Source organism: Actinoplanes sp. NPDC051343, assembly GCF_044455125.1.
In the GTDB taxonomy this organism is placed as follows: domain Bacteria; phylum Actinomycetota; class Actinomycetes; order Mycobacteriales; family Micromonosporaceae; genus Actinoplanes.
Window position 1 is genome coordinate 244,343 of the sequence record NZ_JBITEL010000006.1, and the last position, 112,080, is coordinate 356,422.

General features: G+C 71.2%; 103 protein-coding genes and 5 pseudogenes (2 of these 108 only partly in view). 54 read left to right on the forward strand and 54 right to left on the reverse strand.

The genetic code is table 11. From position 1 onward, the window contains the following. The 3 genes from ACIA5C_RS21330 to ACIA5C_RS21340 all read right to left on the reverse strand — a co-directional run. Positions 1–836, reverse strand: the 5' portion of a protein-coding gene (locus tag ACIA5C_RS21330; RefSeq protein ID WP_396057078.1) for an ABC transporter substrate-binding protein. Its footprint begins 220 nt before the window's first position; only the first 836 of its 1,056 coding nucleotides appear in the window; its start codon is at positions 834–836; the stop codon falls past the left edge of the window. Between the two features lie 12 nt (positions 837–848). After that, positions 849–1,337: a flavin reductase family protein gene (locus ACIA5C_RS21335; RefSeq protein WP_396057080.1), complete on the reverse strand. Its 489-nt coding sequence runs from the start codon at positions 1,335–1,337 to the stop codon at positions 849–851. Positions 1,338–1,434: 97 nt separating this feature from the next. Next, positions 1,435–2,598, reverse strand: coding sequence for an ROK family protein (locus ACIA5C_RS21340; RefSeq protein ID WP_396057082.1), 1,164 nt, complete (start codon positions 2,596–2,598; stop codon positions 1,435–1,437). A gap of 133 nt (positions 2,599–2,731) precedes the next feature. On the opposite strand from ACIA5C_RS21340, the gene ACIA5C_RS21345 reads away from it, so the two are divergent. Genes ACIA5C_RS21345 through ACIA5C_RS21360 form a run of 4 tightly spaced genes read left to right on the forward strand, consistent with a single transcriptional unit; the run spans position 2,732 to position 8,459 of the window. After that, the gene (locus ACIA5C_RS21345) at positions 2,732–3,934 is read left to right on the forward strand and encodes an MFS transporter (RefSeq protein ID WP_396057084.1); all 1,203 of its coding nucleotides are present in this window, start codon (positions 2,732–2,734) and stop codon (positions 3,932–3,934) included. Between the two features lie 35 nt (positions 3,935–3,969). Further along, the gene (locus ACIA5C_RS21350) at positions 3,970–6,864 is read left to right on the forward strand and encodes an AAA family ATPase (protein ID WP_396057086.1); all 2,895 of its coding nucleotides are present in this window, start codon (positions 3,970–3,972) and stop codon (positions 6,862–6,864) included. Between the two features lie 48 nt (positions 6,865–6,912). Continuing rightward, positions 6,913–7,356 (forward strand): MarR family winged helix-turn-helix transcriptional regulator, encoded by a 444-nt coding sequence (locus tag ACIA5C_RS21355; RefSeq protein ID WP_396057088.1) that lies wholly within the window; start codon positions 6,913–6,915, stop codon positions 7,354–7,356. Beyond that, positions 7,353–8,459, forward strand: coding sequence for an FAD-dependent oxidoreductase (locus ACIA5C_RS21360; RefSeq protein ID WP_396057090.1), 1,107 nt, complete (start codon positions 7,353–7,355; stop codon positions 8,457–8,459). Before ACIA5C_RS21355 ends, ACIA5C_RS21360 begins: the two co-directional genes overlap by 4 nt. Here ACIA5C_RS21360 and ACIA5C_RS21365 read toward each other — a convergent pair. From ACIA5C_RS21365 to ACIA5C_RS21390, 6 genes are all read right to left on the reverse strand, one after another. Further along, the gene (locus ACIA5C_RS21365; protein ID WP_396057092.1) at positions 8,375–8,887 is read right to left on the reverse strand and encodes a pyridoxamine 5'-phosphate oxidase family protein; all 513 of its coding nucleotides are present in this window, start codon (positions 8,885–8,887) and stop codon (positions 8,375–8,377) included. The two genes, ACIA5C_RS21360 and ACIA5C_RS21365, sit on opposite strands and share 85 nt — an antisense overlap. Positions 8,888–8,954: 67 nt before the next feature. After that, the gene (locus ACIA5C_RS21370) at positions 8,955–10,412 is read right to left on the reverse strand and encodes an amidase (RefSeq protein WP_396057094.1); all 1,458 of its coding nucleotides are present in this window, start codon (positions 10,410–10,412) and stop codon (positions 8,955–8,957) included. Positions 10,413–10,468: 56 nt separating this feature from the next. Then, on the reverse strand, positions 10,469–11,917 hold the full coding sequence (locus tag ACIA5C_RS21375) for an aldehyde dehydrogenase (NADP(+)) (RefSeq protein ID WP_396057096.1): 1,449 nt from the start codon (positions 11,915–11,917) through the stop codon (positions 10,469–10,471). Between the two features lie 8 nt (positions 11,918–11,925). Further along, positions 11,926–12,927 carry a proline racemase family protein gene (locus ACIA5C_RS21380; protein ID WP_396057097.1) on the reverse strand — a complete coding sequence of 334 codons (1,002 nt, stop codon included), beginning with the start codon at positions 12,925–12,927 and terminating at the stop codon, positions 11,926–11,928. Between the two features lies 1 nt (position 12,928). After that, positions 12,929–13,831: a dihydrodipicolinate synthase family protein gene (locus ACIA5C_RS21385; RefSeq protein ID WP_396057099.1), complete on the reverse strand. Its 903-nt coding sequence runs from the start codon at positions 13,829–13,831 to the stop codon at positions 12,929–12,931. Then, a complete protein-coding gene (locus ACIA5C_RS21390; protein WP_396057101.1) occupies positions 13,828–15,222 on the reverse strand; it encodes an NAD(P)/FAD-dependent oxidoreductase in 1,395 nt (464 codons plus the stop codon). The genes ACIA5C_RS21385 and ACIA5C_RS21390 overlap by 4 nt, the downstream gene beginning before the upstream one ends. 153 nt (positions 15,223–15,375) lie before the next feature. Here ACIA5C_RS21390 and ACIA5C_RS21395 point away from each other — a divergent pair, with 153 nt between their 5' ends. Together ACIA5C_RS21395 and ACIA5C_RS21400 are read left to right on the forward strand one after the other, a co-directional pair. Next, positions 15,376–16,191: a hypothetical protein gene (locus ACIA5C_RS21395; protein WP_396057713.1), complete on the forward strand. Its 816-nt coding sequence runs from the start codon at positions 15,376–15,378 to the stop codon at positions 16,189–16,191. Further along, positions 16,188–16,535: a hypothetical protein gene (locus ACIA5C_RS21400; RefSeq protein ID WP_396057715.1), complete on the forward strand. Its 348-nt coding sequence runs from the start codon at positions 16,188–16,190 to the stop codon at positions 16,533–16,535. The genes ACIA5C_RS21395 and ACIA5C_RS21400 overlap by 4 nt, the downstream gene beginning before the upstream one ends. On the opposite strand, the pseudogene ACIA5C_RS21405 reads toward ACIA5C_RS21400, so the two are convergent. From ACIA5C_RS21405 to ACIA5C_RS21415, 3 genes and pseudogenes are all read right to left on the reverse strand, one after another. After that, positions 16,536–16,763: pseudogene (locus tag ACIA5C_RS21405) on the reverse strand ((2Fe-2S)-binding protein); the annotation flags it as partial. 12 nt (positions 16,764–16,775) lie between these two features. Continuing rightward, positions 16,776–17,954, reverse strand: a complete 1,179-nt coding sequence (locus tag ACIA5C_RS21410) for an NAD(P)/FAD-dependent oxidoreductase (RefSeq protein ID WP_396057103.1) — start codon at positions 17,952–17,954, stop codon at positions 16,776–16,778. Further along, entirely contained in the window at positions 17,951–18,607 is a 657-nt protein-coding gene (locus tag ACIA5C_RS21415; protein ID WP_396057105.1) for a GntR family transcriptional regulator, read from the reverse strand. Before ACIA5C_RS21415 ends, ACIA5C_RS21410 begins: the two co-directional genes overlap by 4 nt. 38 nt (positions 18,608–18,645) lie before the next feature. On the opposite strand from ACIA5C_RS21415, the gene ACIA5C_RS21420 reads away from it, so the two are divergent. The 3 genes from ACIA5C_RS21420 to ACIA5C_RS21430 all read left to right on the forward strand — a co-directional run bounded on the left by ACIA5C_RS21420 (position 18,646) and on the right by ACIA5C_RS21430 (position 20,930). After that, complete coding sequence (locus ACIA5C_RS21420) at positions 18,646–19,530, forward strand: ornithine cyclodeaminase family protein (RefSeq protein ID WP_396057107.1); 885 nt, start codon at positions 18,646–18,648, stop codon at positions 19,528–19,530. Continuing rightward, complete coding sequence (locus ACIA5C_RS21425; protein WP_396057109.1) at positions 19,527–20,414, forward strand: LLM class flavin-dependent oxidoreductase; 888 nt, start codon at positions 19,527–19,529, stop codon at positions 20,412–20,414. Before ACIA5C_RS21420 ends, ACIA5C_RS21425 begins: the two co-directional genes overlap by 4 nt. 156 nt (positions 20,415–20,570) lie before the next feature. Continuing rightward, positions 20,571–20,930 (forward strand): VOC family protein, encoded by a 360-nt coding sequence (locus tag ACIA5C_RS21430; protein WP_396057691.1) that lies wholly within the window; start codon positions 20,571–20,573, stop codon positions 20,928–20,930. Positions 20,931–20,961: 31 nt separating this feature from the next. On the opposite strand, the pseudogene ACIA5C_RS21435 reads toward ACIA5C_RS21430, so the two are convergent. Then, positions 20,962–21,105, reverse strand: a pseudogene (locus ACIA5C_RS21435) (IS5/IS1182 family transposase); the annotation flags it as partial. Further along, positions 21,086–21,223 (reverse strand): annotated as a pseudogene (locus ACIA5C_RS21440) (ATP-binding cassette domain-containing protein); the annotation flags it as partial. The pseudogenes ACIA5C_RS21435 and ACIA5C_RS21440, both read right to left, overlap by 20 nt. 36 nt (positions 21,224–21,259) lie before the next feature. Between ACIA5C_RS21440 and ACIA5C_RS21445 the strand changes: the two are divergent. Then, complete coding sequence (locus tag ACIA5C_RS21445; protein ID WP_396057693.1) at positions 21,260–21,976, forward strand: TetR/AcrR family transcriptional regulator; 717 nt, start codon at positions 21,260–21,262, stop codon at positions 21,974–21,976. Between the two features lie 71 nt (positions 21,977–22,047). Here the strand turns inward: ACIA5C_RS21445 and ACIA5C_RS21450 are convergent, their stop codons facing one another. After that, positions 22,048–22,920, reverse strand: a complete 873-nt coding sequence (locus tag ACIA5C_RS21450) for a GNAT family N-acetyltransferase (protein ID WP_396057111.1) — start codon at positions 22,918–22,920, stop codon at positions 22,048–22,050. Positions 22,921–22,958: 38 nt separating this feature from the next. On the opposite strand from ACIA5C_RS21450, the gene ACIA5C_RS21455 reads away from it, so the two are divergent. Beyond that, on the forward strand, positions 22,959–23,702 hold the full coding sequence (locus tag ACIA5C_RS21455; protein ID WP_396057113.1) for an MBL fold metallo-hydrolase: 744 nt from the start codon (positions 22,959–22,961) through the stop codon (positions 23,700–23,702). A 45-nt stretch (positions 23,703–23,747) separates the two neighbouring features. Beyond that, the gene (locus ACIA5C_RS21460) at positions 23,748–24,809 is read left to right on the forward strand and encodes an NYN domain-containing protein (RefSeq protein WP_396057115.1); all 1,062 of its coding nucleotides are present in this window, start codon (positions 23,748–23,750) and stop codon (positions 24,807–24,809) included. A 98-nt stretch (positions 24,810–24,907) separates the two neighbouring features. On the opposite strand, the gene ACIA5C_RS21465 is transcribed toward ACIA5C_RS21460, so the two are convergent. Genes ACIA5C_RS21465 through ACIA5C_RS21475 form a run of 3 tightly spaced genes read right to left on the reverse strand, consistent with a single transcriptional unit; the run spans position 24,908 to position 29,810 of the window. Next, a complete protein-coding gene (locus ACIA5C_RS21465) occupies positions 24,908–26,095 on the reverse strand; it encodes an amidohydrolase family protein (protein WP_396057117.1) in 1,188 nt (395 codons plus the stop codon). Continuing rightward, the gene (locus tag ACIA5C_RS21470; protein WP_396057119.1) at positions 26,092–27,780 is read right to left on the reverse strand and encodes a hydantoinase B/oxoprolinase family protein; all 1,689 of its coding nucleotides are present in this window, start codon (positions 27,778–27,780) and stop codon (positions 26,092–26,094) included. Before ACIA5C_RS21470 ends, ACIA5C_RS21465 begins: the two co-directional genes overlap by 4 nt. Further along, positions 27,777–29,810 (reverse strand): hydantoinase/oxoprolinase family protein, encoded by a 2,034-nt coding sequence (locus tag ACIA5C_RS21475; protein WP_396057121.1) that lies wholly within the window; start codon positions 29,808–29,810, stop codon positions 27,777–27,779. Before ACIA5C_RS21475 ends, ACIA5C_RS21470 begins: the two co-directional genes overlap by 4 nt. Positions 29,811–30,097: 287 nt before the next feature. Between ACIA5C_RS21475 and ACIA5C_RS21480 the strand changes: the two genes are divergently transcribed. The 7 genes from ACIA5C_RS21480 to ACIA5C_RS21510 are packed head-to-tail and all read left to right on the forward strand — an operon-like array spanning position 30,098 to position 37,877. Continuing rightward, positions 30,098–30,427 (forward strand): antibiotic biosynthesis monooxygenase family protein, encoded by a 330-nt coding sequence (locus ACIA5C_RS21480; protein WP_396057123.1) that lies wholly within the window; start codon positions 30,098–30,100, stop codon positions 30,425–30,427. Between the two features lie 20 nt (positions 30,428–30,447). Next, on the forward strand, positions 30,448–31,464 hold the full coding sequence (locus tag ACIA5C_RS21485; protein ID WP_396057125.1) for a sugar ABC transporter substrate-binding protein: 1,017 nt from the start codon (positions 30,448–30,450) through the stop codon (positions 31,462–31,464). Positions 31,465–31,468: 4 nt separating this feature from the next. Further along, positions 31,469–32,959, forward strand: a complete 1,491-nt coding sequence (locus ACIA5C_RS21490; protein WP_396057127.1) for a sugar ABC transporter ATP-binding protein — start codon at positions 31,469–31,471, stop codon at positions 32,957–32,959. Then, entirely contained in the window at positions 32,956–33,954 is a 999-nt protein-coding gene (locus ACIA5C_RS21495) for an ABC transporter permease (protein WP_396057129.1), read from the forward strand. The genes ACIA5C_RS21490 and ACIA5C_RS21495 overlap by 4 nt, the downstream gene beginning before the upstream one ends. A gap of 13 nt (positions 33,955–33,967) precedes the next feature. After that, positions 33,968–35,254: a hydantoinase/oxoprolinase N-terminal domain-containing protein gene (locus ACIA5C_RS21500; RefSeq protein WP_396057131.1), complete on the forward strand. Its 1,287-nt coding sequence runs from the start codon at positions 33,968–33,970 to the stop codon at positions 35,252–35,254. Then, complete coding sequence (locus ACIA5C_RS21505) at positions 35,251–36,360, forward strand: DUF917 domain-containing protein (RefSeq protein ID WP_396057133.1); 1,110 nt, start codon at positions 35,251–35,253, stop codon at positions 36,358–36,360. Before ACIA5C_RS21500 ends, ACIA5C_RS21505 begins: the two co-directional genes overlap by 4 nt. Then, positions 36,357–37,877 carry a PucR family transcriptional regulator gene (locus ACIA5C_RS21510; protein WP_396057135.1) on the forward strand — a complete coding sequence of 507 codons (1,521 nt, stop codon included), beginning with the start codon at positions 36,357–36,359 and terminating at the stop codon, positions 37,875–37,877. The genes ACIA5C_RS21505 and ACIA5C_RS21510 overlap by 4 nt, the downstream gene beginning before the upstream one ends. Here ACIA5C_RS21510 and ACIA5C_RS21515 read toward each other — a convergent pair. Beyond that, positions 37,826–39,523 (reverse strand): hydantoinase B/oxoprolinase family protein, encoded by a 1,698-nt coding sequence (locus tag ACIA5C_RS21515; RefSeq protein ID WP_396057137.1) that lies wholly within the window; start codon positions 39,521–39,523, stop codon positions 37,826–37,828. The two genes, ACIA5C_RS21510 and ACIA5C_RS21515, sit on opposite strands and share 52 nt — an antisense overlap. Further along, a complete protein-coding gene (locus ACIA5C_RS21520; RefSeq protein WP_396057139.1) occupies positions 39,520–41,565 on the reverse strand; it encodes a hydantoinase/oxoprolinase family protein in 2,046 nt (681 codons plus the stop codon). Before ACIA5C_RS21520 ends, ACIA5C_RS21515 begins: the two co-directional genes overlap by 4 nt. Before the next feature lie 158 nt (positions 41,566–41,723). On the opposite strand from ACIA5C_RS21520, the gene ACIA5C_RS21525 reads away from it, so the two are divergent. Beyond that, positions 41,724–43,064, forward strand: coding sequence for a M17 family metallopeptidase (locus tag ACIA5C_RS21525; RefSeq protein WP_396057141.1), 1,341 nt, complete (start codon positions 41,724–41,726; stop codon positions 43,062–43,064). Positions 43,065–43,070: 6 nt separating this feature from the next. Here ACIA5C_RS21525 and ACIA5C_RS21530 read toward each other — a convergent pair whose 3' ends face one another. After that, positions 43,071–43,361 carry a hypothetical protein gene (locus ACIA5C_RS21530; RefSeq protein ID WP_396057143.1) on the reverse strand — a complete coding sequence of 97 codons (291 nt, stop codon included), beginning with the start codon at positions 43,359–43,361 and terminating at the stop codon, positions 43,071–43,073. A gap of 43 nt (positions 43,362–43,404) precedes the next feature. Further along, positions 43,405–44,136 carry a CPCC family cysteine-rich protein gene (locus tag ACIA5C_RS21535; protein ID WP_396057145.1) on the reverse strand — a complete coding sequence of 244 codons (732 nt, stop codon included), beginning with the start codon at positions 44,134–44,136 and terminating at the stop codon, positions 43,405–43,407. 18 nt (positions 44,137–44,154) lie between these two features. On the opposite strand from ACIA5C_RS21535, the gene ACIA5C_RS21540 reads away from it, so the two are divergent. Together ACIA5C_RS21540 and ACIA5C_RS21545 are read left to right on the forward strand one after the other, a co-directional pair. After that, the gene (locus ACIA5C_RS21540) at positions 44,155–44,688 is read left to right on the forward strand and encodes an AAA family ATPase (protein WP_396057147.1); all 534 of its coding nucleotides are present in this window, start codon (positions 44,155–44,157) and stop codon (positions 44,686–44,688) included. Between the two features lie 18 nt (positions 44,689–44,706). Then, entirely contained in the window at positions 44,707–45,003 is a 297-nt protein-coding gene (locus ACIA5C_RS21545; protein WP_396057149.1) for a hypothetical protein, read from the forward strand. A 300-nt stretch (positions 45,004–45,303) separates the two neighbouring features. On the opposite strand, the gene ACIA5C_RS21550 is transcribed toward ACIA5C_RS21545, so the two are convergent. Both ACIA5C_RS21550 and ACIA5C_RS21555 read right to left on the reverse strand, forming a co-directional pair. Beyond that, positions 45,304–45,603 (reverse strand): STAS domain-containing protein, encoded by a 300-nt coding sequence (locus ACIA5C_RS21550; protein WP_396057151.1) that lies wholly within the window; start codon positions 45,601–45,603, stop codon positions 45,304–45,306. Beyond that, positions 45,600–49,565 carry a SpoIIE family protein phosphatase gene (locus ACIA5C_RS21555; RefSeq protein ID WP_396057153.1) on the reverse strand — a complete coding sequence of 1,322 codons (3,966 nt, stop codon included), beginning with the start codon at positions 49,563–49,565 and terminating at the stop codon, positions 45,600–45,602. The genes ACIA5C_RS21550 and ACIA5C_RS21555 overlap by 4 nt, the downstream gene beginning before the upstream one ends. A 142-nt stretch (positions 49,566–49,707) precedes the next feature. Between ACIA5C_RS21555 and ACIA5C_RS21560 the strand changes: the two genes are divergently transcribed. The 3 genes from ACIA5C_RS21560 (at position 49,708) to ACIA5C_RS21570 (ending at position 52,588) form a co-directional block, all read left to right on the forward strand. After that, a complete protein-coding gene (locus tag ACIA5C_RS21560) occupies positions 49,708–50,559 on the forward strand; it encodes an aldo/keto reductase (protein WP_396057155.1) in 852 nt (283 codons plus the stop codon). A 140-nt stretch (positions 50,560–50,699) separates the two neighbouring features. Next, positions 50,700–52,031, forward strand: coding sequence for a radical SAM protein (locus ACIA5C_RS21565; protein WP_396057159.1), 1,332 nt, complete (start codon positions 50,700–50,702; stop codon positions 52,029–52,031). Positions 52,032–52,111: 80 nt separating this feature from the next. Further along, the gene (locus tag ACIA5C_RS21570) at positions 52,112–52,588 is read left to right on the forward strand and encodes a universal stress protein (RefSeq protein ID WP_396057161.1); all 477 of its coding nucleotides are present in this window, start codon (positions 52,112–52,114) and stop codon (positions 52,586–52,588) included. Positions 52,589–52,664: 76 nt separating this feature from the next. Here the strand turns inward: ACIA5C_RS21570 and ACIA5C_RS21575 are convergent, their stop codons facing one another. From ACIA5C_RS21575 to ACIA5C_RS21595, 5 genes are all read right to left on the reverse strand, one after another. Beyond that, entirely contained in the window at positions 52,665–52,868 is a 204-nt protein-coding gene (locus ACIA5C_RS21575) for a hypothetical protein (RefSeq protein ID WP_396057163.1), read from the reverse strand. Further along, positions 52,865–53,482, reverse strand: coding sequence for a sigma-70 family RNA polymerase sigma factor (locus tag ACIA5C_RS21580; protein ID WP_396057165.1), 618 nt, complete (start codon positions 53,480–53,482; stop codon positions 52,865–52,867). The genes ACIA5C_RS21575 and ACIA5C_RS21580 overlap by 4 nt, the downstream gene beginning before the upstream one ends. Before the next feature lie 60 nt (positions 53,483–53,542). Continuing rightward, entirely contained in the window at positions 53,543–54,649 is a 1,107-nt protein-coding gene (locus ACIA5C_RS21585; RefSeq protein WP_396057167.1) for a lactonase family protein, read from the reverse strand. 104 nt (positions 54,650–54,753) lie between these two features. Continuing rightward, positions 54,754–55,302: a hypothetical protein gene (locus ACIA5C_RS21590; protein WP_396057169.1), complete on the reverse strand. Its 549-nt coding sequence runs from the start codon at positions 55,300–55,302 to the stop codon at positions 54,754–54,756. 10 nt (positions 55,303–55,312) lie between these two features. After that, positions 55,313–56,452 (reverse strand): zinc-dependent alcohol dehydrogenase, encoded by a 1,140-nt coding sequence (locus tag ACIA5C_RS21595; RefSeq protein ID WP_396057695.1) that lies wholly within the window; start codon positions 56,450–56,452, stop codon positions 55,313–55,315. 148 nt (positions 56,453–56,600) lie between these two features. On the opposite strand from ACIA5C_RS21595, the gene ACIA5C_RS21600 reads away from it, so the two are divergent. From ACIA5C_RS21600 to ACIA5C_RS21610, 3 genes are read left to right on the forward strand one after another with little or no spacing between them, the layout of a single operon-like run. Next, entirely contained in the window at positions 56,601–57,239 is a 639-nt protein-coding gene (locus ACIA5C_RS21600; protein ID WP_396057172.1) for an HD domain-containing protein, read from the forward strand. A gap of 22 nt (positions 57,240–57,261) precedes the next feature. After that, the gene (locus ACIA5C_RS21605) at positions 57,262–58,218 is read left to right on the forward strand and encodes a GlxA family transcriptional regulator (RefSeq protein ID WP_396057174.1); all 957 of its coding nucleotides are present in this window, start codon (positions 57,262–57,264) and stop codon (positions 58,216–58,218) included. Positions 58,219–58,277: 59 nt separating this feature from the next. Beyond that, on the forward strand, positions 58,278–60,350 hold the full coding sequence (locus tag ACIA5C_RS21610) for a M14 family zinc carboxypeptidase (protein ID WP_396057176.1): 2,073 nt from the start codon (positions 58,278–58,280) through the stop codon (positions 60,348–60,350). A 65-nt stretch (positions 60,351–60,415) separates the two neighbouring features. Here the strand turns inward: ACIA5C_RS21610 and ACIA5C_RS21615 are convergent, their stop codons facing one another. Beyond that, entirely contained in the window at positions 60,416–60,853 is a 438-nt protein-coding gene (locus ACIA5C_RS21615; RefSeq protein WP_396057178.1) for an Hsp20/alpha crystallin family protein, read from the reverse strand. 181 nt (positions 60,854–61,034) lie between these two features. Continuing rightward, positions 61,035–61,247, reverse strand: coding sequence for a hypothetical protein (locus tag ACIA5C_RS21620; protein ID WP_396057180.1), 213 nt, complete (start codon positions 61,245–61,247; stop codon positions 61,035–61,037). Positions 61,248–61,400: 153 nt separating this feature from the next. Between ACIA5C_RS21620 and ACIA5C_RS21625 the strand changes: the two genes are divergently transcribed. The 4 genes from ACIA5C_RS21625 to ACIA5C_RS21640 all read left to right on the forward strand — a co-directional run bounded on the left by ACIA5C_RS21625 (position 61,401) and on the right by ACIA5C_RS21640 (position 66,684). Then, positions 61,401–62,627 carry a sensor histidine kinase gene (locus tag ACIA5C_RS21625; RefSeq protein ID WP_396057182.1) on the forward strand — a complete coding sequence of 409 codons (1,227 nt, stop codon included), beginning with the start codon at positions 61,401–61,403 and terminating at the stop codon, positions 62,625–62,627. Beyond that, positions 62,615–63,259 (forward strand): response regulator, encoded by a 645-nt coding sequence (locus tag ACIA5C_RS21630; RefSeq protein ID WP_396057184.1) that lies wholly within the window; start codon positions 62,615–62,617, stop codon positions 63,257–63,259. Before ACIA5C_RS21625 ends, ACIA5C_RS21630 begins: the two co-directional genes overlap by 13 nt. Before the next feature lie 105 nt (positions 63,260–63,364). Continuing rightward, on the forward strand, positions 63,365–64,114 hold the full coding sequence (locus ACIA5C_RS21635) for an ABC transporter ATP-binding protein (RefSeq protein WP_396057186.1): 750 nt from the start codon (positions 63,365–63,367) through the stop codon (positions 64,112–64,114). Beyond that, positions 64,111–66,684: an FtsX-like permease family protein gene (locus ACIA5C_RS21640; protein ID WP_396057188.1), complete on the forward strand. Its 2,574-nt coding sequence runs from the start codon at positions 64,111–64,113 to the stop codon at positions 66,682–66,684. Before ACIA5C_RS21635 ends, ACIA5C_RS21640 begins: the two co-directional genes overlap by 4 nt. A gap of 583 nt (positions 66,685–67,267) precedes the next feature. Here the strand turns inward: ACIA5C_RS21640 and ACIA5C_RS21645 are convergent. Continuing rightward, positions 67,268–67,753: a hypothetical protein gene (locus tag ACIA5C_RS21645; protein WP_396057190.1), complete on the reverse strand. Its 486-nt coding sequence runs from the start codon at positions 67,751–67,753 to the stop codon at positions 67,268–67,270. Between the two features lie 564 nt (positions 67,754–68,317). Between ACIA5C_RS21645 and ACIA5C_RS21650 the strand changes: the two genes are divergently transcribed. Then, positions 68,318–69,175 (forward strand): alpha/beta fold hydrolase, encoded by an 858-nt coding sequence (locus ACIA5C_RS21650; protein WP_396057192.1) that lies wholly within the window; start codon positions 68,318–68,320, stop codon positions 69,173–69,175. 72 nt (positions 69,176–69,247) lie between these two features. On the opposite strand, the pseudogene ACIA5C_RS21655 reads toward ACIA5C_RS21650, so the two are convergent. The 3 genes and pseudogenes from ACIA5C_RS21655 to ACIA5C_RS21665 form a co-directional block, all read right to left on the reverse strand. Continuing rightward, positions 69,248–69,586, reverse strand: a pseudogene (locus tag ACIA5C_RS21655) (transposase); the annotation flags it as partial. Between the two features lie 118 nt (positions 69,587–69,704). Continuing rightward, positions 69,705–72,563, reverse strand: a complete 2,859-nt coding sequence (locus ACIA5C_RS21660) for a GH92 family glycosyl hydrolase (protein WP_396057194.1) — start codon at positions 72,561–72,563, stop codon at positions 69,705–69,707. A gap of 108 nt (positions 72,564–72,671) precedes the next feature. Then, positions 72,672–73,253, reverse strand: a complete 582-nt coding sequence (locus ACIA5C_RS21665; protein WP_396057196.1) for a GNAT family N-acetyltransferase — start codon at positions 73,251–73,253, stop codon at positions 72,672–72,674. A 92-nt stretch (positions 73,254–73,345) separates the two neighbouring features. Between ACIA5C_RS21665 and ACIA5C_RS21670 the strand changes: the two genes are divergently transcribed. Next, the gene (locus ACIA5C_RS21670) at positions 73,346–74,173 is read left to right on the forward strand and encodes a formate/nitrite transporter family protein (RefSeq protein WP_396057198.1); all 828 of its coding nucleotides are present in this window, start codon (positions 73,346–73,348) and stop codon (positions 74,171–74,173) included. A 13-nt stretch (positions 74,174–74,186) separates the two neighbouring features. On the opposite strand, the gene ACIA5C_RS21675 is transcribed toward ACIA5C_RS21670, so the two are convergent. Then, the gene (locus ACIA5C_RS21675; RefSeq protein ID WP_396057200.1) at positions 74,187–74,525 is read right to left on the reverse strand and encodes a VOC family protein; all 339 of its coding nucleotides are present in this window, start codon (positions 74,523–74,525) and stop codon (positions 74,187–74,189) included. A 77-nt stretch (positions 74,526–74,602) separates the two neighbouring features. On the opposite strand from ACIA5C_RS21675, the gene ACIA5C_RS21680 reads away from it, so the two are divergent. Next, positions 74,603–75,283 carry a TetR/AcrR family transcriptional regulator gene (locus ACIA5C_RS21680; RefSeq protein ID WP_396057697.1) on the forward strand — a complete coding sequence of 227 codons (681 nt, stop codon included), beginning with the start codon at positions 74,603–74,605 and terminating at the stop codon, positions 75,281–75,283. Between the two features lie 3 nt (positions 75,284–75,286). Here ACIA5C_RS21680 and ACIA5C_RS21685 read toward each other — a convergent pair whose 3' ends face one another. Further along, on the reverse strand, positions 75,287–75,538 hold the full coding sequence (locus ACIA5C_RS21685; RefSeq protein WP_396057202.1) for a hypothetical protein: 252 nt from the start codon (positions 75,536–75,538) through the stop codon (positions 75,287–75,289). Between the two features lie 71 nt (positions 75,539–75,609). On the opposite strand from ACIA5C_RS21685, the gene ACIA5C_RS21690 reads away from it, so the two are divergent. Genes ACIA5C_RS21690 through hflX form a run of 5 tightly spaced genes read left to right on the forward strand, consistent with a single transcriptional unit; the run spans position 75,610 to position 81,800 of the window. Continuing rightward, positions 75,610–76,194: a DUF5709 domain-containing protein gene (locus ACIA5C_RS21690; RefSeq protein ID WP_396057204.1), complete on the forward strand. Its 585-nt coding sequence runs from the start codon at positions 75,610–75,612 to the stop codon at positions 76,192–76,194. A 31-nt stretch (positions 76,195–76,225) separates the two neighbouring features. Further along, positions 76,226–78,295, forward strand: coding sequence for a diguanylate cyclase domain-containing protein (locus tag ACIA5C_RS21695; protein ID WP_396057207.1), 2,070 nt, complete (start codon positions 76,226–76,228; stop codon positions 78,293–78,295). A 40-nt stretch (positions 78,296–78,335) separates the two neighbouring features. Next, entirely contained in the window at positions 78,336–79,670 is a 1,335-nt protein-coding gene (locus ACIA5C_RS21700; protein ID WP_396057209.1) for a cytochrome ubiquinol oxidase subunit I, read from the forward strand. Then, positions 79,667–80,623 (forward strand): cytochrome d ubiquinol oxidase subunit II, encoded by a 957-nt coding sequence (locus tag ACIA5C_RS21705; protein WP_396057211.1) that lies wholly within the window; start codon positions 79,667–79,669, stop codon positions 80,621–80,623. Before ACIA5C_RS21700 ends, ACIA5C_RS21705 begins: the two co-directional genes overlap by 4 nt. 58 nt (positions 80,624–80,681) lie before the next feature. Further along, positions 80,682–81,800, forward strand: a complete 1,119-nt coding sequence (gene hflX / locus ACIA5C_RS21710) for a GTPase HflX (protein WP_396057213.1) — start codon at positions 80,682–80,684, stop codon at positions 81,798–81,800. A 13-nt stretch (positions 81,801–81,813) separates the two neighbouring features. Here hflX and ACIA5C_RS21715 read toward each other — a convergent pair whose 3' ends face one another. Next, positions 81,814–82,986, reverse strand: a complete 1,173-nt coding sequence (locus ACIA5C_RS21715) for a glutathione-independent formaldehyde dehydrogenase (protein WP_396057215.1) — start codon at positions 82,984–82,986, stop codon at positions 81,814–81,816. A gap of 51 nt (positions 82,987–83,037) precedes the next feature. Further along, positions 83,038–83,949 carry a DNA polymerase domain-containing protein gene (locus tag ACIA5C_RS21720; RefSeq protein ID WP_396057217.1) on the reverse strand — a complete coding sequence of 304 codons (912 nt, stop codon included), beginning with the start codon at positions 83,947–83,949 and terminating at the stop codon, positions 83,038–83,040. Between the two features lie 87 nt (positions 83,950–84,036). On the opposite strand from ACIA5C_RS21720, the gene ACIA5C_RS21725 reads away from it, so the two are divergent. Further along, entirely contained in the window at positions 84,037–84,891 is an 855-nt protein-coding gene (locus ACIA5C_RS21725; RefSeq protein WP_396057219.1) for a class I SAM-dependent methyltransferase, read from the forward strand. An 83-nt stretch (positions 84,892–84,974) separates the two neighbouring features. Further along, entirely contained in the window at positions 84,975–86,081 is a 1,107-nt protein-coding gene (locus tag ACIA5C_RS21730) for a sigma-70 family RNA polymerase sigma factor (protein ID WP_396057221.1), read from the forward strand. On the opposite strand, the gene ACIA5C_RS21735 is transcribed toward ACIA5C_RS21730, so the two are convergent. The 6 genes from ACIA5C_RS21735 to ACIA5C_RS21760 all read right to left on the reverse strand — a co-directional run bounded on the left by ACIA5C_RS21735 (position 86,071) and on the right by ACIA5C_RS21760 (position 93,154). Beyond that, positions 86,071–86,529: a hypothetical protein gene (locus tag ACIA5C_RS21735; protein ID WP_396057223.1), complete on the reverse strand. Its 459-nt coding sequence runs from the start codon at positions 86,527–86,529 to the stop codon at positions 86,071–86,073. The two genes, ACIA5C_RS21730 and ACIA5C_RS21735, sit on opposite strands and share 11 nt — an antisense overlap. Positions 86,530–86,550: 21 nt before the next feature. Next, positions 86,551–87,501, reverse strand: a complete 951-nt coding sequence (locus tag ACIA5C_RS21740) for a chemotaxis protein CheB (protein WP_396057224.1) — start codon at positions 87,499–87,501, stop codon at positions 86,551–86,553. Positions 87,502–87,529: 28 nt separating this feature from the next. Next, a complete protein-coding gene (locus tag ACIA5C_RS21745; RefSeq protein ID WP_396057226.1) occupies positions 87,530–88,768 on the reverse strand; it encodes a PP2C family protein-serine/threonine phosphatase in 1,239 nt (412 codons plus the stop codon). A gap of 70 nt (positions 88,769–88,838) precedes the next feature. Further along, the gene (ctaD, locus tag ACIA5C_RS21750) at positions 88,839–90,830 is read right to left on the reverse strand and encodes a cytochrome c oxidase subunit I (protein ID WP_396057228.1); all 1,992 of its coding nucleotides are present in this window, start codon (positions 90,828–90,830) and stop codon (positions 88,839–88,841) included. A 62-nt stretch (positions 90,831–90,892) separates the two neighbouring features. Next, positions 90,893–91,375, reverse strand: a complete 483-nt coding sequence (locus ACIA5C_RS21755) for a hypothetical protein (protein ID WP_396057229.1) — start codon at positions 91,373–91,375, stop codon at positions 90,893–90,895. A 39-nt stretch (positions 91,376–91,414) separates the two neighbouring features. After that, positions 91,415–93,154, reverse strand: a complete 1,740-nt coding sequence (locus ACIA5C_RS21760; RefSeq protein WP_396057231.1) for a pyruvate dehydrogenase — start codon at positions 93,152–93,154, stop codon at positions 91,415–91,417. 124 nt (positions 93,155–93,278) lie between these two features. On the opposite strand from ACIA5C_RS21760, the gene ACIA5C_RS21765 reads away from it, so the two are divergent. The 3 genes from ACIA5C_RS21765 to ACIA5C_RS21775 are packed head-to-tail and all read left to right on the forward strand — an operon-like array spanning position 93,279 to position 96,189. Further along, positions 93,279–94,709: an MFS transporter gene (locus ACIA5C_RS21765; RefSeq protein ID WP_396057233.1), complete on the forward strand. Its 1,431-nt coding sequence runs from the start codon at positions 93,279–93,281 to the stop codon at positions 94,707–94,709. Next, on the forward strand, positions 94,706–95,227 hold the full coding sequence (locus tag ACIA5C_RS21770) for a universal stress protein (protein ID WP_396057235.1): 522 nt from the start codon (positions 94,706–94,708) through the stop codon (positions 95,225–95,227). The genes ACIA5C_RS21765 and ACIA5C_RS21770 overlap by 4 nt, the downstream gene beginning before the upstream one ends. Positions 95,228–95,277: 50 nt before the next feature. Beyond that, positions 95,278–96,189 (forward strand): PrsW family intramembrane metalloprotease, encoded by a 912-nt coding sequence (locus ACIA5C_RS21775; RefSeq protein WP_396057237.1) that lies wholly within the window; start codon positions 95,278–95,280, stop codon positions 96,187–96,189. 20 nt (positions 96,190–96,209) lie between these two features. Here ACIA5C_RS21775 and ACIA5C_RS21780 read toward each other — a convergent pair whose 3' ends face one another. Next, positions 96,210–96,596 (reverse strand): hypothetical protein, encoded by a 387-nt coding sequence (locus ACIA5C_RS21780; protein WP_396057239.1) that lies wholly within the window; start codon positions 96,594–96,596, stop codon positions 96,210–96,212. 173 nt (positions 96,597–96,769) lie between these two features. Between ACIA5C_RS21780 and ACIA5C_RS21785 the strand changes: the two genes are divergently transcribed. The 3 genes from ACIA5C_RS21785 (at position 96,770) to katG (ending at position 101,061) form a co-directional block, all read left to right on the forward strand. Next, positions 96,770–98,257: a hypothetical protein gene (locus tag ACIA5C_RS21785; RefSeq protein WP_396057241.1), complete on the forward strand. Its 1,488-nt coding sequence runs from the start codon at positions 96,770–96,772 to the stop codon at positions 98,255–98,257. 90 nt (positions 98,258–98,347) lie between these two features. Continuing rightward, positions 98,348–98,842, forward strand: coding sequence for a Fur family transcriptional regulator (locus tag ACIA5C_RS21790; RefSeq protein ID WP_396057243.1), 495 nt, complete (start codon positions 98,348–98,350; stop codon positions 98,840–98,842). Then, complete coding sequence (gene katG / locus ACIA5C_RS21795) at positions 98,746–101,061, forward strand: catalase/peroxidase HPI (RefSeq protein WP_396057245.1); 2,316 nt, start codon at positions 98,746–98,748, stop codon at positions 101,059–101,061. The genes ACIA5C_RS21790 and katG overlap by 97 nt, the downstream gene beginning before the upstream one ends. 10 nt (positions 101,062–101,071) lie before the next feature. On the opposite strand, the gene ACIA5C_RS21800 is transcribed toward katG, so the two are convergent. From ACIA5C_RS21800 to ACIA5C_RS21815, 4 genes are read right to left on the reverse strand one after another with little or no spacing between them, the layout of a single operon-like run. Continuing rightward, positions 101,072–101,227, reverse strand: a complete 156-nt coding sequence (locus ACIA5C_RS21800; protein WP_396057247.1) for a hypothetical protein — start codon at positions 101,225–101,227, stop codon at positions 101,072–101,074. A gap of 30 nt (positions 101,228–101,257) precedes the next feature. Next, positions 101,258–102,139: an aldo/keto reductase gene (locus ACIA5C_RS21805; protein WP_396057249.1), complete on the reverse strand. Its 882-nt coding sequence runs from the start codon at positions 102,137–102,139 to the stop codon at positions 101,258–101,260. Continuing rightward, complete coding sequence (locus tag ACIA5C_RS21810) at positions 102,139–102,693, reverse strand: TetR/AcrR family transcriptional regulator (protein ID WP_396057251.1); 555 nt, start codon at positions 102,691–102,693, stop codon at positions 102,139–102,141. Before ACIA5C_RS21810 ends, ACIA5C_RS21805 begins: the two co-directional genes overlap by 1 nt. A 46-nt stretch (positions 102,694–102,739) precedes the next feature. After that, positions 102,740–103,585: an NAD(P)H-binding protein gene (locus tag ACIA5C_RS21815; protein ID WP_396057253.1), complete on the reverse strand. Its 846-nt coding sequence runs from the start codon at positions 103,583–103,585 to the stop codon at positions 102,740–102,742. 84 nt (positions 103,586–103,669) lie between these two features. On the opposite strand from ACIA5C_RS21815, the gene ACIA5C_RS21820 reads away from it, so the two are divergent. After that, positions 103,670–104,344 carry a TetR/AcrR family transcriptional regulator gene (locus ACIA5C_RS21820; protein WP_396057255.1) on the forward strand — a complete coding sequence of 225 codons (675 nt, stop codon included), beginning with the start codon at positions 103,670–103,672 and terminating at the stop codon, positions 104,342–104,344. 197 nt (positions 104,345–104,541) lie between these two features. Then, positions 104,542–104,745 carry a cold-shock protein gene (locus tag ACIA5C_RS21825; RefSeq protein WP_396057699.1) on the forward strand — a complete coding sequence of 68 codons (204 nt, stop codon included), beginning with the start codon at positions 104,542–104,544 and terminating at the stop codon, positions 104,743–104,745. 271 nt (positions 104,746–105,016) lie between these two features. Here ACIA5C_RS21825 and ACIA5C_RS21830 read toward each other — a convergent pair whose 3' ends face one another. Beyond that, positions 105,017–108,265 carry a TIM-barrel domain-containing protein gene (locus ACIA5C_RS21830; protein WP_396057257.1) on the reverse strand — a complete coding sequence of 1,083 codons (3,249 nt, stop codon included), beginning with the start codon at positions 108,263–108,265 and terminating at the stop codon, positions 105,017–105,019. A 414-nt stretch (positions 108,266–108,679) separates the two neighbouring features. Between ACIA5C_RS21830 and ACIA5C_RS21835 the strand changes: the two genes are divergently transcribed. Continuing rightward, a complete protein-coding gene (locus ACIA5C_RS21835) occupies positions 108,680–109,321 on the forward strand; it encodes a hypothetical protein (RefSeq protein WP_396057259.1) in 642 nt (213 codons plus the stop codon). 231 nt (positions 109,322–109,552) lie between these two features. On the opposite strand, the gene ACIA5C_RS21840 is transcribed toward ACIA5C_RS21835, so the two are convergent. Next, complete coding sequence (locus ACIA5C_RS21840; protein WP_396057261.1) at positions 109,553–110,206, reverse strand: LysR substrate-binding domain-containing protein; 654 nt, start codon at positions 110,204–110,206, stop codon at positions 109,553–109,555. A gap of 153 nt (positions 110,207–110,359) precedes the next feature. Here ACIA5C_RS21840 and ACIA5C_RS21845 point away from each other — a divergent pair, with 153 nt between their 5' ends. The 3 genes from ACIA5C_RS21845 (at position 110,360) to ACIA5C_RS21855 (ending at position 111,559) form a co-directional block, all read left to right on the forward strand. Next, a complete protein-coding gene (locus ACIA5C_RS21845; RefSeq protein WP_396057263.1) occupies positions 110,360–110,491 on the forward strand; it encodes a hypothetical protein in 132 nt (43 codons plus the stop codon). 87 nt (positions 110,492–110,578) lie between these two features. Then, on the forward strand, positions 110,579–111,004 hold the full coding sequence (locus tag ACIA5C_RS21850) for a dihydrofolate reductase family protein (protein ID WP_396057265.1): 426 nt from the start codon (positions 110,579–110,581) through the stop codon (positions 111,002–111,004). 3 nt (positions 111,005–111,007) lie between these two features. After that, on the forward strand, positions 111,008–111,559 hold the full coding sequence (locus tag ACIA5C_RS21855) for a hypothetical protein (RefSeq protein ID WP_396057267.1): 552 nt from the start codon (positions 111,008–111,010) through the stop codon (positions 111,557–111,559). A gap of 60 nt (positions 111,560–111,619) precedes the next feature. Here the strand turns inward: ACIA5C_RS21855 and ACIA5C_RS21860 are convergent. Next, a pseudogene (locus ACIA5C_RS21860) lies at positions 111,620–111,724 on the reverse strand (transposase); the annotation flags it as partial. 73 nt (positions 111,725–111,797) lie between these two features. Next, on the reverse strand, positions 111,798–112,080 hold the final stretch of the coding sequence (locus ACIA5C_RS21865) for a 1-aminocyclopropane-1-carboxylate deaminase (protein ID WP_396057269.1). 731 nt of this gene lie beyond the right edge of the window; the window shows 283 of its 1,014 coding nt (coding positions 732–1,014); its start codon lies beyond the right edge, outside the window; its stop codon occupies positions 111,798–111,800.

Genomic DNA, 112,080 nt, shown 5'->3' on the forward strand with positions numbered 1-112,080 from the left:
AGGCCCTGATTGCCCTCGAGGTACGCCTTCGCGTACTCCTGCGGGTGCTCGTTCTGCCACAGGAGCGCCTTGGTGCGCACACCGACGTACGTCTTGAGGGCCGCCGCCTTGGCGGGGTCCTGCACCGCCCTGGTCAGGCAGTAGAGGGTGGACGCGTCGTCGCGGATGCCGGTCGCGATCGCGCTGCTGCCCGGATATTTGCCCAGGTAGGTGGCGACCTGCGTGGTGCCCAGCGGGGCGACGTCGACCGCCTTGCCGCCCAATGCCGTCATGTAGGTGTCGCCGGTGCTCGTCATGTCGATGAGCTGGACGTCCTTCTGGGTCAGGCCCGCCTTCTGCAGCACCCGCAGCACGAGCGCACCCTGGGCCTGGCCCGCGCTGTACGCGATCTTCTTGCCGCGCAGGTCGGCCAGGGAACTGATGTGCCGGCCGGGGGCGACTCCCAGTTCGTACGTCGGGAACTTGAGCGGATCGACCGTGACCGCCTGGAAAACGATCTTCGTCGCGGTGCCGGTCCACGCGGCGAACAGCGACGGGATGTCGGCGACCGAGCCGCAGTCGAGCTTGTTGCCGCGGAACGCCTGGATGCTCTGCGGGCCGCCGCTGATGTTGGCCCACTCGATCCGGACGCCGGCGTCGGTCAGTTCCTTGTCGAGGCCGGAGGCCTGGAGGTCGGCCTGGATGGCCGGGTCGCCGATCCGGATCACGGTGCCGGTCGGTACCTGTGCCGGCAGGGCGGCGCTCAGGTCGAGGGTGGCTTTTCCGCCCGAGTGCGAGCAGCCGGCCAGGAGAGCCATCAGGGCGGCGGCTCCGGCTATGGATCTGCGAGAAGTCATGACCTTCCTTCGTCAGAGGGCGTGGTAGGTGCCGTCGTGGTAGAGCAGGGGCCCGGCGCTGTCGTTCAGGCCGGCCTCCTCGATGCGGCCGACGATCAGGTGCGATCCGCCGGCCGGGTGGCGGTGCTCGATCGCGATGCGCAGCCAGGCCGCGGCGTCGGTCAGGACGGGCTCCCCGGTCGGGAGGCGATCCCAGTTGGTCGGGGCGGCGAACCGGTCGATGCCGCTGGTGGCGAACGTCTGCGCCAGCCCGGCGTGACCGGCGCCGAGCAGGTGGACGACGGCGGTGCCGGCGTCGCGCAGGTGCGGCCAGGTGGACGCGGTGGCGGCGATGCTGAAACAGAGCAGGGGAGGCTCGGCCGACAGCGAGGCGAGGGAGGTGACGGTGACCCCGGCGGGGCCGTGTCCGGCGTCGACGGTGACGACGGCTACTCCGGCGGCGTGCCGGCGGAAGACCTGCCGGAACCGGGCGGCATCTACTTGCCAGGCGACTGCGGTCATGCGACTGCCTCCATCCGATCGGCCTGCTTCTATGTCGGCCGATCCAAAATCCATACTATGCATATAGGATTTGAAGGCAAGATTGCACCGGACTGAATTAAGTCCGGGCCGGGACCGGGCTCAACGGAGCGGCGTAGACGCGGTCAAGGGCCACCGCCCCGCCGGCTACGGCCAGGACGTCACCCGGGAAGCTGGTCGGCCGGATCACCTCGGCCGCCGCCTCCCCGGCCTCTTCGCGGAGCGCGGCCAGGCAATTCGGGAACCGGTTAAGGGCGGCCTCGGTCACGATCATGACCTCGGGATCGAACAGGTCGAAGAGCAGACCGGCCGCCCGCCCGGCGGTCCGCGCACGCTGAAGGAGCAGGCGGGTCGCCCTGCGGTCCCCGCGGGTCGCCGCATCAAGCACGGTGCGGACGTCGGCGCGTCCGGTGCCGAACCGGCGCACGAGCGTCTGGTCGGAGACCGCGGCCTGCAGGCATCCGGTGCGGCCGCAGGCGCAGGTCGCGTCGCAGCCCTCGATCGGCAGGTGCGCGACAGTGCCCGCGGCCGAGCGCGGACCCTGATGGATGATCCCGTTCGCCGAGAAGGCGACGTCGACGACGCTGCCGACGAAGAGGTGCACGGCGCTGCGGCGAGCGCCCGAGGCGGCCCGGCCGAAGAGTTGCTCGGCTTTGAGCAGGGCGCGCGAGTTGCTGTCGATGCCGACCGGCAGCCCGGTGGCGTCGGCCAGCACCGCCGCGAGCGGCACCCGGTGCCAGCCCAGCAGGTGGTGTTCGACCAGTACGCCGTTGGCCGCGTCGACCCAGCCGCCGGTCGCGACGCCGATGCCGAGGAGGCGGCGACCCTGTGCCAGCCCGGCGATCCGCGACCTCAGCGACCCGAGAACGCTCGCCGGATCCCGGCGGCCGTGCGGCTCCTGACGCTGCTCGAGGACGCGTCCGCGCAGGTCGAGCCGGGCCACCGTGGTGTGCGCGACCGCGATGTGCACCCCGATCACGCCGGGCGCGTCCGGCTCGATGTCGACCGGCACGTGCGGCCGCCCGGTTCCCGGCGGGCCGGCCGCCTCGGGCACCTCCCGCACCAGCCCCTCTCGCACCAGCGAGGTCACCAGCCCGCTCACCGAGGCCGCCGACAGCCGGGTGGCCCGCGCGACCGAACTCCGGGCCACCGGACCGTGGTCGAGGATCGCCCGCAGCACCGCCCCGGCCGAGTCGGTGACCGGCGGATCCGGCCGCGGCGGCAGGTCGCGGCGCCGGGTCATTTCGCGACAGTAACGCCGGCCCGTCCGCCGACCGGAGAAACGTAACGAGTCGTTTCCAGGTCGGTAAATCTGAGGTAGCCCATCCGGCAGTTGCCTCATCCGGACCGCCGGGCCTTAGAACGACGCTGAGGCCATGAACATCGGAAAGAACCGGCCGCTGCGGAAGCTGCTCCTCGCCCTCGCCGTCTCCCAGCTCGGGGACTGGCTCTACAACCTGGCCCTGGTCGCCTTCGTCTACGACCGCACCCACTCGGTCACCTGGACCGCGCTCACCACCGCCGCGCGGGTGGTGCCGATGGTGCTGCTCGGCCCGCTCGGCGGTGTACTGGCCGACCGCTACGACCGTCGCCGCCTGATGATCGCCTCGGATGCGGTCCGCCTCGCGACCATGCTGCTGCTCGCCGTCGTGGCGACGACCGGCCTGCCGATCCTGCTCGCCCCCATTCTCGCCGCGGCCTCCACCGCCGCGTCCAGCGTCTATCCGCCCGCCGTCGCGGCGACCGTGTCCCGCATGGTCGGCGACCGGGATCTGCCGGCCGCGACCGCGGCCCGCTCGATGATCCAGTCGGCCACGGTGATCGCCGGACCGGCCGGCGGCGCGCTCCTGCTCGCCCTCGGCTCCCCGGCCCTAGCCTTCGGCATCAACGCGGCCAGCTTCGCCGCCTCCGCTGTCGTCCTTCTGACGCTGCCCGGCGGCGCGCTGTTCGCCCCGGGCGGCCGGAGCGCCGGCGAGGCCGGCCTCCGGGCCGGCGCGCGAGCACTGTGGACGAACCGCCTCGCCTCCCGGTTGGTCGGCGCCGACATCCTCTGCAGCCTGCTCTACGGCGCCCAGACCGTGCTCCTGTTGCTGCTCGGCCACCGTTTCGGTCATGGCGACGCCGGCTACGGGCTCCTTCTGGCGGGCTACGGGGTGGGCGGGCTGGCCGGGGCCGCTCTCGCGGCGCGGCTGGCTTCCGTACGCCGGCCCGTCGCGGCCGTGGCCACGACACTGCTCGTGGTCGCGACGTGCTCGGGGCTGTTCGCGGTCGTGCCCTGGTTTGCCGGTGCGGTCGCCCTCGCGGTGCTGGTCGGGGGCGGTTCCGTGGTGGTCGAGGTGCTCACCGACACGCTGCTGGCGCGGTCGCTGGACGAGGCGGTGCTGGCCCGGGCGTACGGGCTGGCCTATCCGGCGAGCATCGGCGGGATCGTCCTCGGCTCGCTGATCGCGGCGCCCCTGGTCGCGGTGGCCGGGCTCGGCGGAGCGTTGATCGCGGTCGGTGCGCCGGCCGCCGCGTACGTCCTGATCTTCGCCCGACGGACCGGCTCCTTTCCCGCCGTCGCATCGTCGGGTGCCTGATAGCGGGGCGGTTCCGCCCGCCCTAGCCTGGCGATGTGAATCGCGCCCTGGAGAGCCCGGTTCTGGTCGGCCGGCGCCGCGAGCTCGAGCGGCTCTCCGCCCTGCTGGATCGTGCCGCCGCCGGAGAACCGGTGGTGGCGCTGGTCGCCGGGGAGGCCGGCGTCGGCAAGTCCCGGCTGATCCGCGAGGTGGCCCGCGACGCCTCCCGGCGCGGCCTGCGGGTGCTGATCGGCGGCTGTGTCGAACTGGGCGGCGAGGGCATGACACTGGCGCCGCTCGTCGACATGCTCCGCAGCATCGCCCGCACCGTCCCGGCCGACCACCTCGACGAGTGTTTCGGCCCGGCCCGGCGCGAGTTCGCCCGGCTGCTGCCCGAACTCGATCCGGGTGGGGCCACCGGCGCGGCCCCCGACGGCTCGGCGACCCAGCTCTACGAGCACGTACACGGGCTGCTCACCCGGCTGGCGGCGAGCCGGCCGACGCTGATCGTGGTGGAGGACCTGCACTGGGCCGACCGCTCGACCCGCGACCTGATCGTCTTCCTGGTGCAGACCCTGCGCGAGCTCGGCGTAATGCTGCTCCTGACCTACCGCTCGGACGAGCTGCACCGGCGGCACCCGCTGCGGCCGCTGATCGTCGGCTGGGAGCGGATGCGGGCGGTCCAGCGGGTCGAGATCGGACGGTTCAGCCGGGCCGAGGTCGCCGCCCAGCTCCGGGCGATCCGCGACGACCCGCCGCCGTCCGCGTTCGTCACCGTGGTGTTCGAGCGCTCACAGGGCAACGCGTTCCTGGTCGAGGAGATCCTGGCCGCGGTCGACGGGGGCGCCGATCCGGGCGACCTGCCGCCGTCGCTGCGCGACGTGCTGCTGGCCCGCACCGACACCGTCTCCGAGGATGCCCAGCGGGTTCTGCGGGCCGCCTCCGCGTCCGCACCGCGGGTCGAGGAGCGGCTCCTCGAGGCGGTGGCCGGGCTCGGCGAGGACCGGCTCTACCCCGCGCTGCGGGAGGTGGTCGAGCACCATCTGCTGGTGGTCGACCCGACCGGCCGCGGTTACGCCTTCCGGCACGAGCTGACCCGCGACGCGGTCTACGACGACATGCTGCCGGGGGAGCGGGTGCGGTTGCACGCCGTCTACGGTGCGGCTCTCACCGGCGACCCGGCGCTGCTGGGCGACGACAGCGCGGTCGCGGCGACGCTCGCCCATCATTGGTACGCCGCGCTCGACCTGCCCCGGGCGCTGGCCGCGTCGGTGCAGGCGGGGCGGCAGGCGGTCACGGCGTACGCCCCGGCCGACGCCCTCCGTCATCTGGAGCGGGCGATGCAGATCTGGCCACGGGTGCCGGACGCGCCCGAACGCACCGGCGTGCCGTGGCTCCGCCTGGGGCTGATGGCCGCCGACGCCGCGTGGGCGACCGGGGAACTGAGTCATGGCTTGTCCATCGTGGACCAGATGCTCGCCGATCTCGGTCCGGCCGCCGACCCGTTGAGCCGCGCCCAGGCCGTGGAACGGCGGGCCTCCCTGCTGCGGTCGCTCGGCCGGGACGCGGAGGCGGTCGACGAGCTGTCCGCGGCGCTGGCCGACCTGCCCATGCCGGTGGTCACGACCACCCACGCCGCGGTGCTGGCCTCGCTGGCCAACTCGCTCATGCGGACCAATGACCTGGCCGGGGCGGCGCGGACGGCCCGGCGGGCGGCCGGAGCAGCGGCCGAGTCCGGGGCTACCGCCCAGCAGGCCGACGCGCTCGCGACTCTGGGCCTGTCGACCGGATACCTGGGGGACGCGGCGGGCGGCCTGGCGGCGCTGCGCGAGGGCATCGCGCTGGCCGAGCGGCAGGAACTGCACGACGTCGCCCTGCGCGGTTACATCACGTTGTCCGACGTTCTGGAGATGCTCGGCCGGCATGCGGAGGCGGCCGACGCCGCCCGCGTGGGCGCCGCGCTGGCCGCCCGGCTGGGCTACGCGCGATCGCACGGCGCCATGGTCGTGGGCAACCTGGCCGAACCGTTGATGCGGCAGGGGCAGTGGCGCGCGGCGATGGACCTGATGACCGAGTCGCTGGCCGACGACCCGAGCGGCGTCTTCGCCAGCACACTCCTGCTCCTGCGGAGCGAACTGTTGCTGTGGCAGGGTGACGTCGCCGCGGCCGAGCGCGACCTGCGGGAGGCTCGCCGCCAGTTCGGCACCGGCACCGACATCCAGTTCACGCTCCCGATGATGTTCATCGAGGCCTGCGTCGCCGGTGACGCGCCGGCGGCGCGCCGGGTGCTCGCGCCGCTGGCCGAGGTGCCGCTCGACGGTCTCGCCGTCCGCTACGTCTGGCCGCTCGTCTGGCTCGGCGCGCGGGTCGGGCTCCCGTCGGCCGGCGAGATCTCGGCGAAGCTGCCGGCCGACACCCCGCCCGCCCGGGGTTACCGGGCCCTGGCCACTGCCGAAGCGGCCGGGGCCGACGCCGGGGCCTGGCAGCGGGCGGTCGAGGCGGTCCGGACCGCCGACGAGGCCTATCCCCTGTGCTACAGCCTGTTCCGGCTGGCCGAGGCACAGGTTGCGGCGGGCTTCGCCGAGGCGGCCACCGCGACCGCCCGCGAATGCCTCGCCCTCGCCGACGACCTCGGTGCGACCGTCGCCGCCGACATCCGCGACCTGGGCCGGCGGGCCCGCCTGCACATCGAGCCGGCCGCGCCGGCTGCACCCGACCCGCAGCCGGAACTGAGGTTCCGCCTCACCGACCGGGAGCGCGAGGTGCTGGCGCTGGTCGCCGAGGGCCACTCCAACGGCCGGATCGCCACGGCACTGTTCATCAGCCCCAAGACGGCCAGTGTGCACGTCTCCAACATCCTGGCCAAGCTGGGCGTGACCAGCCGCACCGAGGCCGCGACGACGGCTTACCGGCACGGGCTGCTCTCCGTCGCCGGCTCGATCGGCGCGTGACCGGAATCATTGGCCGCCGACGCATGCAGGGTCATATAAATTTGAAGTATGAGGTCTGAGGCGCGGCTGGCCAACGACGCCTGGGAGGCCCTGCTTCGGGCCCAGGCGACGCTCGCCCGGGAGTTCGAGTTCGCCGGCGACTGGGGTGACCTGCCGGCCCGCGAGTACGGCGTGCTCTATGCGCTGTCGAGCGCGCCCGACGGCCTGCGGATCACCGAGCTGATCGACGACGTGCTGCTCACCCAGGCCGGCGTCTCGCGCATGGTCGCCCGCCTCGAGAAGCGGGGACTGGTGGGCCGCCGCGACGACCCGGACGACGCCCGGGCCTGCCGCATCGTGCTGACCGACGAGGGTCGGGCGACTCAGCGGCGGCTCGGGCTGGCGCACGCCCGGCACGTCACCGAGGCGATGACCCGGGCGCTCAGCCGCGAGCAGCTGGAAACGTTGCGGGAACTTTCCGCGGCACTTCTGCGGGAAGCCCGCAGGGCATGATCGTCGTCATCGGGGGTGGGCAGGCCGGCCTGTCGGCCGGCTATCACCTCAAGCGGCGGGGGCTCGACTTCGTCATCCTGGACGCCGGCGCGCAACCGGGCGGCGCCTGGAGTCATCGCTGGGAGTCGCTGCGGATGGCGACCGTGAACGGCATCTTCGACCTGCCCGGCTTCCCCAGGCCGCCCCTCGACCCGCATGAGCCGAGCCGCACGGCGATCCCGCGCTACTTCGCCGATTTCGAGGCCGCCAACCACCTGCCGATCTTCCGCCCGGTCACGGTTTCGAGCGTGCGCAACGCGGGGCGCAAGCTGGTCGTCGAGTCCAGCGCCGGGGAATGGACCGCTGACGCGATCATCAACGCCACCGGTACCTGGACGAACCCGGTCCGGCCGCACTACCCCGGTCAGGAGACGTTCCGCGGACTCCAGCTGCACACCCACGACTACGTTGCCCTCGACCGGTTCGCGGGCAAGCGGGTCGCGGTCGTGGGCGGCGGCATCTCGGCCGTACAGCAGCTGGAGGAGATCTCCCGGGTCGCCACCACCTACTGGTACACCCGGCGGGAACCGGTCTTCCGCTCCGGCGACTTCGAGCCCGAGGTGGCCGGCCGCGAGGTCATCGCGAAGGTGGTCGCGGACGTCGAGGCGGGCAACCCGACCGGAAGCGTCGTCTCCTACACCGGCCTCGCGTGGACGCCCTACGCCGTGGCCGCGAAGAAGCGGGGTGCCCTCGAACGCCGCCCGATGTTCACCGCGATCGAGCCGGGCGGCGTCCGCGAGGCCGACGGTTCCTTCACCGCCGTCGACGTCATCCTGTGGGCGACCGGCTTCAAGGCCGCCCTGTCGCATCTCGACCCGCTCGGGCTGCGCAACGAACGCGGCGGCATCGGGATGACCGGCACCCAGGTCACGAGCGACCCGCGCATCCACCTGATCGGGTTCGGGCCGTCCCAGTCGACCGTCGGCGCCAACCGGGCCGGCCGCGAGGCGGTCGGCGCCCTCGTCAGATATCTCCGTCGTCAGAGATCGCCGTCGTCCGAGGACCGGGCCATTGCTTTTTCCGCCAGCTCGGCGAGGAACCGGGGGATGCGGCCGCCGCCGTAGTCGAAGAACCGCGCCCACGCCGGCTCGATCGTGATGCGGACCATCTGCGGGTACATCTGCCGGACCGCGGCCTCGAACTCGGTGACCGCCGACCCGTCCATCGCCTTGGTGGTCGCCATCAGGTACTCCTCGGGGATGCCGTCGACGGTCTCCAGCGTGGCGCGGCCGCGGAGGAGCACCGACTTCGCGTCGGCCGGCGTGTCACCGCCGTCGACCGTGATCGCGACGTCGGGCCGGTCGGCGAGCGCCCGCACCTTGGGTGCGCTGGTCGCGGTGCAGATGACGACCGCGGAACCGGTCCAGTAGAAGCCGACCGGGACCACCCGCGGCAGGCCGTCGGTGCCGTTGTAGGCGAGATGGCACAGCGTGGAGGTCGTTAGCAGGTGCCGGGCCTCGGGCTGGGCGAGTTCGTCGGTGACATCGCTCATGTGTTCGCTCATGCCCCGGGGACGGACCCGGCGGTGCCGTCTCGACCGTCCTTCGCTGTGGCCTGAGTCACAAGTTCGGCGGGACGAAGCCGCCGAACTCGCGCTCGATCAGTTCGGCGCAGCGGATCGGCGTGAAGTCCTCGAACAGCGGGCCGATCAGCTGCACCCCGATCGGCAGGCCGTCGCCCGAACGGGTGACCGGCACCGCGGTCGCCGGGAGGCCCGCGGCGGTCGCATTGCCGGCCCAGACGAGCTGGTCGTTGTAGTCGTGCGCCACGCCGTCGATCGAGATCGCGCGCGCCCACTGATGCGGGCTCTGGTCATGCGGAAAAGCGGGAGTCGAGAAGATCGGGGCCACGACGATGTCGAACTCGGCGAACAACTCGCGCCATTCGGCGCGATGCCGCGTCCGTACGCCGTCCGCCGTGAGCCAGTCGCGATAGCTCAGAACTACCCCGCGGGCCCGCTCGGCGACCAGCGAGGTGTCGCCCTCGTCGAAGCGGGCGGCCGCCGCGGCCGCCGACTCGTAGACCTCGGGCGGATAACTCGCCGCGATCGAGGCCTGCAGCAGACGCATGTAGGTGCGGGCGACCTCGGCCTGATCGGGCAGGCGCGGGCTGCTCCGTCCGACCGCCACACCGGCACGCTCCAGGCGGGACGCGAGGTCGTCGATCGCGGCGCGCACCTCGGACGAGACCGGCACCAGCGGGTGCGAATCGAGCACCAGCACCCGGAAGCCGGCCAGCCGGTCGTGGCGGGGCGGCCGCAGCGCGGTGCGGTAGGCGATGCCCCGGGTGGTCTCGTCCGGGTCGGACAGGAGGCCGACCAGCAGCGCGAGGTCGGCCGCCGAACGGGCCATCGGCCCCATGACGCCCAGGTCGCGTTCGTACGCCAGGGGCCGCATCCCCGGGAAGGTGTGACCGCGGAGCGGGAGCAGATCGGCCGACGGCTTGTGCGCGTAGACCCCGGTGAAATGCGCCGGGATGCGCAGCGAGCCGCCGATGTCCGAGCCGATCGACAGGGCACCGAACCCGGCGGCGAGCGCGGCCGCCGAACCGCCGGACGACCCGCCCGGTGTGCGGGCGAGGTCCCACGGGTTGTTCGTGGTGCCGTAGATCGGGTTGTAGGACTGGAAGTCGCCCAGGCCGACCGGCACGTTCGTCTTGCCGAGCACCACCGCACCGGCCTCCTTGAGCCGGGCGACCGCCAGGGCATCGCCGGCCGCGACGAAATCCTTGAACCCGCGGACTCCCCAGGTGGTGGGCAGGCCGGCGACGTCGAACGACTCCTTCACCGTCACCGGCACGCCGAGCAGGGGCCCGGTCCGGCCGCGCGCCCGGGCCGCATCGGCCTCCCGGGCCGCCTCCTCGGCGCGCTGGAAATCGCGTACGCACAGGGCGTTGATCTCCCCGTCGAGCCGCTCGATCCGCGCGATCGCGGCCGAGATGAGCTCGACGGCCGACACCTCCCCGGCGTCCAGGGCGTCGGACAGTGCGGCGGCGGTGGCGTACGCGTAGTCGGTCATGCTCTATGACTGCCAGTAAATGTCTGCCGCTGCAACCGTCCAGGTCCCTCACCCGGTCAGGACAGGCGCCCCCAGCGGGCCGACTCGCCGGCCGCCGAGCGGGTCTGCGGGACGCCCCACGGGTTGTCGTCGCGCAGCGGCGGCGGGAGCAGGGTCGGCGGGCAGTCCTGGAAGGTGACCGGGCGCAGGAAGCGGCCGATCGCCGCGGTGCCGACCGAGGTCGTGGTCGGGTTCGTCGTCGCGGGCCAGGGGCCGCCGTGCTGCATGGCCGGGGTGACCGCGACACCGGTCGGCCAGCCGTCGAACAGCAGGCGTCCGGCCCGGTCGCTCAGCACGCCGATGACCTCCCGCAGCCACGGCGAGTCCTCGCCGGTGCCGATGTGGAGGCCGGCCGTCAGCGAGCCCTCGACCAGGTCGGCGAGCACGGGGGCCAGCGCCGCCGCGGGGTCGTATCGCACGATGATCGACAACGGTCCGAAGGCCTCGTCGGCCAACGTGTCGCGGTGCTCGTCGAACGTCGCCAGGTCGGTCTCGACCAGGGTGGGTGCGGCCACGTCGCCATCGACGGCGCCCTCGCGGAGGACGTGGATGCCCTTGGTGCCGAGCACCTCGTCGCGCCGCCGGGCGTAGCCCTCGACGATGCCGGGGTGCAGCAGGCGGTGCGGGCCGGCGTCGCCGAACGCGGTCGTCGGGAAGCCGGCGCCGGCCGGCAGGAAGAGCAGGCCCGGCTTCGTGCACAGCTGGCCGGCCGAGCCGGTCACGCTGGCCGCGAACCCGGTGGCGATCCGGTCGGCCCGCTCGGCCAGCGCCGCGGCCGTCACGACGACCGGGTTGATGCTGCCCAGCTCGCCGTAGAACGGGATCGGCCGCGGCCGGGCGGCCGCGATGTCGAACAGTGCCCGCCCGGCCCGCAGCGAGCCGGTGAAGCTGGCCGCCGCGATCCGCTCGTCGCGCAGAGCCGACACGCCCTCGTCCTGACCGTGGATCAGGCCCAGAGCGTCGGCCGGCATCCCGCTCTCGGCCAGCGCCGCACGCACGATCGACGCGGTCCGGTCGGAGAGGCGCGGATGGCCGGGGTGGGCCTTGACCAGGACCGGGCAGCCGGCCGCCAGCGCCGACGCGGTGTCGCCGCCGGCCACCGAGAAGGCGAACGGGAAGTTGCTCGCCGCGAAGTTCAGCACCGGGCCGAGCGGGACCAGGTACCTCCGCAGATCGGGCCGCGGTCCGAGGACGAAGTCCGGGTCGGCGGCGTCGAGGCGTACGTCAAGAAACGCCCCCGCGACCGCGACGTCGGCGAAAAGCTTGAGTTGCACCGTGGTCCGCTTCAATTCGCCGCGCAGGCGCGCCTCGGAGAGACCGGTCTCGCTCATGGCGAGCGGGACCAGTTCATCGGCCGCCCCGGTCAGCGCGTCGGCCACCGCGACCAGGGCCCGGCCGCGCCGCTGCGGCTCCGCTGCACTCCACTCGGCGCCCGCGGCGGCCACCGCGGCAATGATGTCGCTCATCGCAAACCTCAGAACTCGAAACCGGTCGGATAGGGGTCGGTGGGGTCGAGCAGGTACTGACCGATGCCGGTGACCCAGGCCCGGCCGGTGATGGTGGGAACCACCGCGGGCCGGCCCGCCACCGTGGTCTCCCCGATCAGGCGGCCGCTGAAACGGCTACCGATGAACGATTCGTTGACGAACTCCGCGCCGATCGCGAGTTCGCCGCGGGCCCACAGCTCCGCCATGCGCGCACTCGTTCCGGTGCCGCACGGGGACCGGTCGAACCAGCCCGGATAGATGGCCATCGCGTGGCGGGAATGCCGGGCGGTCGAGCCGGGAGCGATGAACTCGACGTGGTGGCAGTGGTCGACGCCGTCGATCTCCGGGTGCTTCGGCGGTTCCTGCTCGTTGATGGCGTCCATGATGGCCAGCCCGGCGTCGAGGATGTCGCGCCGGCGGGCCCGATCGAACGGCAGGCCGACCGCGTCGAGGTCGACCATCGCGTAGAAGTTACCGCCGAACGCGAGGCTGTAAGGCACCCTCCCGTACTTGCCGACCTCGATCCCGGTGTCGAGGCGGTCGCAATACGCCGGCACGTTCTCCAGCGTCACCGCGTCCGCGTGGCCGTCACGGACCTGCACGTCTGCTCGGACCAACCCGGCCGGCGTGTCCAGCCGGATCGTCGTCACCGGCTCGGTGACCGGGACCATGCCGGTCTCGACCAGCACGGTCGCCACGCCGATCGTGCCGTGCCCGCACATCGGCAGGCACCCCGACACCTCGATGTAGACGACGCCGAAATCGGCGTCCGGCCGGGTCGGTGGCTGCAGGATGGCGCCGCTCATCGCGGCGTGGCCGCGCGGTTCGTTCATCAGAAGCTGGCGTACGGCGTCCAGATGGTCGATGAAATAGAGGCGCTTCTCGTTCATCGTGGCGCCGGGAATCGTGCCCATGCCGCCGGTCACCACCCGGGTCGGCATGCCCTCGGTGTGCGAGTCGACGGCCGAGAACATCCGGTTCGCGCGCATGTCAGGCGGCCAGGGCTTCGATGGCCCGCTGCGTCTGCTCGCGGACCTGGCGCTCCTGGTCGGCGGTGAGCGGCCCCCGCGGCGGGCGGCAGCGGCCACCGAAACGGCCGACCATGTCCATGCTCAACTTGATCGCCTGGACGAACTCGGTGCGCGAATCCCACCGGAAAACCGGCACGAGGTGCTGATAGAGCTCGCGTGCCTTGTCGTACTCGCCGGCCACCATCAGGTCGTAGAGCCGCACCGACTCGGCCGGGAAGGCGTTCGGGAAACCGGCGAACCAGCCGACCGCGCCGTCGGCCATCAACTCGAAGAGCACGTCGTCGGCGCCGGCGATGACGTCGATGTCGGTCTTCTCGCGGATTTCGAAGAGGCGCCGGACATCCCCGCTGAACTCCTTGATCGCCTTGACCTGATCGATCTTGGCGATTTCCGCCGTCAGATCGGGCGTAAGGTCCACTTTGGTGTCATACGGGTTGTTGTAGATCATCATCGGCAGCCCGGCCTCGGCGATCCTCGTGTAATGCTCGACGACCTGACTGTCGCTGGCCCGGTACATGGTGGGCGGCAGCGCGAGCACCCCGTCGGCGCCGTCCTCGGCCGCCAGTTCGGCCCAACGCTTGGCCTGATGCCAGCCCGGCCCGTGCACCCCGGCGATCACGACGCCGCGCCCGGCGACCGCCTCGACCGCGACCTGCACGACGCGGCGGCGCTCCTCGTCGGTCAGCGACGAATATTCGCCGAGCGAACCGTTGGGTCCCACGCCGCGGCAGCCGTTGCGGATCAGCCAGTCGCAGTGCTCGGCATACTTGTCGTAGTCGACGGCCAGCCCGGCCGGCGCGGCCGGATCCGCACGGTAGGGGAGTGCGGCGGCGACGATCACGCCGCGCAGATCGGTGGTCATTCCTCATCCTCCAGGTCTGCCAACTCGCCGAGCCGGACCAGCGCGGCGATCGGCCGATTGCCGGTGCGGCCCCCGTCGAGGAGGCCTTGTCCTTGCAACAGTTCTTCGACGGTGCGCCCGCAGACCCGGCCCTGGCAGGGGCCGAGACCGGCGCGGGTACTGAGCTTCAGCGAGCGGAGCCCACGAGATTCGGTGGCGGCCGCGGTCCCCCGGATGTCGCCGACGGTCACGTCCTCGCAGCGGCAGACCACGGTGTCCCCGGTGAGCCACTGCTTCCAGCCGGGCCCGATGCCGTGGGCGGCCTCAAGCCGTGCCTTGAAGCGGAGATGAATCGCGCGCGCCCGCCGAGCGCCTTCCGTCGGGGTGCCGCCGGCCGCCGCCGTCCCGGCGATCGTGCCCTCCGCCAACGCCAGGTCGGAACCGCCGACGCCGGTGAGTTCACCGGCCGCGAAGACCCCGTCGACGGTGGTCCGACCAAGGCGGTCCACAGTCACACTGCCGTCCGGGCCGGTCCGGCAGCCGGCCGCCACGGCCAACTCGGCCCGCGGCACGAAACCGTGGCTGACACAGACGGCGTCGACGCTGATGCGGCGCTCGGTCCCGGCGATGGGCGACCAGTCCAGCGCCAGGCGCACGGTGGTCACCGCCTCGACACGGTCGGTGCCGTGCGCGGCGACAACAGCCGAGCCGGTGCGGTAGGGGACCCGGTTCCGGGCCAGGTCGCGGACATAGCCGGCCAACTCCGGTCCCTTGCGCCGCAGGTCGTCCGGCCGGGCACCCCAGCCCCTGGCGATGCGGGACCAGCGGCTGGCCTCCAGGACCCCGGCGACGCGGGCGCCGGTGCGCAGAAGGCTGGCGGCAACCGGCAGCAGGAAAGGCCCCGCCCCGGCCACGAGAACGTTGCGGCCCACCGCGACCCGCTCCGACTTGGCGAGCGCCTGGGCGGCCCCGGCGGTGTAGACACCGGGCAGATCCCACCCCGGGAACGGCAGGGTCCGCTCGGCGGCCCCGGTGGCCAGAATGAGGGCGCCGGGCTCGAACACCCGCCGACGCCGGTCCATGCCGTCGGCCGGTCCCTCCAGCACGTGTACGCGCGGAACGCCGCCCCCTCTCCGCTCCACCATCCAGACCTGGCCGTTGGTGACGACCTCGCACTGCGGGTCTTCAACCAGCGCCCGCCGGAGAGCCGTGAACCGCTCCCAGCCGTGGTGCAGCAGCCTTTCCCGTTCCGCCGGCCGTTCCGGGGGAAGATGCCGCCAGAACTGCCCGCCTACGTCGGCGGCCGCGTCCAGCAGCACCACGGAACCCCCGGCGCGCCGAGCGGCGAGCGCGGCGGCCAGCCCGGCCGGGCCGGCCCCGACGACGAGCACGTCCGGCTTGGCCGCGCTCACCGCTCGCCTCCCGTCGGGTGGCCCGCTCCGCCGAACCCGGCCCGGCCCGGCGATGAGACCGACGCGGCGGGCTGAGCTGCGCTTTCGGCCCGGCCCGCGCCGGCAGCGCCGTCCGGGCTGATCGCGTCGTCCGGGTTGGTCGCGTCGGCGGGGGTGGCAGCGCTGCTCGGGCTGGTCCCGCTCGGGAGGTTGGCCACGCTGTTTGGACTGGTCCCGCTCGGGAGGGGGGCTGCGCTGTTTGGACTCGTCGCGCCGGCCCGGCCGGTTGCGCTGGCTGGGCTGGTTGTACTGGTTGCGCTGGCTGGGCTTGTTGCGCTGGCTGGCGTGGACGCGCTGGCTGGGCTGGTCGCGCTGGCCGGGGCAGCGGCGCTGTTCGGACTGGTCACGCTCGCGGGATCGGCGGCGATGTTCGGGCTGGTCGTGCTGGCCGGGCTGGTTGCCTTGGCGGGGCTGGCCGTGCTGACTAGGCCGGGTGCGTTGGCGGCTCTCTTCGGGCCGACTGCGCCCACTGCGTTGGCAGCGCTGGTTGGACTGGTCCGGCTCGCGGGGCTGGCTGGGCCGGCTGCGCTGGCCCGGCTGGCTGGGCTGGTCGGCGCAGCAGCCGTGATCGGGCTGGCACCGCTGGCGGGATTGGCGGCGCTGACCGTGCTGACCGTGCTGACCGAGCTGGTTGCCCTGGCCGCGCTCACTGCGCTGGCCGCGCTCACTGGGCCGGTTGCATTGCCTGCGCCAGCTGGGCCGGTTGCGTTGGCGGGGCTGGTCGGTCCACCTGGGTCGACTGCCGTGGCGGCGTTGTTGGGGCTGGTTGCGCTGCCGGGGCTGCTCGCGCTGGTCGGGGCGGGTTCGGTCGGGCGAGCAGTTGGGCTCGGCGTGGCCGACTCGCTCGCGGCGTCTCCGCCTCCCGGCAGGATCGAACCGGCGGCGACCGCCGGGCCTCGCTCGGCGGGCTGGGCGGTGGCCGGGGCTTGAGCGGTGACCTCGGTGGCGGCCGGCTGGGTGGCAGCCGGCTGGGCGGTGGTGCCGGGCTGGGCGGTGGTGCCGGGCTGGGCGGTTGTGCCGGGCTGGGCGGTGGTGCCGGGCTGGGCGGTGGTGCCGGGCTGGGCGGTTGTGCCGGGCTGGGCGGTGGTGCCGGGCTGGGCGGTTGTGCCGGGCTGGGCGGTGGTGCCGGGCTGCGCGGTGGTGCCGGACTGGGCGGTGGTGCCGGGCTGCGCGGTTGTGCCGGACTGGGCGGTGGTGCCGGGCTCGGCGTTGTCGGAGGTGGTGATGACGTCGCCGGGGGTGGCTTGGCGCTGGCAGGCGCGGACGTCGGCTAGGTCGTTGACCGTTACGAGGCAGTCGTGGCAGATGCCTATGCCGCAGAAGACGCCTCGGGGGCGGCCGTGGCGGGAGGTGCGCCAGCTGGAACGGCCCGCGGCCAGCAGGATGCCCGCGATGGTCTGGCCGGCCAGGCCGGTGAGCTTTGCGCCGTCCACCTCGATGGTCAGCGGGAGGGCCGGGCCCGGCCGGATCGGGTCGTCCGAGGGGGAGATGCCGGCTGCCATCTCAGTAGTATGTCACACATTACCGCTGAGAAAAGGGGCCAGCGTGGGGCGGTCGACAGCGAAGGGTGCGGCCGGAACCCGGGTGGCGCGGCCCAGCATCAGATCGGCCAGCAGCTCGGCGGTCGCGGCCGACAGGACTATGCCGGCGCCCTCGTGGCCCGTGGCGTGCCACAGGCCGGGCAGGCGCGGATCGGGGCCGATTACCGGCCGGTGGTCGGGGACGAAGGGGCGGAAGCCGCCGTAGGCGCGCATCACCGCGGCCGAGGCCAGGAACGGGAACAGGGTGACGGCCTTGGCGGCGATGGCCGCCAGCACCGCGGGCTCGATGCGGTCGTCGAAGCCGCGCTGTTCGCGGGACGAGCCGATCAGGACGGTTCCGGAGGCGGTCGACTCGACCACGCTCGAGGTCTGGAGAGTGGCGTCGTTCGACTCGACCGCGCCGACGTAGTCCGCGTCGTACACCTTGTGGCGGATGCGCTGCCGCATGCGGGTGGTGACCAGCAGCGTGCCCCGGCGCGGGCGCACCGGCAGCACTACGCCCAGGCGCCGCGCGACCTCGGCCGACCACGGGCCGGCGGCCACCACGACGTGGTCAGCGGGCAGGTCGCCGGCGGTGGTCCGGACGCCGGCCAGCCGTGGGCCGTCCATCACCGGGCCGAGCACCTCGACGCCTTGGCGCACCACGGCTCCGCGGCGCCGGGCCGAGGCGAGCAGGGCCTCGGTCGCGATGGCGGGTTGCACCTGGGCGTCCTGCGGGTAATGCACCGCGGCCGTGAAGTCGTGCGTCAGGTCGGGCTCGAGCGAGGCGACCGTGGCGGCGTCGAGGCGGTTGGCGACCACCCCCGCCGTACGCTGGGAGGCCGCGAAATCGCCCAGCGCAAGCGCGCCGGAAGCCGTCGTGGCAACCACCAGGCCGCCTTTCGCCTCGTGCTCGATGCCCGGGAAGGCCGGGCCGAGCTCGTCCGGCAGCGCGGCGGCCAAGGCGGACCACAGCGTCAGCGAGCGCAGCGCCAGGGAAAGCTCGTCGCCGGGGCCCTTGTCGGAGACCAGAAGGTTGCCCTCGCCCGCGGCCGACGTGCCGCCCGCCGAGGCCGCGCGGTCGACCACAGTGACCGGGACGCCGGCCGTGGCCAGCTCGCGGGCCACCGCCGCGCCGACGATGCCGGCGCCGATGACCACCACGGCGGTCATTCGGACCGGCCGCTCCACCAGCCGGTCACATGGCCGATGTGGTGGCGCATCAACTCCTCGGCGGCGGCCGGCTTGTCGTCGGCCAGCAGGTCGATCAGCGTGTGGTGCTCGGCCGACGAACGGGCCAGTTCGGGCGTGCCGAGCATGCCCGCGAGGCCGACCAGCCGGGTCTGCTGGCGGAGGTCACCGACCAGCGTGACCAGGCGGTCGTTGCCGGTCAGGCTGAGCAGGTGCAGGTGGAACCGGTTGTCCGCCTCGAGATAGGCGCGCAGGTCGGAGGCGGCCGCGCCGGTGACGATCGCCTCGGCCTCGGCGCGCAGCTCGGCCAGGCGGTCGGCGGGGATCCGGCCGGCCAGGTCGCGCATCGGGGGCGCCTCGAGCCACTGGCGGATCTGCACGATCTGATCGAGGTCGTGCCGCGAGACCTCGGTGACCCGGAAACCCTTGTTGCGGGCGATTTCCACGAAGCCGCGCTTCTCCAGGTTGAGGAGCGCCTCGCGTACGGGGGTGGCCGACACGTCGAATCGGGCCGCGAGTGTGGGCGCGGTCAGCATGGTGCCGGGCGGGAACTCGCCGCTGACGATGGCCGACGACACCGCGTCCTCCACCAGGTGCCGGAAGTTGCCGGCCGTGCGCAACGGGCCGATCGTCATGATTGCCTCCCTCAGTGGTATGTGACATCGTACAGGCCGTGCTGGACGCTGATCACGTCGCCGGGTTCGGCTTTCCGTCCGCGATCGCCGCGCTGCGGGCCGCGCTGGCGGCCGGACTCGACCCGGAGTCCGAACCCCCACGCGGCTCGGTGCGACTGGGCGGCGGCGAGGTGCTCGTCATGCCGTCGAGCGCCGGGCCGGTCGCCGGCATCAAACTGGTCAGCGTCGTGCCGGACAACCCGGCGCGCGGGCTGCCCCGGATCCACGGCGTCTACGTGCTCTTCGACGCGGATTCCCTGGCACCGCGCGCCTTGCTGGACGGCGCCGCGCTGACTTCCCTTCGCACGCCCGCGGTCTCCGCCCTCGGCGTCGACCTGGTCGCGCCGCCGGATGCCCGGCGGCTGGTCGTTTTCGGGACCGGACCCCAGGCTTTCGGACACGTGCAGGCTCTGCGGGCCATTCGGCCGCTTGATTCCGTACGGGTAATCGGGCGCGACCCTGCACGCCTGGCCGATTTCGTCCGTTCCCTGGGTCCGGACGCGGAAGCGGCCGACCCGTCGGCCGTCGCCGAGGCCGACATCGTGGCGTGCTGCACGACCGCGCGCACGCCGCTCTTCGGCGGGGAACTGCTCGCACCGCACGCCGTCGTCGTCGCCGTCGGGTCGCACGAGCCGGACGCCCGGGAGGTCGACGCCGAGACCGTGCGGCGCTGCGGCGCGCTGGTCGAGTCGCGGGCCGCGGCGATCCGCGAGGCCGGTGACGTCCTGCACGCGATCGCCGAGGGCGCGATCGGCGAAGATGAGCTCGTGACATTTTCCGATCTGGTCCGGGGCACCACCCCCGCCCGGCCCAGGCTGATCAAAACCGTGGGGATGGGCTGGGAGGATCTCGTGATCGCCGCCGCCGTGGTGGACGCCGCATGATCGCGCTGTCGGCACTCGTGCTGCCCGACCGCCACCCGATCTCGACCTTCCTGGCCGAGGTGCGGGAGGCCGAGGCGGCCGGGGTGCAGTCGGTCTGGACCTATGACCATCTGACCTGGCCGCTGTTGAAGGACAACCCCTGGTACGGCTTCGTGCCGCTGCTCGCCGCCGCGGCGATGGTCACCACCCGGGTCCGCCTGGGGGTGCAGGTCGCCACGCCGAACTACCGGCATCCGGTTCCGTTCGCCAAGGAGCTGATGACCCTCGACCAGATCAGCGAGGGACGCATCGAGCTGGGCGTGGGAGCGGGATCCGAGAGCCTGGACGCGGCCGTCCTGGGTGATCCGCCGCTTCCGCTGCGGAAGCGGATGGACCGGTTCGTGGAGTGGCTCGAGTTCTTGGACGAGTTGCTCCGGGAGCCGGTGGTCACCCGGCGTGGCTCGTTCTATACGGCGATCGACGCCCACCAATTGCCGGGGTGCGTGCAGACGCCCCGGGTGCCGTTCACCGTGGCCGGGACCGGGCCGCGGTCGCTGGCGCTGGCGGCTCGGCTCGGGCAGGGGTGGGTGACCTACGGGCCTTATGGGCCGGCGGTGTCGCCGGAGGACTGGTTCGCGGCGCTTTCGAAGCAGTCGCGGCAGATCGACGAAGCGCTGAATGCTGATAAAGAGCCTCGAAATGTCGGGGTGGCCTTCCGCCGGGCGGTGCAGATCGGCGTGGAGGTGCAGTGGCCCTTCGAGAGCCGCGACCGCTATGTGGACACGATCGGGCGGCTGGAAGAACTGGGCTTCACCGAGGTGAGCGCGCACTGGCCCCGGCCGGACGGGCGAGGGGTTCCGGCCGGGGCGTTCGGGTTCGTCGCCGAGGCGCACGGCGTCGGCTAGCGCTCGGGCGTTTGGCGCGTCGAGTCGGCTAGGCCGTGTTTCAGAAGTTGGTCGGTGTCGGTCGCTGCGTTTGGCATCATGCCAAGGGATGGCGTCGCGAGCGTCGGGTGGCCTCGGCGGTGATATGCCGTCGTGGTGGTGGGTAAGTGGGCTGCTGTGATCGGACGTTTCGAACATGCGGTGATTGATTGCCCGGACCCTCGGGCCTTGGCGGAGTTCTACATGCGGCTGCTGGGCATGCGGGTAGAGCGCGAGAGCGACGGATGGGTCGTGATCAGAGATGACGCCGACCGTCATCGTCTGGCCTTCCAGCGAGTGCCGGATCTTCGAGAACCACGGTGGCCTGATCCTGAGCGTCCGCAACAGTTTCACATCGATGTCATGGTGGACGACATCGAGGTGGCCGAAGAGGCGGCACTCAAGATCGGCGCTACGCGGCTGCCGCACGAGGGTCCGGACTACCGGGTGTATGCCGACCCAGTTGGTCACCCGTTCTGCCTCTGCTGGGAAGGCTGACGTCCTGCGGGGCTGAATCGTCGAACTGGTGTCACAGCCACTGGTTGATCGCGGCGATGTGCACGGTGGCTTGGTAGCGCACGGCGAGTTTGTCGTAGCGGGTGGCGACGGCGCGGTGTTGTTTGAGCTTGTTGATTCCGCATTCCACAGCGTGGCGCGGCCGGGTCGAGCCCGGTCGTCGGTTCGTCGAGGAAGAAGACGGCCGGCTCGTGCAGCAGCCCGGCCGCCAGGTCGAGCCGGGGGCGCATCCCGCCCGACCAGCCGGCGACCGGCCGGTCGGCCGCGGTCGCGAGAGCAGCGGCAACGCCGATCCCGCCCGGACCGTCGCGCTGCTCTGGGGAACCCTCCGGCGTCCCCGGCGCGGACCCCGGCACGCGCTGACCAGCGAGCAGATCGTCGCCGCGGCCGTCCGGATCGCCGACGCCGACCGGGACCTGGCGCCGCTGTCGATGCGGCGGGTCGCCGAGTCGCTCGGCGTCGGCACGATGTCGCTCTACACGTACGTCGCCTCCCGCGCCGAGTTGCTGGAGGCGATGCTCGACTCGGTGCACGGCGAGGTGGTCGCCCGGCTGGAGAAGGACGGCGCGACGGGCTGGCGGGAGGCGTTGCGCGCGGTGGCCGACGCCAACCGGGCGATGTACCTGCGCCACCCCTGGATGCTCCAGGCCTTCACCGGCCGGCCGCCGCTCGGCCCCCACACGCTTGCCAAATATGACCGGGAACTGCGCGCGCTCGACGGCATCGGACTCACCGGCCTGCAGATGGACGCCGCGCTCACGCTGGTGCTGACGCACGTCGAGGGCGTGGTCCGGCGCCGGGTCGAGGCCGAGCGGGCCGCTCAGCGCAGCGGCATGACCGACGCACAGTGGTGGAAGGCCGCGGCGCCGGCGCTGTCCGAGGTGTTCGACCCGGCCCGCTTCCCGGTCGCCGGCCGCGTCGGGCGGGCGGCCGGCGAAGCGCACCAGGCCGCGTTCGACGTGGAGCACGAGTACGCCTTCGGCCTCGACCGGCTGATCGAGGGTCTGGCCACCCTGGTCAAGGACTAGTTGAGAGTGGCCGAGCGGGTGGGGGCCGCCGCCGACGGTGTAGATCGCGTAGGTATGGGTTTCGGTGGCGCCTACCTCGCCGGCGCAGGTTTGCGGTAGCGGCGATATTCGCGGACCACCCGGAAACCGAGCCGCTCGTAGAGCGATCTCGCCCCGGCCGGGTCATGACCCTCGGTGTTCAGGCGGACCGGGCCGTTCAGCGCGGCCAGGGTCCGGGTGACCAGGGCGGTGGCCAGACCGCGGCGCTGGAAGTCGGGGTCGACCTCCACGTCTTCGATCTCGGTGCGGCTCGCACCGACCACGCCGACGACGCGGTCGCCGGCCACCGCGACCCGGAACAGGGACAGGTCCGAACGGGTCAGCCAGCCGCGGAACCATTCCTCGGTGGTCGGGGTGCTGAACGGGCGTCCGGCCCAGGTGCGGGCGGAGAGGACGGTCAGCGCCCGGGCGTCGCCGACCGTGGCCGCCCGGACCGTGATGCCCTCGGGCGGCGGCGTTGATGCCACCGCCGACCCGTCGTGCTCCATGTCGACCATCGAGAAGGTGTAGCGGTAGCCGTTGCGTTCCAACAGGGCCGCCCGGTCCGGCTGGGCCGTGGAGGCGTTGCCGGCCAGCATCCCGGAACCGGCCGCGGCCTCCGCGTCGATCAGCAGTCGCCGGCCCAGGCCGCGCCGCCGGTGCGGGGGAGCGACGTAGCCGTCGGCCAGGAAGACGCGGGTGCCGTCCGATTCGGTCCAGGAGCGGAGTGCACCCCAGCCGATGAGGTTGCCGCCGGTGTTCAGCGCGACGACCGCCCGGTCGGCGCTCTCCATGCCGTGGCGGATGGCGTCCGCATCGAGGACCGGTTCGACAGTCGAGCGGACATCGACAAGATCGGCCTCCGCATGGGCGGCATGCAGCATCTGAATGACCGGCGCATCGCCGGATTCGAAGGGGCGCAGCACCTGGCCAGTACACCACTCGACGGCTTTAATCGACTGGCATGGGGGAACTGTGGATATCGCGTCGCCGCCTGTTGTTCACCGCGGGCGCCGGCGCCATCGGAATGGCCGTGCTCGGCTCGTGCTCGACCTCGTCCTCGCCGCCGGCTCCGGCCGAATCGCCGGAGACGCCGGTGCCGGCGGCCGGAGGGGCGGTGGCCGGCGACTGGCGGCGGGTGGACCGGACGATCGTGGCCGCGTACATCCTGGTTCGCGGGAAGGAGGCGGCCATCGTCGACCTCGGCACCATCGGGTCGGAGTCGGCGATCGAGGAGGGGCTCAAGGCGGCCGGCGCGAGCTGGGCGTCGGTGAAGCACATCGTGCTCACACATATGCACCAGGACCACGTCGGCGGGCTCCCCGAGATCGCGCCGCTGGTCAAGGCCAACCTCTACTGCGGAATGGGTGATCTGTACTCGATCGCCTCGCCGAAGGAACTGAAGCCGGTCGCGGACGGCGACGAGGTGTTCGGCCTGCAAATCATCGAGACCCCGGGCCACACGAACGGTCACATCTCGGTTTTCGAACCGTCGACCGGCATTCTGGTGGCCGGGGACGCCCTGCGGACGAGCAACGGCCTCGAGGGTTCCGACCCGCCGAACACCGAGAGCGAGACCCGGGCGAATGCCAGCGTCCGGAAGCTGGCCGCCATGGACATCAAGGCGATCCTGCCCGGCCACGGCGAGCCGCTGACCGCCGGCGCCTCCAAGGCTCTGAAGGCACTGGCGGCCGGCCTGCCCGCATGAGGTGCCGACCACCGGGGCGAAGCCGGTACCGCTAGGCTGAGCTGCGTGGATCATGACGAGCGGATCGCGCTGTTCATCGACTACGAGAACCTCGCGATCAGCGCGCGCGAACATCTCGGCGGGATGGCCTTCGACCTCCGGCCGATCTCCGACGCGCTCGCCGAGCGCGGGCGGGTGGTGGTGCGCCGGGCGTACGCGGACTGGTCCTTCTTCGACGAGGACCGCCGCATGCTGACCCGGGCGCACGTCGAGCTCATCGACATGCCGCAGCGGCTCGGCGCGTCGAGAAAGAACGCCGCCGACATCAAGATGGTCGTGGACGCGCTCGAGGTGGCCTTCGAGCGGTCGTACATCTCGACGTTCGTGCTGTGCACCGGCGACAGCGACTTCACGCCGCTCGTTCACAAGCTGCGGGAGCTGAACAAGCGGGTCATCGGGGTCGGCGTGGAGAAGTCGACGTCCGCGCTGCTGCCCCCGGCATGCGACGAGTTCCTCTACTACGACCGGCTGGAGGGCGTCGAGATTCCACCGGCCCGGCCCCGGCGTGAGCGCCCGGCCCCGGACCCGGCGCCGCAGCCCGCGGCCGAGCCGGAGCCCGAGGAGGTGCCGGTTCGCGACGTCGACACACTCGCCACCTCGGTAGTGCAGACCGTAGCGGGTCTGCAGAGCAGTTCCAGCGGACCGGTCACGGCGTCCACCCTCAAGCGGACCCTGCTCCGCAAGGACCCCACCTTCAACGAGGGTGACTACGGGTTCCGCGCGTTCGGCGAGCTGCTGCGCTTTCTCGCCGGCCGCAACGTCGTCGAACTGAACGCCGGCTCGGCCAAGGGCGACCCCGAGGTCACCCTCCCGGAGCACGGCGACCGGGAACGAGCGTTCGGCCTTCTGCGCAGCGTGGTCTTCGATCTGGTCGGCCGCGACGGGGCAGTGGCGCTGAGCGGGCTGAAGAACAAGGTGCGCAAGGTGGTGCCGGACTTCAGCGAGAAGAAGCTCGGTTACCGCAGCTTCCTCCAGTTCTGCAAGGCCGCGGCCACCAGCGGCGCGGTCGGCTTGGAGTGGAGCCCGGACGCCGACGACTATCTGCTCACCGCGGAGACGCGCAGCTAGCTGACGAATACAAGTGTGTCAATGCCTCCCGAGCCAAGAGAGATCTGAACTCCGGGGTCCGGCACCGGGCGCTTCGTCGAGCCCGGTGCCGGACCGTATCAGGCAGTGCCCGAGGCGATGACCCGGCCGGCCTGGATCACCGTTCGGCGTTCCGGGTCGCTCCACAGCACCGACGGATCGGACAACGGGTCGCCGTCGACTATCAGGAGGTCGGCCGCGCAGCCCGGGGCGATGCGGCCCAGGTCGTCGCGGCCCAGCAGTTCGGCGTTGACGGAGGTGGCGGACTGCAGGGCGAGCAGCGGACCGTCCACTTCGACCTGCAGGCGTAACCCGTTGAGTTGCTCGTCCTCGAGCACGCCCATGAGGTCGGTGCCGAAGCCGACGCGTACGCCCGCCGCCCGGGCCAGCGAAACGGCCTCGCGCCCCGCCGCGAGGACCTCGCGGTTCTTGGCCTGGGAAATCGGCGACATGCCGATCGAAGGGCCCCGCCGGTCCATCGCGTCATAGGCCGCCAACGTCGGCACCAGGAAGGCGCCCTCGGCGGCCATCAGAGCGGCCGTCGGCGCGTCGAGGAGGTTGCCGTGTTCGATGCTGCGGACCCCGTTCCCGACCGCGTGACGGATGGACTCGGGCGAATAGGCGTGTGCGGCCACATAACTGCCGCGCCGGGCGGCCTCCGCGGTGACCGCGCGGATCTCCTCGGCCGAGTACTGCGGGATGCGGATCGGGTCGGTCAGCGAGACCACGCCGCCGGAAGCCATGATCTTGATGGCGTGGGCGCCCCGGCGGAAACGGTCGCGGACCGCGCGCCGCAACGGATCCACGCCGTCGACCACCTCGACCGTGTGTGCGCCGCAGCCGCACACGTCGGCGTCGGCCGCCCGCACGTCGCCGTGGCCGCCGGTCTGGCTCAGGGCCGGTCCGGTCCACAGATAGCGCGGCGACGAAATGAGGCCCTCGGCGATGGCGCGCGCCAAACCGGCGTCACCCCCGGAGGGGTCGCGCACGGTGGTGAAGCCTCGGCTCAGGGCGGCTTTCAGCCGCCGCGCGGCCGCGAGCGCGACATAGCTGAGGGGACGCGACTCCAGCGCCAGCATGTCCAGGTCGATCCCGTACGCGTGGCAGTGCGCATCGATGAGCCCGGGCAGTACCGTGCGCCCGCGGGCGTCGAGCACCTGGGCATCCGGTGGCGCTTCCGCGGTGATCCGGCCGTCCGCGACGTGAACCGGTCCGTCGACGATCTCGGAGCCGTTGAAGACGCCCGCGTTGACGATCGTGAGGTTCATGACCGGGACGCTTCGAAGGTCTCCGGATCGACCACGACGCCGTAGTCGCGCAGCGCCGCCGCGACCGAGACGAAACCGTTCCGCACGTCCGAGGCCACCGCGGACGGGTCGCGGGCCAACGGGTCGCCGTAACCGCCGCCGCCACCGGTGTTGTTGACCAGCACCTCGCCCGTGTCGAGCAGGTTGTAGGAACCGCCGGTCACCCGCTCTTGGGGAGTGCCGGGATTCAGCACGATGTGGTTGTTGTCGCCCTCGCGCCCGCCGCCGATCGGCCACGGCTTGGTCTTCGTCTTGTACACGATGCAGATGCCGGTGGACGGCGCCGTGAAGCGGTACGCCCGGCCGACCCCGACCCCGCCACGGTGTCTGCCCGCGCCGCCGGTGTCGGGCCGGTAGCCGTACGACTCGATGAACATCGGCGACTTCGTCTCGAGCACCTCGACCGGGTTGTTCCGGCAGCCGGGCTCGGAGATGTGCATGATGCCGTCCGCGCCGTCGCCGCCCGCGTGGCCGCCGAAGCCGACCGCCTCGTTGGTGGCTTCGAGCCACGCCTCGCCGTTGCGCGGGTTGATGCCGAGACCCATCATCGAGCAGACGTCGCCGCCGGAGGAGGCCGGCACCAGTTCGGGCATGCCCTGGGCGAGCGCCTTCAGCACCACCTCGCCGCCGAGCAGGCCGGTCCACAGGGTGAACGTGGGCATCGGCGGGACGGCGTGCATGACCGAGCCCGGTTCGGTGACCACGCGCAGCGGCCGGAAGTTGCCGGCCACCACCGGGGTGCCGGGGGTCGTCATGGCCTTGAAGATGAGGCTGCAGAACGCCTCGGTCTGGCCGACCGGCAGGTTGATCGGGCCGCGCACGTCCTTCTCGCTGCCGGTCCAGTCGATGACCATCTCGTCGTCGGTGACGGTCACCGTGCAGTTCATCCGGATGAGGCGGTCGAGGTCGACGCCGTCGGTGTCGACGAAGTCGTGAGCGCTCCACGTACCCTTCGGCAGCTTGGCCAGCGCGAGCCGCGCGAGGCGCTCGCCGTGGTCGTTGATCGCGGCCATCGCCTCGGTCAGCGCGTCGGCGCCGTACTTCGCCGCGATTTCCTGTGTGCGCCGCACCCCGGTGAAGCAGGCCGAGCATTGGGCCTGCAGGTCGCCGATCGTGCGCTCGGGCATCCGGCTGTTGAACCGCACCACGTTGAAGATGTCGTCGTTGACCTGGCCCTCGCGGTAGAGGCGGGCCGCGGTGAAGAAGATGCCCTCCTGGTACATGTCGGTCGAGTCGAGGACGTAGCCGGCGTCCTTCTGCTTCAGGTCGAGCACGTGGATGCGGCAGGAGGCGTAGCCGATCAGGCGGCCCTCGGCGTGGATCGGGGCGAACACCAGCGGATCCAGGGTGTGCGCGGACGACCAGTACGGGTAGTTGAGCACGAACACGTCGCCCGGACGCATCTTGTCGGCGCCCAGGAACTCGACCGCCCGCTTGATGCCGTGGTCGTTGCCCCGGGTGAAGACCGCGATGCCCGGTGCGTCGGCCACCACGTCGCCGTTCGCGTCGTGGATGCCGATGCCGTAGTCGTGAATCTCGTAGACCACGGTGTTGTAGGCCGTCCGGCACAGGTTGCGGGCCATCTCCTCGGCGCCGGCCAGCAGGCCGTGCCGGATGACCTCGATGGTGATCGAGTCGATGTTCACTGAACCTCCTGAAGCTTGATGACCATCTCGCCGTGTTCGCCGACCCGCAGGTGATCGCCCACGTGGATCACGGTGGTGGCGGTGTGCTCGGCGATCACGGCGGGCCCGGCGATCTCGTCGCCGGCCAGCAGGTTCTCGCGCGTGTAGAGGGCGTAGGGCACGGCCGGTTGCTCGGCCGACACGTAGACGTCGCGGGTGCCCTCCGAGGGCGCCGCGCCCGACGGCCGCCGCGACAGAACGGGCAAGGCCGGCTTGGAAACCTGGCCGGTCGCCCGCAGCCGCAGCGTGGTCACCTCGATCGGGTCGTCCATCGTGTGCCCGTACTGCCGTTCGTGAAGCTCGGTGAACTCCTGCTCGACCACGGAAATCAGATCGTCCGAGGAGGGCACGGGGACGGTCACGGTGTGCTCCTGCCCGGCGTAGCGCACGTCCACGCTGCGGGTGAGGACCTGGTCGGTGAATCCTTCCGCATGCAGCGCGGACGCGGCCTCGGCGGCCATCTCGGCGAAACTCGCGCTGACCTCGGCTGAGTTCAGCGAAGCGAGCTGTATGACGGCCGTCCGCGCGAAGTCGTGCTGAACATCGGCGAAGAGCATGCCGAAGGCGGAGAACGCACCCTGCCCCGGCGGCACGATCACGGTCGGGATCGACAGCTCGTGGGCCACGTCGACCGCGACCAGCCCGCCGCCGCCGCCGAAGGACAGCAGCGCGAAGTCCTTGGGGTCCCGCCCGACCTCGACCGTGATCGCCCGGACCGCCCCCATGATCTTCGTGGTCGAGATCCGGATGATCCCGCGGGCCAGCGCCAGCGGAGTCATGTCGAGCCTCGCCGCCAGCGGCTCCAGCGCCGCCACCGCCAGCGAGTCGTTCAGCGTCAACCGGCCACCCAGCGCGGCCTTCGTACCCATGTAGCCCACGGCCAGCGCCGCGTCGGTGAAGGTCGGCTCGGTGCCGCCCTTGCCGTAGGAAGCCGGACCCGGGTCGGCGCCCGCGCTCTGCGGCCCGACCTGCAACGCCCCGGCGCCGTCGAGCCACGCGATCGAGCCACCTCCGGCGCCGATCGTGTGGATGTAGAGCGACGGCGTGTTGATCGGCAACTGCTCGAACTCGGCGCCCTGGTGCAGCACCGGCTCGCCGTCGACGACCAGCGACGCGTCCAGGCTCGTGCCGCCCATGTCGATGGTGATGAGGTTGGGTTCGCCGATCAGTGCGCCGAACGCGGTCGCCCCGATGACCCCGCCGGCCGGGCCGGACAGGATCAGGCTGACCGGTTGCTCGCGGGCCGAGCTGGCGGTCATCGCGCCGCCGCCCGAGCGGGTCATCAGGAACCGCCCGCCGAACCCGCCGCTCGCCAGCTCGCCTTCCAGGCGCTGAAGGTAGCGGCGGACGATCGGCTTCACGTACGCGTCCAGCACCGCGGTGCTGGTCCGCTCGTACTCGCGGTACTCCCGGGAGAGCTCGTGCGACACCGTCACCGCCACGTCCGGGGCGACCTCGGCCAGGATCTCCCGCATGCGCAGCTCGTGGGCCGGGTTGGCGTACGAGTGCAGGAACGCGACCGCCACCGAGTCGTAGCCCCGCTCGGCGATCGTCGCGGCAACACGGCGGGCCGTGTCCTCGTCGAGAGGCCGGTGCACCGAACCGTCGAACAGACTGCGCTCGGGGACCTCGAACGTGTCGTACCGCTGAAGAAGGGCCGGCGGCGGCCGGTAGGTGATGTCGTAGTTGGTCCGGCGGTCGGTCCGGCCGAGCAGGTAGACGTCGCGGAACCCGGCCGTGCCGATGACCGCGGTGCGGGCGCCGGTGCGGGTCAGCAACGCGTTGAGCCCGAGCGTGGTGCCGTGGGTGAACATCGCGATCGCCGACATCGGTGCCTCGGTGGTGCCGAACGCGTCGAGGACGCCGGCGGTCGGCTGGGCCGGGGTGGTCGGTACCTTGCCGAACCGGATCTCGCCGGTGTCCGGCGACAGCTCCACCACGTCGGTGAAGGTGCCGCCGACGTCGATCGCCACGCGGCTGTTGCTGGTCATGGTGTTTCTCGCCTTTCGCCGGCCGGGGTGAGCGCGCACGACAGCAACGGCGCTCGGTGAGGGCGCCGGGGAAGCGTGCGGGAGAAAGTCGCCGGTTGGCGCGGCGAGGACCAGAACGTGACACAGCTGTTTCGAGGTGTCAACGGCCCGGCGGACCGGCCGGGAGCGGTCCCGATCCCGGCTGCACAGCGCGCCGCCGCGCGGCTGTGCTCGCCGCACATCGGTACGCAAGTGGCCACCGTCAGCATTTGCGCACTCCACCACCCGCTACGTACCGGGAGGTTCCCATGGTTCGCAGTGTCCTCACCCTCCGCGCAACGGCCGGACAGGCCGGCGCGCTCGAGGCGCTCTACGCGGACCACGGGGTCCTCGCCCGGGCCCGGGCCTTCCCCGGGTGCCGAGGCGCCCAATTGTTGCGATCTGTCGACGGCAGTACCGCGACCCACCTGGTCATCGCTGACTGGGAATCGGCCGCGGACTACCAGCGATGGGTCGACGACCCCTGGCGCGACGCCTTGTCCGGGCGTCTGGCCGCACTTCTCGACAAGACGGACGACGGGCCGCTCGTTGGCGGAGTTTTCGAGCTCGTCGACCCCCAGGAATCGGACGTTTCCTAACCTGAATTCGAGGAGCACCAGTGAAACGAGTTGCTCGACTGATAGCGGTCGGCCTGACCGCCGTGGTGGCGGTCTCCGCCTGTAGCAAGCCCTCCAGCAGCACGGCCGGCGGCGCGGCGACCGCCGCACCGGCGGACAAGAAACTCAGCATCGGCTTCTTCGGCTTCGCCAAGGCGAACTCGTTCGCCCAGGCGACCTGGGCCGGCGTCCAGGAGTACGCGAACGCGCACAACGCCGAGGCCACCTTCCTCGACTCGAACTTCGACGGCCCGACCCAGGTCAACCAGCTGCAGGACGCGGTCACCTCGAAGCGGTACGACGTGGTGATCGTGCAGGCGAACGACGGCACCGCGATGGTCAACCCGATCAAGCAGGCGGTCGCCGCCGGCATCACCGTGGTCATCGAGTTCACCCCGGTCGGCGGCGCGTACGACACGGCGGCCCCGCAGATCCCGGGCACCGTCACGGTCATCGACCCGCCGACGGTCAACGGCGTCGGGCTGGCCAAGCTCGGCAACGACGCCTGTAAGACGGTCACCAGCGGCGCGTGCAAGGTGGCGTACTTCCAGGGCTTCGCCAACTACCCGCTCGACACCGCCCGCACCAAGGCGGCGGTGGACGCGCTGAAGTCGGGCGGCGCCTCCACCGTCATCTCGAACTTCGTCGGCGGCTACACGCCGGACAGCGGGCGTACGGCGATGCAGAACCTGCTGCAGGCCCACCCGGACGTCAACGTGGTGATCGGCTCGTCCCAGGCTCTCGAGGGCGCGACCCCGCTGGCCAAGGGCAAGAAGATCGCCTTCGTCGGCAACGGCGGCTCGACCCAGGCGTTCGGCTTCGTCAACGACGGCACCTGGTACGGGGTGTACGACGTGCCGGAGAAGTCGGAGGGCGCGAAGGCGGCCGAGCTCGGCATCAACAAGGCCCGCGGGCAGAGCGTCCCCGAGTCGACGGTGGCCTGCGCAACGCTCACGACCTTCAACTGTCTGGGTACCAAGGACACGCTGAAGGGCCTGACCGCGGATTATTCGGACTGACGGCATGACTGCTCCGGCCATTGCGGTACGCGGCGTCGGGAAGAGCTACAGCGGCGTGACCGTCCTGCACGACATCGACCTGGACATCGCGCCGGGTGAGGTGCACGGGCTGGTCGGTGAGAACGGCGCCGGCAAGAGCACCCTGCTCAAGATTCTGGGCGGGGCGATCCGGGCCGACGCCGGCACGATCAGCTTCGACGGCGAGCAGGTGAGCATCGGCAGCCCGCGCGACGCGATCGCGCAGGGCGTCAGCCTGATCTCGCAGGAGGGCGCGCTCGTGCCCGCCCTCTCGGTGCTCGACAACGTGTTCCTGGCCCGGTGGTCGCAGCGCGGCGGCCTGATCCGGGCCCGGTCGGACCGCCGGCGGCTGGCCGGGCTGATCGAACAGACCGGTTTCACGGTCGACCCGGGCGAGCGGGTCGACCGGCTCTCGATCGGTGTGCAGCAACAGGTCGAGATCCTGCGCTCGCTGGCCCGGGGCGCCCGGGTGCTCGCCCTGGACGAGCCGACCGCGGTGCTCACCGAGCACGAGAAGGCCAACCTCCTCGGGCTGATCCGGCGGCTCGCGGCCGGCGGCACCACGGTCATTCTCGTCTCGCACTTCCTCGACGAGGTGCTGTCGGTGGCCGACCGGGTCACCGTGCTGCGCGACGGCGCCCTGGTGCGAACCGGGACGGCCGCCGAGCAGACGCCGCGCGAGCTCGTCCGGGACATGGTCGGCCGCGAGATCGACGTGCTCTACCCCGAGCCGCGGCCGGTCGGAGAAAACGCGCCGGTCATCCTGAAAGCCCGTGGGCTCGGGCAGGGCGTCGACCTCGAGGTCCGGGCGGGGGAGATTCTCGGGCTGGCCGGGCTGGTCGGCAGCGGACGCACCGAGACTTTGCGGCTGCTGTTCGGGGCCGACCGCGGCGCCGGCGTGGTCGAGGTCGACGGCGTCACCCTGGCCAAGAGATCACCCCGGCGCAGCATGGCGGCCGGCATCGCGCTGGTGCCCGAGTCCCGCAAGGAACAGGGCCTGGTGATGCAGCGGTCGGTCGCGGAGAACGTGGTGTTGTCGTCACTGCCCCAGCGACGCGTCGGACCGTTCGTACGGAAAAAGGCCGAACGCGACGCGGTCGGCACCGTCTCGAAATCGGTCGACATCCGGGCCGCCGACCCGTCCGCCGCGATCGAGACGCTGTCCGGCGGCAACCAGCAGAAGGCGCTGTTCGCCAAGTGGCTGCTCAACGAACCCCGGGTGCTGCTGATCGACGAGCCGACCCGGGGCGTCGACGTGGCCGCCAAGACCCAGATCCACCACCTCATCACCGATCTGGCCGCCGACGGCATGGCGGTGGTTTGCGTGTCGTCGGAGATCGAGGAACTGCTCGCGCTCTCGCACCGCGTGCTCGTGCTGCGGCACGGGCGCCCGGTGGGGGAGTTCCCCCGCGGCACCAGCCGCGAGGTCGTGGTCGCGGCCGCGTTCGGTGACCAGGAAGAAGGAGACCGCTCGTGAGTGTCGATACCACTCCGCCACCGACCACCGTGGCGGCACCGGCGATAAGGAGCGCGCGGTTCGCCTACCGGCTGCGCGACTACGGCATCGTGGCCGCGGTCGTGGCCATCGTGATCGCGCTGTCGGCCGGCACCGACACGTTCCTGACCAGCGCTAACCTGGTCAACCTGCTCGACCAGATGTCGGTGCTGGGCCTGCTGGCGACCGGCGCGACGGTGTGCATCGTCAGCGGCGTCTTCGACCTGACCGCCAGCGCCTCGCTCGCCCTGTCGGCCATCATCGGGGTCGAGATCACCCGGCATACGAACGTGCTCGTCGGCTTCCTCGGGGCGGTGGTCGCGGGAGCACTGCTCGGGCTCATCACCGGCACCGTGGTCGTGCGCAGCGGCGTCAACTCGTTCGTCGGCACCCTCGCCACCAGCCTCGTCTACCGCGGCCTGGCCGTGGTCGTCACCGGTGGGGCGATCATCTATCCGCTGACCGGGCAGAGCGAGAACTTCGGCATGCTCACCTGGCCGTCGATCTTCAACCTGACCTCGGCCACCATCGTCTTCGTCGTGGTGGTCGTCATCATCGGCATCGTCGTCGCGGCGACCACGTTCGGGCGGCGGCTCTACGCGGTCGGCGGCAACATGGAAGCGGCCCGGCTCTCCGGCATCCGGGTCGGGTCGATCCACGTCTCGGCGTTCGTCATCAGCGGCATCTGCTCGGCGCTGGCCGGGCTGATCCTGGCCTCCCGGGCCGGATCGGCGCAGTCGACGATGGCGACCGGCATGGAACTGACCGCGATCGCGGCCGCGGTCGTCGGCGGCACCAGCATCCTCGGCGGTGAGGGGGCGATCTGGCGGGGCATCGTCGGCGCGTTCCTGCTGACCCTGATCGGCAACGGCTTCAACCTCCTCGGCTGGGACACGATCTATCAACAGGTGCTGCAGGGCTGCCTGATCCTGTTCGCCGTGACCATGGATCGCTGGCTGCGCCGGCGCTCCCGATAGCTAGTCTGATCAAGTGCCTGCTCAGACCGAGGATGTCGCGCACGTCGGGGTGAGTCTGCACCCCTCGCGGGCCTACTCCGCGGTGGTGTGCGGCACGACCGTGACGCCTGTCGAACCGGTCGCGCCCGCCCGCGCCGACCTGGAGGGCGCGATCGCCGCCGCGGCGAGCGCCGCGACCCGGCTGGCGGCCCGGGTCGACGCGGTCACGGTCGACATCGCGCCGCTGCTGCTCGACACGCTGCTGCGGCCGGAGAGCGACGTGCCACCGGTGGCCGTGGTGCGGATCGTCCCGCGCGCGGCCACCGACCCGGTGCTCGCCCGCTCGCCGGCCGAGATCGTGGAGCGGCGCATCGCCGGCCGCTGGACCGTCGCGGGCGGCCACGACCTGCTGGGCAACGAGTTGCACCCGCTCGACCGGGCCGGGCTGGCCGCGGTCTGCGCCGAGCTTGCGGCGGCCGGCATCCGGCACGTCGCGGTCGTGGCGGCCGGCTCACAGGCCCGGCCCGCCCACGAGCGGGAGGTGGCCGACGCGATCCTGGCCGTGGTGCCGGGCGCCCGCATCTCGATCGCCAGCGACTACGGCGGTCAGGGGCTGGTGGCCCGGGAGGCGACGGTGGTGCTCGACAGCGCGCTCACGTCGTTCACCGACCGGCTGCTCGACCGCTGCGAGCGCACCCTGGCCCGGCTGCCCGGCGACCTTCAGCTGCGGGTGGCCCGGGGCGACGGCGGCTACGGCACGCCGTCGCGCATCCGGGTCACGCCGGTCGTCGCGTTCGGGGCCACCGAGGCCCTGGAGCTGTGCGGAGCGGCCCATCTGGCCGGCCGGCCCGACTGCCGGGTGCTGCTGCGGCACGGCGACCATTGGGTCGCCGGGGAGGTCCGGCACGGGCTTGCGGTCGTACGCCCCGCCGAACCGGCCGGAGTGGGCACGGAACTCGTGGTGCCGACCGCCGTGCTGGCGCCCGAGCCGGTGGCGCACCCGGAGGGCCTGTCCTATCGCAAAGCCGACGTGCCGGTCGTGCGGGCGGCAGCCGACCGCTACGTGCTGGCGTGCGTCGGCGCCGCGGTCAGCCGGCCCGCGTCCTGGCTCGACGAGGTCGCGTTCATCGAGTCGGCGGCCCAGCTGGAACGCGTACGCCGGGACGCCGAGGAACGCGCGACCGCGATGGTGATGGCCAACGGCGCCGCCCCGGGCACCACCCACATCGCCGAGATCTCCACGGTCGCCGTGCCGTACAGCCCGTCCGGAACGGTGCGGGTGCGGGTGCGGGTGGCGGGCCTTCCGGACGTCACCGGATGACCGCGCCCACCGGCTACGTGGGCGCTATCGCGTCGATCGGCGCCGACGACGTGCCGGCCATGTACGAGGGCGCCAAGTTCTATTCGCCCGCGGTCGGCGACGCCAACCGCTCGTCGATCACCTCGTGGCTGGCCGGGCTGCTCGACCGCAACGGCCCGGTGCCGCTGCTGCGGGTCGAATCGCTGGCCCCGGAGACGCCGTGCGTGTCGGTGTGCGTGCTCGGCTCCGGCTCGGCGATGGCCGACCTGCCGCCGGCCGGCGACGAGTTCGAGGCCGCGGTGCGCCGCATCGAGCGGCTGGAACAGATCCGGTTCGGGGCGATCTATCCGCTCGCCGCGGCCACCATCAGCGCGCTCGTCGCGGTCGTCACCGCGGCCCAGCTACGGGTCCCGCTGCTCGACGCGGACGGGATGGGCCGGGCGTTCGCGCTCATCCACCACACCGCGATGCATCTGGCCGGGGTGTCGCCGACGCCGCTCGCCGCGGTCGGGCCGACCGGGGAGAGCGTGCTGCTCGAGGTGCCGTCCGGGCCGCGCGCCGACCGGATGCTGCGGGCCAACGTCGACACCGTGGGGGGCTGGGCGGCGCTCGCCGCGTACCCGACCACCGCCGGTGTCCTGCGCCGGGCGGCCCTGCCCGGCACCGTCTCGCGAATCGCCAACGTCGGACGGCTGCTGCTCGAACGCACCGACCCCGACCTGCTGGTGACCCGCCTCGGCGCGATCACCGGCTGCCGGCGGCTGGCCCGCGGGCGGATCGTCGAGCTCGAACACCTGAGCCGCCCGAGCGACGTCACCATTCCGGCCCACCCGTCGAGTCTGGTCGTCGAGGAGATCGGCGACTTGGAGCGGCAGCTTCGGATCGAGCTGCGCAGCGAGATCGTGGCGGTGTTCGCCGACGGCGCGCTGATCGCCGGGGCGCCCGACCTGATGTGCCTGCTCGACGTGTCCCGGGGGACCCTGGCGACGCTGGACAGTCTCGAACCGGGCGATCTGGTCGACGTGCTGGTCACGCCGGCCGACGCGATCTGGTACTCCCCGGAAGGAATGCGGATGGTCGGTCTCATCTCGCACGGCATCCCGCTGGCGCATCCCCGACGCCGATGACCCGCCCCTCCACGCTGCCGATCACGCTCGGCGAGCTGACCCGCATCGAGCCGCTCTCCGAGGCGGTCGCCCACCTGCACGACCCGGCGCGCCGCGTCGAGCAGGTGGTGCTGGCCGAGACGTTCGACCGGCTGCGCCGCTGCCCGCCGCACGTGCTGGTCGTGCTGCACGACGAGGCGGCCACCGGCGGCTGGTCGCTGGCCGCCGCACTGCACCTGGCCTGGGAACGCAACCTCTCGGCCGTGGTGGTCTCGCGGACGGTCGCCGGCTCGTCCAGCGCGGCCCTCGCCGAGCGCCTGCACATGTCGCTGATCGTCATCGACGCCGACCCGATCGACGTCGCCCTCCAACTGGCCGGCCAGGTCAGCGCCCCGGCCGCGGCCCGCGCGCTGCGCCAGGCCCGGCTGGCCGAGCAACTGGCCGAGCAGAACGGCATCCGGGGCGTTCTCGGCGTGCTCAACCGCGAGCTGCGGCCGGTGCCGGTCGCGCTGGTGCTGGGGGAGATGGTGCTGGCCGGGCAGGCGGCCGCCCTCCAGGACCGCGGCCCGGTCAAGCCGGTCGAGATCGCGGTCAACGCGCCCGGCGAGCGTTCGGCGGCCCGGCTGGTCGCCGCGGTCCCGGTGCCCGGCCTGGCGGTCGACCAGGTCGAGTCGCTGCTCAAGCTGGCCCGCCCGTCGGTGCTGGCGGCCTGGGCGCAGAGCCGGTTGGACGCGGCCGGTCGGGCCGCCCACGAACAGGCGGCGTTCGAGTTGCTGCGCCGTCTGTCGACGTCACCCGTGGCCGGGCCGGCCGGGGTCGAGGTCGAGGTTCCGAGCTGGACCGGGGAACTGGGCTGGGAGGTCGGTCGCGCCAACCGGGCGGTCTGGCTGGCTCCCGTACGCCCGAGCGGCGAACCGCGGCCCGAGGTGACGCACCTGATCCGGGCCGCCTGGCAGCGCGGTCACGCCTCCTGGCCGCTGATCGCCGAGGGGGACGGCTGGCTGTCCTGGCACAGCGGCGCCGACCCGGACGACACGATCGCGCTGCGCCGGGCCCTGGCCGGGTTCCGCGACTCGGCGGCCGCACACGGGCTGGTCATCGGGGTCGGGCGGGCGCACGACGGCGTACCGGGACTGATGCGTTCGGTGGCCGAGGCGCGGCTCGGAGCGCACGTGGCCCGGGAGGGCGGCCCGACCACCGTGCAGTGGTTCGACCAGGTCGGGGCGTCGGCCGCGCTGGCCTGGCTGCCGACCACCGAGATCGCCCAGGTCGCCGACCTGTGCCTGGCCGACCTGATGTCGGCCCGCGACCGGGCGCCGCTGGTGCGGACCGTACTCGCGGTGCTCGACTGCGGCGGATCGCTGAGCCAGGCCTCGCACCGGCTGGGCGTGCATCGCAACACGGTGCTGGCCCGGCTCACTCGGGCCCGGCAGCTCGGCCTGACCTTCGAGGATCCGGGCCAGCGCCTGGCCCTGCACGTGATCTGTTACGCGCTGGCGTCGCTCTGGCCGCTGGGCAACGACGAATCCACGCCGTAGCGGGTGCGGGCCGCGTCCGGCGTGACGTTGCGGTCGAGCACGTCGTCGCGTACGTCGCCGGCCGACCGCTCGGTCGAGTCGCCGAACCCGCCCCCGCCACCGGTGGCGCAGCGGACCACGTCGCCCTTCTTCAGCGACATGCCGTTGATCTTGAGGATGCGCCGCTCGTCCTCGCGCCCCGGGTTGACGACGACCTCGGGGCCGACCGCGTCCTCGCCGCCGAACAGGCCCCAGGCGGGCTGCCGGGACCGCTCGAACCAGAGCGACACCGTGAGGTCGGTCTGCGCCTCGTACTGCCGGATGACGCCGTTGCCGCCGCGCCACTTCCCGGCGCCCCCCGAGTCGGGGCGGATGCGGTACTCGGTGATCCGCCACGGGTAGCGGGTCTCGTGCACCTCGATCGGAATGTCCTTCAGCGAGCCGTTCACGTTGTTGATCAGCGCGCTCTCGCCGTCCGAACCGTTCCAGGCACCCCAGCCGCCGACCGTCGCCTCCAGGCTGACGAACTCGCGGCCGACCCGGGGGTCCCGGCCGGCGGTCAGGATGATCATCGAGTCGCCGTGGCTCGCCCCGGCCACCTGGTCGGGCAGCGCCGGCGCGAGCGCCCGGGCGACCATGTCGATCAGCAGGCCGAGGTGCGAGAAGTACCACTGGCAGGCGGCCGGGGCGACGGCGCCGAGCACCGAACCCTCCCGCACCTGGGTGGTCATCGAGCGGAACGAGCCGCCGTTGCCCGGCAGATCTGGGCTGACCAGCAGCTTGTAACCGACCCGCAGGGCCGACACGGCCTGCGAGACGCCGCAGTTGACCGGGCCGACGGTCTGGTCGGCCGACTCGGTCACGTCGAAGTCGATGCCCTCGCCCGCTACGGTGATCCTCAGACGGATCGGCACCGGGGTGTCGAGGTCGATGCCGTCGTTGTCGAGCACGCCCTCGGCCGTGTAGACGCCGTCCGGGATCTTCGCGATGACCGCCCGCTCCAGCATCTCGGTCTGCCGGAAGATCTCGTCCCGGGCCAGCTCGAGCGTGGTCAGGCTGAACCGGCGCACGATCTCCTGCAGCCGCCGCTCGCCCATCTGGATGCACGCCATCATCGCGTGCATGTCACCGGTCGTCGGGTAGGGGAAGCGCACGTTGGTGGCGATCGTGCCGGTGACCGCCTCGACCTCGGCGCCGCCCGCGACCAGCTTCTGCGGGCCGAGGCGCAGGCCCTCCTGGAAGATGGTCACTGAGTCCATCGAGCCGCCCGGGTCCTTCGAGCCCACGTCGATCCAGTGCGCGCGCGACGCGGTGAAGCCGACCAGCGTCGTGTCGACGAAGACCGGGCCGAAGATGGTGACGTCGTTGAGGTGGGTGCCGCCCAGGTAGCTGTCGTTGAGGATCCAGACGTCGCCCGGCTGCCACACCTGTCGGCCGTACTTCTGCTCGGTAGCCAGCGTGCAGGTCTCCAGGTTGCCGAGGAAGATCGGCAGGCCGGCCGACTGGCCGAGCACCTGGTGGTTGGCGTCGAGCAGGGCGACCACGCAGTCTCCGCACTCGTAGATGATCGGGGTGTACGCCGAGCGGATCAGCGTGGCGTTCATGTCGTCGGCGGCCGAGTTGAGCGCGTTCCGGATGATCTCGACGGTTACCGGATCGATTGTCACTTCGTTTCCTTTCCGCGAATCACCAGGGAGCCGATCTCGTCCACGCGGACCGTGTAGCCGGGCGGGACCACGGTGGTGGCGGTGTCCTCGACCACGACCGCGGGACCGTCGAAGGTGTGCCCGACGAGCAGGTCGTCGCGGCGTACGACCACGGTGTCCTGACCCTCGTGGTCGAAGACGACGGTGCGGATCTCGTGCGGGAAGTCCGGCTTCTCGGCGGCCGGCCACCTCTGCGGCTCCGAGCGGCCCAGATCGCCGAACGCGGCCGTCCGCAACGTCACGAACTCGATCGGCGCGCCCAGATTGGCGTGGCCGTACCGGGTCTTGTGCAGGTCGGCGAAGCGGCGCCCGATCGTGTCGATGAAGTCCTTCTCACCCGGCTCGCCGGCACCGGTCAGCGGCACGGTCAGCGTGTACTCCTGGGCCTCGTAACGGATGTCGACCGAGTGGCTTGCGTGGCGGGCGCCGCTGTCGACGCCCTCGTGGCTCAGCGCGGCGATGCCGTCGCGCTCCATCCGGGCCAGCGTGGCCGCCATGTCGGCGCCGTCGAGGTCCTGGTCGAGGAAGAAGTACGGCTCGGTGTAGTCCTGCCGGATCTGGGTCTGCAGCATGCCCCAGGCCGAGAACGCGCCCGGGAACCGCGGCACCACGGTCTCGGCGATCCCCAGCTCACGGGCCAGGAACACCGCGTGCATCGGCCCGGCGCCGCCGAAGGCCACCAGAGCGGAATCGCGCGGCTCGATGCCGCGGGAGACCGTGATCGTACGGATCGCCTGAGCCATCTTCGAGTTGGCGACGTCGCAGATGCCCTCGGCCATGGCGGTCGTGGTCATCCCGAACACCTCGGCCAGCCCGTCGACCGCCTTCGCCGCCAGCGCGGTGTCGAGCGTCATCTGGCCGCCGGCGAAGCCGTCCGGGTCGATCCGGCCGAGCACCAGGTTGGCGTCGGTGACCGTCGGCTCGGTGCCGCCCCGGTCGTAGCAGGCCGGACCGGGCCGGGCACCGGCCGACCGCGGGCCCACCCGCAGGCCGCCCGCCTCGGCCCAGGCGACCGAGCCGCCGCCGGCGCCGACCGTGTGGATGTTGACCACGCTCATCAGCATCGGCAGGCCCTCGAGCTGCGCCTCGGCGCTCACGTCGGGTTCGCCGTCGACGATCAGCGAGACGTCGAAGCTGGTGCCTCCCATGTCGATGCCGATCAGGTGCGGGCGGCCGGTCTGCCGGGACAGCTCGGCGCCGGCGATCGCGCCGCCGACGGGCCCGGAGAGCAGAGTTTGCAGCGGGCGGCGGCGGGCCGACTCGGCGGTCAGGATGCCGCCCGAGGACTGCATGACGTGCAGCGGTACGCGCAGGCTGCGGTCGTTGAGTCGTTTTTCAAGATCGATGAGGTAGCGGCGGACGATCGGGCCGGTGTACGCCTCGACGACGGCCGACGAGGTGCGCTCGTATTCACGCCACTCCTTGGCCGCCTCATGGGACACACTCACGGTCACGTCGTCGCCGAGTTCCTCCAGGAGGATCTCGCGGGTCCTCAGTTCATGCGCCGGGTTCTTGTAGCTGAACAGGTAGGCGACGGCGACGCTTTTGAACCCTGCTTCCTGCGCTTTCGCCGCCGCCTTCCGGACCGCGTCCTCGTCGAGCGGAACCAGCTCGGTGCCGTCGGCCGCGATCCGGCCGCCGATGCCGAGCACGTCCCGGCGCGGCACCAGCGGGGTCGGCTTGCGGTAGTGCAGGTCGTAGAGCCGGGTCCGGGGACCCCGGGCGATGTGGTACGTGTCCTCGACGCCCGCGGTGCCCAGCAGCAGCACCGGGACCCCGCGCCGCTCCAGGAACGCGTTCAGCCCCTGCGTCGTGCCGTGCACCAGGAAGTCGATGCCGGACGGGTCGTCCACCACCGCGTCCAGCCCGGCCAGCACGCCCTCGCTGAGATTGCCCGGCGTGGTCGACGCCTTGGTCGCCGCGAACGCCCCGGTCTCCTGGTCGTACGTGACGACGTCGGTGAACGTGCCACCGATGTCCATCGCGACTCGGTACCGCCCCATGTGCTGTCCCCTCGCTGTCTGGCCCTCGCGGTCGTCTCCGGTCCACGCAAGCTAGGTCCCCGTCCTCCCGATCCGGTGTGCGCGGGGCATAGCGGCCGGGCGGCGGTGCGTGCCCGGCGCACGATCTCGTGGCCGGGCGGTCGCACAGACTGCGGGCCATGAGCAGCGGACGGGACCGGGTCGCCGAGATCGAGGCGGCCATCGATGCGGTGGTCAACGGGACGGGCGCGGTGACGGCGGGATCAGCGGCGCGGCGCATCAAGTTCGAGACGACGGTGGCATCGGTCGACGACGGGTGGCTGCCGTTCACCGGTGCGCTCGGGTCGATGGCGGCCGACGGGGCGACACTACGGGTGGGGCTGGGCGACGATCCGACGGTCGAGGACGCGCGGCGGGCGGCCACCGCGGCGAGCGAATTCCTCCCGGACGAGCCGGTTCTGGTGGAGACGCCGGTGTTCGTGGGTGCGGTGGTCGACGGTCTTTCCTCGTTGCGGTCGGGGACTCCTCTTCGCGTACAAAAAGAAAGCCTGGCCGACGCGCAGCGTGGCCGGCTCGCCTCGGATGTCGCCCGACTGGCCCGTCTTCTGGTGAGTGCGCCGGCAAATGTCCTGACGCCGGCGGCCGCGGCCGGATGGGCGCGGCGGATCGCCGCCTCGGCCGGGCTGGAATGTTCGGTGCTCGGGCCGTCGGAAGTGGTTTCCCAGGGTTTCGGGGCGCTCGCGGCGATCGGCGGTGGCTCGGCGAACGGGCCGCATCTGGTCAGCCTCGAGTTCGGCTCGGGCGAACCCGATGTCTGCCTGGTCGGCAAGGGCATCACCTTCGACAGCGGCGGGTTGTCGCTGAAATCGCCGGCCGCCATGCAGTCGATGCGGCTCGACGTCGCCGGGGCGGCCACGGTCCTGGCAGTGATGGCCGGGCTGCGCCGCGCGGGGTGCCCGGTGCCGGTGCGGGCGGTGCTGCCGTTCGCCGAGAACCTGCCCGGGCCGGGAGCGGCCCGCCCGGGTGACGTGGTGACCGCCTGGAACGGCACCGAGATCCAGATCATGGACACCGACTTCGAGGGCCGGGTCGTGCTGGCCGACGCCCTCGCCCTGGCCGCGTCCTTCCGGCCCCGTCTGCTGGTCGATCTGGCGACGCTGACCTATCAGGCGGAAATCGCCCTGGGCCCGTCGATCGCCGCGGTCTTCGGCCGCTCCTCCCCGGCTGTGTCCTCGTTTCTGCAGGCGGGGTCCCGCGCGGGCGAGCCGCTCTGGCCGCTGCCGTACGACGAGCGCTACCTCGACCAGGTCCGCACCCCGTCGGGCGTGCGCAACCATCCGCTGCACGACTCGGGCCGCGCGATCACCGCCGCGCTGTTCCTCGGCTGCTTCGTGCCCCACGACGTCCCGTGGGTGCATTGCGACATGACCGGCCCCGCCTGGTCGGGCGACACCTCGGGCGACAACGCCACCGGCTTCGGGGCACGCACCCTGCTGGAGCTCCTGACACCGGCGTCCTGAACCGTTTCAGTTGAAATGCCGGCCCGGGTGGCCGTCGAACAGGCTGCAGTCCGACGGGCACCAGGTGTACGGGTTGATCTCGGACGCGCTCAGCGTCCACTGGATCCACCACATCCTCGCCTCGACCTGCTGGCCGAGAGCGGCATGCGAGCCCTCGTGACCTCGTTCGAGTTCGCAGCCCAGCTCGGACTGCACGGTCGGCGCCTTGGTCGGCAGCGCGTCGAGGAAGGCCAGCTGGGCCGCGTCGAGCGTGATGCGGGCCGGGCAGATCATCAGATCCTCGGTATCAATCGACATGCGTCCATCATTTCCCGCTCGGCGTCAACTGAACCGGTTTTTCTCAGACCCACTCGACGACGATCGCGCCCGCGATGAAGTAGCCGTCCCCGTCGATCCGCGTCGCCACGTCGAGGTGGACCGACGTCGGGGCGATCCGCAGCGAATGCGCCTCCCAGTACGAGTAGCGGAGATCGCGCAGCCACGCCTCGGTGATCTCCCGCGCGACCAGGTGCGGCGACGCCGACCGCTCGGCCAGGCAGCGGGCCGTCAGCTGGCGCACCGGGTCGGGACCGCTGGACACCGTCACCGTCCGGATCGACGAGCACCGCCACAGATAGTGGTCGAAATCCATCGCCATGCCCGACAGGTTGTCGGGGTCGGCCGGCGGCGCCACGGCGGCGACGGCCCGCACCGCGTCGGCGAACCCCGCGTTCGGCTCGTCGAACTCCAGCACACCGGCCGGCGCCGCCTCCTCCCACCACGCCGTACCGGCGCGGCGCCGCCACCAGTAGAGGACGGTCCGGTCCTCCGGCCAGAGCGCCAGCTGGCCGCCGCGCGGCTCGAACCGGTCCCGGTGCGGGTCGATGGGCCGCCAGAACGGGTCCCGGTCGAAGTCGGCGCTCGCCGGCGCCTCCTTCTGGGCTTCTATGAGAGAAGACCGGTTGGCGCCGGACCGATAGGGCCAGCGGAGCTGATAGACGTCGTCCTCCCAGCCGCAGACGGGACAGATCTCGTGCGAGCCCGGCGGCTCCGATATGGTCCGATAGCCGCAGCAGACGCAGGCGAACTCCATGACAGGCAGCGTTCCATCATGCGGAGATACGTCCTCACCGGCACCCCGGGCTCGGGAAAGACGGCTCTTCTGCGCCGTCTCGAAATCGACGGCTACGCCGTGGTTGAGGAAGCCGCGACGGACGTCATCGCGCTGCGGCAGGCGTACGGAATCGACGAGCCCTGGCGGGATCCGGTCTTCCTCGACCGCATCGTCGACCTGCAGCGCCGCCGGCAACTCGCCGTCGATCGCGACGTCGCCCTTTTCGACCGCTCGCCGGTCTGCACCTTGGCGCTGAGCCGCCATCTGGGCATTTCCGCCTCGACCGGCCTGCGCGCCGAAATCGATCGGATTCTCGCCGAGCGCATCTACGAGCCGACGGTGTTCTTCGTTCGCCACCAAGGCTTTGTCCGGCCCACCGCGGCGCGCCGCATCAGCTTCGAGGAATCGCTCTCCTTCGAACGGATCCACGAAACGACCTACCTCGAGCTCGGCTTCACGCTCGTCGAGGTGCCCGCCGCCCCGCTCGAGGTCCGCGCGGAAGTCATCCGCAAAACTGTCGGACCGCGGTGACAAGCCATACTGGCGCCCATGACAAACGCGCTGCGCTCGCTGCGGTGGACGACCGGCTTCGCCCTGGCCCTCTTCGGGATCCTCCCGATGGTGATGGTGGCGCTGCTGGTCTCGCAGGGTAAAACCCCCGGCCAGGTGGGTCTCCTGCTCATCGGCGGCATTCCGCTGGTTGCCGGGGCGCTGTTCATTGCCGTACGCGGCATGTTCGACCCGGACGCCGAGCGGGCCGCCCGCCGGCTGCACCTCAGCATGGCCCTGGTCGCCGTGGCCGACGTCCTGGTGCTGGGCGGCAACGCCCTGATCCGGATGGGCTGATCCCGGCTGCGTCTGCTACGCGAGATCACGGTGTTTCCCGATGTGGCCAACCTGCCGCTGCGGCCGGCCACGATGCTCGCCCGCGCGTCGTCGTCGCTGGCCCGGGTCTCGGGTGGGCGGTTCGCGCTCGGGTTGGGGCGGGCGGCAATTGGGACGCGATCGCCACCACGGGGGTGCCGCGGTTGACCAGCGCCGAGGCGCTCGAGGTTCGTGTTCTGGCCCGAGAAGACCGACGACGACCAGATCCGTCGCTTCGGCGAAGAGGTGGCCCCGGCGATCAGGGCCGCGGGAAGCGCCGGCTCAAGCCCCGTCCGCTGACCGGATGGTGGTGACGTCGGCCAGGCCGGCGATCGTCAGCAGCGGGCCGAGGAGCGGACCGGCCACCAGGTGTACGTGGTCGACGTGCGGGAACAGCGCGGCCAGTCCGGCGCTGTCGAGGTATTCGACCTCGGTCAGGTCGAGCACGAACCGGTCCGCGCCCCGGCCGGCCTCCTCCAGGGCGGCCGCGAACTCGGCCGCGTTGCTCATGTCGATCTCGCCCGCCGCGGCGACCACGAGAGCGCCCTCGGAGCTGCGGGTGGTGAAGGTCAACGTACTCATCGGGGAATCCTCGCCTGCAGGCCGACGACGGTGCCGGCGGCGCCCGTCGAGACGGTTACCTCGGTCATCAGCGCACGCATCAGGGCGAGCCCGCGACCCCGGTGCGGGTTGGCGCCCGGCTCGGGTGTCTTCCAGCGGCCGCCGTCGGTCACGGTCAGGTGCAGATGGGCGGCGGTGACCGCCGCCCTCAGGTGGATCAGTCCGCCGGCCTGGAAGCGGTGGCCGTGCTCGATCGCGTTGGCGCAGGCCTCGCCGGCCGCGACCAGCACGTTCTGCGTGGTCGTGGTGTCGATGCCGCACCGGGCGAGCCAGGTGCGCAGCGCCGAGCGTACGGGGGAGAGCCGCGCCGCCTCGGCCGGGAACTCGATCTCGAGGGGCCCGGGGTGCCGGTAGAGCAGGAGCGCGACGTCGTCGTCGAAGCCGGTGTCCGGGGCCATGTCCGTCATGACGCCGCTGGCCAGGTCTTCCAGGTCGGTGGCGCGTCCCTCCTGGACGACCGCCGCGACCCGGTCGATGCCCGCGGTCAGCGGCTGGCGGCGACGCTCGATCAGCCCGTCGGTGTACAGCAGCAGCGTGGCCCGCGCCGGCACGACGTAGCGCGCCTCCGGGCGTACGGAATCGAACCGGACCCCCAACGGCCTCGCCCGGCCCTGGTCGAGCAGGTCCGTCGTGCCGTCGGGGTGGATGACGACGGCCGGCGGATGCCCGGCGCTGGAGTAGGCGAGGTCGCCGGTCGCCGGGTCGAGCACGCCGCAGAAGACGGTCGCGCACATCGCGCCCGGCAGCTGGGCGGCGAAGCGGTCGAGCGCGGTCAGCGTCTGCGCCGGATCGGTGTTCTGCAGCAGCAGCGCGCGGCACGCGCTGCGCAGCTGGCCCATCACCGTCGCCGCCTGCAGGCCGTGCCCGACGCAGTCGCCGACGACGATGCCGATGTGCCCGTCGGCGAGGGCGACCGTGTCGTACCAGTCGCCGCCGACCTTGAGGGGGCGGGTCGCGGGGGCGTAGCGGACGGCGAAACCGGGCGGCAGCTGGGCCGGCCCGAGGATGGCCCGTTGGAGTTCCAGCGCGGTCTCCCGCTGCTGATCCATCTGGTGCACCCGGTGCAGGCCCTGTCCGATGTGGCCGCCGAGCAGCGCGAGCAGCGTCTGGTCCTGTTCGGTGAACGGCCGGTTCTCCGCCAGCTCGATCCAGATGGCCATCGTGCCGTCCGGGTGTTCCAGCGTCACACCCGCACCGCCGGTGTGTTCGGCGATGGGCGTGAGCAGCGGTTTGTCGCGCAACCAGGCGAGGTCTTCGCCGCGTGCCGCCGGGTCGGTCGTGGTCACCGTCGGCTGGGAATCACTCTCGAACACGGCCGCGGAGACCCGCGTCGCCCGCCACTGTTCCTGCAGCACCTGCACGACACTCTCCATCGCGGCGGTCAGGGTTTCCGCCTGGGAGAGACGCACGCTGAGCGCGGCGAGCGCGCTTTCCCGCTGTACGGCGTAGTGCTCGGCGGTCACGTCCCGGAACGTGCCGACGGTGACCCGGCGTCCGGTGTCCGGGTCGTCGACCTGGCTGTAGGCGGCTGCCACCCACAGCCGGTGCCCGTCGCGGTGCTGGACCGGGATCGTGTAGCCGCCGCGGGCCTGTTCCATCAGCGTCGCGAACGCGTCCGCCACCTGCTGCCGGCCTTCGGTGTCGGCCGGCCACCACGGGTGGGCCGCCGGGTAGGGGAGACCTTCCGGGCCGAAGCCGAGGATGTCGGTGAAGGTCGAGTTGATCTCGATGACCGCGCCGTCCTCGTCGCAGACGAAGAACGCCTCCTGCAGCGAGTCGATCAGCGCGGTGCGCCAGCGGGCGTGGTGGTTGCGCAGGCGGGCCAGTTCCACGTTGGCCCGCACCCGGGCCAGCAGTTCGGCCGAGGAGAACGGCTTGACCAGGTAGTCGTCGGCGCCCGCCTCCAGGCCCTCGATCGACGCCTCCTGACCGGCCCGGGCCGACAGCAGCAGCACCGGCGTGCTCGCCGTCCGGGGGTCGGCCCGCAGGGCGGCGACCAGTTCGAGGCCGTCCATGCCGGGCATCATGACGTCGCTGATGACGAGTTCGGGCGTCCGGGCGCGGGCCGCCTCGAGCGCGGTGCGGCCGTTGCCGACCGCCTCGACGCGGTGGCCGGCCGAGCGCAGCAGCCGCGTCAGATAGTCGCGCATGTCCGCGTTGTCGTCGGCGACCAGGATCCCGGCCCCCTTGTCGGTCGGTGGGTCCGCCGGCTCGTCGGGGATCCAGCGCAGCGCCTCCTCGACGTAGGGGTTGGACGTCGCCGGGGCCGCGCCGGTCGGCTCGGTCAGCGCGTCGGCGGGCAGATGGCCGGCACCGAACGGGAGGTGGATGACGAAGGTCGTGCCCTCGCCGACCGCGCTCTGCGCGGTGATCTCGCCGCCGTGCAGTTCGACCAGTTCCTTGACTAGGGCGAGCCCGATGCCGCTGCCCTCGTTGGAGCGTGACCTCGCGTTCTCGATGCGGTGGAAGCGTTCGAACAGCCGGGGCATCTCGTGCACGGGCACGCCGATGCCGGTGTCGGCCACGCTGATGACCGCCTGGTCACCCTCTTCCCGTACGCGGACGGCGACGTGCCCGGTGAAGGTGAACTTGAAGGCGTTGGACACCAGGTTGAGGACGACCTTCTCCCACATGGCGCGGTCCACGTAGACCGGGTGGGTCAGGGGCGGGCAGTCGACGTCGAACGTCAGCCCGGCCCGCTCGATCGCCGACCGGAACACGCTGGCCAGTTCGCTGGTGGTGGCGGCCAGGTCGACCGGCTCGTAGCGGGCCTGCATGCGGCCGGCCTCGATGCGCGAGAAGTCGAGCAGTGTGGTGACCAGCTTGCCCAGGCGCAGCCCGTTGCGGTGGATGACGTCCAGCTCCGGCTGGTCCATCCGGGCCCGCAGCTCCTCCAGCGGCCCCATGATCAGGGTGAGCGGGGTGCGGAACTCGTGGCTGATGTTGGAGAAGAAGGCCGTCTTGGCCCGGTCGAGCTCGGCCAGCTCCTCGGCCCGGCGGCGCTGCGCCTCGTAGCCGCGGGCACTGGCGATGCCGCCGGCGACGTGCCGGGCGGCCAGTTCGAGGAAGCCGCGGTAGTTGTCGTCGAGGGCGCGGTAACGGTTGAGCCCGCAGATCATGTATCCGTACGGCGTGCCGCCCTGCCGCAGCAGCGGCACCGAGAGGGCCTGGACCGGCGGTTCCGACCAGTCGCCGGTCGGCAGGCTGGCGTCGTCGAGGTCGACCAGGCCTTCGGCCGGCCAGTTCTTCAGCGGGGGTTCGGCGATGCCGGTCGAGCCGGCCAGCCGCACGCCGTCGCCCTCGAACAGGTAGGTCAGCGAGAACGGCAGGTCTCGGCGGTTGCGGCTGAGCTGGGCACTGGCGAAGGCCAGCATCTCGTGCTCGGTGCGGATCGCGCTCGGGTCGGAGCCCAGGTCGCGCAGCGTCGCCATGCGACGCTCGCCGAGTACCCGCTCGGTCTCCTCGCTGACCACGCAGAGCATCCCGACCAGCGCGCCGTCGTCGTCGCGCAGCGGGCTGTAGGAGAACGTGTGGTAAGTCTCCTCGGTGTAGCCCGAGCGTTCCAGGAAGAGCAGCAGGCCCTCGTCCCAGGTCGCCTCGCCGGTCGAGAGCACGGTGTCGATGCGGGGGCCGATGTCGTCCCAGATCTCGGCCCACACCTCGCGCGCCGACCGGCCCAGCGCCCACGGATATTTGCTGCCCAGCGTGTCGCGGCGGTAGGCGGCGTTGCAGAAGAAGGTCAGCTCGGGGCCCCACGCCATCCACATCGGGAACCGCGAGGACAGCAGGATGCTGACCGCCGTGCGCAAGCTCTGAGGCCAGCCAGTGGGCGGTCCGAGGGGTGTTTTGTCCCAGTCGACGGTCGCCAGGTCACGGCCGACGGTGCCGCCGCCGGCGAACACGTCCGTGGGTTGCTCGATCATCGTCCTTTTCCTTGCCCAACCGGCTCGTAGCCTACGCAACCTTTTCACGTCGGTTGCGGTGGCCCGGCTCGCCGGGCCGGTTCCCCGAATTGGGCGTAGCTTTCTTTGCGGAAGCAAAGACGAGCGTTGAGGAGTCGGAACCTTGAGCACACCTAACGCCGCAGCGGCCGGCACCATCGACCTGGGCGGCGACCTCACGGTCAACCGCCTGGGTTACGGCGCGATGCGGATCACCGGCGACGGCATCTGGGGTGACCCGAAGAGCCGCGACGTGGCCAAGGACGTGCTGCGCCGGGCCATCGAGACCGGGGTCAACTTCATCGACACCGCCGACTCGTACGGCCCGCACGTCAGCGAGATCCTGATCGCCGAGGCGCTGCACCCCTACCCGGAAGACCTGGTCATCGCCACCAAGGGCGGCCTGGTCCGGCCCGGACCCAACAACTGGCAGCCGGACGGCCGGCCCGAGCACCTGCGCGAGGCGCTCGAGGGCAGCCTGCGCCACCTGAGGGTGGACCGGATCGACCTCTACCAGTTCCACCGGCCCGACCCCAAGGTCCCGCTGGAGGACTCGATCGGCGCGCTGGTCGAGCTGAAGGCGCAGGGCAAGATTCGTCACATCGGCGTCTCCAACTTCAACGAGGAGCAGCTGCGCGCGGCCCAGCGCCTCACGCCGATCGTGTCGATTCAGAACCGCTACAACGTCGACGACCGCAATTCGGAGTCGCTGGTCGACCTGTGCGAGCAGGAGAGCCTGGTCTTCCTGCCGTGGGCACCGATCCAGAACCACGAGGACAACAAGGCGGTCCAGGAAGCGGCCGGCAAGTACGGCGCGACGCCCCACCAGATCGTGCTGGCCTGGCTGCTGGCCCGCTCGCCGTCGATCCTCCCGATCCCGGGCACCGGCTCGGTCGGCCACCTCGACGAGAACGTCGCGGCCGCCGACATCAAGCTGACCCCGGCCGAGGTCGCCGCGATCAGCGGTCTCGCCTGACCGTCGGTTCCCGCGGACAGCTCAGCCCGGGCTCCGGCCCGGGCTGAGCTGTCGCCAAGGTCTCCCTCCGCCGGGTCGGTGACGGCCCGGTGATGTGATGACATGGAATGAACGCACCGCAACCCGCTGGAGGACCACCCATGACGTCGCGTACCGATCTCGTCGAGGACCTGATGGGTCGCTTTCCGCACGTCCCCCGGGAAGCGGTCATCAAGGAGGACCTGCTCCGCGGCGGCATGGCGTTCGACGACTCGGCGCTGACCGACAACGAGAACGGCGACGTCAAGCCGAAGTCGTACTTCATCTTCTCGTTCGACCACCGCACGCTGCCCGAGCTGGGCGAGGCGGCGCTGCGGCGGCCGCCGGAAGAGATCGTGCTGCTCGGCGGGCCCTACGATCTGCGCCGCACGGTGGTCTCCGTGCGCATCAACCCGGAATCGCCCTACCGGGTCAAGGCGGACGCCGACGGCCGGCTGATGCTGCACCTCGACGACCGGCCGATCGCCGAGGTCGGGCTGCCCCCGATGCCCGACTACTACCGGCACACGCTGGCCAACGGCAAGCAGGTCATGGAGGTCGCGCCCACGATCCAGTGGGGCTACCTGGTCTATCTGACGGCATACCGGGTCTGTCAGTACTTCGGCGCTCAGGAGGAATGCCAGTACTGCGACATCAACCACAACTTCCGTCAGCACAAGGCGGCCGGGCGGCCCTACACCGGGGTGAAGCCGGTCGAGGAGATTCTCGAGGCGCTCGAGATCATCAACAAGTACGACACCGCGCGCACGTCGACGGCGTACACGCTGACCGGTGGCAGCATCACCCGGCAGGTCGCCGGGCTGGCCGAGGCCGACTTCTACGGCCGCTACGCAAGTGCGATCGAGGAGCGCTTCCCGGGCCGGTGGATCGGCAAGGTCGTCGCCCAGGCGCTGCCCCGGGCCGACGTGCAGCGGTTCAAGGACTACGGCATCCAGATCTACCACCCCAACTACGAGGTGTGGGACAAGCGCCTGTTCGAGCTCTACTGCCCGGGCAAGGAGCGCTACGTGGGCCGGTCCGAGTGGCATCGGCGCATCCTGGAGTCGGCCGAGGTCTTCGGCCCGCGCAACGTCATCCCCAATTTCGTGGCCGGGGTCGAGATGGCCGAGCCGTTCGGCTTCACCACGGTCGACGAGGCGATCGACTCGACCACCGAGGGCCTTCAGTACTTCATGTCCCGCGGCATCACGCCCCGCTTCACGACCTGGTGCCCCGAGCCGACCACCCCGCTCGGCAAGACCAACCCGCACGGTGCGCCGCTGGTATACCACATCCGGCTGCTCGAGGCGTACCGCGCGACGATGGAGGCCAACGGCCTCTCGAGCCCGCCGGGGTACGGCCCGGCCGGCGCCGGCCGGGCGGTCTTCTCGGTCAGCTCGTTCATGGACAGCCTGCCCGCCGAGGAAGGCGAGCCGGTTTCCGCACAAGCCTGACCAGATTTCTCACAACACTCGCTCAGTAACGTGCGTCACAGTAGCCTGGCGGCGTACGACAAGCTGGGCGGGAGATGACCATGGGCGACGACGAGCGGCTGTCACCGGCTTCCGAGATCTGCCGGGACGGGCCGCGGGCGATCGTCGTCGGCGTGGACGGCTCGATCTCGTCGATGCGGGCGGCGGCCTACGCCGCCGGCATGGCCCGGCGGCAGAGCTGCCGGCTCGTCGCCGTGTTCGTACGCTCGCTGCCCGCCGTGCTGCTGCCGATGGCCGACACCAGCGGCAGCGCGGCCGCGACCGTCGTCCAGGCCCACGACGCGGTCGAGCAGGAGCTTCGCGATGCGATCGCCGAGCGCAGCCCCGCGCTCAACCTCGACGTGCACCTGGTGGTCCGCACCGGCGAGCCGTACACCGAACTGATCGACGTGGCCCAGCAGGTCCAGGCCGACGCGGTGATCGTCGGCCGCTCGACGAAGATGCTGCACCGCATCGCCGGCTCGCTCGCCATCAAGCTGGTGCGCGCCGGCCGCTGGCCGGTCACCGTCGTGCCCTGACCCGGTTGGTGCCGCGCCGCGCCGCACTGCGCCGCACTGCACTGCACTGCGCCGCGGCCGGGGCGGCGCTCGCCGCTCACCCCCTGATCAAAGCGAGCAGGCCCTCGAAGTCGGTCGAGCAGGGGCCGCAGGCACGCAGGTGGGCCTCGATCCCCGGGTAGCGCTCCTTCGCCGAGGCCGGGTCGGTGGCGTGCAGGTCGGCGTACCGGTGGAGCAGCTCCATCGCCTCGCCGCAGCCGACGTCGAGGGGGTCGGTGCGGAGGAAGTCGTCGAGGTTCATCGGTCCTCCTGCAGGTGGCCCTTGGCGACGAGCGCGGTCCGCAGCTTGCGGCGGGCGTCGAACAGGGTCTTGTAGACGGCATTGCGGTTGGTCGCGAGCTCGACACAGAGCGTGTCGAGCGGCACGCCGTCGAGGACGATTGCCCGGAAGATGCGCCGCTGATGCTCGGTCAGGTCAGTCTCGACCGAATGCCGGAAGACCGCCAGCAGCTCGCGCCACTCGGCTTCCCGGTCGGGCCGGAAGCCGAAACGCTCGGGCAGCCGCTCCCAGTCCGACTCGTCCAGGGGGAGCGTCGGCTGCCGGGTCCAGAAATGGCGGCCGATCTTGGAGGACACCTCGAAGACCACGAACTTGTAGGCCCACGTCGTGAACCGGCTGTCGCCGCGGAAGGTGGTCAGCTTGGCCAGCACGGCCAGCATGGCGTCGGCGGCGGCCTGGTGGGCGAGGTCGTCGACCTCGGTACCGGCGAGCCTCAGCCGGGCGGCGCGCCGGTTGGTCTCGGCCCGGGCGGCCCGCAGCAGCAGGTCGTGGAGCCGGGCGTGCGCGCCGTCGCGAGCGGCGCCTTCGGCACCCAGCTCGGCAACCCACTGGGCGGACGCTTCGTCGAAAGGCACGCCGACAACAGTACGGGCGAAGGTCCGGCCCGCCCCGCACGAGCCGGACCTCCTGAAGGGTCAGTAGGCCGCGATGCCCTCGGCGTTGGCGCCGCCCGGGATCGCGACCGAGCGGACGGAGGTGAGCTTGCCGTCGGGACCGGTGCGGAACTGTTCGATCGCGTCGACACCCCCGCCCGTCTCCGCGTACAGCTGGGAGCCGTCGGCCGATGCGGCCGCATCGATCGTCCCCGCCCCGGCCGTGCTGGTCGTGCCCAGGTTCTGCAGCGAGCCGTCGGCTCCCGTGCGGAACGCGGTGATCGTGGCGCTGCCCGCGTTGGACAGGTAGAACGTGCCGTTGACGCCGATCACCCAGCAGGTCGCCGTGCCGCCGGTGGCGGACGAGGAGAGCGGGTGAAGCACGTTGCCGTGCACCGAGAACGTGGCCGCCGCGTTCGGACCGGCCTCGGCGACCACGGCGTGCCCCCACCGGTCGAAGGTCAGGGCGAACGGGACGGCGTCCGGCTCGGCGTTGTGGACCGGCCGGGCCGACGGGCCGCCGGTGGCGTCGACCCCGAACGCCAGGATCTCGCTGGTGTTGCCCTTGGTGGTGACCAGCAGATGCCGGCCGTCGGGGGTGAACGCGACCTGCCCCGGCGAGTGCGTGAACTCGGGGGTGGCGGCCGGGTCGAGCCCGAGGGCGCGGTGCCACGACGGCACGCGGACCAGGTGCGACCCGATGCGCCGGAAGCCCTGGATCGAGCCGCCGTCGCGGGCGTTGAGCACGTAGACCAGGTCGCCGTGCACGGCCACGCCGGTCGGGAAGGCGCCGCCGCTGCCGATCACCTGCAGCCGGGAGAGCCGGCTGCCGTGCACGCCGAAGACGGTGACGGTGTCGCTGCCGGCGTTCACGGCGTACAGGAGGCCGTGGGCGCGGTCGAGGGTCAGCGAGCCCTGCGACGCCAGCGGGTCGGCTGCCGCGCCGGCCTCGATGCCGCCGAGGCCCCCGGTCGGGTACGTGCCGGTGTGGTGCAGCTCGCCGTCGTACGCCACGATCGCGTTGCCGTCGAGCCCGTTGGCCTGCACGAAGACCGCCCCGCCGGGGTGGGCTCGGGCCGGGCCGGCCAGGCTCGCGGTGGCCGCGGCTACCGCCCCGGCGATGGCCGCGGCGCGGGTGGAGTTACGCATGTCCTGCTCCCTTGGTGTGTTGGTCGGACGCGTGGTTGGCGTCCGGCCCACCGCGGGCTCTTACCGTGCGTAAGCGGCTTGTAAGGAGATCGGTGACCGCCGCCTCAGCGGGTCAGGCGGCGGATGACCGCGTAGGTGACGGCGGCGCCGAGCAGCCACGGCGCGGCCACCACGAACGGATCGAGCGCCTGATGACCCCGGTCGGTCCGATGTGGTCCCCGCTTGCCGTCCCGTTCGGCCTTGATCCCGGTCTCCGCGATCAGGCGGTCCGGGCGGCCCTCCCCGATCGAGCGCAGCCGGCTCTCGAAGACGTCCACCCGGTCCGCCCCGAGCAGCAGCAGCCAGTGTGCGGCGCGGCCCTCGCTGTACCGCGCGTACGCGAATTGCCGGATCTTCCCGGAGAGCCCGCGCGGCGGACACGAAGTTCCGAAGACCGGCGTCAGGAACTTGTGCTCGATCGAGCGCTCCCGCGGCCGGCGCTCCGGTTGCCGCTCCGGGAACTCCCAGTGCGCCCCGGTGGCCGACAGGTCGAACACCTCCTGGGGCACCGCGGGCCGGTCCTTCGGGTCGAGGTCGGCGCCCCATCCCGGGATGCGGGCGCGCAACTCGTCGTTCGTCTCGGGCAGCTTCGGTTTGTCCGGCGTATAGGCCATGGTGTGCTCCTCACGCGGCGTTCGGGACGATGATCGGCTTGATGCAGCCGTCGAGCTTGGCGGAGAACAGGTGGTACGCCTCGCTGATGTGCTCGAGCGGGATGCGGTGGGTGACGATGTCGCTGGGCTTGAGATAACCGGCCTTGACGTGCTCGAACAGCCGCGGCCACTGGCGTTTGACCGGGCACTGGTTCATCCGCAGGGTGAGGCCCTTGTTCATGGCGTCGCCGAACTTGACCGCGCTGAACATCGGCCCGTAGGCGCCCATCACCGAGATCGTGCCGCCCTTGCGTACCGAGTCGATGGCCCAGTTCAGCGCGACCGGTGAGCCGCCCTGCAACTTCAGCTTGGCCGCGGTGACGTGCTGGATCAGGTTGCCGTCGGCCTCGGCGCCGACCGCGTCGATCGCCACGTCGGCGCCCAGGAAGTCGGTGATCTTCTTCATGTGCACGACGATGTCGTCGTGGTCGGTGAAGTTGATCGTCTCGGCGTGGGCGAACTCGGCCGCCTTGGCCAGCCGGTAGTCGAGGTGGTCGATGACGATGACCCGGCCGGCGCCCATCAGCCAGGCCGACTTCGCGGCGTACAGGCCGACCGGGCCGGCGCCGAAGACCACCACCACGTCGCCCTCGTGGATGTCGCCCAGCTGGGCGCCGAAATAGCCGGTCGCCAGGGCGTCGGTCAGCATGACGGCGTCGTCCTCGTCCAGCCAGTCCGGCATGAGGGCGGGCCCGACGTCGGCGAACGGCACCCGTACGTACTCGGCCTGGCCGCCGTCGTAGCCGCCGGTGGTGTGCGAATAGCCGTAGATGCCGCCGACCGCGGTGGCGTTCGGGTTGACGTTGTGGCAGTTCGCGTACATCCCGCGGGCGCAGTAGAAGCACGTGCCGCAGAAGATGTTGAACGGCACCATGACCCGGTCGCCGGGCCGCAGGTGCTCGACCGACGGTCCGACCTCGTCGACCACGCCGACGAACTCGTGCCCGAACGTCATGCCGACCCGGGTGTCCGGCATCAGCCCGTGGTAAAGGTGAAGGTCCGACCCGCAGATGGCGGCCCGGGTCACCCGGACGATCGCGTCGTTGGGATGCTCGATCACCGGACGGTCCTTCTCCTCGACCCGTACGCGGTAGGGGCCGCGATAGACCATGGCCTGCACTTCACACCTCCAGGAAACGCCTTGTTCTGGCAGAAAGCTGGCTACCCGCCGCCGAGCGGGACAAACGAAGTCCCGATCCGTGCGATTCCTGGCCGTTCCGGCGGGGCCGCGACCGGCCGGAATGCCCAGGCTGGAGGGCATGACCGAGACAATCGCCGGCATCGCCATCCCGGACACCAAGCTGGCGCGAGAGGCCACCGACCTGGTTCAGGAGGCCGCCGACCGGGTGCTCTACCACCACTCCCGCCGCGTCTACCTGTTCGGCCGCCTCAAGGCCCGCCACCGGGGCCTTGCGGTCGACCCCGAGCTGGCCTACGTCGGCGCGATGTTCCACGACCTCGGCCTGACCGAGCGCTACGGCCGGACCGATCAACGCTTCGAGATCGACGGCGCCGACCTGGCCCGGGAGTTCCTCCTCGACCACGGGCGCACCCCGGCCGAGGCGCGCGCGGTCTGGCTGGCTATCGCCCTGCACACCACCCCGGGCGTCGTCGAGCACCTGGAACCGGAGGTCGCCGTGGTGACGCTCGGCGTCGAGAGCGACGTTCTCGGTTTCGGCCTCGACGAGATCACCCCGGAAGACCGGGCGGCCGTGGTCGCCGCGCACGAGCGTCCCGGCTTCAAGGAGAACATCCTCCGTCGCTTCGCCGACGGCATGAAGGACCGCCCGGACACCACGTTCGGCACCATGAACGACGACGTGCTGGCCCACTTCGTGCCCGGTTTCACCCGGTCTGACTTCGTCGAGATAATCCGGGGTAGCGTTTGGCCTGACTGACCGTTTCTCCGGGGGGTGACGCGTGCCGAACCGGGTCACCGCCCTGGTCTTCGACGGCATGAAGATGCTCGACCTGGCCGGCCCGTTCGAGGTGTTCGCCGAGGCGGCCAAGTTCGGCGCCCGCTACGAGCTCGACGTGCGCTCGGCCGACGGCCGCCCGGTCCGGTCCTCGACCGGCATCCCGGTCCCGGTCGACGGCCCGGTCTCGGCGGCCACCGAGGTCGGGACCGCCCTGATCGTCGGCGGCGACGCCGTGCCGACCACGCCGGTCAGCCCCTTGCTCATCGCAGCGGCGGCGGCGCTGTCCGGTCAGGCCGACCGCACCGCCTCGATCTGCACGGGAGCCTTCATCCTGGCGGCCGCGGGCCTGCTCGACGGGCGGCGCGCCACCACGCATTGGCAGCACGCCCGGCTGCTCGCCGCCGCCTACCCGCGGGTGCGGGTCGAACCCGACGCCATCTACGTGCAGGACGGCACGATCTTCACCTCGGCGGGCGTGTCCGCCGGCATCGACCTGGCGCTGGCGCTGGTCGAGCGCGACCACGGCGAGGAACTCGCCCGGTCGGTCGCCCAGTCGCTCGTGGTGTTCCTGCAGCGGCCGGGCGGCCAGTCCCAGTTCTCGCCGTCGCTGGCCCTGCCCCGGCCGGGCGTGCCGGTGTTGCGGCAGATCACCGACGCGGTGGTCGCCGATCCGGCCGCCGACCACTCGGTGACCGCGATGGCGACCCGGGCCCACGTCAGCCCGCGCCACCTGTCCCGGCTCTTCCGGACCGAGCTCGGCAGCACCCCCGCCAAATACGTGGAAAGCGTGCGGGTCGACGCCGCCATGCGCCTGCTGCACCTGGGGGAGTCGGTCACCGCCTGCGCCCAGCGGGTCGGCGTGGGCAGCCCGGAGACGCTGCGACGGATGTTCCTGGCGCGGATCGGCGTCTCGCCCCGCGCCTATCAGCAGAGATTTCGTGCCGCCCGACCTGGTTGACAAGCTTCGATCGAAGCGATGGGGTGATCTCGATGTCCTTCTATGTCCCAGGAGGCTAGATGTCATCCCGAGTCCGCTGGGCGGCGACCGCCGCCGTTCTCAGCCTGGCGGTCGCGCTGGCCCCACAAGCGGCCCGCGCGCAGGCTCCCACCCCACCGGGGATCACCGTCGCACTCAGCTCGGGCGAGCACGCGCTCGTCCGTTTCCGCCTGCCCGACCAGAACGCTCTCGACCGGCTGACCGCGTCGGACGCCGACCTGGCCGCGGTGCCCCACCACGCGCCCGGCCAGTTCCTCGCCGATGTCGTCGTCGACGACACCGAACTGGCCGCGATGATCAAGAACGGTGCCGCCCCGGTCCAGCTCATCGAGCGGCAGTCGCCGCCGGGCGCGCTCAGAACCATGTCCAAGCTGGCCGCCGGCTCCGACACGCTGCATTTCCTCCAGGACTACTGGTGGACCAGCAAGGGCAAGACGTTCCTGCAGACCCAGGTCGCGACCACGGCGACCGACGACCCGGACGTGCAGATCACCGTCACCTGGAAGACCGCCGACGGCACGACGGGGTCCTACCAGCTCGTGCGCTTCTCCGACGACAACGAATACCAGTACCACTGGCAGGTGCCGCAGCCGCTGCCCGGCAAGCCGGTGTCGGTGACCGCGACCTCCAGCCTCGGTGGTGCGACCCGCGCGATGACGCCGCAGGCCTGGCCGGGTGCCACGCCGCCGGCCCAGCCGAGCGGCTACCAGAAGGACTTCGTCGCGGCGTACCTGACGCCGACCGACATCCAGGCCCGCATCAAGCGGCTGGCCAGGCAGTACCCCAAGCTGGTCGACGTGATCAACCTGCCGAACAAGACGCAGGGCTACCGGCGCACGGCGGTCGCCTACCTCGGTGACCCCAACGCGGCCGCGGTGGTCGTCGAGTCGGTCAAGTTCGGTGATCAGGGGATGAACGGTGTCCAGGTCAAAACGGTCGCCGCGAGCGCTCCGAACAGGCCGCTGTCCGCGGTCTACAAGGACCGGGTGCTGACGATCACGCTGGCCACCGACGGCGCCGGCAAGACCATCAGCACGACCGACGACGTGGCCGCCTTCATCACGGCCAGATATCCGCAGACCTTCAGCGCTTTCGTCGAATCGGGCTCGGCCGGCCTCCCGATGCCGGTGGTCGCTCCCGTACGCCTCGACGACGGCCTCAAGGGCACCGAGGTCTCGAAGAAGCCGTGGACCGTGCAGGCACTGCGCATCGGTTCGGTGCGGGACGGCTCCAAGATCGGCGTCCTCGCGTACTCCCAGGAGCACGCCCGCGAGTGGGCGACGCCGCTGGTCACCCTGGAGTTCGCCGAGCGGCTGCTGGCCAACTACGCCACCGACCCGGCCACCAGGCAGATGGTCGACAACACCGACATCTTCGTGATCCCGACGGTCAACCCGGACGGCGCCAACTACACGTTCAACGACTACAACTTCCAGCGGAAGAACCTCGACAACCACTGCACCGGGGTCAACCGCGACCCGAAGAACCGCGACCGCTGGGGCGTCGACGTCAACCGCAACTACACCGTCGGCTCCTTCTTCGACGGCTACGTCGGCGGCGGCAGCAACTGCCTCGGCGAGACCTACTCCGGTACGGGCGAGCTGTCCGAGTCCGAGAGCAGGAACGTGATCGCCCTCGCCTCGGCCCACTCCAACGTCCGGTTCGCGATGAACGTGCACAGCTACGGCGGGTACTTCATGTGGCCGCCCGGCTCGTACAAGGCGGACGGCCGGATCACCCTGCCCCGCCCGTCGATCGACGAGCAGAAGACCTTCCTGGACAGTGCCCGGCGCATCGTGGGCGCGATCGCGTCCGAGCGGGGCACGGTCACCTGGCCGTCCTACACCGGCCCGGTTGCCGACGTGCTCTACTCGGCGGCCGGTAACTCGGCCGACGAGCTCTACTACGAGCTCGGCATCGACGCGTGGGACTTCGAGATCGGCAACGACGTCTGGAACGACGCCACCCAGGAGTGGGACGGTGTCGGCTTCCAGCCGGCGTGGGACGAGGCGCACTCCGAGGCGATGGAGTACGCCGGTGGCCTGACCGAACTGGTCCGCGTGGCCGACGACACCGCGGCTGCCGCTCAATAGGAACCGGGTTTCGGCCGGGCGGGAGCACCTCCCGCCCGGCCGTTTCCGGTGGAGGGGGAGAAGGCTCAGGCGTCGGCCGTGACGGCGCCCTCCACCGCGGGCTGCGTGCCCGCCGTGGTGATCGGGATGCGGCGCGGCTTGGCGGTCTCGGCCACCGGAATCGTCAGCGTGAGCACGCCGTCCTGCCAGGTGGCGGCGATGTTGTCGAGGTCGAGACCGTCGCCGAGGGCCAGCCGGCGCTCGAAGGTGCCGGTGCGCCGCTCGCGGCGGACCCACTGCACGGCTTCGTCGGTGCGCGGGGTGCGCTCGGCGCGGATGGTGAGCACCCGGTTGTCGACGCCCACCTGCACTGAGCCGGGGTCGATGCCCGCGAGGTCACAGTGGAGCACGAAGTGGTCGCCGGACCGGTAGAGGTCGAGCGGCATGGCCATCGTCGCGGAACCGGCGAGCATCTGCTCGGCGAGCCGGTCGAGGTCGCGGAAGGGATCGAAAGTCAGCACCACGAACACCTCCTCAGAGCACGTCCGCCGGCCTTTCCAGCGGATCGCGTGGCGCTCGGCTAAAGATCAATTCTGCCGAGTGCTGTCTGGTTGTGACCAGCAGCTATAAGTCATTTTTTAGCACCGACCCCAGCCGAGTGCCAAGCGTTTCCACCAAAATTTTCGTCGAACTGGCCGTGCTGCATCAGTGCGCCCGGGTGCGGTAGTGGTGCACGATCAGCGCGGCCCCGAAAGCCAGCGCGACCGCGCCGAACGCCGAGGCGACGACGGGCCTGCCGAACGCCGAGGAGATGACGGCGTTGGCCGCCGCGCTCAGGACCAGGCCCAGCCACAACAGCGGGCGCAGCGCGCCACGCGAGGTCTTCTCTTCGTCGGTGATGCGGTACTGGTCGTTCATCACTGCCTCCTGGAGCGTCGTTTTCGTGGTTCCCACGCTATTGAGGGCGGACGGCCGAGCCCATCCCACAGGCGTTACACCCGAGGTATAGCCAGCTGTACTTTTCGGCCCGCGCCCTGACGTCCTGGCCGGCCGGTGGCCTATGGTCACCGCATGTCTTGGCTGCGTGCGCGGGTTCGCGTCTCCGTCGACGCGCTCGAGCACCTGGTCGGCGGGCTGGGCACGTCGGTGCTCGCGCTCGGCGTCCTGCTCTGGGTGCTGGTCGTCGCGGTCGCCTCGCTCGCCGGCATCGGCCTGCCGCTGGCCCAGCCGGCGCTGGGCGGGGTGCGGTCGGTCGCTGACCGCGAGCGCGGCCGGCTCACCCGCTGGGGGCCGCCGGTGCTCGGTCCGGGCCCGGTTCCCGGCGGCCTGCGGGCCGCGATCCGAGACCCTTTCGTACGCCGTGAGCTCGCGTGGCTGCCTCTTCACGCGATATTCGGGTTCCTGGCCGGCACCCTCGGCCTGACCCTGCCGCTGTCCGCCGTGCAGGACCTCACGTTCCCGCTGTGGTACCGCTTCCTCGCCCCCGAGGACGGCGGCCCCACCATCGTGTTCTGGCGCATCGACGGCCTCGGCGACGCCCTGGTGGTCGGCCTGCTCGGCGTGGGCTGGCTGGTCCTCGTGGTCGCGGGCGGCCCGCTTCTGGCCCGCCTGCAGGCCCTGCCCGGCCGCCGGCTGCTCTCCCCGCCGCCCGGCACCGACCTCTCGCTGCGGGTCGCCGAGCTGACCGCCACCCGCGCGGCCGCGCTCGACGCCCACGCGGTCGAGTTGCGGCGCATCGAGCGCTCCCTGCACGACGGCACCCAAAATCGCCTCGTCGCGGTCAACGTGCTGCTCGGCGCCGCCCGGCGGGCCATGCAACGCGATCCGGCCCGGGCCGACGAGATCCTGGCCAAGGCGCAGGACGCGGCCGAACAGGCGCTGGGCGAGCTGCGTACGGTGGTGCGCGGAATCCTGCCGCCGGTGCTCGACGACCGCGGTCTGACCGGTGCGCTCGACGGCCTGGCCGCCAGTTGTGCGGTGCCCTGCCGGTTGGTCGTCGACGTGCCGGGGCGGTGTGCCGCGTCGGTCGAGGCCACGGCCTACTTCGTGGTCGCCGAGGCGCTGACCAACGTGGTCAAGCACAGCGGCGCGCGGGCCGTCGAGGTGACCGTGCGGCGGGTGGGCGAGCGGCTGGTGATCGTGGTCGACGACGACGGTCACGGCGGCGCCGACGAGGGTCGGGGTTCCGGGCTCACCGGCATCCGCCGGCGGGTCGAGGCGTACGACGGTCGGATCGAGCTGACCAGCCCGCCGGGCGGGCCGACGAGAATGCGGGTGGAGCTGCCGTGCGGATCGTGATCGCCGAGGACGACGCGCTGCTGCGGGAGGGCCTGGCGCTGCTGCTGCGCGCCGAGGGCCTCGACGTGGTCGCGACCGCGGGCAACCCGGCCGAGTTCCTGGCCGCCGTCGACGAGCACGAGCCCGACGTGGCCATTGTGGACGTCCGAATGCCGCCGACCCACACCGACGAGGGCATCGTGGCGGCGGTCGAGGCCCGGCGGCGGCGGCCCGGGCTGGCGGTGCTGGTGCTCTCGGCGTACGTCGAGCAGGCCTTCGCCACCGACCTGTTCTCGATCGGCGCGGTCGGCCTCGGCTACCTGCTGAAGGAGCGTGTCGGCCGGGTCGAGGAGTTCCTGTCCGCGCTCGAGCGGGTCGCCGGTGGGGGCACCGCGATCGACCCCGAGGTGGTCGGCCAGTTGCTGGCCCGCAACCGGCCCAACGACGGTCTCAGCGAGCTTTCCCCGCGCGAGCTCGACGTGCTGGCGCTGATGGCCGAGGGCCTGGGCAACACGGCGATCTCCGAGCGCCTGTTCGTCACCGAGGGCGCGGTGCACAAGCACATCCGCAGCATCTTCGCCAAGCTGCACCTGGCGCCCGACGACCGGGCCGACCGCCGGGTCACCGCCGTGCTGCGCTACCTGGAAAAGTAGCGCTGGCTGTACCCGGTTCGTAGAGCCAGTGGGATGGTTGCCGAACTCGCCCGCCAATAGCGTTCTCCGTGCGCGCACCGAACACCCGACGACACGGAGGACACGATGTCCGTCTACACAGAACCGTCCCTCGCCACCGCGGTACGCGTCGAGAAGCTCACCCGGGTCTACGGCTCGGTCACCGCGCTCGACGCGGTCGACGCCGGCTTCGGCCGGGGCACCTTCACCGCCGTCATGGGCCCGTCCGGCTCCGGCAAGAGCACGCTGCTGCAGACCGCGGCCGGCCTCGACCGGCCCAGCTCCGGCCGCGCCTTCCTCGGCGACACCGACCTGTCCCGGCTCTCCGAGACCCGGCTGACCGAGCTGCGCCGCCGCCGCATCGGCTTCGTCTTCCAGGCGTTCAACCTGGTCGGCGCCCTCACCGTGGAGGAAAACATCGTCCTCCCGCTGCGCCTGTCCGGCGCCCGGCCCGACCGGGCCTGGCTGACCACGGTGGTCGAGCGGGTCGGGCTGGGGGATCGGCTGCACCACCGGCCGGCCCAGCTCTCCGGTGGCCAGCAGCAGCGGGTGGCGATCGCCCGCGCGCTGGCCACCCGCCCCGAGGTCATCTTCTGCGACGAGCCGACCGGCGCGCTCGACTCCCGCACGGCGGCCGACGTGCTCGCCCTGCTGCGGGCGGTCGTCGACGAGCACGGGCAGACCGTCGTCATGGTGACGCACGACCCGATCGCCGCGTCGTACGCCGACCGCGTGCTGATCCTGGCCGACGGCCGCATCGTCGGCGACCTGCCCCAGCCCGGCGCGGTCCGCATCGCCGAGCACCTCGCCTCCCTCGATCGGAGGACGGCGCGATGATCACGCTCGCCACGAAGCTGCTGCGGCACCGCGCCGGCCCGTCGATCGCCACCCTGATCGCCCTGGCGGTGGGCGTCATGATCCTTGTCGCCATGGGCGCGCTCGTCGAGTCGGGCCTGCGGTTCCGCCCGCAACCCCAGCTCTACCGCGCCGCCGACCTCGTCGTCGCCCAGCGCGACGTCAGCCACACCAGCAAGGAATTCGGCGGTGACACCACGACCACGACGGTCACGCTGCCCGACGGGGGCACCGTCGACGCCGGGCTGGTCGGTCGCATCCGGCAGGTGCCGGGGGTCACGCTGGCCGCGGGCGACGACCGGATCGTCTTCGACTCGCCCGCCGCGGTCGGTCACGGCCTTTCGGCGTACGCGCTCACCGGCCGCGCGATAAGCGCGGGCGTCCCGCCGAAGGCCGACGGCGAGGTTCTGGCCGACACCGCCCTCGGCGCCGCCCCGGGCAGCCGGATCGGCCTCACCGTCGCGGGCGTCCCGGAATCCTATGTGGTCACCGGAGTCACGGACACCGGCACCGCCCAGGTGTTCCTCACCGACGCCCAGGCGGCACGGCTGTCCGCCCACCCGGGCCGCGTCGACGCGATCGGCGTGGTCGCCCCGTCCGGCTCCTTCGCCGCGGTGCGGCAGATCGCCTCGGCGGCGGGCGCCACGACCTACTCCGGTGACCAGCGCGGCGCCGCCGAGCAGTCCGACGGCCTGGTCGCCAGGAGCCTCCTGGTCGAGGCCGGTTCCGCCTTCGGCGGCTACGTGATCATGCTGATCGTCTTCGTGGTGGCCGGCACGATCGGCCTTTCCGTCCGGCACCGCCGCCGCGACCTCGCCCTCCTGCGGGCGGTCGCCGCGACCCCCGGCCAGCTGCGGCGCATGCTGATCGCCGAGACCGCGCTGCTCGCGCTGACCGGCTCGGCCGTCGGCGTGCCGTCCGGCCTGATCGCCGCCCGCTGGGTGCACGGCCAGCTGATCGACCGCGGCTTCATCCCCGGCGGCTTCCCACTCGCCGCCGGCGGCCTCGCAAGTCTCGCCTCGGTCGGCGTCGCCCTGCTCGTGGCGGTGCTCGCCGCCCTGATTGCCAGCCGCCGCATCACCCGCATCAAGCCGGTCGAGGCCCTCGGTGAGGCCGCCGTCGAGCCGAAGCAGAGCGGCAAGGTACGCCTCACCTTCGGCCTGGTCACGCTGGCCGGTGCGGGCACCGCGGGCGGCTTCACGGCGGCAGTGAGCGGCGCGAACGCGGCCCTGGCGGCAGCGGTCGGCATGCTCTACCTGTTCGTGATCGCGGTCGCTCTGCTCGCGCCCTGGATCAACGCGTTCGCCGCCGGGCTGCTCAGCCCGGTGCTGTCCCGGCTCTGGCAGACCAGCGGTTACCTGGCCGGCAAAAACCTGCGGGCCAACGCCCAGGGCATGGCGACGGTGCTGACCGCCCTGGTGCTGTCGGTCGGCTTCGGCGGCTCAGTATGGTTCCTGCAGAACAACCTCGAACGCCAGACCACCACCGAGGCCCGCACCGGCACCCTGGCCGACCGCGTGGTCCTCGGCTCGGGAGGCGACGCGGCAGCCCAGATCCGCAAGCTCGACGGCGTGGTCGCCGCCACCGGCGTCCGCCACACCTCGGTGGTCGTGACCTCCTTCGACGGCATCGAGACCGCCACCGCCGAGGCCGTCGACCCGGACGGCATAGCGTCGACCCTGAACCTGGGCACGACCTCGGGCAACCTGACCGGGCTGGCCCGCCCCGGCACCGTGGCCGTCTCCGCCATGTTGGCGTCCTCGTCCGGCTGGCACCTCGGCGACCGGGCCCACCTGTGGCTGGGCGACGGCACCCCGACCGACCTGACGGTCGTGGCCATCTATGACCGGGGCCTGGGCTTCGCCGACGTCACCCTCTCGAAGCAGACCACAGCCGGCCACCTGCCCCGCAACGCCGACGACGAGGTCCTGGTCCGCACCACCTCAGCGTCCACGCCCGGCAACCACGCCACCGCGACAGCCCCAGGCGCCGCCTCGGCTGCGGGCGCCGGCTCGGCTGCGGGCGCCGGCTCGGCTGTCGGCGGCGGCGTGGCCCCGGGCGGCGGCGCTGCGCTGGCCGCTTGGAGTACCGCGCACCCCGGCACCACCGTGGTCGACTCCGCGGCCCAAACCCAGACGATCAGCACCGACCTTGCGGTCGGCGCCTGGCTCAACAAGATGCTGATCGGCGTCATGGTTGGCTACGCTGCCCTCGCCGCCGCCACCACGATGGTGATGGCCGCCCTGGCCCGCCGCCGCGAACTGGCCCTGCTCCAACTGGTCGGCGTGACCCGCCGCCAGATCCGCCGCATGGTCAACGCCGAACAGGCCGGCCTCCTCGGCGTCGCCGTCCTCATCGGAGCGTCGATCGCCGCCCTCACGCTGGGCTCCATCATGCGGGCCCTGACCGGCAGCCCGATCCCGTACGTGCCGCCGTCGGGAGCCATAGCCGTCCTCGGCGGTGCGACCCTCCTGGCCCTGGCCACCACGATCTGGCCGGTCCGCCGCCTCCTCCGCACCCCGCCGACTGAAAACATCGGCGTCAAGGAGTGAGACTCCGCGGCCGGCCGCCCCGGGGGGCTGCGGCCGGCCGCGGTCCGGCCTCGTCGGCATGATGTTCCGACGAGCGCAACCGATGCGGAGGGCCCACGGAACGACGCGCGGGCCGGTCCGGATGCGTTGGCGAGGCCGTTGCCGGTTGCACAGCCGCACCGGCGGCGGCCACGGCGACGCTCGCGGCGATCGTCATGGCGGAAAGTTCCCGGGTCGTCCCCGGCGAGTGAGGCAGAGTATCGCTCACGTGGATGTCTCCGCCGCCGAATTCAACGACCGTTCGATGCTGCAAGACATCCGAGGGTTCGTTCTTGTCAAGCTTGGGTCACTGCGTGGCCGAACCAGCCCTCTCGGTACTGGCGGTAACGCTTGCCGGATCGGTGCCCCCTGCGATCCCTGCAGCAGGCGCTACTGGCAACCTCGCGTGTTCGTTTGGTGCGAGTGCTCGGCCCTGCGGCCGCTTCGGTTACTCAGTGTTGCTGGTCGTGGGGCGGCGGGGACGCTTGCCGCCCGGGTTACCGGCTCCCCACTACTTAGATCAACTTCTGATCCCTGGTCGCGATCGCTAGCAACAACCCCGAGATCAGCGTTTCCAGTGACTGCCGTCAGGTTCAGGGCTGTGATAGGGCTCATCGGGATCTGTCCCTGACGACCGGCCGCTTCCGGAGCGGGATGGCCAGAGCCAGAGGACCGCGGCGCAGATGAGAATGAACAGGCCCCAGCCCTCGACGTTTTCCCAGGGCCGGGTGATGTCGCGCCAGAGCCCACCCTGAGTAGAGGCGGGAGCTGGTGAGGTCGGCGTATCGCTGGCAACCGGGCAGGTCACCTCGGGTTTGTCAGCTTGAGCGTTCCTCTTGAACTCTTCATAGCAGGCCAGCGAACGGTTCCGGAAGTACAGAGCCTTCTCAACATGATCGGCGATACAGGCGGGGTGCTGATCGTCGTACTGGCAAGGGTTCTCCGGCCGGACCGTGTAGGTGTCGCCGATGGTGCGCAGTGGCGGTGGTTTGGCGCCAGGTTGGTTGTTACACAACTGCTGAGCCATGTTCTTGATGTAGTCCGTGATCACGACCCGGCCGCTGCTTCCGGCCGCGACGTCTCTGAGGAAGTCGGCTCGCCGGCAGTTGGTGCTGAGCGGAGGATCGTCCTGCGCCCGAGCCGGACCCCGCCGCCGCGCCGAAGAACAGAACGGTGACCAGGGTCGCGGCCACGAGGCGCAGAACCTTACGCCAGTCCCGGCGGGTTCGCCGCCGGCTGGGTTCGGCACCGAAATCGTCCTGGTCGGTCATCGCTTCAGGGTGGCCGCCTTGTCCACCCGGAAGACATCCCCGGTACGGATAAGGATTGCTGTCCGGGAATCCGCAGTGGTCGGAGCAAGATATGTCGTTTGGCAGGGTAGGTGCTGTCGCGTCCGTCGAAAGTTTGCGGATGATCAGGGCTTTGATCGGGGATCCGCAAAGTAGGTCCGGACACGTTGGTTCGCCTGCGTCCGGACCTACCTTGCGGATCCCGGCGCTGGTCACCAGTTCGTGGAGCCGGATCATTCGTGAACGGCCCGGTCCGGATCGGGGTCACGCGAGCCCGGGAGACTGTCGGTATGGCGGGCGATTCCGAATGGCGTCAGCATGTACGGGTGACATCTGATGTGATCACCCTCGCTGACGGCAGACGGCTGAGCTGGCACGAGTTCGGAGACCCGAACGGGTGGCCCGTCGTCTACACGGCCGGGACACCGGTGTCCGGCCTGGGCGCCGCCGGCTACGACCAGACGGCCCGCGCAGCCCGCCTGCGCTTGATCTCGCCGGACAAACCCGGCTACGGCGCCTCCGATTACCAGCCCCATCGCAGCCTCGCCAGCTGGGGTGACGATCTCGCCGCGCTGGCCGGTCACCTCGGCTTGGACCGGTTCGCGCTGGCCGGCGAGTCCGGCGGGGCCCCGTTCACGTTGGCCGCCGCGCGTCATCTCGCCGATCGGGTCAGTGTGGTCGGGCTGATCGCGGCAGGCGGGCCGATGAGCCGGGCCGACCGAGTGGGCATGACGGTGAACGCCCGGGTGATGAACTGGCTGGCCAGGAACGCACCGTCGCTCAACACCATCCGGGTCGCGGCGATGCGGCGGCAGCTTGTCGGCGCGGACAGCCGGGAGCGTGCCCTGCACCGCGCGACGGCGGCAGCGCCCGACGCCGCACACGCCGCCGCCCTGCGGATCGAGTTCGAAGCCATCGCTGACGCGCTGCGGCCGGGCTCGCGCGCCACCGTGCAGGAACTCTCCCTGATCAAACAGCCGTGGACCTTCCCGCTCAGCGAGGTCAAGATGCCGGTGCACCTGTGGCACGGCGCGCTTGACCGTAACGCACCGATCGCCTTCGCCCGCCGCCTCGCGCACGAGCTACCCGACGCCGCCCTGCACATCAGCGACTCATCGGGGCACGATGTCGGCCTCGACCGGGCCGGCGAGGTCATGTCCGTGCTTGCCTCCTACGCGAATTAGAGACAGCCGGCGACCGATTCTCTGCCCGGGGACGGCAAGGTTTTGCGGGTCGCCACGCCGCGCGAGAATCCGCCGAGGCAACCGGTTGCGCTGGGCTGCGGCGTGGCGATCACCGGCGGCTTCGCGCCGGTCGTGGTGGGCTCGGCAGCCGGGTGAGGCGATCAGGGCGGAGAACGCCCAGGCGTGGCCGGTCGCGGCCAGCCGCTGGTTCTTGACGCGGCGGGCCACCACGACGCGGCTGCGGCCGGAGGCGCAGGTTACCCGCGCGGAGCCGGCGTAGGCCTTGAGCGCTCGAGCGTCGGCGAAGCGCGTCCGGTCGTCTCCGATCTCCGCGAGCACGCGGGCGCCGGACACCGCCGCGAGGCCCGGCAGGCTCGTGATGACGTCGCGGTCCGGATGCTCGGCGAACGCCTGGGGCGGCGACGAATGCCGCGACCAGCAACGATGAACACATCGCCGGCTGGGAGACGACGCGGCCGCCGAGTCCGACCATCACGGTCGATCTCGACGGCCCCGTCGGCGGAGTCGGTCAGTTCTGGGGCGGGGTGTCGCCCTTGCCGCTGCCCCACTTCAGGTTCGGAGAGGTGCTCAGGCTGTAGGTGAGGTGCGCGCCGTGGGCGGTTGCCGACGCCGGCAGCCACGCCTTGGTGGTGGAACGGCCGTTGACTCTCAAAGCCTTCACGTAGTGGGCCGTGTCGGTGCCCGGAGCGTCGATCACCAGGTGGTGGCCGTTGCCCAGCCGCAGGTCGGCGTGCGGGAAGAGCGGCGTCGTCAGGGCCAGCTCGGCCCGGGTCGGTACGGTCGGGTACAGGCCGAGGGCGGAGAAGACGTACCAGGCGCTCATCGTGCCCGCGTCGTCGTTGCCCGGGATGCCGCCGGTGGTGTCGTTCCACTTCGTCGAGGTGATCGCGTTGACCGTTTCCTGCGTCTTGTACGCGGCCCCGAGGTAGTTGTAGACGTACGGCGTCTGGATGTCCGGCTCGTTGGTGGCGTCGAACCGGGTGCCCTTGGTGGCGCTCAGGTCGAACGTGCCGTCCGGGTTGCGGAAGAACGCGTCGAGCCGCTTGACCGCCGTCGCGTTGCCGCCCATCTTCTGGGCCAGCGTGGTCACGTCGGAGTAGACCATCCAGGTGTACTGGGCGCTCGTGCCCTCGACGAAGCCGGTCCCGGTCGACGGGGTGAAGCCCGGCGCCCAGGTGCCGTCGCGGAAGCGGTCGCGGGCCCAGCCGGTGAACTCGTAGGACGGGTCGGACGGCGGCGGTGAGGTCACCGTCGGGTCGGCCAGTTCCAGTTCGCCCACCTGCACGATGTCGGCGCCGCCGTTCTTGGTCACGTTGAACCGGTAGTAGCTGAACGGCTGCGGGTCGGTGACGGTGTAGGTGGCCGTCTGGCCGCGCTGCGCGAAGGTCTGCCCCGTCTGCGTGTCGACGGTCGTCCAGTCCGTGCCGTTGTTCGAGCCCTGCAGCTGCCAGTCCGACGGGTCACGGGTCGGCTCGTCGTTGCCGGAGGTCACCGCGTACGAGGAAACCGTGAGCGGCGTGTCCAGCTGTGCCGCCACCCAGCCCGTGGTGGCGAAGGTCAGCCACTTCGTGCCCTTGTCGCCGTCGAACAGCTGGGCTTTGCCCTCGTTGGGCGCGTTCTCCCCGCTGGCCGTGATCGCGGTGATGTGGCCGCGGATGTTGTGTTCCAGGCCGATGTCGGCCTTGGCGTCGGGGTCGAACACGTTGCGCCAGTTGTGCGAGCGGGCCAGGAACGTGTTGTAGGTCGACCGGGACCCGAGGGCAAGGGCCAGCTGCGCGATGCCGTAGTCGGCGGCCGAGTCCTCCAGGGTCTCGGCGGCGCCGCCCCAGCAGTGGCAGTCGTCGGCCGGCACGTATCCGAGCGACATGTAGTCCGCAAGTGACGGCCGCTGGCCGAAGCACTCGACGTTGCAGCCCTTGTCGCTCGAGTCGTTCTCGGTCGGCACGGTCGCGGCCTGGACCAGCGACTTCAGGGCGCCGCGGGCGTCGAAGTCGCGTGCTCCGAAGGCGTACATCGCGGCGATCGCGGCGGCCGACGGGTCGCCCGACATGACCGAGGTCTTGCCGTTCTCGAGCAGCCAGCGGTCCCATTCGCCGCCGCGCTGGGTGGCGTAGTTGAACAGCGACTGGGCATAGTCGCTGGCCTGCTTGGTGTCGAGCATGGCCAGCAGTTGCACCTGGGCCCGGTACTGGTCCCAGCCGGAGAACGTGCCGTACTGGGCGTGCTGGCGTCCGGAGACCCGGTGGATCTTGTCGTCGGCTCCGTAGTAGCGGCCGTCGACGTCGCTGGTCAGGGTCGGCTCGAGCGACGAGTGGTAGAGCGCGGTGTAGAAGGTCGTCCGCTGCGCGGCGGTGCCGCCCCCGATGCGGATCTTGCTGAGCCGGGCGTTCCAGGCGGCCGCGGCCTGCGCCTTCATGCTGTCGAAGCTGAGCCGGTTCGGCGATTCCACGGCCAGGTTGCGCTCGGCGCCGGCCTGGTCGGCGTACGAGATGGCCACGCGCATCGAGACGGCGGTCGTCCCGGGCGCGAACGTCACGTACCCGCCGGAGCCCTTGCCCGCGACCGGCCGCCCGGAGGCATAGCCGCTGCCGCCGGTGGCGTCCGTGCTGTCGGCGGTGACCGTCCCGTCCTTCCAGGTCCCGGTCGTCGTGAACGGCTGGTCCACGTGGGCCACGAAGTGCAGCGTGTAGTACGAGTGTGAATTGTCGGTGCTCTGCGGCCCGCAGAAGTTACCGGCGGTGACCGAACCCGAGATCGTCCGGGTTTTCGCGTCGATGTGGACGGACGCGTCGGTGCTGCCGGTCTCGGACAGCGACGTGCGGAAGAGCAGGCTGGCCGGCTTGTCCGCGGGGAAGGTGAACCTGCCCATGCCCGTACGGTCGGTGACCGTGAGTTCGGCGCCTGCGCCGGAGTCCAGACCGACTTTGTAGTAGCCGGCCGAGGCTGCCTCGTTGGCGTGCGAGAACGTGCTGGCGTAGACCGCGTCGGTCGCGTCACTGGTCGGCGAGGTGGTCACGTCACCGACGTACGGCATGATCGGGATGTCGCCGTTGGCGCCCGAGCAGCCCACACCGCTGAGGTGGGTGAGGCTGAGCCCTCGGATCTTGGTGGCCGCGTACTGGTATCCGCCCGGGGCCGGCGTCGAGTACTGGTTGCCCCGGGACGTCTGCGGGCTCCAGGCGAGCATGCCGAACGGCCGCACCGCGCCGGGGTAGGTGTTGCCCAGATTGGTGGAGCCGATGAGCGGGTTCACATAGGTGACCGGGTCCGCGATCCGCGGTGCCGGCCCGGCAGCCTGAGCCGCGGCACCGATCGGGATGGTGACGGCCACCCCGGCGATCGCGGCGAGGACACGAGTTGGAAGCATCCGGGTCCTTTCCTGACAACGTTGTCAGGACAGCATTCATTGAGCTACTGGCATGTGTCAATGAGGTTGCTGACTTGTTAGACGGTCAGACCGATTCCGGGTCGACGGTCAGTGACGCTCGCCGTCGGGACGGGTGACCGCCCGGTGCATGAGGACCCGCTTGCCGTCGACCGGCGCGGCCCGGGTGAAGCCGCAGGCCCGGAACGTGCTCTCGAACCCCACGTAGCCGTCGCCGCCCGACGTTTTGACCCCGTCGGCCCGGGGCGCTCCGAAGACGGCGGTCGCGCCGTGCGCCGCCGCCAGCGTCACCGCCGCCGACAGCAGTGACCCGCTCAGCCCGCTGTGCCGGGCCTGCCGCCGGATGTAGAAGCACGTCACCGCCCACGCCGACGAGTCGGCACCGCGCCACGCCCGGGCGACCGCGAGCCGCGGGTACCAGGCGTGTGCGCCGATCGCGCACCACCCGACCGGCTCGCCGTCGTCGGCGTACGCCAGGACCCCGGTCGGCGCCGGCGCCGACCCGGCAAAGCTTTCGAAGCATTCCCGGCTGCGCCCGGCCTTCCAGACCTCGGACAGCGACGGCTCCCGGAGCAGGAACCAGGTGCAGTGACAGTTTCGAGTCACCGCGGTCGTGTCGAACAGCGCGGCCAGGTCGTCGAACCGCGCTGGCGTGAGCGGCTGCAGCTCCATCCGTCGAAGTTAGCGTGCTACGGCGTCCGTCCGCGGCCCCGCCTCCGCCGACTCTCGAGGTGTAAGACCGCGCGGGCGGGGAAGACGGCGCCATGGCCTTCTCCGCCGAGGACGACGAACAGCAGGCATCCGGCTTCTCGCAGCCCCCGGAGAAGCCGGAGCCGGAGCTCGAGGACGCCTTCGACCGGCTGGTCGAGGAGGGTTCAGTCCGGCTGGCGCGGCCGGTGACGACCCTGGTCGTCACCGGCCTGCTCGGGGGCGTCGATGTGGGCACCGGCGTGCTCGCCTACCTCGTCGTGCAGGAGTCGACCGGCTCACCGGTGCTGGCCGGCCTCGCGTTCGGCCTCGGCTTCCTGGCGCTCCTGCTGGCGCGCAGCGAACTGTTCACCGAGAACTTTCTCGTGCCGGTCGCCGCCGTCGCGGCCCGGCACGGCACCCTGCGCGGGCTGGCCCGGCTCTGGGTGGTCACGCTGGTCGCCAACCTGGTCGGCGGCTGGCTGGTGGCCTGGCTGATCATCCAGGCTCTGCCCTCGCTGCGCCACACCGCGGTCGAGGCCGGGGCGCACTACGCCGACCTCGGTATCAACCTCCAGTCGTTCTGTCTCGCCGTGCTGGCCGGCATGGTCATCACCCTGATGACCAGAATGCAGCACGCGACCGAGAGCATGGGCGTACGCATGGTGCCGGCGTTGTTGTTCGGGGCGTTGCTGGCCGGTGGGCGGCTGTTCCACTCCGTGCTCGACTCGATCCTGATGTTCGCCGCCCTGATCGCCGGGGCCCCGTTCGGCTACCTGGACTGGCTGGGGGCGGCCGGGTTCGCCGTCCTCGGCAACATCGTCGGCGGCGTGGGTCTGGTGTCCGTCCTGCGACTGGCGCGGGTGCCGCACCGCATCGCCGAGGAACGTCGCCGCGCCGACTGACCGGTCCGGGCGGTCACCGCTCGCGTGCCTCCCAGAGCACGAGCGCGGCGCCGGCCGGGTCCTCGATCACCGCCAGCGACCCGACCGGCAGCTCGGTCCGGCCGCGGACGAGTGTGGCGCCAAGGGCGACCGCCTGTTCGGTGGCCCGGTCGAGGTCGTCGACCGGTGCGTAGGGCACCCACTGCGGCCGCCGCGTGTCGTCCGGCGCCAGGGGAGTGAACCCGGCCCAGGGCACGCCGTCGCGGGTGAGCATCGGCATCGGCCCGTCGCTCGCGGGCCAGCCGAACAGCTGCGCATAGAAGTCGCGGGACGCCGCCACGTCGGGCGTGCGCAGGTCGAAGAAGACGAACATGAGGCTCTCCGCTCCGTTCAGGACAGTTGACCTAAAACATAGGACACTCGTCCTGAAGAGGCTAGAGTGAGGGCGTGATGTCGCCCAACCAACAGCACAAGCGGCGGCTGATCGTCGAGGCGGCCCGGCAGGTGCTGGCCGAGCAGGGCCTGGCCGCCTGCTCGGTGCGCGCGATCGCCGACGCCAGCCCGCTCACCAAGAGCGCGATCCACTACTACTTCGCCGACCTCAACGCGCTTATCGACGAGGCGATGGCCGGGCACATCGAGGCGTTCCTGAGCCAGGTCCGGGCGGCGGCGGCCCGGGGCGACGGTCCGGTCGAGCGGTTCTGGGCCGCGATCGAGGCCTACCTGGGCGCCTTCGACGACAACCCCGGTGCCGCCCTGCTCTGGTACGACTACTGGATCGACGCCGTCCGCAAGGGTCGTCCAGAGCCGGTCGAGCGCATGAACCGCGACGTCGTCGCCATGCTCACCGACCTGCTCGAGGCCGTGCCGGTGCCCGAGGCCGCCGCCCGTGCCGAGGCCGTCTTCTCGGAGCTCCTCGGCCTGGTCGTCCGGCAGTCGGTACACCGCCGGCCCTTCGCGGAGGTCCAGCAGCAGATCGAGTTCCTAGCTCCGGGCGTGACGCCGCCGGCCCGGGGCGAGCCGCACGCCGGCCCGGCCCGAGCTCCGGGCGTGACGCCGCCGGCCGGGGGAGAGCCGCACGCCGGCCACGCCCGGGCTCCGGGCGCGCCGCACGCCGGCCCGGCCCGGTGAGGATCAGTTCGGGCCGACCGGGCCGGTGAAGTCGGTGCGCAGGGAGCGGCCCTCGGCGCTGTCCGGGTCGGGGTCGTGGTCGTCCGGGGCCGTCGGCGGCCGTTCGATGCCCGCGTCGTTGCCGGTGCGGTCGTCCATCTGGCCCTCGTTGGACGACGTCGCGACCGCCTGGACCAGCTCCTCCAGCGGAAGCTTGCCCTCGTCGCGCCACTGGCCGTCGTCGTCGCCCGCGGGTGGTCTCGAGTCGGTTGTCATGCCGCCGGGCTACCCGGGCTCAGCCCGGACAAACTACGTTTGTCGTCGCCGCCGGCGGGTAGCCCGGCGGCATGCGTGAAGACGAGTTTCCCCATCCCGTGTCCGACCCCGAGGCCGAGGGGCTGCCCGGCACGGCCGACGACGACTCGTCGGCCTGGGACGACGTCGACTCGGGGCGGATCGCCGACGGGCCGGACCCGGGCCTCCTGCCGGGGGACCGCGAGGACGGTCCGCTCGCATCCGACCGGTACGGCAACACGCCCGAGGAGGCGCGGGTCGGCGAGTCGCTCGAGCGCAAGCTCGACCGGGAGGTGCCCGACCCGGCGCTTCAGGAGGCCGGGCCGCGCCCGGACACCGTACCGTCGCCGGTCGCGGTCGAGGAGTTCGACGCCGAGCCGGTCGGTGACGGCCTGGACGTGGTCGACCCGGGCACCTCACTGGAGGACCAGGACCCGGTCGACCCGCACCTCGACTCCCAGGTCTCGATGTACGACACCGGCGTCGGCGGGGGCGGCGGCACGGTCGGGCGCCTGGTCGCGCCGGACGAGGGCCTGACCTCCGACACCGAGCCGGACGCCGTGGCCACCGACGCGGGCGCCTCGGGCGGCGGCGCGTCGGCCGAGGAACTCGCGATACACCAGGTTCCGGAGGGCTAAACCCGGCCGCGTGCTCGCCGATGGAGGCAGCATGGATGCCGCGGGAGCGATCGGGGTGCTGGCGCCGTTCGTCGGTGGCACGTACTACGGCAGCCTGGTGGCCGGCGTGCAGGCGGCGGCCCGGGCGGCCGGGCGCCGGCTGATCGCGATCCAGACGCTGGACGCCGCCGCGGACCTCACGGTCAACGGCGGCAACCCGGCTTTCGCGGCGCCCGTCGCCTGGGATCACATCAGTGGTTTCCTCGCCTTCGCCGACGCGGTCGACCGCGACTATCTGCTCGCGCTGGAGGGGGCCGGCAAGCCGGTGGTGCTGGTCGGCCACGACGTTCCCGGGCTCGACCGGCCGTCGGTGCTGGCCGACAACGGCGCCGGCATGCGGGCGGCGGTCACTCACCTCATCCGCGAGCACGGCTGCCGCCGGCTCGCTTTCACCGGATTCGTCGCGGCCTCCGACATCCGCGAGCGCTTCCAGACGTACGCGGCGGTGCTGCGCGAGCACGGTCTCGAGCCGGACGTATTCCTGCCCGCCGGGAACAACGTCGACAGCGGCATCACCTGGACCGCCCGGGACTTCCTGCGCCGCGGCCGCCCGGACGCCCTGGTCGCGGCCACCGACCGCAACGCGATCGGCGCCCAGCGCGTCCTCGCCGCGGCCGGGCTGACCTGCCCCGGCGACTATCTGCTGACCGGCTTCGACAACATCGACCAGGCCGGCTTCGCCCGCCCCGAGCTGGCCAGCATCGCCCAGCCGCTCGATGCCATGAGCCGCCTCGCCGTCGACCTGTTGCTATGCGGCGGGGAGGGCATCCACCGCCTGCCGACCCGGTTCGTGCCGCGCACCTCGTGCGGTTGCACCGCCTTCGCCACCCGGCTGCCCGACCTGGCCGGGTCCGGCGGCGACGCCCGGGAGCGCCTGCGCCGCCGCCTGGCCGGAGTCGTCCCGATCGGCTCCGACGCCGACGTCCTGCTCGCGGCGGCGCTGACCGCCGACGCCTTCGACGCGGCCGCGACCGGCGACCCGACCGGCCTCCCGGCGGCCGCCGACGAGCTGCATGCGTTGCTGGCCGCCGCACCGACCCAGGAGACGCTGCGGGTCATCTGCCGGTCGGTCCAGGAGTATGCGGCGGCCGACGGCCCGGCGGGGCGTGCGGTGCAGGACCTCGTGCTGTTCCTCGGGCGCGCCTACAGCCGGGTCCAGCTCGGCGACCAACTGCACCTGCGGTCGCTGATCAGCGTCAACTACACGCTCAGCATGGCCCTGCTGCACCGCCGGGACGCCGACCCGCGCGACGCGTCGTGGCTGTCGATGACCCCGGCCACGGCCGGCTCGATCGCGCTGCGTGCGCCCGGCGGCGGCCTCGTGCGTACCGAAGGATGGCGCCGGTTTCCCGGCGCCCCCATCCCGTCCGGGCCGACGACCGTGGAGTCTTTCCCGCCGGTCGAGGTCGTCGCGAGCGCCGAGCCGGGGGAGACCGTCTTCGTCGTGCGGGCCAAGGTCGGCGACAGCGACCGCGGCTGGCTCGCCCTGGTCGACACCGTCGAGCACCGGGTCGAGGACGGCCGCGAGCTGGTCAACCAGTGCGCGGCCCTGCTGACGGTCGCGCTCGACCTGCGCGACCAGGAGGCCCAGCTGCTGCGGGCCGCCCACTCGGACCGGCTGACCGGGCTGCCCAACCGGTCGTCGTTCACCGCGTCGCTGGAGGCCGCGGTCGGGCGACCGGCGGCGCTGCTCTTCCTCGACCTCGACGGCTTCAAGCTGATCAACGACACGCTCGGCCACCACGCGGGGGACCGGCTGCTGGTCTGCGTCGCCGACCGCCTCCGCCAGTGCCTGCGGACCGGGGACGTGGCCGCCCGCTTCGGCGGCGACGAGTTCCTGGTGCTGCTCGACGACGTCACTCCCGGCCCCGTGCTCGACGACCTGGTCACCAGGATCCGGGCCGCCGTCTGCACGCCGTACGTCCTGAGCGACCGGACCGCCCGGGTGGGCGTCAGCATCGGCTGGGCCGACTGCTCGACCGGAACCTCGGCCGAGCAACTGCTGCAGGACGCCGACAGCGCGATGTACCGGGCGAAGGCGCTGCGCGTGGCCGCCGCCTGAGGTCTGGACCTCCGGCCGGATCGGGTGAAAGCTGAAGCGCATGCCGGATCCGGCGCAACTGCTGCCCGCCCGCGAACAGATGGCCTTCACGCTCGGCTTCCACATCATTCTGGTGCCGTTCGGGGTGGCCTTCACCTTCCTCATGCTGATCGCCAACTACCGGGGCCTGCGCCGGGGCGACGCGACCGCGCTGCTGCTGGCCGAGCGCTGGTCCAAGGTGTCGGCCGTGCTGTTCGCGGTCGGCGCGGTCTCCGGCACCGTACTCTCGTTCGAGCTGGGGCTGCTCTGGCCGGGGCTGATGGGCCGCTTCGGCGCCGCCTACGGCCTGCCGTTCGGCGTCGAGGGCATCTTCTTCTTCATCGAGGCGATCTTCGTCGCGATCTACATCTACGGCTGGAAGCGGTTGAGCCCGTGGGCCCATTTCTGGTCGGGCGTGCCGGTGACGATAGCGGGGCTGGGCGGCACGCTCTCGGTGGTGGCGGCCAACGCCTGGATGAACCAGCCGGCCGGAATCACGCTGGACGCGGCGGGCAAGGTGGTCGACGTCGACCCGTGGCGGGTCTTCTTCAACCACGCTTTCTGGTACGAGGCGATCCACATGTTCCTGGCCGCCTACGTGGTGGCCGGTTTCGTGGTGGCCGGCGTCTATGCGGCCGGCATGCTCAAGGGCCGGCGGGACGCTTACCACCGGCTGGCCTTCCTGATCGCCTTCTGCACCGCGGCGGTGGCCATCCCCCTGCAGATCTTCGTCGGCGACGTGGCCGCGCGGGCGGTCTTCGACCAGGAGCCGGCCAAGTTCGCGGCCATCGAGGCGCTGCCGCAGACGTCCTCCCACGTGCCGGAGACGCTCGGCGGGGTGCTGATCGACGGTGAGCTCAAGGCGGGGCTGCCGATCCCGGACGGTGCCTCGCTGCTGGCCGGATTCAGCCCCGCTACCAAGATCGATGGACTGGATGCCATCCCGATCGAGGTCCGCCCGGCCGATCGGCTGGTCAACACGGTCCATCTCTCGTTCGACGCGATGGTCGGCATCGGGTTCGCGCTGCTCGCGCTGGCGGCCTGGTTCGCCGTCCACTGGCTGGTGAGACGCGACCTGCCGGGCACGAGATGGTTCCTGCGGGCCTGCGCGGTGGCCGGCGTGCTCTCGGTCGTCTGCCTCGAGTGCGGCTGGGTCGTCACCGAGGTGGGCCGTCAACCCTGGACGGTCCGCGGGCTGCTGCTCACCCGCGACGCGGTGACGAGTTCGGGCAACGTCTGGTGGTTCTTCGCCGGCGCCCTGGTCATCTACGTCGCGGTCGGGGCGGCGGCGATCCGGGTCCTGCTGATCATGCGACGGCGCTGGTCCACGCCCGTACCCTATGGGCCGCAACCATGAGCATCGCCGTCGCCGTCGCCCTGCTTCTCGGCGTGCTCTGCTACGCCGTCTTCGGCGGCGCCGATTTCGGCGCCGGCTTCTGGGACCTCGTGGCCGGCGGCACCGAGCGCGGCCGGGCCCCGCGCGGGGTCATCGAGCACTCGCTCGGACCGGTCTGGGAGGCCAACCACACCTGGCTGGTCTACTGCCTGGTCGTCTTCTGGACCGGTTTCCCGGGCACGTTCGCCGAGGTCATGCGCACGCTCTATCTGCCGCTCGGCCTGGCGGTCCTCGGCATCGTGCTGCGCGGCAGCGGCTTCGCCTTCCGCAAGGCGGTCGAGACACCCTTCGCGGGCGTGGCCTTCGCCTCCTCCTCGGTGGTCACGCCGTTCTTTTTCGGTACGGTCGCGGGCGCGCTCGCCTCGGGACGAGTGCCCGGACCGGCGGTCACCTCCTGGGTCAACCCGACCTCCCTGCTCGGCGGGGTCCTCGCCGTCGCCGTCTGCGCCTACCTCGCGGCGGTCCTGCTCACCGCCGACGCCCCGCCCCCGCTGACCGAGTATTTCCGCCGCCGGGCCTGGATCTCCGCCTGGGTGACCGGTGCGCTGGCGGTGGCCGGCGTGGTCGTGCTGCGTCTCGACGCCCGCCGCATCTTCGACCGCCTGCTCGGGCCGGCCCTGCCGGTCGCCCTGGTCAGCCTGGTCGCCGGCCTGCTGGCGCTGGTGCTGCTCCGCCGTGTCGCCGCCCGCCTGGTGCGCCTGCTCGCCGGCCTCGCGGTGGCTGCCCTGGTCGTCGGCTGGGGCGTCGCGCAGTATCCCTACCTGCTCGGCACCCACGCCCGCATCGCCTCCTCGGCCGCGCCGCACTCGTCGCTGGTCGCGCTGATCGTGATCGTCGCGGTGGCGGTGGCCCTGATCGGCCCGTCGTTCGCTCTGCTCTACACCCTGCAGCAGCGCCACCTCACCGATGAATGACCCGCGCCCGACGGGGTAGCCGGTTCTCATGGCAGGCGCATGGTTGCTCGGAGACCGGATGCAGGACGACTCCCCGAAGGCGGTGCTGGTCGGGGTGGCCTCCGACCGTTCCGAGATTTCGCTGCGGGAACTCGAACGACTGGCCGAGACCGACGGCCTGACCGTCGTGAGCACGCTCGTGCAGGCCCGCGAGCATCCTGACCCGGCGACCTACGTCGGCGCCGGCAAGGTCCGCGAGCTGGCCGAGACGGTCGAGCGCCACCGGGCCGACGTGGTGATCGCCGACGGCGAGCTGAGCCCCGGCCAGGTGCGCAATCTGTCGCGGCGCGTCGGCGTGCCGGTGGTCGACCGCGCGGCGCTGATCCTGGACATCTTCGGCGAGCACGCCCGCAGCAGCGAGGGCCGGCTGCAGGTCGAGCTGGCTCAGATCGCCTATCAGCTGCCCCGGCTGCGCGGGGTGGGTCGCTCGCTGTCCCGGGTCGGCGGCGGCCGGGTGGTCGGCGGCGCCGGTATGGGCGTGCGCGGCCCCGGCGAGATGCGCCTCGAGATTCAGCGCCGCCGGCTCCGCCGCCGAGCCGCCGGCCTGCGCGAACAGGTCGCCGAACTGGGTCGGCGCCGGGAGCGTACGCAGCGACGGCGCACCCAGAACCGGGTCCCGTCGGTGGCGATCACCGGCTATACCAACGCGGGCAAGTCGGCGCTGCTCAACCGGCTCGCCGGGGCCCACACGGCGACCGAGGACGTGCTGTTCGCGACCCTCGACCCGCTCGTGCGGCGGGTGACCGACGGCGACCTCACGTTCACGGTCACCGACACCGTCGGCTTCGTGCGCCACCTCCCGCACCAGCTGGTCGACGCGTTCCGGTCGACCCTGGAGGAGATCACCCGCGCCGACGTCGCGCTGCAGGTGGTCGACGCCTCGGCGCCCGACGCGCTCGGCCAGATCGCCACCGTGCACGAGGTGCTGCGGGAGATCGGTGCGGCTGAGGTGCCGGAGGTGCTGGTCCTCAACAAGATCGACGTCGCGCCGCCGGAGGGCGTCGCCGCGCTGCGGCAGGCCTTCCCCGACGCGTTGCTGATCTCCGCCCTGACCGGCGAGGGCGTCCCCGAGTTGCGCACCGCCCTGGCCGACGGGCTCCGCGCGCTGGGCCGCCCGTCCCTGCGTCGCCCGGCCTGAGCCAAGCAGGTTCTCATGGATGAACCACCGCCTTGACGACGCCGTTCGCACGGCGGTCGAAGTCGTCGTAGAAGTGCGGCGCATCGTCCAGGGTGCCGTGGTGGCTCACGACCCGGCCCGGCCGGGCCCGCCCGGACAGCACGAGGTCGCGCAGCGGGACGGTGTACCGGCGGTCGTGGGTGCGGCCGAAACCGACCGTGACCCCCTTGGCGAACAGGGTGGCCCACGGCACCGTGAGACGGCCGTCGTCGTGGCCGCCGGGCGCCGGGTGCAGGTCCTTCTCGGCGTAGACACCGGCGATGCCGAGGTGGCCGCCCGGTTCGACGAGGCGGGCCAGGTCGCCGATGACCTGCCCGGGATTTTCCACCCCCGGCGTCGTACGGTCGTGGGCCTGGAAACCGACCGCGTCGATGCCCACCCCCACCCCGGCCATCTCCTCCTCGCCCGGCGGCAGGCCGGCCGAGCGGCGCAGCTCGCGAATCTGCTCCACCGGATCGGCCCGCCGGAAGTCGACCGGGACCGCCCCGAGCTCGCCCGCCTTGTCGAGCCGCTCCGGCACGCTGTCGACCACGTACACCTCGGCCGCCCCCTTGAGCAGGCAGCTGTACGCGGCGAGCAACCCGACCGTGCCGGCACCGAACACGGCCACGGTCGAGGTCGGGCTGACCCGCGCCAGTTCGGTCGCGTGCCAGCCGGTCACGAACGCGTCGGCCAGCATGACCAGGTCGTCCTCCCGGTCATCACCCGGCTCGCCGGGCACCGGAATGCAGTTGGCGTCGGCGAACGGCACCCGCAGCAACTCGGCCTGCGCTCCTCGGTAGGGGCCCATCCCGGCGTACCCGTAGGCGGCGCCGAAACCGCCCGGCCGCACCCGTAGGCACGCGGCCGACAGGCCGCGCGCGCAGTTGATGCACAGACCGCAATAGAGGTGGGTGGGTATGACCACCCGGTCACCGCGCTTGACCGTACGCACCGCCGAGCCGACCTGGTCGACGACGCCCAACGGTTCGTGCCCGAGCACCAGGCCCGGTTCGGCGCCGGTCCGCCCGTCGTACATGTGCAGGTCGGTGCCGCAGATAGCGCTGGAGGTGATCCGGATGACGGCGTCGTCCGGATCCTCCACGGTGGCGTCCGGCTCGTCACGGACCTCGACGGACCGCGTGCCGGTGAAGACGACCGCTCTCATCCCCGTCGCGTACCCCGGTGGGGGTGTTTGATGCGACCGGCGGAGGGAGGGTCAGGTGATCGGTGGCAGGTGCTGCGGGTGGTCGAGCACGTCGCGGAAGAGATCGCCGCGCTCGGCCAGGCGGGGCAGGATCGTACGGATCGTGAAGCCGTCCGGGCGCAGGCCGGGGTCGTCCAGCTCGTCCCAGTCGATCGGGGCCGAGACGGGTGCACCGGGGGCCGGCCGCGGACTGTACGGGGCCACCAGCGTCTTGTTGATCGCGTTCTGCGTGTAGTCGAGGCGGGCGCGGCCACTGCGGTCACTGCGATACCACTTCCAGCTCACCAGATCGGGGAGCACGGCCCCGACCGTACGGGAAAGGCGTCCCACCCAGGCGCGGGTGTCGTCGAAAGCCGGACCGGCGATGATCGGCACCCAGATCTGGATGCCGCGCCGGCCGGTGACCTTGGGCCGGGCCACGACGCCGAGGTGCTCGAACGCGGTCCGATGCAGCCGGGCCAGCGTGAGAATGTCCTCCCACGGCGTCGACGTGCCCGGGTCGAGGTCGATCAGCGCGTAGCTGGGGCAGTGCGGCGCCGAGACCGGCGACGTCCACGGATGCCACTCGAGGGCGCCGAAGTTGGCCGCCCAGACCAGCGCGGCCGGCTCGTCCGCCACCAGGTAGGTCTGGGTCTCGTCGGGGCGGGCCTCCGGGTTGTGCCAGCCAGTGATCCAGTCCGGGGCGTGCGACGGCAGTTCCTTCTGCCAGAAGCCCTTCGACGACGCCCCGTCGGGGTAGCGGTGCAGGTTGAGCGCGCGCCCACGCAGGTACGGCACGAGCGTCGGCGCGATCGCCTCGGTGTAGCGCAGGAACTCCCGCTTGGTGATCGGCTCCTCGCCGTCGCGGCCCGGGAAGAGCACCTTGTCGAGGTTGGTCACCCGCATCCGGCGCCCCGAAACTTCCCATTCGTCGCTTACCGCCATGCCCCCGGGATACCCGGTCCGGGGGAATTTCTACCGGATCGGAAAGTCCGTTGCGCCCCCGCATCGCCGCTCCTACGGTGCGCTGCTATGACTGATGCTCCCGCGCCACAGGTTCTCCGCAGCATGGACGACGTCTACGGCGACGGGTTCGACGACGAGGAGGTCGAGGCGGCGCTCGACGAGAGCCTGTCGCCGCGGGGACAGAATCAGCTGTTGTTCGACCTGGTCGCTGGGACCGGTCTGCCGCCGGGTTCGGCCGTGCTGGATGTCGGCGCCCGCGAGGGTCACTACGCTTTCGAGCTGTCGCGTCGCTTCGGGTTCCGGGTGCGGGGCGTCGAGCCGGTCCGCCGTCATCTGGACAACGCGGCCCGCGACCTCGCCGCGCTCGCGGTCGAGGAGCCGGAAGTCGCCGCCCGGGTCCGCATCGACGAGGGCGTCGCCGAGAAGCTGACCGATCCCGATGGCTCGGTCGATCTGATCTGGTGCCGGGACGTGCTCGTTCATGTCGAGGATCTGGAGACGGTGTTCGGCGAGTTCCGCCGGGTCCTCAAACCCGGCGGTCGCGCGGTGGTCTACCAGATGACCGCCACCGAGTGGCTTTCGCCGGCCGAGGCGGCGTTCATGTGGCCGCCGGCCGGCATCCACGCCACCAGCCTCGACCCGCAGCGCATCGAGGCGGCGATCACCGCCGCCGGGCTGGGCGTCGAGCAGTGCATTCAGCTGAACGGTGAGACGCGCGAGCGCCTGGAGGAAGATGGTGTGCACGCCAGCTCCAAGCAACTGCTCTGGGTGTCGCGGATGCTGCGTAACCGCGCGGCGTACGAGGAGCGGTTCGGCACCGTCGCCTACGAATACATGCTCACCAATTGCCTGTGGGGCGTCTACCAGATGATCGGTAAGCTGAACCCCCGGATCTACGTGCTGTCGGCCGGCGACCTTTAATTGCCGAGCTGCAAGTGTTTGCGCCGGTCGACCACGGGAATGCGGCCCTCTCCTGTGGAGCCGAGGCACGGAGTTGATGAATCATGTTGCGTGCGCCGCTCGAAGATCTCGACAAGATCGCCGAGGAGTACGCCGCGGCCGCGCGAGCCAGTGATGCCGGCGAGGCCGCGCACCGCCGGGAGGAGATGATCCGGGCCGCGCTGCCGTTCGCCGCCCGGCTGGCCCGTCGCTACCGTGCGGCCCGCGAGCCGCTGGCCGACCTGGAACAGGTGGCCCGCCTCGGGCTGGTCAAGGCCGTCGACCGGTACGAACCGGAGCGCGGGTCGTTCACGGCGTACGCGGTGCTGACCATCGTCGGCGAACTGAAACGGCACTTCCGCGACCACACCTGGACGGTCCACGTGCCCCGGCGGTTGCAGGACCTGTCGATGGACCTGCGCCGGGCCGAAGCCGCCTTCATCCAGCAGCATCGGCGCCCGCCGACCGACGCCGAACTGGCCGCTCTCTGCGACCTCGACCCGGCGGAGATCTTCCAGGCACGAGCCGGGGAGGCCAGCAACCGGCCGTTGTCGCTGGCCCGGCCGATCGGCGACGACACCGGCGAACTGGGCGACCTGATCGGCGCGCCCGACCCGGCGGTCGACTCCGTCACCGACAGCGTGACGTTGTCCGCGCTGATGCGCCGCATGCCCGAACGCGAGCAGCAGGTGCTGACCCTGCGGTTCTCCGGCAACCAGACCCAGTCGGCCATCGCCGAGGCGATCGGGGTCTCCCAGATGCAGGTGTCGCGCCTGCTCACCCGCTCCCTGGCCTGGCTGCGGGAGGCGATGCTCACCGACACCGTGCCGCCGTGGCCCGGAGAGGAGGTCGACCTGCCGGACCGCTTCGACCACACCGCGGTGGTCACGGCGCCGGGCCGTCTCGAGGTCGCGATCTCCGGTGAGATCGACCGGGACAACGCGCCCCGGCTGCGCCAGGTCCTTCTCGACCTGGTCGCCCGCTATTCGCGGGCGCGCGCGCTCCACCTCGACCTGGAAAAGGTTCCGTTGCTCGACGCGGCCGCCGTCGGCGTCCTGCTGGCGGTGCACGAGGCGGCCCGCGTACGCGGTGTCGCCGTCACCGTGACCGGCCTGCAGCCGTTCGCCCGCCGCATCGCCGAGGTGTCCGGCCTGTCGGTGCTCATCGCCTAGCTTGTCTGCTCCCGGCCGAGCCGTCCTCCGGTTCCCGGTCGACGTCGGCCTCCGCCCGGTCGGCCTCGGCCCGGCTCCGGTGCCGGTCGGCCCGGCTCCGGTGGGTCTCGCTCTCGCCGAGGCCGACATCGGCCGAGCGATCCTCCAACTGCGCGGCGGTCTCGTGCATATTCGCACTGGCCGAGGCCGCCGCCGCGGCGTTCTTGGCGGCCTTCGACGCCAGACTCCCGGACCGCTCGGCGAGCTCCGCCGCGCGCTCCGACTGCCGAAGTGTCGAACCGGTCGGCCGGTTGTCGGTCGCGGTCATTTCGTCCTGCTCCCGGCGAAGGGCGGCGAGCCGGGCGGCGGCCTCCCCGGCCCTCCGGCGTGCCTCCTCAGCCCGTTGGCGGGCCTCCTTCTGACGCCGCGCCCACCGAACGCCGGGAGACTCGTCATCTCGCTCGCTCATCGCCCCACCTCATCGGGTGCTTCACGAGTTGTTCAGACGCGAGCGGAGCAGCCCGGCCAACTCGGTGGCCTGCTCCGCCGCTGAAAGATGATCGTCGGTGCGGTCCTCCGCGGCGAGGTGCCGGCTGAAGGCGGCCTGCTCCTCCAGCGCGGCTACCGCGGCCCACAGTTTGTCCTCGGAGATCTCGGCCTGGGCGGCCGCGAGGCTCCCCGGCGACCACTGGTGCCCGACGTGGCACCGGTACCAGCTGATCGACGGCAGGTCCACCTGGGCGAGCGAGCCGCCGCAGTCCGGGCACACCATACGGGTCAGACGGCTCTCCGAGCCGGCCAGGAAAAACACGTCGTCGCTGTCCGCCATGCCGTTCATCGGGACTTCCTCCTGCGTCGCCCGCGGTCCCTGCACCGATCGGGCCCGGATCGCCGCCGTTACCATCGTGCCGAGCTTGCCGACCGGCGCCGCGATCGCCGTCGGCGCGGCCGCGAGCGCCGCCCGCGGCATGCCCTTGAACTGTGCCTCGGCCGGTTCCTGGACGAACACCTGGCCCCCGGCCCTGGTGACCAGGGCCGCGCCGACAGCACCGTCGTCCAAGGCCCCCGACAGCACCACGGCGACCGTGCCCGGGCCGGCCCAGCGGGCCGCGCCGGCGAACATCACGTCGATCGAGGGACGCTGCCGGTTGACCTTGGGCCCGCTGCTCAGCCGCACCAGGCCGTCGCCGACCAGCAGATGCCGGCCGGGAGGCGCCACGAGGATCTCGTTCGGACGCACCGGCATGCCGTCGGCCGCGTGGGACGCCGGGAGCGAGCCGGCCCGGTCCAGGATCCGTGGCAGCACGCTCTGCGTCCATGCCGGAACGTGCACCGTGACGAGCACCGCGGCACCGAGGTCGACCGGAAGGTCGGCGACCAGCCGCTCGACCGCCGGAATGCCCCCGGCCGACGCCCCGACCACCAGCAACTTGGCTATCATCCCGGCTGGGTGCCCCGGTTCGCCCGCATCATTCGTTTTCATGGCGCCCTTCCTCCGGCATCCACTCCACGACCATCAGCGTCGCGTCGTCGGCCTTGCGGCTGCCGTCCCGGCGGATGACGGTGTGCGACAGGCGGCGCAGGGCTTCCGGGGCGGGAGCGCCGGTGCCAAAACTCCATCGGGCGGCGTCGGCGAGCCAGGCCGCGCCGGTCCCCGCCTGTTCCCGGTCTCGTGGGTCGGTGACGCCGTCGGTGTACAGCAGCAGGCGGTCGCCCGGCCGCAGCTGCTCCTGCCCGATGAAGATCGGGTTGTCGCTCAGCCCCAGCGGAAGGCGGCGCCCCTGGTAAAGGGTGCGCACCGCCTGCCCGGCCCGGATCAGGATCGGTGCCGGGTGGCCCGCGTTGAGGTAGCGGAGCCGGCCGGTGACCGTGTCGAGCCGGCCCAGCACGCCGGTGGCGAACCTCAGGTTGCCGAACTGCTCGGCCAGCACGGCGTCGGCCGCGCGGGCGGCCTCGTGCAGGTCGAGACCCTGGCGCCGGGCCGCCCGGGTGGTGGCCAGCACGGCAGCGCTGGTCAGCGCGGCCTGCATGCCCCGGCCCATCGAGTCGATGATCATGAAGCTGGCGTCCGGGCCGTGCACCGCGTAGTCGAAGGCGTCGCCGCCCACCTCGTACGACGGTTCGAGCGTCGCCGTGATCGTCAGCCGCCGGCAGCGGAACGTCAGCGGCGGCACCAGCGAGAGCAGCAACTCGCTCGAGGGTTGCATCGGGCGGGTGCGGCGGGTCCGGTGGAACAGGTCGCCGTACGACATCTTGCCGTTGATCACCTGGCCGAGCAGGGCCACCGCGGTCTCGGCATGACGTCGCAGGAAGTCCAGGCCGTCCGGTGCGGCGCGGCCGCGGACCTCGGCCAGACCCAGTCGCTCGGCCCCGTCGGCCATCGGCACCCACAGGCACACGTTGCCGCGGCCGTCGGCGGTGTACTGCGTGCTGGCACTCGTGAACGCCCGGCCGCCCGGCGTGCCGTCGATCGGCAACGACGGGGGCACCTCCCGGCCGTCCTCCGGCACCGGCCAGAGCCGGCGCTGCTCGTGGTCGATCAGATAGAGCGTGACGGTCACGCCCACCGCGGCACAGCACGCGTTGACCACACCGGGGAGTTCGTCGGGCTGGGCGTACCGGCACCGGCGGACGAGGTCGGCCAGCGCGCCGTTCCAGGCGCTCTTCCGCACGCCGGCGGACGGCGCGGCCCCGGAACTCTCCCTCACGACGGCTGTCTTCCCGGGAGCACCGGGGCCAAACGGCGTATCACCCGACCGGGCGCCGACCGGCCATCCGTCAGCTGCTCTCGTGGCCATCCCCGGAGTCGGAGGGCCGGCCGCGGCGGTCCTCGGCGGTGCTGTCCCGGTCCGTGACCTGCGCGTCCCAATGGGCCCCGCCGGGCTGATCGGCGGCGTTCTCCTTGGCGATCTCGTCCGGCTCGGGTACGCGTACGCCCCGGGCGCCGGACGTCTCGGCCGGCTGATGCTGTTCCGCCGCCTCGGAACCGAAGGCGCCGCCGGCAACCGGCGCGTCCGAGGTGTCGTTCCCACCCTCCGCCCGCAGCGTGTCACCCAAGGCCTGCCTCGCTTCGGTGTCGCCGGTGCTGAGCTCGCGCCCGAGGTCGGACACCCGCTCGCCGTATTTCGCGTCGAACGCCGGGCGTTCCGACCGGATCCGCGGCATGTGGTCGAAGTTGCGCAGCGGTGGCGGGCAGCTCGTCGCCCACTCCAGCGAGTTGCCGAAGCCCCACGGGTCGTCGACGGTGGCGAGCTCGCCGATCCGGTACGACTTCCAGACGTTGTAGAGGAACGGCAGCGTCGAGGCGCCGAGGATGAACGCGCCGACCGAGGAGATGGTGTTGAGCGTGGTGAAGCCGTCGGTGGGCAGGTAATCGGCGTAGCGCCGGGCCATGCCCTCCGAGCCGAGCCAGTGCTGGACCAGGAACGTGGTGTGGAAGCCGATGAAGGTCAGCCAGAAGTGCACCTTGCCGAGGCGGTCGTCGAGCATCCGGCCGGTCATCTTCGGGAACCAGAAGTAGAGGCCGGAGAAGACCGCGAACACGATGGTCCCGAACAGCACGTAGTGGAAGTGCGCGACGACGAAGTAGGTGTCGTGCACGTGGAAGTCGACCGGCGGGCTGGCCAGCAGCACGCCGGTGAGGCCGCCGAGCAGGAACGTGACCATGAAGCCGAGCGCGAACAGCATCGGCGTGTTGAGGGTGATCTGGCCGCGCCACATCGTGCCGATCCAGGTGAAGAACTTCAAGCCGGTCGGCACGGCGATCAGATAGCTGAGGAAGCTGAAGAACGGCAGCAGCACCTGGCCGGTGGCGAACATGTGGTGGGCCCAGACGCTCATCGACAGCATCGCGATCGCGATGGTGGCCCCGACCAGGCCCCGGTAGCCGAACACCGGCTTGCGGCTCATCACCGGAATGACCTCGGTGATGATGCCGAAGAAGGGCAGCGCGACCACGTAGACCTCGGGATGGCCGAAGAACCAGAACAGATGCTGCCACAGCAGCGGACCACCGGTATTCGCGTCGAAGACGTGCGCACCGAGAACCCGGTCGGCGGCCAGCGCGAGCAGGGCCGCGGCCAGGAACGGGAAGACCAGGATGACGAGAAGACTCGTGATCAGGATGTTCCAGGTGAAGATCGGCATCCGGAACATGGTCATCCCGGGGGCCCGCAGCGTCAGGATCGTCGTGATGATGTTGACGCCGCCGAGGATGGTGCCGAGACCCGAGATCGTCAGGCCGACGACCCACATGTTGCCGCCCACGCCGGGGCTGTGGGCGCCGTCGCTGAGCGGCGTGTACGCCGTCCATCCGAAGTCGGCCGCGCCGCTCGGAGTGAGAAAGGCCCCGACCGCGATCAGGCCGCCGAAGAGGTACAGCCAGTAGGCGAACGCGTTCAGCCGGGGAAAGGCGACGTCCGGTGCGCCGATCTGCAGCGGGACGATGTAGTTGGCGAAGGCGAACACGATCGGGGTGGCGAACAGCAGCAGCATGATCGTGCCATGCATCGTGAACAACTGGTTGTACTGCTCGGGCGAGAGGAACTGCATGCCCGGCCGGGCCAGTTCGCCCCGCATGAGCAGCGCCATGAACCCGCCGACCAGGAAGAAGCCGAACGAGGTCGTCATGTACATGAGACCGATCTGCTTCGCGTCGGTGGTCCGCAGGATCCGGGTGATCGCGTTACCCCGGACCTGGGGGCGCAGCGGGCCCGGATAGCCCGGGTGGCTGCCGGTACGGATGATGATCGGATCAGCGTCCGTGGCCACGGCACACCCTCTTCCGTAGAGACGCGTCGATAGGATCGCGCGCCTACCCGGCACCCGCAGGTCTAAACCGCACCGATTCGGCAAACCTCGAAGTTGGGAAAGCGCAGGACAACCGGGTCGGAGTAGCGGCGACCGGCGGCGTGATCCTCGCGTTGGAAGACCGGCGTGCCGATATGGACGGTGACGTCGTAGCGGCCCGGCAGCAGGCGCAGGTCGACGGCGTACCGGTGCAGCCGCGGATGCCAGCGGAACAGGCATTCGCCGGCCGCGAGCGTGCGGCCGTTCTTCTCGGCCCGCAGGGCGACGGTCAGCCCGGGAACGAAACGGCCGTCGTTGGCGTCGGCCACCGCCACGTCGAACTGGACCGTGTTGAACGGCGCCGCCTCACGCCAGCGCAGACCGTCACGATCCGTCTCGTAGTAGCCGGTCGGCCGGTCGTGATCGACGGCGACCAGGAAATCCCCGGCGTACCGGACCGGCGCACCGCGACGAGCCAGCTCGATCACCGACGCCCCGTACGAATCTTTCGCCACCTCGGTTCGCATGGGCAGGCGCCTACCCCTTGCCGCAAGGTCCATGCGCGGTCAGTGCGGGATGTTGCGGATGTTGGCGCGCGCCACGTGCACCATCTGCCCGACACCGCCGGACAGGACGGTCCGGCCGACCGACAGCGCGAAACCGGCCATCTCCTCCTTGGTCACGTGCGGAGGCATCTCCAGGGCCACCGGGTCGGTCACGACGTCGAGCAGGGCCGGGCCGTCGTGGTCGAGCACCGACCGGAGGGCTTCCCGCAGCTCGTCCGGCTTCCCGACGCGTACGGCATGGAAGCCGATCGCCCGGGCGATCGCCGCGAAATCGACGTGGTCGTGATCGGTCTCGAAAGCGGGATCGCCGGAGACCATCATCTCCAGGCGCACCATGGCCAGGCTGGAGTTGTTGAAGACCACGACCTTCAGCGGCAGGCGATGAGTGCGCACGGTCAGCAACTCGCCGAGCAGCATCGCCAGTCCGCCGTCGCCGGCCATCGCGATGACCTGGCGCCGGCGGTCCAGCATCTGGGCGCCGATGGCGTGCGGCAGCGCGTTGGCCATCGAGCCGTGGACCCACGAGCCGACCAGCCGGCGGCGGCCGTTCATGGTGACGTACCGCGCCGCCCAGCTGCTGCACATGCCGGTGTCGGCGGTGAAGACCGCGTCGTCGTCCGCCGCCTCGTCGAGCATCGCGGCCACGAACTCGGGGTGCATGGGCGTCATGTCCTCGATGCCCGTCGTGTAGGCGTTGACCACGTGGTCGAGCTTCTCGACGTGCTTGTGCAGCATCCGGTCGAGGAACTTGCGGTCCTTGCGCCGCAGCTCGGGCAGGAGTGCCCGGATGGTCGCGCCGACGTCGCCGACCACGCCCAGTTCCAGCGCCGTGCGCCGCCCGACCCGGGCCGGGTCGATGTCGACCTGGACGGTGTTGCGCTGCGGCAGGAACTGCCGGTACGGGAAGTCGGTGCCGAGCATGAGCAGCAGATCGGCCTCGTGACAGGCGTCGTAGCAGGCGCCGTACCCGAGCAGGCCCGACATGCCCACGTCGTACGGGTTGTCGTACTGCAGCGACTCCTTGCCGCGCAGGGTGTGGCCGACCGGGGCGTTGAGCACCTCGGCCAGTTGCAGAACCTCGTCGCGGGCCTGCGCACAACCGATCCCGCCGAAGATCGCGACTTTCTCGGCCCGGTTGATGCGGTCGGCCAGCTCGGCGATCACCTCGGCCGGGGGCGCGCCGAGCACGCCACCGGTCGCGTAGTGCGCGGTCCCGGTGTCCTCGACCGTGTCCTCGGCCATCACGTCACCCGGTATGACCAGCACCGCGGCGCCGCGCCGCCCGACCGCCTGCTGGATGGCCATCCGCGCCAGCCGGGGCATCTGCCGGGGTCCGCTGATCATCTCGGTCCAGTGGCTGGCCTGCTCGAACAGCCGCTTCGGATCGGTCTCCTGGAAGAACCCGGTGCCGATCTCGGTGGACGCGATGTGCGAGGCGATGGCCAGCACCGGCGCGCCCATCCGGTGGGCGTCGAAGACACCTTGGATCAGGTGGGTGTTGCCGGGCCCGCAACTGCCGGCGCAGACGGCGAGCCGCCCGGTCAGCTGGGCCTCGGCCGAGGCGGCGAAGGCGGCCGCCTCCTCGTTGTGGACATGTACCCATTCCAGCTCGTCGTTGCGGCGGATGGCGTCGGTGAACGCGTTGAGGCTGTCACCCACGATGCCGTACACCCGCCGGACGCCGGCCTGCACCAGTACCTCGACCAACTGCTCGGCCACGGTCTGCTTCTTACCGAACACGCGCTTCCTCCCCGGTCTGAGAGGGGCCGCCTACCCCGCCGCGGGCGGTTATCACAGGGCTAAGTTAGAGAGGCCGCAGAGCGGGAAGTCCGGAGCCATGGCATCGACCGCTTACCGTTCGCTCGTGCCGGCCCGGCTGGACCGCCTGCCGTGGACGCGCTTTCACTGGCGGGTCATCCTGGGGCTCGGCGCCGCCTGGATCCTGGACGGTCTGGAGATTCAGATCGTCGCCACGGTCGGCACGGTCCTGCAGGACAAGCAGACCCTGCATCTGACCGCGGCCGACGTCGGGCTGCTCGGCTCGGTCTACCTGCTCGGCGAGGTCGTCGGGGCGCTGTTCTTCGGCTGGCTGACCGACCGGCTGGGCCGGCGGAAACTGTTCCTGATCACCCTCATCACCTACCTGGTGGCCAGCGGCATCGCCGGCTTCGCAACCAGCCTGTGGTTCCTGCTGATCTTCCGGTTCATCGCCGGTCTGGGCATCGGCGGGGAGTACACGGCGATCAACTCGGCGATCGATGAGCTGATCCCGGCGAAGTACCGGGGCCGGACCGACATCGCGGTCAACGGCACCTACTGGGCGGGCGCCATGATCGGCGCGGGAGCGTCGATCTTCCTGCTTAATCCGGACCTGCTGCCGGTGAACGTGGGCTGGCGTATCGGTTTCTTCATCGGCCCGGTGCTGGGCCTGGTCGCGATCTATCTGCGCTACGTGCTGCCGGAGAGTCCGCGCTGGCTGATGACCCATGGCCGCAACGAGGAGGCCGAACGGATCGTCCAGGACATCGAGGACCGGGCCACCGCCCAGGGGGTACGGCTGGAGCCGGTGCCGGAGAGCCGGGCGCTCGAGGTGACCCAGCGAAAACCGATGTCCTATTGGGACACCGCGCGGGTGATCCTGCGCGACTACCCGTCGCGCGCCTTCCTCGGCTTCGCCATGATGGTCACGCAGGCGTTCCTGTACAACGCGATCTTCTTCTCGAACGGGTCGGTCCTGCACAACTTCTACCATGTGCCGTCGGACAACCTCGGCTACTACTTCTTCCCGTTCGCCGTCGGCAATCTGCTCGGGCCGCTCACGATCGGGCACCTGTTCGACACCATCGGCCGACGAAAAATGATCATGTCGACCTACTGTGCGTCCGCGATAATGCTCGCCGTCTCGGCCTTCTTCTTCCAGGCCGGTCTGCTCAACGCCGTGACCCAGACGCTGTTCTGGTGCGTGATCTTCTTTCTGGCCTCGGCGGGCGCCTCCTCGGCCTACCTGACGGTCAGCGAGATCTTCCCGCTCGAGCTGCGGGGGCAGGCGATCGCACTGTTCTTCGCGGTCTCCCAACTGGCCGGCGGCGTCGCGGCGCCGTACCTGTTCGGGGCGCTGATCGGCGACGCGAGCGCCCGCGGGCCACTGACCGTCGGCTACCTCATCGGGGCCGGCGTGATGTTCGCCGGCGGCCTGATCGCCTGGTTCTTCGGGGTCAACGCCGAGGGTCAGTCGCTGGAGAACATCGCCGCCCCGCTGTCCGCCGTCAAGCGCCCGGAGGTGAGCCCGGCATGACCGGACTGTTGATCCTGGTCGGTGTCAGCAGCCGTACCGGGTCGCCCGACGCCCTGCGATGGGCGACCGATGTCGCCTCCCAAGTGGACGGCCGCGTCCGGGCGGTGCTGGCCTGGAAACCCCCGCGCCCGCCGGCCGCGCCCGGCATGCACCCGCCGGCCGTGACCCGGACCGGCCCGGACGACCCGGCTCAGGACGCCCGCGAACGGCTGGCCGGCCTGGTCGCGGCAGCTCTGGGGGACGACCACCGGGTCGAGTGCGTGGCCGAGGAGGGCGGCCCGGTGCGGGTGCTCCTGCGCGCCTCGAGCCAGGCCGACCTCCTGGTCCTCGACTCGCCCCGGCAGAAGAAGGGCGGCAAGCTGGTCGCGGCCCGGCTGATCTACCGGTCGGCGTGCCCGGTGGTGACGATGCCGGCGTCCGGCGGCGGCCCGTCCGGCCTGCGCCGTTTCGCCGCCGCGGTGGCCGAGTCGGCCGGTCGGGCCGGTCGGCCCGGCCTGCCGCCGATCACCGGCGTTTAGTTCGGGCGTTGTGGGTATGCGGGGCCTGACACCGATCGCTGGGAGACGATATGTCAGAGGTTGTCGCGAGGCCCCGCCGCCGGCCGTGGTTGCGGCTGTTCGTCACCGGGCTGGTCCTGTGGGTCCTGACCGTCGTTGTCACCTTCGCGACCGGCAACCCCAACCTGGTCCCGACGCTGGTGCTGCTCGGCAGTTTCCTGGTGCCGGTGACGTTCGTGGTGTGGGCGTTCGGCCGGCGGCACAGCGGCGAGGTCACCGCCGAACTGCTGTTCACCACGTTCATCACCGGTGGCGTGCTCGGGGTGCTCTCGGCTTCGCTGCTCGAGTCCTACCTGCTGCATCCGTCGCCCGGCCTGTTCTTCGGCGTCGGCCTGATCGAGGAGGCGGCCAAGCTGGTCGTGCTGGCGTTCCTGACCCGCCGGCTGCAGCACAAGTACGCGATCGACGGCCTGATTCTCGGCGCGTCGGTCGGGTTCGGGTTCGCCGCGTTCGAGTCGGCCGGGTACGCCTTCACCGCGTTGTTCACCGAACAGGGCCTGTCGCTGATGCAGCTGGTGCAGACCGAACTGCTTCGCGGCCTGCTCGCCCCGGTCGGTCACGGTCTGTGGACGGCGATCCTCGGCGGCGTCCTGTTCTCGGCCAGCGGTCGTCAGCATTTCGCGTTCACCGGCCGCCTGCTGCTGTCCTATCTGGGCGTGTCGGTGCTGCACGCGCTCTGGGACGGGATGCACAGCATCGCCTTGGTGGTCACGCTGGTGCTGACCGGCACCCGCTACCAGTTCTCGCTGCTGGAGCGCGGCTATCAGCCCCAGCCGACGGGCACGCAGGCCGAGCTTTTCACGTTCCTCTCGTGGGGTGGCCTGATCCTCGTCTCGCTGATCGGCATCGGCTGGCTGCTGGTCGTCCGGCGCCGTGCCGACCGTGAGGCGCGCACGTGGTGGCGGGTGCCCGCCTACCGCTGAGCCATCTACCGCTGAGCCATCTACCGCTGTGGTTGAGCGGCGATGAATTCGTGCAGCCGTTCCCACTCGCTCTCCAGCAGGGCGCCGTACGCCCGGGCGTCGTCGACCAGGTCGTGGGCCCGCTCGTAGTCACCGGCGGTGAACGCGGCCATGGCGGCCGCGTTCGCCTCGCGGCCCTGGGCCTGCCGCACCTCGTGCCACTCCCGCGCGGTTGCGTCGGGCATGCCGTTCTTGGCGACGTACCGCTCCAGCCATGCCTTCTCCTGGGCCGTGGCGTCGGTGATGTCGCACACGTAGCCGAGCCAGCCGCCGGCTACCTGCTGATAGGCCGGAGCCCACTGTTCCAGCGCCAGCAGCAGCTGACGCTCCCGTATTTTCGACCGTCGCTGGTCCAGGTCGTCGCTCATCGGTGCCCCCTGAAGATCATCAAGCGGGCCGGGGTTCCCCCTCCGGACGGCCTTCAACCGTGGATATGGACACGGACCGATAACGAAGGAAACGGGGCAGCGGGGGAGGAGCAAGGTCCACTATGCTGCCCCGGCCTTATCCACGGGGAGGATCCTTCACTTTGTCCAATTCATTGATTTATAAGCTCGGCGCGGCAATTGCCGGGCTGTTCATCGCCGCCGCGGTGCCGGCCGCCGCGGCCTCGGCGGCGCCGGTCAAGCCCGACCTTCAGTTCGCCCACGTGACGCTCACGCCGACCGACGGCAAGCAGCAGATCGTCGACTTCTGGGCCTACGAGCAGTCGTACACGCTGCACGACGTGACCGCGGTCATCGACACCTCCAAGGTGCCGGCCGGCGTCACGGCGAGCCTGTGGTTCCCGGACGTCGAGACCAGCTGCAAGGACGCCGGCACCACCATCACCTGCAAGTTCGACGCGCTGCCGTCGGACGAGGGGATGGCGCTGATCGGCTTCGTCAACTACCAGTCCAAGGACGCCAAGGTCGGTGCCGAGGGCACGGCCAGTGTCAAGGTGACCAGCCGCGAGCTGGGCACGATCACGCGTTCCACCAAGGTCACGGTCGCCGAGGGCGTCGACCTGGCGGTCGACGACACCCTTCAGGACATCACGGTCAAGCCGGGCGCGACGGTCCAGGTTCCCCTGGGCGTACGCAACAACGGCGCCACCGCGATCACCGGCGTCGACGTGTTCTTCTTCATCGACCCGTGGTACGGCATGGCCAAGCACTACTCGAACTGCCTGTACGGGGCCAGCGCCGGTTACTGCCACTTCGACACCGTCCTGAAGGCGCACACCTCGTACGCCCTGTCCGAGGACATGGGCGTGAAGATCCGGGCCGACGTGCCGGCGCCCTCGACCATCGGCCAGACCTTCGACTGGCTCACCCCGAACGACAACAGCGACAACATCGACCTGGTCAACGGGCAGAAGCCGAAGCGCGGCACCGACGGCACCCTGTCGTTGAAGGCGAAGCCGGCTGCCCTGGCCAAGTCGCTCCCGCAGACCGACACCTCGCTTGGCATCGACCACCAGGACGCGCTGTTCGAGGTCACCGGCACCCAGAACGGTGACGTGGCGGCCGTCGGCGCCGAGGTCGAGGGCGCGACCGGTGCGACCGTGACCGCCAAGGTGGGGGTCAAGAACCTGGGCCCGGCGTTCGAGTTCGGGTTCCCGAAGGCGGCCGCCAAGGTCACCGTCACGGCCCCGGCCGGCACGACAGTGGTCTCGGTCCCGGAGGGCTGCGTCAAGTCCGGCTCGGCGTACGCCTGCACCACGACGGTCAGCCCGCTGAACGTGAACGCGTCGGTGACCTGGCCGTTCAAGCTGCGCATCGACCGGCCCGGCACGCTGACCGGCTCGGTCGTGGTGGCGTCGTTCCAGCCCGACGTGACCAGGGGCAACGACACGGCCAAGCTGGTCGTCAACCCGCCCGCCGGTGCCCACAACGGCGCCGGTGACCACGGCGGCCAGGGCGGTGGCGGTCTTCCGATCACCGGCGCGCCGGCCGCTTGGATCGGGGGTGCGGGCGTGCTGCTTCTGGGCGGCGGCGCTTCGGCGTACATCATCTCGCGCCGCAAGCGGGCCCGTTTCGTCGCCTGACCACGGGTTTGAAAGGCCGGCCGCGACGCGGCCGGCCTTTTCCGTGGCCAAGACTTGATTCATTCCAGAAAAGGGTGAAGGATCGGCCGCGTGCCGAAGCCGTCGCGGTTCGAGAGTGTGCTGCGCGAGGCCGGGCTGCGCGTCACGCGCCCCCGCCTCGCCGTGCTCGACGCCGTCCACGGCCACCCGCACGCCGACACCGACGCGATCCTCTCGGTGGTCCGCACCGAGCTGGGCGAGGTCTCCCAGCAGGCCGTCTACGACGTTCTCCACGCGCTGACCGCCGCTCGCCTGGTGCGCCGCTTCGAGCCGATGGGCTCGGCCGCGCGCTACGAGGCGCGGGTCGGCGACCACCATCACCACCTGGTCTGCCGCACCTGCGGCGACATCGTCGACGTCGACCACGCGGCCGGCGACACCAGCTGCCTGACCCCGGCCGGTGGCTCGGGCTACGAGGTCGACGAGACCGAAGTCATCTTCTGGGGCCGATGTGCCCCCTGTGTCGCCGAGTCCTCGGGACGCGCGACCGCCGATCAGCGCAGGCTCGACAGAGCCGACCCGCATCACCAGAAGGGGAAGGACTGACCGTGTCCGACGACAAAGATGTGACCGCGACGCCCAGCGAGAGCGAGAACCCGGAGATTCCGGCTCCTACCGTGAAGACGGGCGGCCGGCCGCACACCAACCGTGACTGGTGGCCCAACCAGCTCGACCTCTCGGTCCTGCACCGCCACTCGCCGAAGTCCAACCCGCTCGGCGAGGACTACAACTACCGCGAAGAGTTCAAGAAGCTCGACGTGGAGGCCCTGCGGCGCGACCTGGTCACGCTGATGACCGACTCGCAGTCCTGGTGGCCGGCCGACTGGGGCCACTACGGGCCGCTCTTCATCCGCATGAGCTGGCACGCGGCGGGCACCTACCGCACGTTCGACGGCCGCGGCGGCGGCGGCCAGGGCCAGCAGCGCTTCGCGCCGCTCAACAGCTGGCCCGACAACGCCAGCCTCGACAAGGCGCGCCGGCTGCTCTGGCCGGTCAAGCAGAAGTACGGCGACGCGGTCTCCTGGGCCGACCTGCTGGTCCTCGCCGGCAACGTGGCCTACGAGTCGATGGGCTTCAAGACTTTCGGCTTCGCGTTCGGCCGGCCCGACGTCTGGGAGCCCGAAGAGATCTTCTGGGGCCCCGAGGACACCTGGCTGGGCGACGAGCGCTACAGCGGCGACCGCGAGCTCGGCGAGTCGCTCGGTGCCGTGCAGATGGGCCTGATCTACGTCAACCCGGAGGGCCCCAACGGGCACCCGGAGGCGCTGGCCTCGGCCCGCGACATCCGCGAGACGTTCGGCCGCATGGCGATGAACGATGAGGAGACGGTGGCGCTGATCGTCGGCGGCCACACCGTCGGCAAGGCGCACGGCGCCCACAAGGCCGACCTCCTCGGCCCCGAGCCCGAGGGCGCCCCGATCGAGCAGCAGGGCCTCGGCTGGAAGAACGCGGCCGGCGCCGGCGTCGGTGCCGACGCGTTGACCAGCGGCCTCGAAGGCGCCTGGACCAACGCCCCGACGACCTGGGACAACGGCTTCCTCGACAACCTGTTCGGCTATGAGTGGGAGCTCACCGAGAGCCCGGCCGGCGCGAAGCAGTGGAAGCCGAAGGACGGCGCGGCGGCCGACGCGGTCCCCGACGCGCACGTCGAGGGCAAGCGGGTCGCCCCGATGATGCTCACCTCTGACCTCGCGCTCAAGGTCGACCCGATCTACGAGCGCATCGCCCGGCGCTTCTGGGAGCACCCGGAGGAGCTCGAGGCCGCGTTCGCCAAGGCCTGGTTCAAGCTTCTGCACCGCGACATGGGCCCGGTCTCGCGCTACCTCGGCCCGTGGATCCCGGCCGAGATCCAGATCTGGCAGGACCCGGTCCCCGCCGTCGACCACGACCTCGTCGACGCCGACGACGTGGCCGCCCTCAAGGCGAAGGTGCTCGAGGCCGGCCTGACCGTCTCCCAGCTGGTCTCGACCGCCTGGGCGTCGGCCGCCAGCTTCCGCACCACCGACAAGCGGGGCGGCGCCAACGGCGCCCGCATCCGGCTCACGCCGCAGAAGGACTGGGAGGCCAACAACCCGGCCGAGCTGTCCACCGTGCTGGGCAAGCTCGAGCAGGTGCAGCAGGAGTTCAACGCCGCGCAGACCGGCAAGAAGATCTCGCTGGCCGACCTGATCGTGCTCGCCGGTGGCGCGGCGGTCGAGAAGGCCGCCCGCGACGCCGGTGTCGAGATCACCGTCCCGTTCGCGCCGGGCCGCACCGACGCGAGCCAGGAGCAGACCGAGGTCGACTCGTTCGCGTTCCTCGAGCCCCGCGCCGACGGCTTCCGCAACTACCTGCGCGCGGGCGAGAAGCTGTCGCCCGAGACGCTGCTGCTCGACCGGGCGTACATGCTCAACCTGACCGCCCCCGAGATGACCGTGCTGGTCGGTGGCCTGCGGGCCCTCGGCTCCGACTACGGCCAGTCGAAGCACGGCGTCTTCACCACCCGGCCGGGCGTGCTGACGAACGACTTCTTCGTCAACCTGCTCGACATGGGCACGGAGTGGAAGACGGCGACGGCCAACGAGAACGAGTACGTCGGCACCGACCGCGCCACCGGCCAGGAGAAGTGGACCGCGACCGCGGTCGACCTGGTCTTCGGCTCGCACTCCCAGCTGCGCGCCCTGGCCGAGGTCTACGCCGCGCAGCCCGCGCAGGCCCGCTTCGTCCGCGACTTCGTGGCTGCCTGGGACAAGGTCATGACCCTCGACCGGTTCGACCTCGCGTAAGTGGTTTTCGTCAGGCCGGCCGCTTTCCGCGGCCGGCCTTCCGCTTCAGGCGCACCACCACGAAGATCAGCACCGCCGCGGCGATCACCTCAAGGCGGCGCCGGCACCCCGACTCGACGAACACGGTGAGGGCCACCCCGAGGTACCCGAACCGCGTCACGAACACCGAACAAGCCTAGGTGTTCGAGGCCATGGGTCAGCCCAGGGTCACCTGGTTGGACCGGGACTCGACGGCGTCGAGGGCCGTCGTTTCGAGGGCGATCGTGCTCGCCGCCACGTTGGCCTCGAGGTGGGCCGGGTCGGCGGTGCCGGGGATCAGCAGCACGTTCGGGGCGTGGTGCAGCAGCCAGGCCAGGCCGATCTGGGACGGGGTGACCGCCAGCTTTTCGGCCACTACGTGCACGGCAGGCTCGTCGGTCACCTTGGGCACGGCCGGGAAGGCGCCGCCGAGCGGGAAGAACGGCACCCAGGCGATGCCGCCGGCCACGCAGAATTGCAGCGTGTCCTCGTCGTCGCGGGAGACCAGGCTGTAGGCGTTCTGCACGCAGGCGATGCCGGCCGGGGCGGCCTGCTTGAGGCCGTCCAGGGTCACGCTGCTCAGCCCGATCGCGCCGATTTTGCCGGCGTCGCGCAGTGCGGTCATCACGGCGAGCTGGTCGTCGAGGTCGACGACCTGGTCACCCTGGGGTCGCAGGCCGGGGCCGGTGTCGAGGCGGCGGAGATTGACCACCGCGAGCTGGTCGACGCCGAGGCTGCGCAGATTGTCGTCGACGCTGGCCCGCAGCTGCTCGGGCCGCTGGGCCGGGCGCAGCGGAAGCCGGCCGCCGGGGTCGGGGTCGGCGCCGACCTTCGTGACGACCAGGACGTCGTCGTCCGGCCGCAGCGCCTCGCGGATCACGTCGTTGGCGAACCCGAACCCGTAGAACTCGGCCGTGTCGATGTGGTCGACGCCCAGTTCGACCGCCCGGCGCAGCAGGGCGATCGCGTCGTCGCGGCGGTCGTGCAGGCGGGGGAGCTGCGCCGCGCCATATCCGACCCGGAAGACGTCCCGGCCGGCCAGCGGTGCGGTGTGGTTCATCAGATGGTCTCCTCGGTCGGTGATTGCAGGCCGGCCGCCAGCAGCTGGGCCAGGTAGAGCGCGGACACGCGCTCGGCGATCGGCTTCGCCCGCTCGCGGGCGGCGGCCGGCTTCTCGTGCTCGACCTTGACCAGCCACGCGGTGACGCAGTCGCGCAGCATCGCCCGGGTGCGTTCGATCATGTCGACCACGATCGCCCGGATCGCCGGGTCGGTGGTGGCCTCGCCCCACGTCTGCACGGCGACCCGGGCGGCGGCCGGATCTTTGCTCGCGACGAGCCTCGCCAGCAGCTCGTCCGGGTCGGGCGGGGCGTCGCTCGCGACCCACTCGTCGATGACGGCGGCCCGCTCGGACAGGGCCCGGCGGGCGGCCGCCTGCACCAGTTCGGCCTTGCTGCGGTAATGGGTGTAGATCGACCCGGGCGACAACCCGGATTCGGCCGTGATGTCGGCGATCGAGGTGCGCTCCAGTCCGCTGCGGCTGAAGCAGCGCATGGCCGCCTCGGCGATCTGCGTGCGCCGGAGCTCCTTGCGCGCGTCGGTCAGTCTCGGCACCAGGTCTCCTTCAAACAGAGCTATCGCTCTGTTTGTGGCAACACTATCAGGAGGCGGCGAGCAGCTCGGCGACCGTCTGCGGTTCGCGACCGAGCAGTTCGGCCAGGAGCGGGCTCGTTCCGGCGAAGCCGCCGGCCCGGGCGGCCTGGAACGTCGAGAGCAGGAACCGGGCCATGAACTCGGACGTTCCGCCGGCCATCAGCGAGGCGACCCACTCCTCGTCGTCCACCACCACCCGCTTGATTTCGTGGCCGGCGAGCGAGGAGGCGGTCGCGGCGATGTCGTCGAACGTCACGGCGGAAGCGGCGGTGAGCGTGACCGGCCCGTCGAGCTTTCGTGTGGCCAGGATGACCGCCGCCGCCTCGGCCGCGTCGGCGCGGGACGTCCACGAGACCGGTCCGTCGGCGGGTGCGGCGATGACGCCGGTCGAGCGCCACGGCCCGAGCAGCCAGTCGAGCGTGTGGGCGTAGAAGCCGTTCCGCAGCGAGGTCCAGGCGACGCCCGACGCGGCGAGCAGCTGCTCGGTGGCCAGGTGGTCGCGGGCCGGCGGGAACGGGCTCGAGGCGCCCACGTGCTGGTGGCTGGTGTAGAGGATGCGCGAGGCGCCGGCGGCCACCGCGGCGTCGATCGCGGTGCGGTGGAGCGATATCTGGTCGGCGGCCGGGTCGTTCGACGACACCAGCAGCACCTGGTCGGCGCCGGCGAAGGAGTCGCGCAGGGCGGCCGGGTCGTCGTACGAACCGCGCCGCACCCGCACCCCGCGGTCGGCGAAGTGCTGGGCCTTGGCGACGTCGCGCACGCTGACGCCGATCGAGGAGGCCGGCACGCGGGACAGCAGGTGTTCGACCGTGGCGCCATTGAGCGCGCCGGTGGCACCGGTGATGACGATCATGAGTTCTCCCGATGTGATCGTTGATAACAAGACCACGTTAGCAGTGGAATCAAGCCGATAACAAAACCTGTTATCTTCGTTAACATGCCGGACGATCGCCGCACCAACCTGATCGAAGTCGCCGCCCAACTACTGGCGTCCGGCGGCCCCGAGGCGGTCACCACCCGGTCGGTGGCGCTGGCCGCCGGGGTGCAGGCGCCGACGATCTACCGGCTGTTCGGCGACAAGAACGGGCTGCTCGACGCCGTCGTCGAGCACGGACTCGCCAACTACGTCGACCAGAAGCACCTCGACCCCGGCGCCGACCCGGTCGAGTCGCTGCGTGCGGGGTGGGACCTGCACGTCGGCTTCGGGCTGGCCAACCCGGCACTCTTCCGGCTGATGCACACCGCCCTCGGCACGCCGGACGGGCAGGCCGCCGCCGAGCGGGGCACCCGGGTGCTCCGCGAGCGCATCCGCCGGGTCGCCGCCGCGGGCCGCCTGCGGGTTTCCGAGCGGAGGGCCGAGGAACTGGTCCGCGCGGCCGGCACGGGAGTGGTGTTCACGCTCATCGAGCAGCCCGCCGGCGAGCGTGACGAGGGCCTGTCCACCGCGGCCTGGGAGTCGGTCTGCGGGGTCGTCCTCACCGGCGACCGGCCGCCGACCGGCACCGGTCCGGCGGCGGCCGCGGTGACCCTGCGCGCGGCGCTGCCCGACCTGACCGAGTTCACCCCCGCCGAGCGTCAGCTGCTCGACGAGTGGCTGAACCGCCTGGGATGAGCGGCGCCGTGCGGCGAGGCCGTGATACGGTGACCTCGTTGCAGTTTTGGTTTCCACAGACGTTTACGGCGCCTGACGGGTTATCTGAACCCATCGGGCGCTTTTCGTTTTTTGTGTCGGTTCCGACGCGGGTGATCAACGCGGTGGCGCGCGAGATTGCGCAGGGCGATCTCGAAGAGCTCACAAGGGGAGCAGACATGGTTGAAGGCACCGTGAAGTGGTTCAACGGCGACAAGGGCTTCGGCTTCATCAGCCCGGACGGTGGCGGCGCCGACGTGTTCGCCCATTTCTCGGCGATCTCGGCCAGCGGTTTCCGCAGCCTCGAAGAAAATCAGCGGGTGCAGTTCGACATCACCCAGGGCCCGAAGGGCCCCCAGGCGGCGGACATCCGCCCGCTCTGATCCACGCTCTGCCACGGCGGCCCGACTGGTTCAGCGGGCCGCCGTTCGGCGTTTCACCCCTCGGTCAGTTCAGGTTCGTAGTGTTTCCCGGAAAGGCGCCGCATGGCTGCCATCACCACGCCAGACCCGCAGTTTCTTCCCCCGCCCACTGCGCGGGAAGAAAAGCCGCCGCCGCGCGCCTCCGACCGCGGTGAGGCCGCGATGGATCGGCTGCGTCATCCGTTTGCACCCCTCGCCGAGCAGGATTCACCCGGCGAGGGTTCGGCCCACCTCAGCTGACGGTGAAACTGAACGTGTAGGGCTTGGCGATCGGCACCCCGTCCGAAACGGCGCTGTTGACCTGGGAGACGACGCCCGAATAGGAACCGGCCGGCAGTGGTGCGGCCGGAGTCCAGACCAGCGTGCCCGGGTCGGTCTCGGCGACCGTGCCGGACACCGCGCCCGCCGGCCCGGTCACCGTCACCGCACCCGCGTAGTCCGCGCCCGACGGCTGGATGTCGCGTTGGAACTTCACCGTGACGGCGTTCGCGGCAGCGGCGGTCGAGACCACGAGCGGATCCCTCCAGAACTGGATCGCCCGGTGAATGTCCGGAGTGGACGGATCGGTCGAGGTGTCGTCGACCAGCATCGTGTGCGTGATGCCGCCGTCGATGGTGACGCCGCGGTTGTTGGTGCCGGTGATCGAGCCCCACTCCTCGACCGTCTCCCAGCTGCCGCGGGTGTACTTGTACTGCACATCCGTACCGTCCAGGATGGACACCGTGGCTTCCCAGATGCCGTTGCCCCGATAGGTCATCGGCTGCTTGGCCGGATCCCACGGCCCGAGCTGGGCGATGCTGCCGGGCACGTACAGCGTGGCGTCGGGCGGCGTGCCCGGCGGCGCCGCCACCCGGAAGGTCACCGCGACCGGGCGAAGGGGCACGGTGAGAGCGGCGGGCAGGCTCGCCGCGGTTCCATCCGGATTCTTGTACGCGACGTGGGCTGTCACATTCGCACTACGGGGTGACGGGCCCGACGGGACCACGTCGTAGGTCGCGGTGAAAGTGGCTCCCGGCGCGAGGGCCGCCGCCGTGGTCGCCCCGCGCGGCGTGACGACCCAACCGGCGGGCGCGTCGACCGTGGCCGCCACGTTCGTGACCGTACCCGGCCCGCTGTTGTGCGCGGTCGTCACCAGGGTGCTCTTCGCGCCCGACTGCAGCCCGTCCGGGGCGGTGAAGTTGACGTCGACGGCCGGTTGCTGGCCGAGCGTCAGGGCCGCGCCGTCGTGCGCCACGGTCACCCGCCGGCCGGACGCCACCGCCGGAACGGTCACGGTCAGCAGGTGCTTCGCCCCGGCGTACGTCCATGGAGCCGGCCGTCCGTCCACGGTGACCACGTGGGGTTTGCTCACGTCGGCGAAAGCGACGGTGTAGCTCCGGGAAGCCGGCGCGCCCGGGTAGCCGCCGACGACCGGCCCGACGGTCATCGACGAGAACCGGCCCTCGTTGTAGCGCACCGGAATCCGCGCCGACTGGCCGGTCCGGTAAGCGAGGCCGTCACCGGCGTCCTCGTACACCGAAATTTGGCCGGAAGCGTGCGGATAGGCAGTGAGGGTGAGCTGCGCATGGTTTTGATGGGCGACGTTCACCGAACCGTCGCGCTGCGCGAGAATGCCGCCCGCCCGCACATAGACCGGCATGTGCGACGGCGTCGCCGAGACCGTGCGGGTGGCCGGGCCACGGAACGTCTCGCCGGTGAAGAAATCGGTCCAGGTGCCGGGCGGGAACCAGACCGAACCGGTGGTCGAAAGCCCCGGCGTCGTGACCGGCGCGACCAGCAGCGAATCGCCGAGCGTGTATTCCGTGTCGTGCTGGTAGGCCTGATCCTGCCCGGGCCAGGTCAGGTAGAGCGCCCGGGTCATAGGCAGGCCGGTGTCGTAGTTCTGTCGCGCGGCCGTGTAAAGGTAAGGAACCAGCGACTCGCGCAGCCGCAGGAAGTCGGCCGCCGGGCCGCTTACCGCGTCGGAATACTCCCAGGGCAGCCGGTCGCCGTGGTCCGAGTGCAGCCGCAGGATCGGCTGGAAGGCGGCGAGCTGGATCCACCGCAGGTAGAGGTCGTCGCTGTCGTGCTTGCCGGCGAAACTGCCGATGTCGTGACTGACGTACGACTGGCCGATGCTCGCGCCCTCGCCCGGTGTCATCGCGGCGGCGAAGGCCAGCGTGGCGAAGTTGGCCTCGGTGTCGCCGGTGAAGTGGACGGTGCTGCGGTGCTCGGCCCACGGACCGGAGGCGCCGACCGTCGTGTAGGCCGGGAACGACGAGCCGATCCGGGAGAGGGCGAAGCCACGCAGGCCGCGGGCCTCGCCGTCCCGCCGGTACAGCTCGTTGACCCAGCTGTCCGGGGTGACGCCGGGGGTGCTCACGGTGCTGTCGTCGCAGCAGTAGTCGAGCCACCACTGGCGTACGCCGTCCTTCTCGAACGGCTGGTGCAGCTGCTCGAAGGCGGCCGCCTGGTCGGGGTCGCCCCAGTCGAAGCGGTACGGATCGGGGGCGAAACTGTTCGTCGAAGGCTGCAGCTTGCCCTTGGCCGTGGCTTGCGCCTGCGCGAACTTGGGGTCGTCCCCGCTGATCGCCGCGTGCACGTTGAGGGTGAGGTTGATCCCGCGCTTCTGAAGGTCCTTGATGAAGGCCGCCGGATCGGGGAACAGGCTGCTGTTCCAGTTCCAGCCCGCCCACTGGTTGGGCGCCTTCCAGTCGGTGTCGGCGACCAGCGAGTCGAGCGGCACCTGGTGCTGCTGGAAGGCCGGCAGCAGCGACGTCTCGTAGTCGTTCGTGCTGTACGCGTTGTACTTCGAGAACCAGGTGCCGAACGCCCACTCCGGCGGCAGCACCGACGGCCCGGTCAGCGTCCGCAGATCCTTGAGGGCCTGCGTGTAGTCGTGGCCGTAGCCGAAGAGGTAACCGTCCTGATAGGCGCTCGTACGCGCGGGCCGGGGCGCGACCCAGTTGTCGGCGGTCTTCACGGCGGTGGCGGTGTCGTCGAGCAGGTACCAGCCGTCCTTGTCGAGCAGCCCCGGGTGCAGAGTGAGCTGGTCGACCGGTCCGGCCTGCCCGGCGTAGTAGTCCAGGCCGCGGTACCAGCCGCCCAGCGTGTTGCCCGGCTGGGTCTTGAAGTCGGGGTGAATCCGGGTCCGGCCCAGATCGAGCGTGGTGTTGGCCGCGCCGACCGGGCCGCTGTCCAGCTTGTAGCGAAGGGTGACCGCGCTGGTGCGCACGTTGAGCTCGCCCTTTTCCACGCGAGCCTGGAACCACGTACGTCCCGGACTGCGGTCGACCGCGTTGAACGTCGGCCGGTCCTCGAAACGGTCGTCGGCGGCGTACTCCAGCCGCAGCAGCGTCGGGCTGAGCACCTGCACCCGCAGATGACCGGCCCGCACGGTCTGTCCTTTTATGTCGGCCGGCTTGGGCGCGGCCAGCGCCGTCCCCGGCACGGTGACCAGCCCCAACAGCACGGCAGCAAGCACGGAGAGCCTGCGGATCACAACGACGCCCCCTAGATCGAGTAACACACCCGACACATAGCGTCGTTCAGCCTCGATCGCACCGGTCAAGGTGTCAATAGCCCAGCGTCGATACTGGCCGCACGGATAGCATGTCGTGCCGGAGACGCCGGTCGTCGCCCAGCGTCGAGCATGGCTCGGCATGTTCTCGCTGGGGTCGCTGCGTTCGTGGCGCTGTCGGGGTGCCACGGCAGCGACGACAAGAAGCCGGAAGTCCGGGTGACTCAGGACGTGCTCTGCAACAAGTAACCCTTTCGTGGAGAAATAGCGCGACGCTTGCCGCTCGATAACTGACACGAAAGGGGTGTCGCATTCCTGACAGCGCCATTCGGTAAAGAATCCATGGCGCGGGGAATGCTGCTTCGGCACAGGCGCCGCGCCGAGGGAGGTCTTTCTATGATCGCGTCGATCTCACTCAGCGATATCATAGTCAGTGTTATAGGCGCCCTCGGTGCCGTCGCCGCAGCCATTATTCAGCATTGGATCTCGAAGCGTCCTCCGCCAACGGCATCGGGCGCCCAGCCAAGCAGCCTGACCGTCACTCGCAGACGCTATCTTGTGGCTTGGAGGCTGGTGGCAGCGCTGTCGCTCGTCGTCGCGGTCCTCGCGGCCATGCAGGTCTATCAGGGCCTGACTCGCCAACCGGTCACGGTGGAGATACGGACACCGACCGAGAACGAACCGGTCGACGGTCAGAGGTACGGCGGGTTGGAAGCGACCGTGAACTCGGTGCCTCCCGGCTTCGAAATCACCATCGTCGTCTATGACACCAACTCGCACCGATACAATCCGTCGGACAAGCTGTGCGATTTACAAAGAGCCAATCATCTCAAGTGCACCGATATTTATCTTGGTAAAGACGGGACGCTGACGAAGGCACAGAACTTCGTGATCGAGATCGTAGGCATCACTGCTGACGCAAAGAAGGATTTCGAGGCATACAACCGGACGGCGGTCGAGCAAAAATATCCTGGCCTCGTGACACTTCCCGCCGGAGTATTGATTATCGGCGAGAGAGGCGTGGTGCGGCGATCCTGACCGCACCCCTCACTCATGCGGCGGCCGCTGGGCGCGGCGTGGCTGTCGAGGAGTGGCTGGCGGAGTTCGAAACCGGGGTTCGCGGCGATCGCGGGTCGGTTCGGCCGGGTGGAGCCGCGTCGGCAGGCGCGGGCGTTTCCGCCCACGCCCGATTCATCGCCAACAGCGCCGCCGCAGGCACCGAGCCCGCGCCAAGACCAGCCACTTCCACCGACGGGGCGACGCCATCCGTCAAACGGCATCTACATAACGACCCGGGCTGTCGTACTGACCGAGTTTCTTCGCGGCTGCTGCCAGGATCTCGATCAGCGCGGTCGTGGCGGGTGGGTCCGGCGGGTCGCCGTACGTGGCGGCGTAGATCTGGCGCGGGCGGTCGGTGAGTGCTGTGGCGTGGACGCTCGGCGCCCGGTGGGCATGCAACGCGAGTCCGTTGACGATCGCGACGCCCATTCCGGCGGCCACCACGGCCTGGGCGATGACGGTGTCGTCGCAGGTGAAGGCAATGCGCGGGGAGAAGCCGGCGCGCTCGCAGGCCGCGATCGTGGCGGCTCTGCAGCGTTCGCAGCCGCCGACCCAGGCGGAGTCACGGTGGTCCTGCAGACGCTGATGGGGTCGGTCACTGATGAGGTAGAGAGGGTCGTCCAGCAGGTGGGTGAGCCGGAACCCGTCCTCCTCGGTGGGCGGAGCGTCGGCGTTCCGGAAGATCAGTGCGATGTCGACGTGTCCGGAACGCAGCATGTCCAGCCCTTCGGCCGGATGGGCGTCGACGAGGTTCAGCTCGATGCCCGGGTGCGACCGGCGCAGCTCGGCGGCCGCCTTCGGTACGAGCGTGCTGAGGACCGTTTGGAAACCGGCGAGTCGTACCGGGCCGGCGCGAAGGCCCACCCGGGCGGCCAGCTCGACCGATGCGGCGTTCAGCCGCCCGAGGATCTCGGTCGCCCGCTGCGCCAGCTCTTGGCAATTTTGACATTGGACGTCATGACCGTGGGAAGGCCATCGTCAGGACACAACCGCCGAAGTAAGCGAAGGAGCAGCGCCATGTCACTCGCCCGCGTCCAGAACTTCTCCATCTCACTCGACGGCTTCGGTACCGGCGAAGGTCAGAGCCGCGACGCACACTTCGGTCACGCCGGGGACAGCCTGCACGAGTGGATGTTCGCTACCAGGTAGTGGTGCGGCCTCGACGAGCCAGGCGGTAGTGGCGGCGTCGACGACGTCTTCGCCCAGCAGTTCGATGGAGGGATCGGCGCCGAGATCATGGGTGCCGGGAAGTGGGGCTACCCCGGATGGCACGAGGACCCGGACTGGAAGGGCGCGTGGGGTCCGAACCCGCCGTTCCACACACCCGTCTTCGTCCTCACCCATCACACGCGCCCGTCGATCGAGATGGAGGGCGGTACCACCTTCCACTTCCTGGACGCCCCGGCCGCCGAGGCGCTCAAGGCGGCCCGTGAGGCCGCGGGCGGGCAGGATGTCCGCATCGGCGGCGGCCCAACCATGATCCGAGACTTCCTGGCCGCCCGGCTCGTCGACCACATGCACGTCGCGGTGGTCCCGATCCTGCTCGGCCGGGGCGTACGCCTCTGGACCGGGCTCGAGGGCCTCGAGAAGGATTACCGGGTCGAGGCCACCTCCTCGCCGAGCGGCGTCACCCATCTGACGTTCACCCGTGCGGGGGTCTGAGCCGTGCTGCAGACCTTCATCGACGACATCGGGCTCGTGGTCGGCAGCAGCGACGACCAGCACGAGATCACGAAGCGGGTCGCGCAGCGGCTGTCCGCCCTTCTGGCCGGCGGCTTCCGACTTCCGCCGGAGTTTGTCCGACCATCGCCGGACCGCCACGTCACGTACCGGCTCTACGTCGCTCCCGACGACCGCTGGTGCCTGGCGTCCGTGGTCTGGAACGTGGGTCAACGCACGCCCGTGCACGGACACGAGACCTGGGGCGTCGTCGGGATCTACGCGGGAGCCGAACGCGAGATCCGCTACCTCAAGCCCGTCGCCGCGGTCGGCCGAGCCCTGACCCCGGCCGGCGAGCACGTGTGGGAACGCGGGCAAGTCACCGTGTGCTGCACAACCGACGACGACGTCCACGCGGTCGCCGCCGTCGGCAAGGAGCCCACCGTCGGGATCCACGTCTACGGCGGCAACATCGGCACTGTCAACCGGCCGTCGTACGATCCGGCCACCGGAGCAGTCCAGTGGTTCGTCTCCGGTTGGGATGCGACCGCAGCCTGACGAAATCGGCCCCTCGGCGATCCGGATCTGCCCGCGCAGCTCGTCGAGGATCCGCTCGATGACCCCGCGTTCCTTCCACTGCCGGAACCAGCCGTAGACGGTCTGCCGGGACGGGAAGTCGACCGGCAGCTGCCGCCAGGAACACCCGGACCGGTCGATGTGCAAGCACCCTGACGACCCACCAGACCATCAGGCACTCCCAAAAGGACGCCGTTCGGCACCTCGCTGAAACACCCGCTCAGGCCCAGGGGAAGGCGCCCGCGTAGGCGTTCAGGGCCGGCTGCCCGCCCAGGTGGGCGTAGAGCACTGTCGCGTCGGCCGGGATGTCGCGGGTGGTCACCAGGTCGATCAGGCCGGCCATCGACTTGCCCTCGTAGACCGGGTCGATGATCATGCCCTCCAGTGAGCCGGTGAGGCGGATCGCGTCGATCGTGGAGCGGACCGGGATGCCGTAGAGGTCGCCGGCCCAGCCCTCGAGCACCGTGATCTCGTCGTCGTGGAGGTCGCGGGCCAGGCCGATG

Excerpts from the sequence above, each read along its gene's own strand:
- ACIA5C_RS21335 (WP_396057080.1), bottom strand. The coding sequence starts at position 1,337 with ATGACCGCAGTCGCCTGGCAAGTAGATGCCGCCCGGTTCCGGCAGGTC.
- ACIA5C_RS21340 (WP_396057082.1), bottom strand. The coding sequence starts at position 2,598 with ATGACCCGGCGCCGCGACCTGCCGCCGCGGCCGGATCCGCCGGTCACC.
- ACIA5C_RS21345 (WP_396057084.1), top strand. The coding sequence starts at position 2,732 with ATGAACATCGGAAAGAACCGGCCGCTGCGGAAGCTGCTCCTCGCCCTC.
- ACIA5C_RS21355 (WP_396057088.1), top strand. The coding sequence starts at position 6,913 with ATGAGGTCTGAGGCGCGGCTGGCCAACGACGCCTGGGAGGCCCTGCTT.
- ACIA5C_RS21360 (WP_396057090.1), top strand. The coding sequence starts at position 7,353 with ATGATCGTCGTCATCGGGGGTGGGCAGGCCGGCCTGTCGGCCGGCTAT.
- ACIA5C_RS21365 (WP_396057092.1), bottom strand. The coding sequence starts at position 8,887 with ATGAGCGATGTCACCGACGAACTCGCCCAGCCCGAGGCCCGGCACCTG.
- ACIA5C_RS21370 (WP_396057094.1), bottom strand. The coding sequence starts at position 10,412 with ATGACCGACTACGCGTACGCCACCGCCGCCGCACTGTCCGACGCCCTG.
- ACIA5C_RS21375 (WP_396057096.1), bottom strand. The coding sequence starts at position 11,917 with ATGAGCGACATCATTGCCGCGGTGGCCGCCGCGGGCGCCGAGTGGAGT.
- ACIA5C_RS21380 (WP_396057097.1), bottom strand. The coding sequence starts at position 12,927 with ATGCGCGCGAACCGGATGTTCTCGGCCGTCGACTCGCACACCGAGGGC.
- ACIA5C_RS21385 (WP_396057099.1), bottom strand. The coding sequence starts at position 13,831 with ATGACCACCGATCTGCGCGGCGTGATCGTCGCCGCCGCACTCCCCTAC.
- ACIA5C_RS21410 (WP_396057103.1), bottom strand. The coding sequence starts at position 17,954 with ATGACCGCCGTGGTGGTCATCGGCGCCGGCATCGTCGGCGCGGCGGTG.
- ACIA5C_RS21415 (WP_396057105.1), bottom strand. The coding sequence starts at position 18,607 with ATGACGATCGGCCCGTTGCGCACGGCCGGCAACTTCCGGCACCTGGTG.
- ACIA5C_RS21425 (WP_396057109.1), top strand. The coding sequence starts at position 19,527 with ATGATCGCGCTGTCGGCACTCGTGCTGCCCGACCGCCACCCGATCTCG.
- ACIA5C_RS21455 (WP_396057113.1), top strand. The coding sequence starts at position 22,959 with ATGGGGGAACTGTGGATATCGCGTCGCCGCCTGTTGTTCACCGCGGGC.
- ACIA5C_RS21465 (WP_396057117.1), bottom strand. The coding sequence starts at position 26,095 with ATGAACCTCACGATCGTCAACGCGGGCGTCTTCAACGGCTCCGAGATC.
- ACIA5C_RS21475 (WP_396057121.1), bottom strand. The coding sequence starts at position 29,810 with ATGACCAGCAACAGCCGCGTGGCGATCGACGTCGGCGGCACCTTCACC.
- ACIA5C_RS21480 (WP_396057123.1), top strand. The coding sequence starts at position 30,098 with ATGGTTCGCAGTGTCCTCACCCTCCGCGCAACGGCCGGACAGGCCGGC.
- ACIA5C_RS21490 (WP_396057127.1), top strand. The coding sequence starts at position 31,469 with ATGACTGCTCCGGCCATTGCGGTACGCGGCGTCGGGAAGAGCTACAGC.
- ACIA5C_RS21505 (WP_396057133.1), top strand. The coding sequence starts at position 35,251 with ATGACCGCGCCCACCGGCTACGTGGGCGCTATCGCGTCGATCGGCGCC.
- ACIA5C_RS21510 (WP_396057135.1), top strand. The coding sequence starts at position 36,357 with ATGACCCGCCCCTCCACGCTGCCGATCACGCTCGGCGAGCTGACCCGC.
- ACIA5C_RS21520 (WP_396057139.1), bottom strand. The coding sequence starts at position 41,565 with ATGGGGCGGTACCGAGTCGCGATGGACATCGGTGGCACGTTCACCGAC.
- ACIA5C_RS21525 (WP_396057141.1), top strand. The coding sequence starts at position 41,724 with ATGAGCAGCGGACGGGACCGGGTCGCCGAGATCGAGGCGGCCATCGAT.
- ACIA5C_RS21530 (WP_396057143.1), bottom strand. The coding sequence starts at position 43,361 with ATGTCGATTGATACCGAGGATCTGATGATCTGCCCGGCCCGCATCACG.
- ACIA5C_RS21535 (WP_396057145.1), bottom strand. The coding sequence starts at position 44,136 with ATGGAGTTCGCCTGCGTCTGCTGCGGCTATCGGACCATATCGGAGCCG.
- ACIA5C_RS21540 (WP_396057147.1), top strand. The coding sequence starts at position 44,155 with ATGCGGAGATACGTCCTCACCGGCACCCCGGGCTCGGGAAAGACGGCT.
- ACIA5C_RS21545 (WP_396057149.1), top strand. The coding sequence starts at position 44,707 with ATGACAAACGCGCTGCGCTCGCTGCGGTGGACGACCGGCTTCGCCCTG.
- ACIA5C_RS21550 (WP_396057151.1), bottom strand. The coding sequence starts at position 45,603 with ATGAGTACGTTGACCTTCACCACCCGCAGCTCCGAGGGCGCTCTCGTG.
- ACIA5C_RS21555 (WP_396057153.1), bottom strand. The coding sequence starts at position 49,565 with ATGATCGAGCAACCCACGGACGTGTTCGCCGGCGGCGGCACCGTCGGC.
- ACIA5C_RS21565 (WP_396057159.1), top strand. The coding sequence starts at position 50,700 with ATGACGTCGCGTACCGATCTCGTCGAGGACCTGATGGGTCGCTTTCCG.
- ACIA5C_RS21570 (WP_396057161.1), top strand. The coding sequence starts at position 52,112 with ATGGGCGACGACGAGCGGCTGTCACCGGCTTCCGAGATCTGCCGGGAC.
- ACIA5C_RS21575 (WP_396057163.1), bottom strand. The coding sequence starts at position 52,868 with ATGAACCTCGACGACTTCCTCCGCACCGACCCCCTCGACGTCGGCTGC.
- ACIA5C_RS21585 (WP_396057167.1), bottom strand. The coding sequence starts at position 54,649 with ATGCGTAACTCCACCCGCGCCGCGGCCATCGCCGGGGCGGTAGCCGCG.
- ACIA5C_RS21590 (WP_396057169.1), bottom strand. The coding sequence starts at position 55,302 with ATGGCCTATACGCCGGACAAACCGAAGCTGCCCGAGACGAACGACGAG.
- ACIA5C_RS21595 (WP_396057695.1), bottom strand. The coding sequence starts at position 56,452 with ATGGTCTATCGCGGCCCCTACCGCGTACGGGTCGAGGAGAAGGACCGT.
- ACIA5C_RS21600 (WP_396057172.1), top strand. The coding sequence starts at position 56,601 with ATGACCGAGACAATCGCCGGCATCGCCATCCCGGACACCAAGCTGGCG.
- ACIA5C_RS21610 (WP_396057176.1), top strand. The coding sequence starts at position 58,278 with ATGTCATCCCGAGTCCGCTGGGCGGCGACCGCCGCCGTTCTCAGCCTG.
- ACIA5C_RS21620 (WP_396057180.1), bottom strand. The coding sequence starts at position 61,247 with ATGAACGACCAGTACCGCATCACCGACGAAGAGAAGACCTCGCGTGGC.
- ACIA5C_RS21625 (WP_396057182.1), top strand. The coding sequence starts at position 61,401 with ATGTCTTGGCTGCGTGCGCGGGTTCGCGTCTCCGTCGACGCGCTCGAG.
- ACIA5C_RS21635 (WP_396057186.1), top strand. The coding sequence starts at position 63,365 with ATGTCCGTCTACACAGAACCGTCCCTCGCCACCGCGGTACGCGTCGAG.
- ACIA5C_RS21640 (WP_396057188.1), top strand. The coding sequence starts at position 64,111 with ATGATCACGCTCGCCACGAAGCTGCTGCGGCACCGCGCCGGCCCGTCG.
- ACIA5C_RS21660 (WP_396057194.1), bottom strand. The coding sequence starts at position 72,563 with ATGCTTCCAACTCGTGTCCTCGCCGCGATCGCCGGGGTGGCCGTCACC.
- ACIA5C_RS21665 (WP_396057196.1), bottom strand. The coding sequence starts at position 73,253 with ATGGAGCTGCAGCCGCTCACGCCAGCGCGGTTCGACGACCTGGCCGCG.
- ACIA5C_RS21670 (WP_396057198.1), top strand. The coding sequence starts at position 73,346 with ATGGCCTTCTCCGCCGAGGACGACGAACAGCAGGCATCCGGCTTCTCG.
- ACIA5C_RS21675 (WP_396057200.1), bottom strand. The coding sequence starts at position 74,525 with ATGTTCGTCTTCTTCGACCTGCGCACGCCCGACGTGGCGGCGTCCCGC.
- ACIA5C_RS21680 (WP_396057697.1), top strand. The coding sequence starts at position 74,603 with ATGTCGCCCAACCAACAGCACAAGCGGCGGCTGATCGTCGAGGCGGCC.
- ACIA5C_RS21685 (WP_396057202.1), bottom strand. The coding sequence starts at position 75,538 with ATGACAACCGACTCGAGACCACCCGCGGGCGACGACGACGGCCAGTGG.
- ACIA5C_RS21690 (WP_396057204.1), top strand. The coding sequence starts at position 75,610 with ATGCGTGAAGACGAGTTTCCCCATCCCGTGTCCGACCCCGAGGCCGAG.
- ACIA5C_RS21695 (WP_396057207.1), top strand. The coding sequence starts at position 76,226 with ATGGATGCCGCGGGAGCGATCGGGGTGCTGGCGCCGTTCGTCGGTGGC.
- ACIA5C_RS21700 (WP_396057209.1), top strand. The coding sequence starts at position 78,336 with ATGCCGGATCCGGCGCAACTGCTGCCCGCCCGCGAACAGATGGCCTTC.
- ACIA5C_RS21705 (WP_396057211.1), top strand. The coding sequence starts at position 79,667 with ATGAGCATCGCCGTCGCCGTCGCCCTGCTTCTCGGCGTGCTCTGCTAC.
- hflX (WP_396057213.1), top strand. The coding sequence starts at position 80,682 with ATGCAGGACGACTCCCCGAAGGCGGTGCTGGTCGGGGTGGCCTCCGAC.
- ACIA5C_RS21715 (WP_396057215.1), bottom strand. The coding sequence starts at position 82,986 with ATGAGAGCGGTCGTCTTCACCGGCACGCGGTCCGTCGAGGTCCGTGAC.
- ACIA5C_RS21720 (WP_396057217.1), bottom strand. The coding sequence starts at position 83,949 with ATGGCGGTAAGCGACGAATGGGAAGTTTCGGGGCGCCGGATGCGGGTG.
- ACIA5C_RS21725 (WP_396057219.1), top strand. The coding sequence starts at position 84,037 with ATGACTGATGCTCCCGCGCCACAGGTTCTCCGCAGCATGGACGACGTC.
- ACIA5C_RS21730 (WP_396057221.1), top strand. The coding sequence starts at position 84,975 with ATGTTGCGTGCGCCGCTCGAAGATCTCGACAAGATCGCCGAGGAGTAC.
- ACIA5C_RS21735 (WP_396057223.1), bottom strand. The coding sequence starts at position 86,529 with ATGAGCGAGCGAGATGACGAGTCTCCCGGCGTTCGGTGGGCGCGGCGT.
- ACIA5C_RS21740 (WP_396057224.1), bottom strand. The coding sequence starts at position 87,501 with ATGATAGCCAAGTTGCTGGTGGTCGGGGCGTCGGCCGGGGGCATTCCG.
- ACIA5C_RS21755 (WP_396057229.1), bottom strand. The coding sequence starts at position 91,375 with ATGCGAACCGAGGTGGCGAAAGATTCGTACGGGGCGTCGGTGATCGAG.
- ACIA5C_RS21770 (WP_396057235.1), top strand. The coding sequence starts at position 94,706 with ATGACCGGACTGTTGATCCTGGTCGGTGTCAGCAGCCGTACCGGGTCG.
- ACIA5C_RS21775 (WP_396057237.1), top strand. The coding sequence starts at position 95,278 with ATGTCAGAGGTTGTCGCGAGGCCCCGCCGCCGGCCGTGGTTGCGGCTG.
- ACIA5C_RS21780 (WP_396057239.1), bottom strand. The coding sequence starts at position 96,596 with ATGAGCGACGACCTGGACCAGCGACGGTCGAAAATACGGGAGCGTCAG.
- katG (WP_396057245.1), top strand. The coding sequence starts at position 98,746 with ATGTGCCCCCTGTGTCGCCGAGTCCTCGGGACGCGCGACCGCCGATCA.
- ACIA5C_RS21805 (WP_396057249.1), bottom strand. The coding sequence starts at position 102,139 with ATGAACCACACCGCACCGCTGGCCGGCCGGGACGTCTTCCGGGTCGGA.
- ACIA5C_RS21815 (WP_396057253.1), bottom strand. The coding sequence starts at position 103,585 with ATGATCGTCATCACCGGTGCCACCGGCGCGCTCAATGGCGCCACGGTC.
- ACIA5C_RS21820 (WP_396057255.1), top strand. The coding sequence starts at position 103,670 with ATGCCGGACGATCGCCGCACCAACCTGATCGAAGTCGCCGCCCAACTA.
- ACIA5C_RS21825 (WP_396057699.1), top strand. The coding sequence starts at position 104,542 with ATGGTTGAAGGCACCGTGAAGTGGTTCAACGGCGACAAGGGCTTCGGC.
- ACIA5C_RS21835 (WP_396057259.1), top strand. The coding sequence starts at position 108,680 with ATGATCGCGTCGATCTCACTCAGCGATATCATAGTCAGTGTTATAGGC.
- ACIA5C_RS21845 (WP_396057263.1), top strand. The coding sequence starts at position 110,360 with ATGTCACTCGCCCGCGTCCAGAACTTCTCCATCTCACTCGACGGCTTC.
- ACIA5C_RS21850 (WP_396057265.1), top strand. The coding sequence starts at position 110,579 with ATGGGTGCCGGGAAGTGGGGCTACCCCGGATGGCACGAGGACCCGGAC.